Here is a 115,343-nt window from a genome sequence, read left to right as displayed (position 1 = left end):
CGAGATACGGGCGAAGAACCTGCCGAAGTTGTCGTCATACCATCAACCCCTACGCGTTAGCGAGAAGAGTGTTCTGAATGACGGAGGTGAAGAACTTCAGCCCGTCGAGTCCCGAACGCATGGCCACGGCAGTGTTGGGGCCAAAGCCCGGTTCCACCGCGTGCTCCGGATGCGGCATCAAGCCGACAACGTTGCCGCGTTCGTTGGAGACGCCAGCGATGTCGTTCATGGATTCGTTGGGGTTGAGCCCTACGTAACGGAACGTGACCTGTCCGTTGCCTTCGATGCGTTTGATGGTTTCGGCATCCGCTATATAACGGCCATCGGCATTCTTGAGGGGAATGATGATCTCTGCACCCTGCTCGAAGTTGCTGGTCCAGACGGTGGTGTTGTTCTCGACGCGTAGCCTCTGGTCGCGGCGAATGAAGTGCTGGTGCGCGTTGCGGGTGTGGGCGCCGGGGAGCAGACGGGCCTCGGCCAGCATCTGGAATCCGTTGCAGATACCGAGCACGGGAACACCCTTGTTGGCGGCGTCAATGACCTCGGCCATAATTGGCGCGTGGCTGGCGATCGACCCCGCACGCAGGTAGTCGCCGTAGCTGAAACCACCGGGCAGCACGATGGCATCCACATTCTGGATGTCGTGGTCACCATGCCACAAAGCCACCGGCTCGGCGCCGGCAAGACGTATGGCGCGCTGGGCATCGCGCTCGTCGAGCGAGCCCGGGAAGGTGATGACGCCGATGCGCATTACGCGCCTAGCTCGGTGACGCTGACGACGTCTTCGATGACGGCGTTGGAGAGGATCTCGTCGGCGATAACTTTGGCGGCGGCCAGAGTCTCGGCAGTGACCGGACCCTCGACCGTGAGTTCGAACCGCTTGCCCATACGAACGGCCGAAAACTGCGTGTAACCAAGACGGGTCAGAGCCCCAGCGACAGCCTTGCCCTGCGGGTCAAGAATTTCGGCTTTGGGCATGACCTCTACGACGATGATGGGCATGAGCTACTCCAGCGAGTTCGCGAGCGACAGGGGGATACCTCCAGTGTACCGGCCTTGCAGTGACCAAGATTTCGAGTTTTCACTGACTTTTCGCCGAGCCTCGCGTGAAACGCCGCCGGTAGAATTAGGCCGTGGGACGAAAAGGGATTCCAGACTTCTCTCAAGCAGAGAGAGCCCTTCGCGATGCACTCGCCCGCGTCGGTGTGTCTGGAGCAACCGGATACCGCAACCTGAGCGACACCCGCGGCCGGTTGAGGCGTCTGCTTGACGGCACCTTCTTCTTGATTGGCACGCTGTCCGCCATGTGGCTGATTGTTCTGCTCATCACCCAGTCGGTCACGCTCGGGTTCACCCAGATCTGGTTCATCATTCCGATCTACGTGCTGCTCGCCTATCTCGTCCTGCCCCGTGTTCACACCGCTCTTTCGCGCATTTACCTGCCCGACTATTTCATTGGCCGTGCCCGCACCCGCGAAGGAATGCTCGGCGACCCCGTGAACCTCGGGTTCCTGGGAACCGAAATGCAACTGCACACTGCCATGACCAGAGCGGGATGGACCGCTGCCGATCCCATCGATTCGAAGTCGACGCGACGCATTATTTCCTCCACACTCAGGCGCAAAAGTTATCCGGAGGCGCCGGTCTCGAACCTCTACGTTTTCGGTCGCGTTCACGACTTTGCCTATCAGCGGGAGGTCGCAGGCAATCCGTCTCAACGTCACCATGTTCGCTTCTGGAAAACCCCTGACGGTTGGCTCCTTCCTGGCGGTCACCGGGTCGACTGGGTTGCCGGCGCAACCTACGACCGTACCGTTGGCTTCAGCCTCTTCACCCTGCAGGTCACGCACAAGATCGAGCAAGATACTGACATTGAACGCGATTACATTGTGCAGACCCTGGAACATGTGCAGGAAGATCAAGTCACACGCGACATTACGGTCAATGTCATCGAGAATTTCTCGACCGGCTACCATTCCCGCAATGGCGGCGGTGACAGCATCATCACCGATGGCGCCCTCCCGATTGTCGATCTGCGGGGCATCGCCCTGACGTTTGATCTGGCGCCAGCGGCAGCATCCGTAACACCGTCAATATCTGCAACCTCACATGACACGGATGCTCAACCCACGACCCTCATCCGAGCCGTACGCCCCATCGGGACCGCCGTCGGAGCCATCCTGCTCCTGCTGCGCTCGGGTGCATGGTTATCCGTGGGGTTCATCCTGCTGGCTGACCTTATCGGTGGTCTGTTTCCCCACCTTGTGGCAGACAACGACACGGGCCGAGTGATGTTCGACGGGCGCGATGTCACCGAGACCTTCGCCATGTGGGCCGTGATCGCGCTCGCCGTCTTCTTCTTGGCGGTGACGATCATTCCGATCTGGCTGACCGTGAGCGTGTTCAAGGGGCACACGTGGTCGCGTCTGGTAGCCATGGCAATCAGCACGCTCACCATTGCCATCACCATCGTGCGGTTCAGCGGTGACGCCAGCCTCACCCTTCAGAGTGGTCTCGTGGCGTTCAGCCTCGACATTGGGGTACTGCTTGCACTCTCGGGCGAGGATGCGCAGCGCTACGCCCGCGATCGTGGTGCCGAGCGCGCTGCCGCCCGCCCGCCACGCGTTTCTCGCCGTTAAGGCTGAAGGCCTGCTCGCTCCGCGAGCGATTCTCTTCTATTTAGGTCCTCTCGCTGATTGCACAGAACACTCATGAGCCTAAATATCAGCTACTTTTTTGGCCAAAACTATGGCACGATTGCACCATGCAGACAATGTCGGTAAGTGAAGCGAAAGACAAGCTCTCGATGCTGGTCGAGAGCGTCGAGTCGACGCATGATGCGGTCATCATTACCCGCCACGGGAAGCCGGCGGCGGTACTGATTTCAACGGAGGATTTGGACTCGCTCCAAGAGACCCTAGCGTGGCTTTCAGATCCGACGCATGCAGCGGAGATGGCCGAGGCGGAAGCCGAGGTTAGTTCCGGCCGGATGCTGACTCTGGATGAGGTTCGAGCGCAGCTGACCAAGCGATGACGGATGAACGTTTCCGGGTCGAGATTTCGTTCCCGGCTACCCGTGCTCTTGGCCGGCTGAGCCCGAAGATTGTCGACGCCGTTCTCCGATTCCTAGATGGTCCGCTGGCGGAGAATCCGATGCGTGTGACGAAGCCCCTGGGCGCTGAGTTACAGGGTCTGCGCTCCGGGTATGTGGGCATCTCCTACCGGGTCCTCGTTCGCATTGACGAGAGCGCCCTGGTAGTCCACGTGATGCGCATCGCCCATCGCGCCGACGCATATCGCAGCCTCTAGCCCAACCACTAAACCAGCCGAGCTAAACCAGCCGCGCTACGCGAGACGCAGCAGGGCATCACGCACGGCGAGCATACCGAGGTGCGTCTCGGTGAACGAAGTGGTCAGCGGAGACAACCCAATACGCAGGCCATGCGGGTCACGGTAGTCGGGGATCACATCGACCTCCCACAAAGCGGCGTTGACCTCACGCATGGCCGGGTGGTTCAGAGTCACGTGGCCACCGCGCTGAGATGCCTCGCGGGGAGTAGCTAGGGTGACGCCCAAGGGGGCGAGCAGGGCATCCGTCACCTCAATGGCAAACTCGGTGAGCGCAATCGACTTGGCGCGAATCGCGGCGATCCCGACCTCGGCAATCATCGCGATCGGGTCATGCAGGGCGAGCATGCCAATAACGGGGGGAGTGCCGGTGATGAAACGGCGGATGCCCGCAGCCGCCACATATTCGGGTCCCATTGCGAAGACATCCGCTACGCCCATCCACCCCTGAATCGGTTGCTCGAGGGTGTCTTGCAGGTCCGCGCGCACGTACCCGAACGCGGGTGACCCGGGGCCGCCGCACAGGTATTTGTAGCCACAGCCCACGGCGAGATCCGCGCCCCACGCGTCGAGCTCCACGACGACGGAGCCGACCGAGTGACTCAAATCCCAGAGAATGAGCGCGCCGGCATCGTGCACGAGCTTCGTAATGCCGGGCCCGTCGGCCATGAATCCCGAGCGGTACGCCACGTGGCTCAGCAGAACGAGAGCGGTCTTCTCGCTCAGGGCGGCGGCAACCTGCTCGGGAGTCACCCCGGCGGAGGTGTCGGCGTCGATCCACCGCAACGTCATTCCACGCTCGGCCGCGATGCCCTCCAGTAGGTAGCGGTCCGTGGGAAAGTTATCGCTGTCCACGACGATCTCGGTGCGTCCGCCGCGGCCGGCGGCAATGGGGTGAGCGGCTTTCTTCGCCCGCTCAACATCCTCGGACAGAGGTGCAACCGCGGCGCGCGCCAACTTGTACAGCAGCACACTGGTGGAGTCGCCGATAAAAGTTTGACCTGGGGCAGCGCCGAGGGCCGCAGCCCCGAGAGCATCGCCGAGCTCGAGCGGCAACTCCATCCACTGCTCGTCCCAGCTGCGAATCAGCCGCGTTCCCCAGTCGGCGCGCAAGAACTTCTCGATGCGGTCAAAACTTGCGAGAGCCGGCCGGCCGAGCGAGTTGCCGTCGAAGTACGCGATGGGCATGCCCTGAGTGTTCGCGGCGGTGGCAGGATCCGTGCCATAAAACAGTGAACGGTAAGACGCGAGCGGGTCGGCCGCGTCGAGTTTTTGCGCGCGGGCAAAGAGTGCTTGGGCAGTCGAAGTCGCATCCGGGGTCAAATCGTTCATAAGTTCTCCAGTTCTCGAGCGGCCACGACACGCGCATGGGAAAGCCAGTCGGCAAAATCTGCCGAGCCGGCAAAATTCTCGGGAACGCCTGGCCCCGGGACGAAAGTGACCCTCTCGTTCCCCCGGGAATCATCCGCAACGAGAGAGTCACCTAACGGCATGGTCCGCCACCACGCCGTCATCGCGACCATAACGTCATCCGCTGACATTCCCGCACCCTGCAGCGCCCGCACCTCGCGCGCATTCACGCCAACGGGGAGTTTCCCATTGCCGAGATCAGTGCCGTAGATCACTATTCCGCCAAGATCCACAAAGCGTCGAAGATTATCGAGGGCGATGTCACGAGAAACGGTTTGCCGAGCATCCGGTGTGCCATACCCATGAATATCGATGGTGCTGATCCACTGCTGGCCCTGAACCACGGCCTGCTTGAGCAGGGCATCCGGTATCGATTCCGTAAAGGGCGTATGCGCCAACACGTCAACCCGGGCCGCAATCGCCCGAGCACACTGACCGATTCCCTCGACGTGCGCGACGACCCGCAGTTGGGCGCTGCTGGCACTAAGAACGATCGCAGCTAACGTGGCGTCATCCAAGACCGGTCCAGCATCCGAATTGAGGGTAACTTTAATAACGGATGCCCCCACCGCCACCTGCTCTGCAACCGCCGCCAGCGCATCAATATTTCCTGCATCGGCCACACTCTGTACCGCGCGCACCGCCCCAGCCGGTGCCCACGCGCGGTCACTCGGATACCCGCCGGGAGCTGTCAAAAATGCTCCCGCAATCGAGATCTCTGGATACCCGCCAGTACCGGGATCTGTGCTCGCCGCGGCATCAGCGTCTGCCCGCCACTGTGCCGCGACTTCAGGGATCCACCCCAGCTCCTGCACGCGCCCAATGCCTCCCGCCAGTAACAGCGTCTGATCGATCAGCCCGAGGTGCACGTGGGCGTCGCCGAGGAGTGGCACGCGCGTGCCGAGCTCGCCGGTGGACATAATGCGGGCACGGGAGGAATGCTGCAGAAAGCTCATGAGACACACATCATGGGCCGAGGCTACTTACCGATTTCGGTGCGTACGGCAAACAACTCGGGAAAGAACGTCAGCTCGAGTGCTTTTTGCAAGAAAGGTGCTCCGGAGCTTCCGCCGGTGCCCATCTTCATACCGATGATGCGTTGCACCGTGCGCAGGTGCCTAAAGCGCCAGAACTGGAAATTTTCCTCGAGGTCCACCATTTCTTCACAGGCCTCGTACGCTGCCCAATTCGTTTCGTGTTCGTCGTAAATGTGGATGAACACGGGCATCAATTCTTCGCTGAAGACCCACGCCTTCGTCACATCCCGCTCGAGAACCGACGCCGGAATCGCGTGCCCCTGACGGGCCAAGAATCGGAGGAACTCGTCGTAGAGACTCGGCGCCTCGAGGGTGCGACGCAGGAGGGCCGCAGCATCCGCATCGCTCTCAAAGACGGCCAGCATCTTCTCGTTTTTGTTGCCCAACATGAACTCGATGGCCCGGTATTGAGACGACTGAAACCCGCTCGAGTTGCCGAGCATTCCCCGAAATTGGGCGTATTCGCTGGGCGTCAGCGTCGCCAACACCGACCACTGCTCGGTCAACGTCTTCTGAATGTGCTTGACCCGGGCGACGCACTTCAGCGCGTGGGGGAGGTCGTCGGCCTGCAAGTACGCGAGTGCGGCCTCGAGCTCGTGGATGACGAGCTTCATCCACAACTCGGTGGTCTGATGCTGGATGATGAACAACAGTTCGTCGTGATGCTCCGGAACGCTGAGCGGTTTTTGCGCCGCCAGCAAGGTCGGCAAATCAAGGTATCCGCTGTAGCTCATGCGGTCGGTGAAGTCTGTGACGACGGTGTCTTCAATCGCGCGCGTGTTGTTCTCAACGCCCATGGGGTGCCTTCCAGCTCGAAGACATCACACTATCTATTGGGCACCCGTCTTCGTCAGCCCTGAGCCGAAAATACTTTCATAACGGCCGGATGCTGCGGCGCAAGCCTAGGCCTTGGCGAGAACCTGATCAATGAAGCTGTACTCGGCCGTCGTGACGAAGTCGGCGTCAGTCGCCATCGCGTCCCACTCGGGAGTTGCGCCACCTGCCGCATGAATGGCCGAACGAATCGCTGAATTGGCCAGGGTGCTCGCGGCGTCCAGAGTCGTGTCGGTGGCTAAGACGTTTATCGTGAGGAGACCCTCGGTCAGCACTGCTTCGATGTCGCTGTCGCTGAGACGAGCATCCGCTGCCTCGAGCTCGAGCAAGTTCTCAATCACGTCATCGATGTGAGCGTCGAAGTCTGCGGCACCGGTCACGTTGAACGTCATGGACATGCGAATAGATGTCATGTCAGTTACCTCCGAGATTCGTGAAGCAGGTCGTGGAAACTAAGTATCGCAATTTTTCTTTGGCATAACGAGGATTGCTCGGGCTGAGATGAATGGTTGTGCGGTGGCGAAGTGGGCAGGGGCACAGTGCTTTGTAATAAGTGGGCGGATCGAGGATGTACCAACCGCTCTGATCAAGGGCTAGCAGGAGAGCCTGGAGGTCCTTCTTCGGATGGCGTTTCCAATACCCGTTTTGTCGTCCCATGTTTCGAAGGTACGGACACGAGGACGCGCAAATTCTTGAAGCAAGAAACGGTTGAGATCTAGACGCGGATCAAGCCTTGTGGAGGAAAAGCCGCCCGTGTCTTGCTCTTGCAGAAATAAACCGGGTATCTACTTTCGACCAGCAACCCCACCAACAACCGGTGGCTCCGCGCTCAGGCGAATCAGGTTGCCCCACGGGTCATCGACGAAGAGGGTCTCGCCGTCGTGCCGCACGTCGCGCCCAAAGTTCACGAGGCGTTCGCTTGTCTCCATGAGGGCATCCGCGGTGGGAACAATGACATCTACTTGCCCAAGCCCTAAGGTGCGCTGACGACGCCCAGCCCCGGCGCTGTTCCAGACGTTCAGCCCCATGTGGTGGTGGTAGCCGCCCGCGCTCACGAACAAGGCAGATGGCCCAAAGGCGGCCGTTTGCTCGAAGCCCAGCTGCGTCACATAGAACTCGTGCGCCTGAGCGATATTGCCAATGGAGAGGTGCACGTGCCCCACGGTGACGCCGCCCACCCGAGGGTCGTCAATCAGCTCGGGGCTCAGATGCTCCTCGAGAAACTTATTCGGATCCAGGTACAGGGTCGCCATCTCGATCGACCCGTGGGTCCAACTCCACGCGGTTTTGTCGCGATCCCAGTACAGCTCGATGCCGTTACCCTCAGGGTCATTGAAGTAGAACGCTTGGCTCACGAGGTGATCGCTACTGCCAGTAAACGTGGAGGGCGCCTTGGTCGCTACCGAGTACACGGCGGCGGCGAGGGCGGCTTGCGTCTCAAAGAGGATGGCAGTGTGAAACAGCCCAGCTTGCCCGGGAGCCGCGTGCTGCAGTTCGGGCGCGTACTCAAGATTCACGATGGGAACGCCGTGGCGTCCGAGCGTCACCGTCTCGTGCGTCTGGCTCAGGATGTCCAGTGTCACGACATCCTGATAATAGGACGTCATGGAATCAAGGTTCGCGACGCGCAGAGTGACGGTACCCATGCGGGTGGCCGGTTCGAGGAGGTTCGTGTACATGGTTACGTAAACGCACAAAAGCCGTTTTTATGCCCGTTTCCGCCCACAACTTCTCGCCGAATGAGAAAGAAAAATTCGGGCCTAGTGGCCCTCGGGGTTTTCCGCTTCAAGCCGCGCCAGGGCTTGCCCGCGATTTCCCCCGCTCCCCGGCTTCGCATCCAGAGCAAAGTACGGCATCAACACGTGTGCGACCGGCCCGATGCCTAGGGCATAGATGACGGTGCCGATACCGATGGTGCCGCCGAGCATCCAGCCACCCACCAGAACGGTTATCTCGATGGCCGTGCGCACGAGCCACACGGGTCTGCCGGTGCGCTTCACGAGGCCGGTCATCAAGCCATCGCGTGGACCAGCTCCCAACCCTGCCCCCACATAGAGCGCAATGGCGAGGCCGTTCAGGGCCACACCAATAACAAAGAGAACCAGGCCGACCTTGAGACCGGATGCCACTGGCAGCACCATCAAAAAGAAATCGATCGCCAGCCCAATGATGATCAGGTTGAGCACGGTGCCGATGCCGAGCTTTTGCCGAAGGGGAATCCAGAGCAAGAGAACTCCGGCCCCCACGATGATGACAACAATGCCAAACGGCACGGCTGTCATAACGGAGAGTCCCTGGTGCAGGGTGTCCCACGGGTCCAGGCCGATCATGGCACGAATCATGAGTGCGGCAGAGAAACCGTAGAGCACGAGCCCGATCAAAACTTGCACGAGCCGTCGCCACAGCGGAGCGCCGCCTACGGGTGGGCGTGCGAAGATCATTTACCGAGCATCCGTTCGATAAGTTCGCGATACCTGGCGGATGTTTGCGCCACGATATCGGCGGGAAGCACCGGCGGGGTCCCCTGCTTGTTCCAATTGGTCGAGAGCCAGTTGCGCACGATCTGTTTGTCGAAGCTCAGCATCTTTGTCGCCGGGGTGGTTCCTGCGGCGTAAGCCTCGGCATCCCAGTAGCGGCTGGAGTCGCTCGTGAGTACTTCATCGGCGAGGGTGATGACCCCGGTCTCGCGGTCGGCGCCAAACTCAAACTTGGTGTCGGCCAAAATGACTCCGCGCTGGGCGGCAATCGCGGCGGCATCAGTGAAAATGCTGAGCGACAGGTCCCGGAGCTTGGTGGCAACTTCGAGACCGACGAGTTCGACGGTGCGCTCGAACGTGATGTTCTCGTCGTGCTCACCGAACGGGGCCTTCCACGCGGGGGTGTAGATCGGTTCAGGAAGTTTGTCACCATCACGGAGCCCGACGGGGAGCGCAATGCCGCAGACGCTCTGGGACTCCTGATACTCGAGCCAGCCACTACCGGAGAGATACGCGCGCACGACACATTCCACCGGGAACATGTCGAGGTTGGCCACGAGCATCGCGCGGTCGGCAACCGCTTCAGGAATTGCTTCCGGGCGCAGGTCGTCTGGCACTAAATGATTCGGAACGTCGAGTTGGTCGAACCACCACAGGCTCAGGCGAGTGAGGAGGGCGCCCTTTCCCGGGATGCCCGGTTCTAGTACGTGGTCAAAAGCGCTGACGCGGTCGCTGGCGACGACCAGAATTCTGGGGGTCGTTGCCAGAGATTCACCGGCAGGAACATAGAGGTCCCGCACCTTGCCGGAATACGCGTGGTCCCACCCGCGCAAGCTCAGTTCTTCGCCGCTCGAAAATCCGGTTGTTGCTTCTGAGCCGGTACCGCTCACGTCGTTGTCGCTCACCGGGTGATGTCCGCAACTTTGGCCGCGATGTCGGTGCGGTACTGGCCACCCTCGAGATGAATGTGCCCGAGCGCCTCATACGCGCGAGCTCTAGCCTGCGCGAAGTCTTGCCCGAGAGCGACCACGCTGAGGACGCGACCCCCGGTGGCAATCAGGGTTTCAACGCCGAATTCGTTGTCCGTTTCAGAACCACTTTCCAGTGCACCGGTGCTGTTAAAACGCACGGCGGTCGCCGCATGGGCAATGTGGACGCCTTCGACGGCGGAAGCAGCATCCAGCCCCGTAATTTCACGTCCCGTAAGAGGGCTCCCAGGATAATTCTCGCTAGCCAACACGACCGTTACGGCAACGTCATCGCTGAACTTCGGTCGATCCATGCCACCAAGTTGACCGTTGGCGGTGGCGAGCAGCAGCCTCGACAGAGGAGTCTTGAGGCGGGGAAGAACGACCTGCGTTTCGGGGTCACCAAAACGAGCGTTGAACTCGATAACGCGAATCCCAGCCTTCGTGAGAATCAGACCGCAGTAGAGCAAGCCCACAAACGGGGTGCCCTCGCGCTCGAGCTGACGCACGGTGGGCAGCGCCACGTTCTCGATGCACTCGGTGACGAAGGCATGCTCGCTGCCAAACTCCGCATCCAGCCACGGAAGCGGCGAGTAGGCGCCCATTCCCCCGGTGTTGGGCCCCTCGTCATTGTTGCTTAGACGTTTGAAGTCCTGGGCGGGGGAGAGGGGAAGAACGTCGTGGCCATCAGCCAACAGAAAGAGCGACACTTCTTGGCCATCGAGAAACTCTTCGATGAGCACATCGCCGTGCGGAAGCCAGTGGGCGGCGTGGGTCACCGCGGCTTCGCGATCGTGGGTGACGAGAACGCCTTTGCCGGCAGCCAAACCATCGGCCTTCACCACGTACGGGGCGCCAAAATCATCCAGGGCCGTCTCGGCATTCAGCAGCGTCGACACCTTCAGCGCCCGACCCGTGGGAACGCCCGCGGCATCCATGATGCGCTTGGCAAATGTCTTCGAACCCTCGAGCGCCGCGGCATCTTGGTTGGGTCCGAATACCGGGATGCCCACCGCCCGCACCGCGTCAGCCACACCGGCCACCAGCGGAGCCTCGGGGCCGATGATGACGAGCTCCATCTCGAGACCTAGCGCGAGGGCCACGACGGCATCGGGATCTTCGGCGTTGATGTTGACCGCAGGCACGTCATGGGCGATGCCGGCGTTGCCAGGAGCCACCACAATGTCGTGGTCCGCCTGCTCGGCCAGGAGTGCGGTGATGATGGCGTGCTCACGGGCGCCGGAGCCCAGTACAAGGATTTTCACTCTTTAAGTTTATGGCCCCGAAGTGGCGCATGCTTTTGGGTACCGGCGCATGCAAGCTCAGGGGCATCCGACAGGCAGAATCGTGGGACGCAATTGCGGCAGAATTCTCCGGCAGACTTGACCCGTGGCTAAACCTCGAATCGATATGCACCGTGGGCGCGATGCCGTGCGCCTTGCCGTGTTGCCGGATGCCTCCCGGGACGACACCGCCACCGCTGTGCGATACCTACTGCAGTGCCTCGTGGAGAAGATCCCGGGGCACACCGTGGAGGTGCGCGTGCCGCCTTTTGGCGCGGTGCAGTGCATGGAGGGAGCCCAACATACGCGCGGAACCCCGCCGAATGTCATCGAGGTTGACTCACTCACCTGGGTGGCGCTGGCCACCGGCACTCTCAGTTGGGCGGATGCCCTTGCCGACGGCCGCATCCATGCCTCCGGCACGCGGGCCGACATCTCGCATGTGCTGCCGCTCCGCTTCTAGGGTGGGGTTTGCGGTTTCATTTCAGCTGTGGCCTGCGAGAATAAACCCATGAGTGATCAATCGTCCACCGAATCCGGCATCACGACTGCCAACGTCACTGTGCAGCGCTCGCCGCGGTACCTGCGGTTCTTCTTCGTTGGTATCTCGATCGGTGTGATTGTCGCGCTTATCCTCACATTCTCGTTCCCCGCCGACCCGCAGTTCACGCAGACCCAGGTCTTCGGATTTCTCGTGATCTTCACGGGCATTGGTGGCGGCGTCTTGGGGCTCGTCTTCGCTCTCGTAGTGGACCGCGTTTACTCGCGCCACGTGATCACCACCACTGCCGAGCGCACAACCGTCAACGAAGCTCCTGCGGCCGAAGCTCCTGCTGTCGAGGCTCCTGCTGCCGATACCCATTAACCTGATGTTCAGCTGGCAATTGTTTTGAAGTATTCAAAACACGGGTAGACTCAAATTCATGCTTCACACGATTGCTCAACCCGACACCGTAGATGTCGTTGCCGTCCTTCGTGAACACGGTCTCAAAGTGACCGCCCCGCGGAGGGCTGTTATTGCCGCTCTTGCGGCCAAACCACATGCTGCCGTCGATGAGGTGTTTGAGCTGGTTCGCCAGACCCAGCCCACGACATCCCTGCAAGCCATGTATTCCATCTTGGGTGCATATGTCGTCGCCGGAATTGTGCAACGCCTTGAGCCCGCGGGATCACCGGCACGATACGAACTGCGAACCAACGACAACCACCACCATGCCGTCTGCGAAAAGTGCGAAAGAATTTTTGACATCGACTGCGCTGTCGGCGCAGCCCCTTGCCTCATCCCCGAAAATGCCGGTGACTTTCAGATCACGCGGGCAGAGGTCATCTACTGGGGTCTTTGTGCAGCATGCGAGGCCACAAGCAGGCAAGCAACTGAAGCTTCTCAAGCATTTTCAGCATCCGAACACAAACTGTTGTCCTAGAAAAGAGAGAGAGCCATGACCCACAACTACACCACATCTCAATTTGGAAATCCTGTCGCTAGTGATGACCAATCACTAACTGTTGGCCCCGATGGCGCCACTGTTTTGCACGATCGCTACCTTGTTGAAAAGAATGCCCAGTTCAACCGTGAGCGCATCCCCGAGCGTGTCGTTCACGCTAAGGGCGGCGGCGCATTCGGCACACTGACGATCACCGAAGACCTCTCGAAGTACACGCGGGCCGCCGTATTCCAGCCGGGTACGACGACCGAGATGCTCGCACGTTTCTCCAGTGTTGCGGGAGAGCAGGGGAGCCCCGACACGTGGCGCGATGTGCGCGGATTCTCGCTGAAGTTCTACACGAGCGAGGGCAACCTCGACATCGTCGGAAACAACACCCCGGTGTTCTTTATTCGAGATGGCATTAAGTTCCCCGACTTTATTCGTTCGCAAAAGCGTTTGCCCGCATCCGGTCTTCGTGATGCGGACATGCAGTGGGATTTCTGGACGCTGTCCCCCGAATCCGCTCACCAGGTCACGTACCTGATGGGTGACCGTGGCCTGCCTACATCCTGGCGTCACATGCACGGCTTCAGCTCGCACACGTACCAGTGGATCAACGCTGCCGGCGAGACGTCGTGGGTCAAATACCACTTTCGCACGGTTCAGGGCGAGGCCAACATGACCGGTGCTGAGGGTGCAATGATTGCTGGTCAGGATGCCGACTACTACCGTCGCGACCTCTACGAAGCGATTGAGCGTGGCGATCACCCCAAGTGGGATGTCTTCGTGCAGATCATGAGCAATGATGAGGCCAAGACTTACCGGTTTAACCCGTTCGACCTCACAAAGATTCTCTCGCATGCCGACTTCCCACTCATCAAGTTGGGCGTTTACGAGCTGAATAAGAACCCCGAAAACTTCTTCGCCCAGATCGAGCAGGCCGCATTCTCACCTGCGAATACGGTTCCCGGAACAGGCATCAGCCCCGACAAGATGTTGATGGCGCGCGTGTTTGCCTACCCCGACGCTCAGCGTTACCGTGTCGGCGCCAACTACGCCGAGATTCCCGTCAACGCACCGCATGCGGCTCCGGTCAATAGCTACACCCAGGATGGCGCGGGTCGCCACGGCTTCAAGCCCGCGTCAGCCCCGGTGTACGCCCCCAACTCGCTTGGTGGCCCGGTTGCCGATGCCGCCGCTGCGGGTGAGGGCCACTGGGAATCCGATGGCGAACTTATGCACGTGGCGTACACGTTGCGCTCCGACGACGATGACTTCGGTCAGGCCGGAACCCTCTACCGCAAGGTGTTTACCGATGAGGGCCGTGCCCGCTTCGTCGAAACTCTCACCGGTCAGGCAAACTCCATTACGCGTCCCGAGGTGCTCGAACGTTTCTTCTGGTACTGGGGCAGTGTCGACACCGACCTCGGTGCGACTCTCCGTGCGGCCGTTGGCAAGTAAATAGCCTTATAACAAAATGGATGCTCGGCTCAGGTGAGCCGGGCATCCTTTGCGCTCAGCTGCCTTGCGCCCTAGTGCTTTGCGCCTAACTGCCTTGCGTCTTCTCGACCCAGTCGAGGTACTCGGGGGTGACGGTGCCGGTCACGTACTCGCCTGTGAAGCAGCTCATATCAAGATCGGTGACGTTAGAGCCCTCGAGGATGGCGGACTTCATGTCGGCCACTTCTTGATAAATCAGATAGTCCGCGCCCAGAACGTTTCCGATCTCAGGGATCTTGCGGCCGTGGGCGACAAGTTCCTGGCGGGAGGGCATGTTGATGCCGTATACGTGGGGGTAGCGAACGGGAGGCGCGGCCGATGTGAAGGTCACCTTGTTGGCACCCGCCGCGCGCGCCATCTCGATGATCTCGAGCGAGGTCGTGCCCCGCACAATCGAGTCGTCCACGATGAGCACATTCTTGCCCTTGAACTCCGACGACATTGCGTTCAACTTCTGACGCACAGACTTCTTGCGCTCGGCCTGACCGGGCATGATGAACGTGCGGCCCACGTAACGGTTCTTGTAGAAGCCTTCGCGGTACTCGATGCCAAGCTTGCGGGCCACCTGCATGGCGGCGGGGCGTGACGAATCGGGGATGGGCATGACAACATCCACGTCACCCATCGGCGTGTAGGCGGCAATGGTGTCGGCAAGGCGATCGCCCAGGCGCAGGCGGGCTTCGTAGACCGAGATACCGTTCATGATGGAGTCGGGGCGAGCGAGGTAAACGTATTCAAACGAGCACGGCACCAGGCGGGGATTCGCGGCGCACTGGCGGGAGTGCATCTCGCCATCCGCTGAAATAAAGATGGCCTCACCGGGAGCGACATCGCGCACAATGGTATATCCGCCGCTTTCGAGCACGAGCGATTCGCTAGCGACAATCCAGTCGGTGCGGCCGTTATCCATGACGCGCGAGCCCAAAATAAGGGGGCGAATGCCGAAGGGGTCACGGAACGCCAATAGGCCGTGGCCGGCGATCAGGGCGATGACGGCGTAGCTGCCCTCGACGCGCTCGTGCAGGGTGCTCACGGCGGCAAAAACCTCGTCGGGGCCGAGGTCAATGCCCGAGACGGAATGCTGAAGTTCGGTGGCCAAGACGTTGAGCAACATTTCGGTGTCGCTGGAGGTGTTCACGTGGCGGCGATCAATGTTGAGGAGTTCGCCGGCCAATTCGCGGGTGTTGGTCAGGTTTCCGTTGTGCACGAGCACGATGCCATAAGGCGCATTCACGTAGAAGGGCTGAGCCTCTTCTTCGTTGTTGGCGACCCCCTTGGTGGCGTAGCGCACGTGGCCGAGACCCATTGTGCCGAGCAGAGTGCGCATGTCTCGGGTGCGAAAACCTTCTCGGACCTGGCCTTTTGCCTTGTGCATGTGAAAGTGGCTGCCATCAACGGTAGCGATTCCCGTGGAATCCTGGCCGCGATGCTGGAGCAATAGCAGAGCGTCATAGACCTGCTGATTGGCTTGAGTTGTTGAAACAATGCCGACGATGCCACACATAAACCGCGGGTGCTCCTGAGATTGGAAGTGCAGAAGATGGCCAAAATGGACCTGTCTCAGTTTGCCACATCTGAGCACTTCTTCACCGGCCCTTAGAATTAGGGGGTGAGCCACAATTCTTCCTATGCGCGCGCGGGCGTAGACACCGCGGCCGGCGATTTGGCCGTTGAACTAATGAAGGCCTCCGTCAAAGCGACGCATGGCACCGAGGTTTTTGGCGGTGTCGGCGGATTCGCTGGGCTGTTCGACGTCTCGTTCATTAAAAACTTTGATCGCCCTCTCCTAGCTACCAGCACGGATGGCGTGGGCACCAAGGTGGCCATCGCTCAGGCGCTCGACAAGCACGACACCATCGGCCAAGATCTGGTGGGCATGGTCGTCGATGACATTGTTGTGACCGGCGCACGTCCGCTCTTCATGACGGATTACATTGCCTGCGGCAAGGTTGTTCCCGAACGTATTGCGGCCATCGTCAAGGGCATCGCTGACGCGTGCTTGGCGACCGGCACCGCACTTGTGGGTGGTGAGACCGCTGAACATCCCGGGCTCCTAGGTCCGGATGATTATGACGTAGCCGGCGCTGCCGTGGGCGTTGTCGAAGCATCCGACGCTTTGGGTTCCGAGAAAGTTGTGCACGGAGACGTTGTCATCGCCATGGCATCCTCCGGCTTGCACTCCAACGGTTATTCGCTCGTGCGCCACATTTTGGCCGAGCACAAAATGGGCTACGGCGACTACTCGGCTGATTTCGGCGGGGTTATCGGCGAGATCCTCCTCGAACCGACGCGTCTCTACACCGGGCCGCTGGTCGATGTCCTGGCCGATGAAAACTTGCGCGGGGTCGTTCACGCTCTGAGTCACGTGACCGGGGGCGGCATCGCCGCCAACCTTGCGCGCGTACTTCCGCTGAATTCCTGGGTCGAGGTTGACCGTTCCACCTGGTCGCCGCAGCAGGTATTCCGCGTGCTGACCGGCATCTCGGGCGACTCGCTCGAAAGCACCGAGGGCACCTGGAATCTCGGGGTCGGAATGTTTGCGGTCGTGAACGCTGGGGCGGCATCCGCCATCACACTGCGACTGACCGAACTGGGCATTCCGTCATGGGTCGTCGGCATGGTCTCGACCACCGCGCGCGATCTCAGCGGTTTCGAACAGGGTGCCAAGGGTGTTAATGGTGGCGCCGTTCGGCTGGTAGGTAACTATGTCAACTAATACGGTCGCGCGAGCGCGCAAGACGCTGTCCACGCAAAAATCAAAGATGGCAGCGACAACCGCCGCACGCGCCAAGGCTCCTCAAAAGTTCAGCTTGCTCTGGTGGGTTATTTGGGTCACGCTCGGACTGGCCCTCGGGTTTATCTTTCCTTCAGTGGCGACGCTCTGGGCTGTGGCCGATGGCCGCGACGGGACTGGGCAGCTTATCTTCGCCGTGATCGGTGGGGCGATTCAAGGCGGCATTCTGGGATTCGCTCAAGCCTTCGCTCTGCGCAAGACGGCGGCGACACTGCCGCTCGGCCTGTGGATTGGCGTCACGGCCCTGGGCGGACTCGTGGCGTGGATCGTCGGGATGATTCCCGGCACGTATCTCAAGCTCGAGGCAACCACGCCGGCCGGCATCATTGTTCTCGTGGCCTTTGCCATCGTTGCGGTGGCTGCTATGCCCGTTGCTCAATGGTTTGTTTTGCGCGGTACGAAGCTGGGCAAAATCGGTCGCGTGTGGCGCTGGATCCCGGTGACCGCTCTCGCGTGGACGGCCGGAATCGGCTGGCTTCTGCTCGCGTCACCGTTGGTCCAAGACGGCACCGACCTCGTTCACCTCATCGGGCTGTACACCGTGGCCGGGTTCCTCATGGTGCTCACCATTGCCACCATAACGGGGCTTGGAATGCGCTGGATGCTCGGCGGCACTGTTCGTAGCCGCAAGATCCTCCCCGCAGGCTCCCGCGCATCCCGCGGGTCACGGCCTTCGCGCAAGAAGCCCGTTCCCTCCCGCACCCTGTAGTTCGCCTCGAGGCTGCGCTTGGTGGGTGCCTGTGCCGCGGCCAATTTCCGTGGATTGCGTGCCTCCGAGCATCCTTCTGATCGAGTCGTCATGTTTGGCGACCTCGGAGGGGCTCAGCCTCATCCACCCGTCACAAATGGTTGTCTTGCCGTTGCTATGCGTGAGCGAGTCGTCACGGGTGGTCGTCGCGGCGCGATTCACTCGACCATTTGCGCCGACTCAATGCGGCCGGCTCACGAATTGGGGCCGGACGAAGGGCCAAGGGCATAAATAAGGCCCGCCGCTAGGCGGACATTCTTCGCAGAGCGGCGAAACTGCCTCGGGGCCGCAAAGATCCGTAGCGAAAGTAATGGTCTTGCGGCGAAACCTTGAGGGTGCGCCGATGTGGCGCTTACCGCAGGAAAGGCTGGAGGGCAACGGCCCTAAGCGCGCGCGGCCTCATCTTCTTGTTCGTAGGTGTCGCCGTCGACGTCTGAATGATCAGAGGTGTCGTTTGCGAAGTCTGCCCACTTCGAGAGATTTTCATCAGAAGCCGGAACGTCATAACTCGGTTCTTCGCCGTGCCCTAATTCTCGCTCGAGAGCAGAGTAATTAGTGTCGGGACTGAAGTACTTTAGCTCGCGAGCCACCTTGGTGTGCTTCGCTTTTTGACGGCCACGACCCATGTCGGACCCCCTCACCAAAATCACCGGCTAAACACACCGGATTAACCAACTAGAGATGTAAAAGACTGAGGGTAAGTCTATCACGCACGCGCAGACGATAAATGGCGCAACATAAACCGTTTACGGCCGGTCGATTACCCGACAAATGCCCCGGTTGTCACGATAATCACGCCATAGGTGACGGTGAAGGCGAGAGCGGCGCCGCCTAGGCCAAGTATCACGTTGAGGACTACGTTAGCCGCCGCGGGGCGCCAGGAACCGGCCGAAGCCAACTCCACAGTTTCGACGGAGAACGTGCTGAACGTCGTGAGACCTCCGCAAAAACCTGTCATCACGATGAGGGCAAGCGATGACGAGACCGCAAAAGTCCCGCCGGAATCCCACTGCGCTAATGCCAGGAAGACGCCGCCGATGGCCGAACCCACGACGTTGACCAGAAGAACGGCCACAGGCACGCGAGCACCGCGCGCCGGCCAAAGAAGCTGCGCGCCATAACGTACGAGCGCTCCCATTGCACCGCCCGCGGCGATGGCCACAACTAAGCCGATCATCATTGGTCGACCCCCGCATCCGGAATCGGACCCGATTTCGCAGCGTCAAGCGGAGCATTGGGGATCGCGTCCAGCAGTTTTCGCGTGCGGGAAATTCTCGCGGACTCCGCCTGCCAGCCGCCGAGCGCGAGCCCGGCCCACGCGGCAAGGATGCCGCCCACCAGCGAGAGTCCAAGAGATGCGAAAGCGACCCCGATGTTGCCGAGGGAGAGCGCATCGACCACGTTGACGGCGAGGGCCGAAAACGTGGTGAACGATCCGAGGAGCCCGGTACCCAGACCGATTTTCAGCCAGCCAGGCGTGTTGGGCAAGCGCCACAGCCGCGCGACCAGGTAGCCGAGCACCAGTGAACCGATGAGGTTCACGAGGACGGTGCTCCACGCAATTGATGCGGCGCCCGAAGCATGTGGAAGCAGTACGTCGAGCCCCAACCGCAGAGCTGTCCCCACGAGACCGCCCACAAAGACGGCAATCACGGCGAGGAGCTGCGGGCGTTTCACGCGGTTAGCGGCCGAGCTTTTTGCTGGCGGGCCCCAATGGTTTGCGGGGCACGGGACGCTTGGGTTCGCCGCGCCTGGACTCACCGGGCATTGCACGCGAGCGACGACCGTACAGCAGGTCTGAAGAGTCCAGCAGCCATGGCACAAGCGAGATTGCTACACCATGCTCGAGCATAAGTTTCAGTTTGAGGCGCCGCGACTTGTGGTTGTGCAACGCGTGCTCCCACCAGTGGCCCACGATGTATTGCGGCAGGTAAACGGTCACAATCTCGGATCCGTTTTGCGCACGGTGCTCGCGAATGTGCTGAATGAGAGGCCAGCTTAGATCGCGGTACGGGGAGTTGATGATGCGCAGTGGAACGTGAATGTTTTGGTGAATCCAGTCGAGCTCGAGTTGCGCCGTGGAAACCTCGTTGATGGAGACGTGCACGGCCTCGATGCTGCGGTGGCGAGCGGCAATTGCATAATCCAAAGCCTTCAGAATAGGCTTCTGCATCTTGCCGACTAACACGATGGCATGGTCACCCTTAGCGCCAAAAGTGGTGATGTCATCCACTTCAATTTCACGTGCCACATCGCGATAGTAACGGTTCACGCCCAGCATCAAGAGGTACAAAATGGGCATAACCGCGAAGACAAGCCACGCTCCGTGGGTGAACTTTGTGATGGTCACGACGATTAAGACGATGCCGGTAAATATCGCGCCGGTGATGTTGATCGACATGCTCCGCCGGATGCTCTTCGCATTGTCGGGCTTAGTTTTTAGCAGCTTTATCCAATGAACGACCATGCCACTTTGCCCGAGGGTAAACGAGATGAAAACCCCGATGATGTACAGCTGGATGAGCTGGGTCAGGTCTGCCTGGTAGACGATCAGGATGATGCAGGCCATCAGTGCCAGAACGAGAACGCCGTTCGAGTAGATGAGGCGGTCGCCGCGGGTTTCGAGTGCCTTGGGAGCGTAGCCGTCCTTGGCCAGCACCGACCCGAGAAGCGGGAATCCGTTGAACGCGGTGTTGGCGGCCAACAGCAAGACCAGGGCGGTTCCGGCCTGGATGGCGAAGAACAGAATCGTGTTGTTGCCAAACGTCGCCGACGCAATTTGCGCCATCAGGCTGCGTTGCGGCACCGTTTCACAGTCGACGTAGCCCACGAGGTGACAGGCCGATTCGGCATAGTGCACGCCTGAGATGATGGCCATAGTGATGAGGCCGGCAAATAGCGTGATGGCGATGCCGCCCATGAGAACCAGTGTGGTTTGGGCATTCTTGATTTTGGGAACCCTGAACGCCGGAACGCCGTTGGCGATCGCTTCGACACCGGTCAAGGCCGCGCATCCGGAAGCAAAGGAACGGAGCAGCAACAGAATGAGTGCCGCCTGGGCCACGCTTTCGCCCTGCACAACGTAGTTGGCAGACTCCGCAATGGGGGCGTTACCGGTGAGGGTCTGGAAGATGCCCACGACAATCATGACGAAAACGCTGGCGACAAAGAAGTAGGTAGGGATCGCGAAGGCCTTGCCTGATTCGCGCACACCGCGCAGGTTGATAGCGGCCAAGATAACGACGAAGCCCACTGCTAGCCACACCCGTTCGGGGGCTAACCAGGGCAAGGCCGAGATGATGTTGTCGACCCCGGATGCCACCGAAACGGCCACGGTCATGATGTAGTCGACCAGGAGAGCGGAAGCGACGACAACGCCGGCCTTTTCGCCGAGGTTCTTGTGCGCCACCTCGTAGTCGCCACCACCCGAGGGGTATGCCTTCACGAGTTGGCGGTAGCTGGCCACCACGACGACCATGAGCAGGATCACGCAGGCCGCGATCCACGGGGCGAAACTGAGGAAAGCAAGACCGCCGATGAGCAGGATCATGAGCAATTCTTGCGGCGCATAGGCTACGGAGGAGAGCGGGTCGCTGGCAAAGATAGGAAGCGCAATGCGCTTGGGCAATAACTCACCTTCGAGCATCGCTGTGGGCAACGGATCACCAATGATCCACCGCTTGGGCGATTTGCTTTCGGGGATGGACCCCGTGTCCTCTTCACTCACGTTGCACGACATTACACGGCGAACACGATTGAAGGGGCACAGGCGCGCGCCCATATTCTTATAGGTGGAAAGAATGACGCGATCGTGTCCTGAACCAGTCTTTGCCGTGGTACCAACGCTGGCATAATCAGGAGGTGCATCTTCTCGCCGTAGCCAGTATGAAAAACCGCGCCCTTATTGCGTTGATCACCATTGTTGCTGCCATTTTTGGTGGTCTTGCGTTGACCAACCTGAAGCAGGAACTCGCTCCTTCTATTACGTTCCCGCAACTTGCGGTGCTTACGACCTACCCGGGAGCCGCGCCCGAGGTGGTCAACCAAGACATCTCCACGCCCGTGGAGACGGCCATCCAGGGTGTCCCCGGCATCGAAAGTACGACGGCGACCAGCAGCACCAACGTCAGCCTGATCTCTGTCTCCTTCACCTATGGCACGGACCTGATCCTCTCTGAGCAGAAGATCAACCAGGCCATCAACCGCATCAAGTCCACGCTCCCCACCGGAGTCGAGCCTCAGGTCATCACGGGTTCCTTCGCGGACTTCCCCGTTCTGCAGGTTGCCGTCACGAGCGATCTTCCTTCCTTGCAAATGGCCGATCTCTTGCGGGCCAGTACCTTGGGCCAGCTGAAGGATGTGGCCGGCGTGAGGGACGCCGCCCTCGTCGGTGCTCCCAAGCAACGCGTCACGATTACGCCCAATCAGGCCGAACTTCGCGCGCAGGGTCTCAGCACGAAGAGCATCAAAGATGCTCTGGATTCCAACGGTGTCCTCATTCCTGCCGGCTCAATCACCGAAAATGATCAGACGCTGTCGGTTCAGGCCGGCGATCGTCTGGTGTCTCTGGATTCCGTCAAGGCGCTTCCGCTGGTGGGCGGAACATCCGGTGTCGTTGTTACCATCGCGGATGTTGCCACGGTCGAGCTGGGCAACGACCCGACCAGCAGTCTCTCGCGTGTCGACGGCAAACCCGCCGTAACGATTGCCATTACTAAGCTGCCCGCGGCCAACACGGTGGACGTGTCCAAAGCCGTCAACGCCATTCTTCCGGGCATCGAGCAGTCACTGGGCAGTAATGCGAAACTCACCGTCGTCTTCGACCAGGCGCCCTACATTCAGAAGTCCATCGAGTCGCTGACAACCGAAGGCCTGCTGGGTCTCCTGTTTGCGGTCATTGTGATTCTGCTCTTCCTGATGTCAGTTCGCTCCACGCTCGTGACCGCGATCTCCATTCCCACCTCGGTGCTCATCACCTTCATCGGGTTGCAGGTCTCGGGTTACACCCTCAACATTTTGACGCTCGGCGCGCTCACCATCGCCATTGGGCGTGTGGTGGATGACTCCATTGTGGTCATCGAAAACATCAAGCGTCGCCTGGTTCCCGGGGTCGACCGAGCCTCGACAATCGTGGACGCCGTGCGCCAAGTAGCCGGGGCTGTTACCGCGTCTACCGCCACCACCGTTGCCGTGTTCCTGCCCATCTCCTTTGTCGGGGGAGTGACCGGCGAGCTGTTCCGCCCGTTCGCGCTCACCGTCACCATCGCGCTCGTCGCCTCACTGTTTGTGTCGCTCACCATCGTTCCCGTACTGGCCTATTGGTTCTTGCGCGCGCCGAGCGAGATCGGTCGTCGGGCCGAAAAGGCCAAGGCTGCCGAGGCCGCCGGTGAGGAAAGCGCGGGTTGGTTGCAGCGCGGCTATCTGCCGATCATCCGCTGGACGCTCAAGCACGCCGTCGTTACGATTCTGCTGGCCGTCCTGGTTCTGGCCGGAACCATCGCCATGACACCGTTCATGAAGACCAACTTCTTGGGTTCTTCGGGGCAAAACACGTTCACCGTGACCCAGGCCATTGCTTCGGGAACGAGCCTGGCCGCGCAAGACACCTTTGCCACCACCGTGGAGCAGTCACTCATGGACACCCCCGGGGTCACCACGGTTCAGCTGTCGATTGGGTCCTCAGGTTCCGCGCTGCGTGACGCGTTTGTGGGAGGCGGTGACGGTTCCATAACGTATTCGGTCACCACCGATGACAAGGCCAACCAGACCGAGATTCAGGATGCTGTGCGCACGCGATTGGCATCCGTCACCGACATTAAGACGATCACGATCGGATCCCAGAGCGGGTTTGGCGCTGGTAGTGACATCAAGATCGAGATTCAAGCACCCGACCAGGAGTCGCTGGCTACCGCATCCGCTGCCGTCGTGACCTCCATGCAGGGGCTCTCTTCGGTAGACCAAGTCACGAGTGACTTGACCGCATCGCGCCCCTTCATCTCCGTGATTGTGAACCGCGATAAGGCTGCTCAGGCGGGGTACTCCGAGGTCGCCCTCGGTGGTCTCGTATCGCAGGTTATGCGCCCGACCGACTCGGGTTCCGTGGTGATTTCGGGTACCGCGGTTCGCATCTACATCTCAACGGAGAACCCGCCGGCCACTCAGGCCGCGCTCGCTGCGTTGCAGATCCCGACGCCAGCCGGCTTCGTCGCGTTGGACACCCTGGCCACGGTCGCGGTCACTGACGGCCCTGCGGCGATCACGACCATCAAGGGCGCCCGCAGCGCCACCGTGACGGTGAGCCCCAAGTCCTCCGACCTCGGAACCGCCAGCGCTCAGGTTCAAAAAGCGGTCGACGCCATCACGTTGCCTGCCGGTGCCACCGCCAAGCTCGGGGGCGCGACCTCCGACCAGCAGGCGGCGTTCAGCCAGCTGGGCATTGCGCTGCTGATTGCCATCCTCGTCGTGTACATCATCATGGTGGCGACCTTCGGATCCTTGTTGCAGCCACTGCTCTTGCTCGTGTCCGTGCCGTTCGCGGCTACCGGCGCCATCGCGCTGCAGGTTGCCACAGGTATCCCGCTCGGCGTTCCCTCGATCGTCGGTGTGCTCATGCTCATCGGTATCGTCGTGACAAATGCCATCGTCTTGATCGACCTTGTCAATCAGTATCGTGCCAAGGGAATGGATGTTGCGGGGGCCCTCATCGAGGGTGCCAAACGTCGTCTCCGCCCCATTCTGATGACGGCGCTAGCGACCATCTTCGCTCTCGTTCCCATGGCCATGGGACTCACCGGCTCGGGCGGGTTCATCTCCCAGCCGCTGGCCATTGTCGTTATTGGCGGACTCCTCTCGTCCACCGTGCTCACCCTGATTGTCCTTCCCGTGCTCTACTTCCTGGTCGAGGGCAAGCGCGAGAAGAATGCGATTAAGCGCGACGCCAAGCGTGCGGACAAGCGTCTTGCTAAAATTCAGGGCACGGTAATCGACCCATCTTAGGAGACACTATGGCACACGTAGGAACCTCAGCCCTCGACGTCTTCCCCCTTTCCCTTGGGGGTAACACGTTCGGTTGGACCTCCGATGCGCCCGAGTCGATGGCCGTGCTGGACGCCTTCGTCGCCGGTGGCGGTAACTTTGTGGACAGTGCCGATGTTTACTCGGTGTGGAAGCCCGGCAATGTCGGAGGGGAATCCGAACGCATTCTGGGGGACTGGATGCGCACCCGCGGCAACCGCGCCGACGTCGTGGTGGCTACCAAAGTCAGCAAGCTTTCTCCCTTTACGGGATTGTCGGCTGCGTCCATTTCTGGGGGCGCCGAGGCGTCCTTGAAGCGTCTGGGCACCGACTACATTGACCTGTACTACGCGCATGCTGATGACCCGGCAACACCCATTGCCGAAAGCGTTGCCGCTTTTAACGATCTTGTCGTCGCGGGCAAGGTGCGTCACCTAGGACTGTCGAACTATTCCGGCGCGCGCATTCGTGAGTGGATGGCCGAGGCTGACGCCCAGGGCGTTGCTCGTCCGGTTGCTCTCCAACCTCACTACAACCTCGTTTTCCGTCACGAGTACGAATCTGCTCTGATGGTGACCGTTCTCGAATTTGGCCTCGGAGTCGTTCCTTACTATGGGCTCGCCAGTGGATTCTTGACCGGCAAGTACCGTTCGGTAACTGATGCCGCTTCGGACGCTGCTCGTTCGGGTGGCGTTGCCGACTACCTCACCCCCGAGGGCTTCGGAGTCATTGCTGTTCTCGACGAAATCGCCGCAACGCACAACGTCACCGTCGCTTCTATTGCGCTGGCGTGGCTTCGCTCCCGCCCCGGCGTAGTGGCCCCCATCGCCAGTGCTCGCGTGATCGAGCAGCTCCCCGCCCTCTTGGCGAGCGCAACCCTAGAGCTCACCGTTGCCGAGATTGCGCTACTTGACGCGGCATCCGCTACGTTCTCAGAGTGAACCACAGGCGTCTCGCGGTCGTCTCCCTCACGGCCGTTGCGGCAATGTGGGGTGTGGCCTTTGTGGTCATGAAGCCGGCCATAGCGGAGCAGCCTTTCTTTGACTTTCTCGCAACGCGCTTCACGATCGCCACCGTCATCATGGTGTTGGTTCGCCCGAAAGTTCTCACGGCCTTCGACCGAAAGACGGTAATTCGCGGATCAATTTTGGGAGTTATTCTCGGATTGGCATATGTCACGCAGACCATTGCGCTCGAGATGACGACCGCCGCCATCACCGGCTTTCTCACCGGGCTTTACGTTGTCATAACGCCCATCTTAGGTTGGCTTATCTTTCGCCGCCGCGTCGGAGTCAAAGTTGCTGTCGCTGCCATCATGGCCATGGTTGGTCTTGGCTTCATCGCCATCACGGGCTTCTCCATCGAGGCAGGCCAAACCTGGGGCATCATCTGCGCCGTGCTGTACGCTGCCCACATTGTGGGGCTTGGCCGCTGGAGCGCGGGGCTTAACGCCTACGCCCTGACCGTCGTTCAGCTCGCTGCTGTCACCGTGGTGTGCTGGATAGGGGCGGTGCCCGACGGCTACCAGCCACCACCCAACGGTGATGTCTGGATGGCCGTTCTCTTCACGGCGGTCTTCGCCACCGCCATCGGTTTCTTCGTACAAACCTGGGCGCAGGCGCGCCTCGAACCCTCCCGTGTCGCGATCATCTTGACCCTCGAGGTCGTCTTCACGGCTGTCATCGCGGTGGCTGTCGGGCAAGAAGTATTGAGCCTCAAAACCATCATCGGCGGCGCTATTATGATCGCCGCCATGCTGCTTGTTGAGTGGCCTTCCCGCAACAAAAACCAGCTCGTTCCGATCGAGCCGCTGGTGCACTAACGTGAACGGCGTACTCGTAGCATTTGCCGTCATTGGTGTGCTGATTGGGGCCGGATACTTCTCGGCCCGATTCGGCTTGGTTGCCGTGGCGCAAGGCCCGACCCTCAATCGCATTGCGTTCTATATCTTTAGCCCGGCACTTCTTTTCTCAGTCCTCGCGAAAACATCTGTGGACAATCTTTTTTCCCCGGTCATTGTTGTGATCCTGATTTCTTCACTTGCGACGGCGTTGATATTCATTCTTCTGTCACGCATTTTCTTCCGACGCAACCTGTCCGATACGACCGTTGGAGTGGCCGCCAGCATCTACCTGAACTCGAACAACATCGGGTTGCCCATCTCACTATTCGTCATTGGCGACTTGTCCTACTACGCGCCGGTCCTCATGATGCAAATCATCCTTTTCTTGCCGATCCTTTTGGGCATCCTCGAGGCGTCCAAGGGCAAAGTGACATCCGTCAAGAAGATAATTCTCGGCACACTGCTCAATCCGCTCATCATCGCCTCGGTCTTAGGCTTTCTCGTATCGCTCAATCACGTTGTGCTTCCTGAAGTCGTGATTCAGCCGCTCACCACGATGGGTGCCGCCGCCGTGCCGCTCCTGCTTTTCGCGTACGGCATTTCGCTCCGCGGGCAGAAGGTGTTCCATGCGGAGGGGGATCGACCGGTGTCGATCACAGGCACCGTCCTCAAAGCCCTCGTCATGCCAGCGATCGCTTTGGTTGTTGGGGCAGCAGTGTTTCACCTTCCCCCGCACCAGCTTTTTGCCGCCGTCATCTTGACCAGCCTGCCCACCGCTCAAAATATGTACACCTATGCATCGGTCTACAAAGCGGAGATCTTTGCGGTGCGAGACGTGGTCTTCACGACCACAATCGTGAGTCTGCCGCTGATGTTCTTCATCGCCGCGATCATGGCTGCCTAGCCGACCTCGGTCAACTCCGGGGTTTTGCGTTCCTACGGGATCCAGTAGACGCCATGATCACTATCTGCTGGCCACGTACTTCTCAGCCTCTGATGGGCGGCGAGCGCCACGTCCGGTTGGGCCCATTTCCATTCCATCAATCTGGGTGCCGGCGTTTGGCGTCATGGAATGCAGCGTAGGTAACAAGGTCCGCTGCTTAAATTATCTGACTTTGTTTGCTGTCTTGCATTATGACGTCCTCGATAACCCGACGCGTAGCAATATCCAAATCGCGGTGGATCCGTCGATGGGGTTGCGCGTGCTTCTGCGCGGCGACCCATTTCTGCTGGCGGGTTTCAGCGTTATTCTCCCCGCCGACAAAGGTGTTGCCGTCAGGCCCGTCTAGTAAAACCATGACGTTGGTCTGGCGCGAAGCAGCCCATTGTTCGAGTTTCTCAATGAACAGGGTATAGACCATGGGAAGTCGTTTTTCTCGAGAGGCGACGGTGAACGTCACGAGACCATCAACACGGGCGAGTGAAGAGGCCATGATCTCGTACGCTCGACGCCTAGCATCGTGAATGAATAGTCGCTCCTGGGCCTCCGTTTCGCAGAAGCTGCCTCGTTGCGTACCAAGCTCCAGAGCATGCAGCTCGGCATGCTTGCGCACGCCCCAGGTTTTCGTGAGATAGGCCCGACCCTCCAACCACTTCTCCATCAGGCTGGACCAGTTCTTGTCTTCCACGAGCACCGCGGTGATGGAACGAGACGTATTGTCGCCGGAGTCGTCCGCGTAACAGAGGTACACGTGACGCCCACTTTCGCACGATGGTCAATGACGAATCCAAGCGGATGCGCGTGCTCGCCACTCTACGAAGCATGGGGAATGTGGTTATTGCGCCGTCCACAGCTCCCGGTTTCAAGGGTCGTGCAAACCATAAACAACACGTTGTAGGTTTTTGGGCGGGCATCCGTTATGCTTGAACGTCGGCTCTTGATACCGCGCGTTTGTGCGCGGATGGGTTTGTAAGTCAGGTGGGCCGGTTTCCCCGACAATCTTGTTGGTGAACATCACTGTGTGAATCGGTCCCGGCCAAAGACTGCTCGGGTTCTTGCGGCGCGTTTGTGCGCTGCCCATGCAACAACATTAACCCAGAATTCCTCCATGCCTAATTTCAAGAAGCCCGCCGGCGGCCGTCCGGCAAAGAACTTTGAACCTCGTTTCGGTGCCAAAAAGTCCGGCCCCACCTCGGGTAGCCGCATCGAAGGCCACCGCGGTTACCGCCCCCAGGAAGACGCTCCTCGCAAGGACCGTTGGAATGCTGGCGAGCGCGATGCCCGTAGTGAGCGTCCTTCCTACGGTGACCGTAATGACCGCGGAGCATCCGCCGGCCGCAGCGAGCGCCCCTCGTACGGGGATCGCCCCGCACGACCTTCTTATGGTGACCGTAACGACCGCGGTGCTTCGGCTGGCCGCGGCGAGCGTCCTTCGTATGGTGATCGCAATGATCGCGGAGCATCCGCTGGCCGCGGAGATCGCCCCTCGTACGGCGACCGTCCCGCACGTCCCTCTTATGGTGACCGCAACGAACGCCCCGCTTTCGGCGACCGCGCCCCTCGTGGCGACCGCCCCTCCTACGGGGACCGAAACGATCGCCCCGCACGCCCGCCATTTGGTGATCGTAACGATCGTGGTGCTTCGGCTGGCCGTGGCGACCGTCCTTCCTACGGTGACCGCCCGGCGCGACCTTCTTATGGTGACCGTCCCGCAACGAGCGATCGCGCTCCTCGCGGAGACCGACCTTCTTATGGTGACCGTAACGATCGCGGAGCATCCACGGACCGCGCACCTCGCGGCGAGCGTCCCTCCTACGGTGAGACTCCTTCGCGTCCCGCGTATGGTGACCGTCCCGCAGCCTATGGCGATCGCCCGAACCGCACCGAGCGTCCCTCCTTCGGAGATCGCCCCGCGCGCTCCTTTGGTAACGACCGCAACGACCGGCCTTCATTCGGTGGCGGCGACCGCCCCGAACGTCCCCGCTTCGACCGCAATGGCGGCAGCGATCGCCCACCTCGCACGTCGTCGGACTTCTACCCCAACCGTGACGAGAAGACACGCTTCACTCCAGAAGATGACGTCGTTCTCGAGCGTCTCGAAGCTCAAGCAACGATGGCATCCGATGTCGTAGGCGTCAGCTTCGGTGACCTCGGTATTGGTGACAACATCACCCGCCAGCTCGCAGCAATGGGTGCGGCCTCGCCGTTCCCCATCCAGGCAGCAACGATCCCCGATGTTCTTGCTGGCAAGGATGTTTTGGGTCGCGGCAAGACAGGTTCCGGCAAGACCATCGCCTTCGGTGCTCCCGTCGTCGAGCGTCTCATGGAGAACGATGGTGGCAAGGACCGCAAGCCAGCTCGTGCCCCGCGCGCCCTGATATTGGCTCCCACGCGTGAGCTCGCGATGCAGATTGACCGCACCATTCAGCCCATCGCCCGCTCGGTTGGCCTGAACACAATCACCATCTTCGGTGGCGTTCCCCAGCACAAGCAGGTCATGGGCCTGCGTCGTGGCGTTGACGTTGTCATTGCTACCCCTGGTCGCCTCGAGGACCTAATCCAGCAGCGCGCGATTGACCTTTCCAAGGTAACGATCACGGTTCTGGATGAGGCCGACCACATGTGCGACCTCGGATTCCTCGAGCCCGTTCAGCGCATCCTGCGTCAGACGGCCCCCAAGGGTCAGCGTCTTCTCTTCTCCGCCACGCTCGATAAGGGTGTTGCCGGATTGGTCAAGGAGTTCATGAACAACCCCGCCGTTCATGAGGTTGCCGGTGAAGACCAGGCTTCCTCCACAATCGAGCACAAGGTATTGGTCGTTGAGCACCGCGACAAGACCGCTGTCATCGAGCAACTCGTTCGCCGCCCCGGTAAGACACTCGTGTTCGCACGTACCCGCGCCTATGCCGAGCAGCTTGCGGATGCGTTGGAAGACGTCGGAATCCCCGCCACCAGCCTCCACGGAGACTTGAACCAGGCCCGCCGCACGCGCAACTTGCAGTTGCTCACCAGCGGTCGCGTTAACGTTTTGGTGGCCACGGATGTTGCGGCACGCGGCATCCACGTAGATGACATTGACCTCGTTATTCAGGCCGATGCCCCCGATGAGTACAAAACGTACATGCACCGCTCGGGCCGCACGGGTCGTGCGGGAAAGCGCGGAACGGTCGTCACGATCATTCCGAAGGCACGTCAGCGTCGCATGGATGAGCTCCTCGGTCGCGCCGAGATCAGCGCAGACATGTTGCCGACGCAGCCTGGCCGCGATGTCGACCAGATCCTCGCGTCGGTCTAGTTAGTCCAGCTTTTCGCATCACAGCACTTTGTAACTCAGCAACCTGCAACACATCAAACTGCAACACATCAAACTGCAACACAGCGTTCAACGCAATCGCCGCGGCTTCCAGAAATGGGGGTCGCGGCGATTGTCGTTAAACGGGCGCAAACGTTAGTGGCTCGAGTGGGGATACCGCGAGGTGCCAGACGTGGAGTTACGGGCAATGGCTGGGCAATGTCTGGGCAACGCGGCGGGGATTGGGGACCGAGTGTTGACAGAACAGGGGATACCGTGATTACATAACTGTTATCGATTACTGTAATCGATTACAGTTAGGGATTCAATGGCGAATATACAAGACGTAGCCGACGCGGCCGGGGTGTCTACGGCGAGCGTTTCCCGCTTCCTTGCTGGACAGAAGGTGCGAACAGCAGACGCAATCCGGGCGGCGATTAAAGCCCTTGACTACACCCCCAGCACCATCGCTCGGTCGCTGAAAACCGGTCGTCACAATGCCATCGGAGTGGTTGTTCCTGACATCACGAACCCCTTCTTCGCCGGACTTGTTCGCGGCATCGAAGACCAGGCTCGCGTCAAGGGTTATGACGTCATTCTCGGAAACAGTGACGAGAGTCCGACCCAAGAAGAGGCGCTCGTTCAGGCCCTCATCAAGCGGGTTGACGGCCTCATCGTCGCTCCCATCATCGAAGAAGATCAATCAATTCTTTCGTTGTCGAAGACCAGCGTGCCCGTGGTTCTTGTTGACCGTTCAGTGACGAGCACCAACTACGACAGTGTTCTGGTCGACAACATCGGCGGGATTACTCTGGCCGTTGACCATCTTGTCGCCCTCGGCCACACGCAGATCGCGTTCATTAGCGGCCCTTTCACCTCGACTCCGGGCCGCGCCCGCCACACCGGTTACGTCATCGCCTCCGCTGCACGCAATCTCGATCACCACCCCGAGTTCGTGATCGAAGGGGATTTTCGGGAGGAGAGCGGCGATGCTGCGATGCGTCAACTCTGGAATCTTCCCAACCGTCCCACGGCCGTTGTGGTGGCCAATAACCTGATGACCATTGGCGCGCTCAAGGCCCTTCGCGAGCTGGATGTGGCAGTTCCAGCCCAGATGTCGATCGTCGGGTTCGACGACCTCAGCTTCGCAGAACTGCTTCAACCGCCCCTCACCGTCATCGCTCGCGGGGACAACGATCAAGGCTCCCGCGCCGCCACACTCCTTTTCGGCCGCATCCAAGGCACCCGTACGCGCTCCGGAGAAGTGATGACTCTTCCTGTGCAACTCATTGTACGTAAGTCAACCGCGGCTCCCCTTGCCACAACTTCTGGCACCCCAATCTCGAGTGCCACAACCCCAAAAGAAACGACAGCCTTATGACTTCGAGCATCAACGAACAGGCAGCGGCACTGGCGTCAGCCAAGCGAACGGGTGTCATTGTCGTCGGCAGCATCACCGCCGACGTCACCACCTTTTCTCCTCGTCTTCCCCGCCGCGGGGAGACCATTTTCGGTGACGATGTCACTCTGGTGTTGGGAGGTAAAGGCGCCAACCAAGCGGTTGCGGCGTCCCGTGCCGGGGCCGGCGTGGAGCTTGTCGGGTGTGTTGGAACGGATGCTTTTCAAGCTTTGGTCCTCGACGGCCTGAGCGCCGATGGAGTTGTGACCGAGCACCTGCGCATCGTCGAGGGGGCAACGGGGGTCGCCCACATCCGCGTTGATGACACCGGTGAAAATGACATTGTGATTGTGCCCAAGGCAAACTCCTCGCTGAGTATCGAGCAGGTAACAGCGGCACTGGGCGACATCGGCCCCACCGCGGCTGTGCTTTTGACTCAGCTGGAGGTTCCGGCTCCCGTGGTCCTTCACGCTATTAGGCTTGCCCGCTCCGCTGGTCTGATCACCGTTCTCGACCCTGCTCCAGCGCCCGTTATTCCGCTTTCCGACGAGGTGTGGGCGAGCGTTGACATCGTCACGCCAAACGAAACCGAGGCCGCGACGATCACGGGTACTGCGGTGACGGATGCTGCCAGCGCCACCCGGGCCGGCCAATGGTTCCTCGACCGTGGCACGCGTGCCGCACTGATCACCCTCGCCTCTGCTGGCGCAGTTCTGGTCACCGCCGACGGCAGCTCAGTCTTCGCCGCGCTGACCGTGACGGCCATCGACACCACCGCGGCCGGAGACGCCTTCGCCGGTTATCTCGGTGCCGGTCTTGCCCGTGGCGACTCCCTCGATGTTGCCCTGCGCAGCGCGATGGCGGCCGGAGCACTGGCCGTTACCCGGCGCGGAGCCTCCCCGAGTTTGCCCTTTCGCGCCGAGGTCGACGATCTTCTTCAGACAACGACCCAAACGAACACGACCCCATCCATCAAGACCGAGGCCATCGCATGAGAAATAACGGCGCCACACTGAATGCCCAGCTGTCCCGCGTGATCTCCGAGATGGGGCATACCGAGAAGATTGTCGTGACGGATGCTGGCCTGCCGATCCCCGCTGGCGTCGAACGCGTCGACCTCGCGTTGCGTGCCGGCACCCCAGGTTTTCTCGACGTGCTCGACACCGTGCTGGCCGAACTTGCTGTTGAAGGCGCCATTGCCTCGGAAGAAATTGCACAGGCCAGCCCCGACCTGCTCGCGGCCTTGGAAGACCGCTTGATTTCCCGCGGCGTCATGCTGCAGTTGATTCCGCACGAGGAATTCAAGAAGCGCACCGTGGGGTCACGGGCCGCTGTTCGCAGCGGTGAGTTCACCTCCTATGCGAACGTCATCCTCATCGCCGGCGTGGCGTACTAAAGGCCTGCGATGAAAATCACCTTGAACGATATTCATAAAAGTTTCGGTGAAACGGCCGTGCTGATGGGCGTGACTCTCGAAGTGCACGGTGGTGAGGTCTTAGCTCTCGTGGGCGAGAACGGTGCCGGCAAGTCCACTCTGACGCGCGTGATTTCGGGAGCCTATCGCCCCGATTCGGGCCAGATCTTGATCGATGGCGTGCCCGTGACGCTGAAGCAGCCGCAGGATGCGATGGCGCACGGCATCCGGGTTATCTATCAGGAGTTCCTGCAGAATATTTTTCCGCACCTCAGTGTGAGCGAGAATATGTTTACTCTTGACGAGCACGGAACCTTTGGTCGTCTGTTTGTGGGCAAGAAGCGCATGGCAAAGAAGGCCACCGAGCTCATGGCCCGCATCGGTTTGCACGTCGACCCGCACGCTCTGGCGGAGACCCTGTCCATTGGCGAACTTCAGATGCTGGAGATCGCGAAATCCATGGCACACGACACAAAGCTTTTGATTCTGGATGAACCTACGGCAGCCCTCGATGAGCAGGAATCTGAACGTCTTTTCGCTCAGATTGAGGCCATGCGGGCATCCGGTATCGCGATCATCTACATCTCTCACCGCCTCGAAGAGGTCTTTCGAATCTCCGACCGCATCATCGTTCTGCGCAACGGGACGGTCGCCCTCGAAGGGCCGGCCGCAACGCTCACGGAGCGCGAAGTTGTCACGGCCATGGTTGGAAAAGAGCTCGATGACTTCTATCCCAAGGAATCGCACGGCACCGAAGAGGTCGTTCTCGAAATGACGTCGCTGTCCTCCGGCACGCATTTTCACGGGGTCACTCTCTCGGTCAAGGCGGGCGAAGTCTTGGGCATCGGCGGCGTCATGGGATGCGGCAAAGGCAGTGTCTTGCGTTCCCTGTTCGGGCTCTTACCTGTCACCGCCGGCAGCATCAGTGTCAAGGGAAAAGCCGTATCCATTGGTTCGCCCCAAGCAGCGATGAACGTCGGTATCGCCTACATCACACCCGATCGTCAGGCGGAAGGGCTGCTGTTGCAGCAATCCGTCGCCCACAACATTTCGCTCGCCTCACTCGATGAGATGAGCCCCACGGGCGTCATCAAGTTGCACCAAGAACGCACCAAGACGCGGTCGATCATGGATGCCCTCAACGTGAAGGCCGCCTCGCCCGAGGTTGCCGTGGGAACCCTCTCCGGCGGAAACCAACAGAAGGTGCTCTTTGGCCGCTGGGTGATGACGGCCCCCCGCATCCTTTTGATGGAGGAACCCACCCGTGGTGTCGACATCGGGGCGAAGGCCGAGATTTATCGCATCATCAACCAACAGGCAGCGCTTGGGGTGGCCATCATTCTCGTCTCGAGTGACCTGCCAGAGCTGGTGGCCATGAGCGATCGTGTCGCCGTCATGCGTCATGGCCACGTTGTTGCCGAGCTGACCGGTGATGACCTGACCCAAAACCGAGTACTGGAATACGCATTGGAGAGTGCAGCGTGAAATCGACGCTTCTAAAAACTGCCCGTGAGCTGCGAGCCGTGTGGATGCTGCTCATTGTGTCGCTCATCTTGTTCATTGCGACACCGCTATTTCTCACCGGGCCAAACCTGCTGAACGTGCTGCTGGCGACATCCGTCACGGCGCTGCTCGCCGCGGGGCAGACCTTCGTCATCATCATTGGCGAGATCGACCTCTCGGTCGGTGCCGTTCTTGGCATCTCGGGCGCCGTCACTGCCATCACCCTGCAGACGCAGCCGCTGCTGATCGGCCTCGCGGTTGGCCTTGGGGTCGGAGCACTTGCTGGCCTGATCAACGGTGTGCTCGTTACTTTCTTGCGCATGCCCTCGTTCATCGCGACGCTGGGTTCGACATCCGTTTTGGCTGGGCTCACGCTTTTCATCACGCAAGGTAACCCCATCCGCGTGGCAAATGAAGGATTTTTGGCGATTGGGCAATCACGACCACTGGATGTTCCGATGCCGGTATGGATTGTGCTTGCCGTCGTTGTCATCTTCGGCGTGCTGCTCGCCCGCACCCGTTTCGGCCGCTACGTGTATGCCACCGGCGACAACGCCGAGGCCTCGCGCCTGTCGGGAATCAAGGTGTATCGGGTCAAGATTCTGGCGTTCATGATCAGCGGAATCCTGGCCTCCATCGCCGGATTCATTCTCACGGCCCGCCTCGGTACGGCCCAGCCCACGGCCGGAACTGGCCTCGAGCTGGCTGCCATTGCCGCTGTCATCATCGGTGGAACCAGTCTTGCCGGTGGCCGTGGTGCCTTGATCGGAACCTTTATCGGCGCCATTCTGCTGGGCGTCATCGACAACGGGCTGAACCTGCTGAACGTCTCACCGTTCCTACAGGGAGTCGTCAAGGGATTCGTCATCTTGTTTGCAGTGTTCCTCGACCGCAACTCCGACCTCATGCGCGGACTCTGGAAAATGCTGGGCTCGCTGCGGCCCAAGCGACCTGCTACTCCGAGTACCCCCGCCACCCCCCAAGAACCCGAACTGGCATCACGCCACTAATCGCATCACAACAAAGCAATGGAGATCCACATGAAAATGAATTGGGCAACGAAGTCCGTTCTGGTCGTCACCGCGGCGGCCATGACAGTATCCCTCGCTGGCTGCAATCGTGCATCCAGTGATGCGGCAACCGGCGAAGGCGCCGCGCCCGTGAGCGCCACCCTCGTGATCAGCACGCTGAACAACCCGTTCTTCGTGTCGGTCGCGGCTGGTGCCGAAGCCCAGGCTGCTGAGCTGGGCATTACCCTGGATGTGCAAAACGCTAACAACTCCGACCAGACCTCGTTGGACCTTTCGGCAACGGCTCTGACGAAGACGCCCAGCGTGCTCATCATCGATCCCGTGGGCAGCGACTCGGGCGCCACCATCACGGCGCAGGCCAACACGGCGGGTATCCCGGTTGTGGCCTTCGACCGCGCGCCCTCCTCGGGAACGCTCGCCAGCTTCATCGGCTATGACGCCATCACCGCCGGAGAAAACGGAGCAAAGTCACTCGCCGAAGCAATTGGTGGCAAGGGCAAGGTCGTCGAAATCCAGGGCATCTTGGGAACCAGTGTTGCGCAAGACCGCAGCAAAGGATTCAACCAGGGCATCGCCGCTTTTCCCGACATTGAGGTTGTGGCCGTTCAGTCCGCTGACTTCGATCGCGGCACCGCCCTTGACGTGATGACCAACATCCTGCAGGGCAACCCCGACATTCAGGGTGTCTACGCCGCAAACGACGAGATGGCTCTGGGCGTTGTAGCAGCCCTCGAAGCTCGTGGTCTGGCTGGCACCGTGAAGGTCGTCGGCAATGATGGCATTGGGGATGCGCTCGCCGCCGTCAAGGCCGGCACCATGTACTCCACCAACGCCGAATCGCCCTTTGTTTTGGGCAAGCAGGTTGTCTCCATCTCGTTCAAGGTTGCGCAGAAGCAGGCTGTTGAGGCCAACACCGTGCTTCAGGGTCGCCTGGTCACGACCGCTAGCATCACGGAGTTCTGCGCTTATCTGGTTGGCGAGGGCGACACCGATACCTGTGCCGCGCTGAACTAACGCTCTAACCAAGCACTACTCAACGGGCCTAATGGAATAAAAAGGAGCGCCGCGATCCCTCTCGAGGGGCCGCGGCGCTTCAGAGTTAGCCTGGGCCGGGGATCGCCGCTGCGGCAGGCGTTCTTTCGCTCAGAGCTTGGATGCTGCCAGTGCGACGGGCTGCCACCGCACGTGAGCGGTGAGGTCCACAGCGGTTACGTCTTTGCGCACAAGTTCGAGGCGAGGGCGAACCGCCTCGGTACGCGAGGTGGGCGGCTTGCGGCGACCTGCCCGGAATTGGAGAGGCCACGTGGCACCGGTACCGACATACTCCTGCTCAGCAGCGGCATGCAGAGTCCAACGAGGATCGTAAAGGTGCGAGCGGCCGAGAGCGCACATGTCGGCACGACCTGCCAGCAAAATTGAGTTGACGTCATCCCACGAGGAAATGGCTCCGACGGCGATGACACTCACACCATGCTTGGCGGCGACCTCGTTGCGGATGCGATCGGCAAACGGCGTCTGGTAGCTTCGACCGTATTCTGGGCGTTCCGCCTTGGTTACTTGTCCCGTGGAGACATCGATGGCGGCAGCACCGTGCTGGGCGAAAGCCTCGGCGATAACGAGCGCGTCGTCTTCGGTGTTTCCACCCTCGGCCCAATCAGTCGCGGAAATTCGAACCGTCAGGGGCTTCTCTGCTGGCCAGACCTCACGGATGGCATCGAAGACCTCGAGAGGGAAGCGCAGCCGGTTTTCGATGCTGCCACCGAATTCATCCGTGCGAATGTTCGCCAAGGGAGAAAGGAATGACGACAAGAGGTAACCGTGGGCGCAGTGCAACTCGAGGAGGTCGAAACCAGCCTCGTTTGCGCGACGAGCGGCAGCAACGAAGTCGTCCCGAACGGCATCCATTTCACCGCGCGTGATTTCGCGAGGAACCACGTTGTTCGGGCCATATGCCAGTGCCGAGGGGGCAACAGTTTGCCAGGCGCCTGTGGTGAGAGGCTCGTCAATGCCATCCCACATCAGTTTGGTCGAACCCTTACGGCCCGAGTGGCCGATCTGAATCCCGATCTTTGCCGTGGACTGGGTGTGGACGAAGTCAACTACTTCGCGCCAGCTACCACTTTGTTCGTCGGTGTAGATCCCCGAGCATCCGGGAGTGATGCGGCCTTTGGCTGAGACGCAGACCATTTCGGTCATAACCAAACCGGCACCGCCCATAGCGAGGGCGCCGAGGTGAACAAGGTGGAAGTTGCCGGGCATTCCTTCGGGAGCCGAGTACATATCCATAGACGAAACGATGACGCGGTTCTTCAGTTCGAGCTGGCCCAGAGTATGGGGTTGGAACATCGCGGGCGTCGCGGCAAAGGCGCCTTGACGTTGGGCGAAGTCGGCATCGACCTTGGCGGCGAAGTCGGGGTCGCGCACCTTGAGGTTCTCAAAAGTAATGCGGCGGCTGCGCGTCAAAAGGTTGAAACAGAACTGAACGGCACCCTGATCTTTGTACTGACCGATGTTCTCGAACCATTCCAGGCTTGCCTGAGCCGCGCGCTGGATCGACTGCACAACGGGGCGACGCTCGATTTCGTACGCTTCAATGGCCGAGTCGAGATCGGCATTCTCGTGCAGGCAGGCTGCGAGCGAGAGCGCGTCTTCCATGGCGAGCTTGGTGCCCGACCCGATGGAGAAGTGTGCCGTGTGGGCAGCATCGCCGAGAAGAACGATGTTGTCATGGCGCCAGCACTCGTTCTTCACCGTCGTGAAGTTAAGCCACTTCGAGTTGTTAGTGAGAACTTCGTGTCCCTGCAGTTCGTCGGCAAAAATTTCGCGGATCTTCGCGATGGAATCCTCGTCACTCACGCCGGGAGGGAAGACCTTACCAACGCTGTCGTCGAATCCGGCACGCTCCCAGACATCGGGGTGCATTTCGACGATGAACGTGCTGCCCTGATCGGAGTAGGGGTAGCCGTGAATCTGCATGGTGCCGAACTCGGTCTCCTTGACGAAGAACTTAAAGGCTTCGAAGACGAGGTCAGTGCCGAGCCACATGAACTTGGAGGGACGCATATCGAGCGAGGGCTTGAAGGAGTCCGCAAACTGTGCACGAATTCCTGAGTTCAATCCGTCGGCAGCCAAGACGAGGTCGTAGTCGCGGCTGAGTTCTTCGATGGGTGGGGGCATCGTTGAGAATCGAACATCCACACCCAACTCGACCGCACGCTTCTGGAGCAACTGGAGAAGATCTTTGCGGCTCATCGCGGCAAAGCCTTGGCCGCCGACGGTGTGCATCTCGCCATTGAAATGAATGTCGATATCGGTCCAGCGAGCAAATTGACTCGCCATCGCCGCCGCGATTTCGGCATCAGCGTTCGCGATACCGCCCAAGGTTTCGTCACTGAAAACGACGCCGAAGCCGAATGTGTCATTGGCAGCGTTTCGCTCCCACACGACGATCTCGTGCTCGGAGCCCAGCTGCTTCATGAGGGCAGAGAAATACAGGCCACCGGGGCCGCCTCCAACAATTGCAATGCGCATGGCGCGACCTTTCTTAAGCTTCGTTGACATTCGATTGGTTTCTGAGGTGAAAGTGTTGAATTTTGCCACTGTGGTTGCGGGGGAGTTGCGTGACAAAATTCACGTCACGCGGATATTTGTAGGGGGCAATAGTCTGCTTGACAAAGTCCTGGAGTTCCTTGCGTTTGGCAGCATCCCCGACGACCCCTTCGCGCAAGACAACAAATGCGCTGACGATGTTCCCTCTTTCGTCATCGGGCTTGCCGATGACGGCACTTTCGACGACGTCGGCATGTTGACCTAACGCGGCTTCGACTTCGGGGGCGCCGATGTTGTATCCCGAGGAGACAATCATGCTGTCGGACCGGGCTTCGTACCAGAAGTAGCCGTCTTCGTCTTGACGAAAGGTGTCGCCGGTGACGTTCCATCCATTCGTCACGTAGTTCAGCTGCCGATCGTCCTTGAGATACTTGCACCCGGTTGGCCCGATGACCGCAAGCCGGCCGAGTTGGTTGGGGGCGGCAACGTTGCCCTCATCATCGAGCACGGTGGCGCGGAAACCGGGAATGGCGCGGCCCGTTGCGCCGGGGCGGATGTCGTCATCCGCTGCAGAAATGAAGACATGTAGCATCTCCGTCGAGCCAATACCGTTGATGAGCTTCAGGCCCGTCTGTTCAAAGACTTCTTGCCAGACGGATGCCGGCAGGTGCTCTCCCGCAGAGACTGCACGGCGAATCCCTTTGAGGTGGTTACCTTTGCCCTCACGCAAGATTGCCCGGTACGCGGTTGGGGCAGTGAAGAGCACGGTGACTTTGAAGGCACTGCACAGCTCGGCCAGTTCGACCGGTGTCGTGCGTTCGGTCAGCAAAACTGATGCGCCGAAGCGCAGGGGGAAGACAACCAAACCACCCAGACCGAAGGTGAACGCCAACGGAGGTGAACCGGCGAAAACGTCTTCCGGAACGGGCTTCAGGATGGAGAGCGCGAACGTGTCGGCATTGGCCAGAATGTCGCGATGAAAATGCATCGTAATCTTTGGCTTGCCGGTCGTGCCAGAGGTTGGTCCGAGGAGTGCTACATCGTCGGCCGCGGTTAAGACGTTTTCAAAGACACCAGATTTTGCCTCGCTGCGGGTGACGAGATCCCCAGCATCGTCTGAACCGTAGCTCACAATCGTGATGTTCTCGACGCTGGCCTGAAGAAGTTCGTCCACGAAGCGGTGGTCGCTGATGGCAATCGATGGCTGGGTGAGAGCGATGACGTCGGAGATCTCGGCGGCACGAAGAGCGTGCATTGTGGTGACGACGACGCCACCGGCTTTGAGAACGCCAAGCCAGCACGCGACGAGCCACGGATTATTGGGCCCACGGAGGAGAACTCGGTTTCCTGCAACCAGCCCGAGGTCCTCGGTCAGAACTTGAGCGACTTGGTTGGACTTTGTCAGCAGGGTTCCGTAGGTCCAGCTCACACCGCCCGGGGTGAGGAGGCAGGGAGCATCCGCCCCAAATTTTTCAACGGCGTCATCCATGAGAACTGTCGCGGCGTTGAGGAACTCGGGATACTGCAGCTCGGGAATGGCAAATTCGATCGTGGGCCACAGGTTTTCTGCCGGGAGGTTGTCCCGAGCGAATGTGTCAACGTGTGCCGAAGGAGTGAGAGTCATCGTGAGCCTTTCTATGTTGCACCGAGTATATGACTTAAATATGACGAACGTAAGAAAAGCGTCATAAACTTAATTTGACTGACTTATGATCGGCGAATCATGCCCTCTTGTGCCACGCTGGCGAGGAGTTCGCCGGAACGACTGTAAAAGCGCCCGGTTGCAAGGCCCCGGCTACGCTGAGAAGAAATTGCTTCCTGCACGTAGAGCACCCACTCATCGACGCGACCATCACGGTGCAACCACAGTGAGTGATCCAAGCTGGCGGTGACGAGCCCCGGGTCTCCCCACGCCATCCCTTGTTGGCGCAAAAGTGGTTCAAGAATCGTGTAGTCACAGACGTAAGCGAGTGCTGCCCGTTGCACATTTGCGTCATCGGGCAAGATGTCGAAAGCCTTGATCCAGATTGCCTGATGGGGGCTGAGCTTCCCTTCAACATTGACATAAATAGGCGAGGGGACGTGCCGCATATCGAAACTTCGACCGTTTGACCAATACTCAGCCGCGGCGCCAGGAACTCCGGCGAGAGTCTCCCGCGATGACGGAAGACTCTCGGGCTCGGGCAGGTCTTCTTGCCAGGATGCGGGCAAAGGAGCCGAATACTCGGCACCACCCTCCGGCACGTGAAACGAGGCAAGGGCGACATAAATCGCCTTGCCGTTTTGGTAAGCACGAACCTGGCGCGTCGAAAATGATCGGCCATCACGAAGGTGCTCCACCTCATAACGGACAGGCTCGAGGATGTCGCCCGGTCTCATGAAGTAGCTATGCATGGAGTGCAATACTCGATCGGAATCAACACTGCGCATGGCAGCAACGGCGGCCTGGGCAACCATGTCACCGCCGTAGGCTTTGGGCCAGGGCACGCTTTGGGTTACGGCGGTGAAAGCCTGATCGAAATACTCTGCCGTCGTCGGCTCGAGCTCAATTGCCCTGAGAAACTTCTCCGAGGTGGGCTGCGAAGACTCTTCGACGATCACTGTCGACGGAATCCGACGAGCACCGAGTCGTCGACCTCTTCGAGGTTGATCACGATGTTGTCGGGGGTCCGCGTTGTTAACCACACGAGATCTTCGGTGACGCTCATGTTCACTTCGACGTGGGGCATGAATGGCGGAACGAAAACGAAGTCCCCTTCAACCATGTCTTCAAACTCGGAATAGTTTTCCCCGAAGTAAATACGGCCGTGCCCCTTGAGGACGTAGCCGCCGGTCTCCGCTTCACCGTGGTGGTGAGGGAGCGAGCGGTACCCGGGAAGGTTGCTCACTTTACCGAACCATATCTTGGTGGCAGGGGTGTGCTGGATGCTCACTCCAGACACGCGGTGAGCCCCACCAGACTGACCGGTGTCCTCGAACTCATGGCCCCGTCGTGTGATGACGGGAACTACCTTGGTGGTGCCTTTTGTATCTGACATAGTCAGCCTCTCTTAGTTGGGGATTGATATATGGTTACGAAGTTCGCCGATACCCCCAATAGTGGTCACGAGGACATCACCATCTGCCAGGAATCGCGGGGGAGTGCGGGCCATACCGACACCTCCAGGGGTTCCGGTAAGGATCACATCGCCAGGGCGAAGCACGGTGAAGCGTGAAATATAGGAGATAAGGGCTGCAGCATCGAAAACGAGCGTCGACGTGTTTCCGCTCTGGACAGTTTCTCCGTTCACCTGGCACGAAATTGCGAGGCCAGCTTTGGGATCACATTCATCGGGGGTGACGAGTACTGGTCCGAGAGGCGTGCTGGCATCGAAGGCCTTGCCCTGGAACCATTGCAGCGTGCGCCGTTGCCAGTCGCGCATCGAAATGTCATTTGAAATTGTGTAGCCGGCGATGGCGGAGAGCGCTTGCTCGGGCGTGCAGTTCTTCACTTCAGCACCTACGATGACAGCCAGCTCAGCCTCCCAATCGATTTCTTTCGATTCGCTGTTGAAGGAAAGCTCTGCATACGGCCCAGCGAGACTGTCGGCGTATTTTGTGAAAAGTGTGGGAAAGCTGGGAAGCTCTCGGCCCATCTCGATGATGTGATCGCGGTAGTTGTGGCCGCAGCAGATAACTTTGTGGGGGGCCAGCACGACAGGAAGATACGTTGCTGAATCTACTGGCACGAGGACATCATCGAGGAGATGGCGTTCCACGATCGTGCGCCATGAGGGGGCTTCAAGGAGATCCCTCACACTGGAGAACGGGAGATCGACGAAGCCGCGACTCGTCTCGACCACGGCGTGGGGCAGGCCATCTATATTCACTGTTGCGAGTCTCATAGCGATTGCACTCCAGACGGTTTCATTTCACGTGGATAGCGACAGTGTTGCCCTTTTATGACGAACGTAATCAATTCGGTATATGCTTCTGAAATTACCACACGCATTGCTTCCAGGGAATACCCTCGTCACAGTAATAAGTTGTGCCTCAACGTACGTGACGAGCTGGGGCTAATCGGTACACGCTGATACATAACGCGCCAATAAGGAGATCTCACCGTGACTCACCAACTCGTTAACCCCACAAGCTTGGCCACGCCATCCGGATTTTCGCATGGCGTACTGGCGGGTAACGCACTGTACCTTGGCGGCCAGACAGCGATGGGACCCGATGGAAAAATTGTCGCTGGAGGCATCGTTGAACAGTTTCGTCAGGCGTTTGGTAACGTCCTAGCGACTCTCGCCCAGGTTGGCGGACAGCCAAGTGATCTCGTCACGGTCACGATCTACCTCACCAATATTCCGGACTATCAGGCGCACGGCCGTGAGATTGGTCGGGCGTGGCGCGATATGGCCGGGACACGTTACCCCGCCATGGCAGGCATTGGTGTTACAGCATTGTGGCAGCCAGAGGCTCTCATTGAAATTCAGGGAATCGCCGTTATTTCTGGCTCATAACACCCATCACGTAGTCATGGGCTGGGATTCGCAAGTGGTGGTGCAGGTCGCTGAAAAGTCCCTCAGCCAGCATGCCTTTCCAGTCTGCTGGCAGAAGTTCAGCCGATAGTCCGGGGTCTTTATACGGAAGCCGTCGCCATTCCGTAATCATTGGGACGTAGCCAACGAACGCGTCGCGCAAAGTTTCTCCCGACAGGTTGCCTGGGCGTGAATCCCATTTGACCTTGAGACTCTCATACTTGGCAATGAAGTCCGCATACATCGTATCGAGAGCAACGAGGTCCCACCACGTCCCCACCTTGCGAGAAAGCTCTAATGGTGACAAGTGCTCAGCACGGAAGTAGTCGATGTACGGTTCGAGTCCGAGGCGATCAAGCTGTTGTTTGGCCCGCACCCACGTTCGTTCGGGGGCTATCCAGACACCACTGGTTACGGAACCAAATCCCATCCGCGTGAGTTCAGACCTGAGAATGTGCCTCTTGGCTCGGATAGTTTCGGGAATTGAGAAAACCGCGAGCAACCATTTATCTTCTGCGGAGGAGTGGCGCGGCGAGAAAATTCTGGTATCGCCTTCGGTAAACATATCGACGCGACCCGGAACAATTCCATAGCTCGCCACCCCGTCTACTTTCTTGCTCTCAAGAACCCCGCGACGCTTGAGCCTCGAAACGGATGATCGAACGCCCGCAGCTTCCACGCCAAGTTCTCTCAGAAGCCGAACGAGGGAAGAGACGGGCAGTGAGGCACCGGTCTCGCGAGCATACAAGCCAAATATTGTCACGATAAGTTGTTGGTGGCGAGGAGTCTGGGAGGTCTCTGACGCGCTCAGCTCCTCGACCGTCGCGGTCTGCAGTGGGGATTCCATGGTCCTCAGAATATACAGCCGTGAGGGCAACAGGCCTTGTGGCACGGAGATTGCGTCCAATGTTTACATCAAATACGGTGATTGCGTGACGACCGTAACAATTTCTTGACATGTTGAGGGCTCGCTGACACTCTTTAATTCACAGACACCAAATTTCACGGAGGTACTTGAAATGACCGTTACTCCCCAACCTTCTCCCTTGTCGGGTTTTCTCGATTCGATTCAGAACGGCTCCGTGGAGGTCGTTGACCTAACCACACCGTTGAGTAGCTCGACCCCGGCCCTTCGGCTTCCCGCTCCTTTTTCAAACCTCATCGACTTTAGTCTCGAAGAAGTCAGCGCCTACAACGAACCTGGCCCCTACTGGCGCCACAACAACATTCATACGGGTGAGCACGTCGGGACGCACGTCGATGCCCCCATCCATTGGATTTCGGGACGAGAGAGTCATGATGTTTCTGCTATTCCCCTAACGAAACTGGTGGGCCCAGCCTCAGTGATTGACCTCAGTCACGAAGCCGCCGCGGACCCGGATTTTTTGCTCGAAGTCAAGCACGTTAAGGCGTGGGAAGAGCATCACGGAACGTTAGCACTCAACACGTGGTTGCTTTTCCGCACGGGCTGGGATCAGTACGGTCACGACGAGGGTAAGTTTTTGAACATCGATGCTGAAGGATCGCACACTCCGGGCGTCTCTTCGGAATGCGCCAAATGGCTCGCTGAAGAAACAAACATCGCGGGCTTCGGTGTGGAGACAGTCGGAATTGACGCCGGTGGCGCAGCAGGTCTCGATCCCGCATTCCCGATGCACTATTTCTTGCTTGGAAAGAACAAGTACGGACTCACATCACTGCGCAACCTCGAACGCCTTCCCGCAACGGGCGCCATGATCGTGGTCAGCCCACTTCCCATTGTCGGTGGTACCGGTAGCCCGACGCGCGTTTTTGCCTTCGTCGAAGGTGGCACTGCCTAACCAATGAGAAAGACCTCGGCGGCCGATTAGGCGTGTTACGACGCGCTTAGCCGGCCGCCGTTTTGAAATTTGCACGTCATTTTTCTTGCCGGAAAAAATGAATTGTTGCAAAAGCATTAACTTTGCCTCAAAAACTTGACTACCGTAAAGTTTTTGCAATACATTTTCCCCAAGGTCAACAGCGATCGATACAACAGTCCATTTAATTCCGGAGGTCACAATGAAGTTTCTTTCTAAAACGGGAATGGTAGCGGTCTCGGCCGCCTCCCTCCTCATGCTCACTGGTTGCGTGTCATCCAACGCAACGGCCACAGATCCATCGGCAGCGGCAGGCGATCCAATCATCTTCGGTGTTGTTATGGCCGAGACCGGATTCATGTCTCCCTTCGACACCCCCGCTCTGAACACCATGAAAATGACCGTCGCCGACATCAATGCTGCTGGTGGAATCGACGGTAGCCCCATTGAGCTCAAGATCATCGACACGGGGTCTGACTTGAAGCGCTACGCTCCTGCGGCTGAAGAAGTTGTTGCTGCCGGCGCCAAGGTTGTCATCGTTACGTGTGATTACGACGTGGCCAGCCCCGCAGCTCTCGTCGCCGAGTCAAACAGCCTCCTCAACATCGCTCCCTGCATTGGCGACCCCATCTATGGCCCCCAAGGCGGCCTGAAGTTGGGCTTCTCGATGGGGAACGGTACTCCCGGAGAGTCGTCCATCATGGCTGAGTTTGCTTTTGACAAGGGTTGGAAGAACGCGGTCTTCTTGACGGACACCTCCATCAAATACACGCAAAACCAGTGTGCAATCGCGCAGAAGCGTTTTACCCAACTTGGTGGCACCGTAGTAGGAACGTATAACTATGTTCAGGGCGACAAGATTGCAGAGACCGTATCTCAGATCTCAGCCGGTACTGCTCCTGACGTCATTTTCAACTGTGGCTATGCCGCGGGTGGAGCTCAGGTTGCGAAAGACATTCGTGATGGTGGCATTAGGACTCCTATCGTCTCTGGCTTCGGCATGGATGGAACGTACTGGCTCGCCGCGGTCCCGACTTTGGCTGACTACTACGTCGTGACGTACTCATCGGTCGCCGGCGATGACCCCGATCCTCGCGTCAATGCGTTGTCTGCTGCTTATGCCACGGCTTATGGAGCGGCACCCAGTGTCGGAAGCTTCATTACCGGCACATCCACCATCGACGCCATTATTGCTGCCCACAAGGCAGCCGGTAGCTGGGATGGCCCAGCGTTGGCAAAGGCGTTCCTCGCATTCTCCAACACCGACCTCGTTGTTGGCCCAACGACCTTCACGAATGACCTGCACATCAACGTCGAGCGCCCCCAGCGTGTTCTCCAGGTCATTGATGGCAAGCTCGTGTTCCAAGAAGAACGGGCACCTCAAAAAGTGGTCTTCGTTGACTAGTAGTCAAGCCAGTAGTACCAGCGTCGAAGAACTAGAGCTCCCTCTGTCCGCAGGTTTCCTGCGGGCAGAGGGCATCTCACGATCCTTTCGCGGTGTGAAGGCTCTGGCTGAAGTTACCCTCGAAATTCCCCGGGGACGGATCACCGGCCTTATCGGTCCCAATGGCGCCGGTAAGTCCACTCTGGTCAACATTCTGAGTGGTTATGAACGGCCGGATATCGGCAGCGTCGCCATGAACAACGTCGACATTACTCGCCAGACAGCCCACCAAAAATCTCGGTCGGGTGTGGCTCGCACTTTTCAGCACGGTCATCTTTTTCGATCTCTCAGCGTTCTGGAGAACGTCCAGGTGAGTGCCCTAGCGAACGGAAGCGGTCGTCGACAAGCACAACGCACGGCCGTTGGAATTCTCGATCGTCTCGACTTGCTGCCGTGGGGCGGTCTCTCTGCAGGCCACCTTCCCCACGGTGTCGAGCGCCGTCTCGGAGTTGCGCGGGCACTGGCCACGGCACCCGAATATCTTCTTCTTGATGAGCCAGCAGCTGGTCTGAACGACGGTGAGATGGAGAACTTTCGGAACACCATCCATTCGATCAGCGCTGATCTCAACATCGGCGTTCTCTTGATTGACCACAACATGCGGCTGATTTTTGCGGCATCCGATTACATCTACGTGCTTGCTGGGGGCCAGAACGTTCTCCAGGGGGATCCTGATGTCGTTCGCTCTGACGAAAAGCTCGCGACTTCCTACCTTGGAACAATTGCCTCAACTTTGGCAAAACCAACCTCATGACTGAACGGAACCCTGAATCCATGGGTGAATCGAACCGAGTCCTCACCGTCGAGAATTTGACGGTTCAGTATGGTGGTGTCCCCGCAGTCGACGGCATCTCCTTCCATGTTGACGCAGGCGAGCTCGTGGGAGTTATTGGTCCCAACGGCGCGGGAAAGTCATCGACACTCCTTGCTCTTGTCAACGCCGTTCGCAGTTCCTCACAGAGGCTAGAACTGAGTGGCGCATCCATTGCGGGTAAGGCACCAGAGTACGTCGCGCGTCACGGCCTCGCCCTTGTTACTGAAGGGCACCATATTTTTGGTGAACTCTCGGTAGTCGATAACTTGAAGCTCGGTCGTGTGGCGCGATCGAGTGCCGCGGGTTTGGAAGAGGACATGGAATGGATTCTCGGCCTATTTCCCATTTTGCGTGAGTTTCACTCGCGCTCGGCCGGGCTCCTTTCGGGCGGGCAACAACAGCAACTTGCCATCGCGCGTGCTCTCATTTCCTCTCCGCAGCTGCTTGTTTTGGATGAGCCGTCACTGGGGCTCTCGCCGACGGCGGTCGATACAGTTTTTGCGGCAATCGAAGCAGTGCGCCAGCGCGGTGTCGCTGTACTCCTCGTGGAACAGCGCGCGCAGCAGGCTGTCGCTGCTGCTGACCGCACCCATGTCTTGAGCGAAGGCCGGGTAACGATGACACTCACTCCCTCGGATGCTTCCAACTCCGAACTACTCACGAAGGCGTACCTCGGATCATGATTCCTCTCCTTCAATCTCTCGTCGATGCTGTCTCAGCTGGTGCCATCTACGCTCTTGCGGCGCTGGGTATCGGTCTCGTCTTTGGGATCATGCGCCTCGCGAACCTAGCCCACGGTGAAATCATTACGGGTTCTGCTTACACACTCATCTTCCTCTGGGAATTCTCGTGGCCTCTGGCCCTCATCGCCTCGGCGGTTGTCGGGGTGGTCATAGCTCTCGCTATGAACTTTGCGGTCTTTCATTGGCTCCGCGCCCAGTCGCCCGCGACGCTTCTTATTGCAAGCTTCGGCTTGAGCATTCTCTTTCAACGCTTGTATGACGCAGCCTTCGGCACAAATGTGCGCACAGCGCCGGTGGGAAGCGGTCTGTCACAGTCCATCGCTATGGGGGGCATCCGCATCAATATACTGTCCGTCATCACCATCGTCCTTGGTGTCGTCCTGTTGATTGCTGTGCATCTTTTTCTCACCAGGACCAGCATTGGCCTTCAGGTCAAAGCGGCGTCGTCCGACTTCAGGATGGCTCGCATTTTGGGCGTTCGGTCTGGTTTCGTGATTGCCATCACGTTTGCCATCAGTGGGCTCCTTGCCGCGGCGGTGGCCTTTGCCCTCACGACTCAATCGGGTGCGGTTGGGCCTACCTTTGGCGTGCAGGCCACACTCTTCGGTCTCGTGGGCGCGGTACTGGGCGGCCTGAGCAAACTGAGCGGAGCGGTTGTCGGTGGTTTCGCTGTCGGTGTCGTGCTCTCGCTCTTTACCTCCTGGCTCCCACCTTGGGCTAACGATTTTAGGACGGCACTCGTGTACGTCTTCGTCATCATCGCCCTCGTTGTTGCCCCCAACGGCCTGCTAGCCGGCCGTTCGAAGAAGGACCGCACATGACCCACGGAAAAGCACCATCACCCACTGCGGTTCGTCGCCTTCTGGCACCCGCGTGGGTTGTCGATCTCTGGACCCTTGCTGTTCCCCTGGCGGCCGTATACCTCTTCACCTCAGCGGGAAGTGCCCTCTCGGGCTCGGCTCGGGTTGACCTCGGTTACGCCCTAGTGAACCTCATTATTGTCGTCGCGCTCTGGGTGTTCGTGGGGAACAGCGGCGTTCTGTCCTTTGGGCACATTGGTTTCGTTGCCATTGGTGCCTGGACGATGTCGTTGCTCACGATTGAGCCTCTCGTGAAGTCCAATCTACTGCCGACACTTTTTCCTTTTGTTCAGGATGCCTCGGCCTCACCGGTGGTTGCCCTGATCATGGGCGCCATCATGGGAGGCATTGTGGCCTTCCTGAGTGCGCTCGTTCTCATGAAACTCAATGGGCTTGAAGCGGGTATCGCGACTTTTGCGCTACTTCAGGTCATTGTGCAGGTGCTCACCTACTGGGACAAGATCGGCCCCAAGTCGGGTCAATCTATGGTCGGAATCCCCGCGAGCTTCGACCTGCCCGTCGTGATGTCCATCGCCATGTTGGTCATCGTCGTTGCGTGGCTCTACCAGCAGTCCACGAGTGCGCGGCTTCTTCGGGCATCACGGGATGACATTGCCGCCGCTCCCGCATCCGGTATCAACGTCTTCAAGCATCGCGTCATTGCTTTCGCCGTGTCCGGTGCGCTCGCCGGCATCGGTGGCGCTCTCTGGGCTCAGACCAACAGAGTCGTCCAAGCATCGCAGTTTAATCTCGATTTTACCTTCTTGACTATCGCGATGCTCGTCATCGGTGGCATGCTCTCGCTGTGGGGCGCCGTTGTTGGAACAATCGTGATCTCGACGCTCAACCATTTCCTTGGCCTCCTTGAGGGCGGGCTGGAAATCGGCTCGGTCACCGTCTCGATTCCCTCGGGGAGCCGCCTGATCGTGCTCGGTCTCAGCCTGATTCTGATTCTTATATTGAGGCCCGGCGGCATTACGAACGGGCGCGAAGCGGTCTGGCCGTTCGAGAAGAAACTCGATTTCCTCACTCAGGCTCAGCGCACGTTCGACTAGCCTGCCCACAATTGGGAGTAGGGGTGCGAGCACAGCTCTATGACCGTGCCCCACGGGTCCTCGCAGTAGACAAGGCTGTAATCTTTTTCCTCATTGATGACGAGAATCTCTGAGCGTTGGCGGCCCCCAGCGGCCACGATAAGGTCCACCATGCCCGAAACGTCTGGCGCTGTGAGGGAGAAATGGTAGATGCCTCCCATCCAGAATTCAAAGTTGTCGTTCCGGCGCACCGACTTGGGGCTGTCGAATTCAAAGAGCTCTATGCCGATGCCATCTATGCCGGCAAGGTGAGCGAACTGGAAGCGCGTGAAGCCAACGCCGTAGATACCGGTGGCAGCCTTTCCGAGCGGCCCGTCATCTTCAAGGACTTCGAGTGGCCCCACGAGTAAGTACATGCCAAGAGTGGTGGTGTACCAGTCGATTGCGAGAGCAACATCGGGCACGGTAACGCCGACGTGGGAAAAGGCAAAACGAGGGCTCTGGGGCATCATGACTCCTTATATATAGGGACGTTCACTCACACGATCAAAATGGGCCGCATATATCAATAACATGACGTTCGATAAGATACTGCCATAGTCTAATTCTGCCACGAAAACGACAAAATGCCGAGTAGCCGCGACAACACGGCTACTCGGCATTTCAACGCATGGGTGTCAGCCCACCAGGGTCGCAAACTTGCGCTTGTGGTAAAGAAGCGGGAGGCTCGCGTGGATTCCGTCGCCCGTATCGGCACCGATATGGCCACCGACAATGGCGCCAAAGACGACGAGGTGTGTGCCGCGCTCGACGATGTCATCCACCTCGCAATCAAACGACGCCAGTGTTCCGGTCAGGAGGGGACTTCCCGTTGTACCCGTAAACCAATCGCCTACCGTGAATTTCTCGCTCCCAAAGAGGCCCCCAAATCCGGCAAAGGTCTCGGCGACGTTCTGTTGTGCCGAAGCGAGGATGTTGACGGCGAAGCATCTGGATTCCCGCAGGGTCGTCCCCAAGGAGTTGGACATGTTGATACTCGCGAGCAATGATGGTGGTTCAGCCGAAAGGCTACAGACGGCGGTGGCTGTGATGCCCACAAAATGCCCGTCCTGGTCTCGGGTGGTCAATACCGTGACGGCCCCGGCTAGGGACTGCATCCCTAAGCGAAATGTTTCGTCGTCGATGCGCCCGCTGGCCGAGAACGTCATGCTGCAGCCCGAGCGCTAGCGTCGGCCAAGAACTTCTCTGCCCCTACGGGATCGAGGAACCATTCGGCGAAGTCGGTGGGATCATTGAAGCCTTCGGTGAACCGCTTGGCGATCTCGGGAATGCCGCCGGCGGCTCCCAAAAGGTTCAAAATGAAGGGAGGGGGCGGTGACAGCATGGCGTTCGTCCACGCCGTGACAAATTGCGACTCGGCCCAGTAGGAGTCGAATGCCTCCTGCATAAACTCGGCGTCGAATTGCCCCGTGTGTGAGCGGATGCTCTCCAGGTAGCTCTTGGCGCACTTGCTGGCGTTATTGCTTCCCTGGCCCGTAATGGGGTCGTTGAGGACAACGACATCGGCGAGGCCGAGGACTTTTGCGCCCGAGGGAAGTGTTGCGATGGGAAAGCGAACGGTTGGGGCAAAAGAGCCCGCGAGAACACCGTTTGCATCTGTCAACTTCACGTTTGCCGTGCGTTCAAACTCCCACGGCAGAAAGGTTTTCAAGATGTCGAGGGAGATCGCAAGGTGTTCGGCAGGGTCGGTGACGCCAGCCCAACGGTCCATGGGGCCACCAGGAACCCCCTCAAACACCATGATTTCGCATGGCCCTGACGTCGTCAACGCAGGGAAGACGAAGTACTCGCCGACGCCGGGAATCAGGTTGAAAGCGACAGCGGAGAAGTCTTCGCGTGGGGCGAGGCCTGTTACGTAGGTCAAGGCCAGCGCTCGTTGGGGAGCCGCGTACGGAGACTTTTCGGGATCGCGATCAAACATTCGCGCGATTTCTCCCTTGCCGGCAGCGACAAGGACGAGGTCGGCGTCCAAGACATAGCGCTCGAGGTCATCGATGCCCGCATCCTCAAAGACCAGGGTTCCACCACGCTTTTCGAATTCGTTGATCCACCGCGGCATTTTTACGCGCTGGTCGACGGAACGTGCAACGTTATCGAGGCGAGAGGCCCACGTGAGTGCTTTAGCGCCCGCAACCTCGGGGTGAGGAATCGTGAATGAGATTCCCTCCACCGGGGGCGTCAGGTCGTCCCAGAAATTGATTCCTAACTCACGCTCGAATGACTGGGATTTGTCAAACATGCACTGACTGGAGGACACGCGCCCGTTGGCAATCTCCTCAGGAGTGCGGTTGGAAATGACAGTGACGTCGTGCCCGTCTCCGAGAAGGCCGATGGCCAGCTGCAACCCAGATTGACCGGCACCGACAATTGTGAAACGTGACATGGTGGTCCTTTCTTTGGAGGGATAGATCGAAAAACTAACTCGCGAGAAGGGGAATGGCGGGCGTTGCCTGCTCGGGGCCCATGGCGGAGTAACCGCCGTCGACGGCCCAATCCGCGCCCGTGACCAAGCTGGCATCGGGGGAGAGGAGGAACGCGATGACGTTGGCAACTTCGGCGGGGTCGCCGACGCGTGAGGTGAGATGGAAGGGCGCTGCCACGGCGTCAGTTTTGGCCCGGTTGCCGCCACTGAGGTTGTCCATGATGGCCGACCATGTCCAGCCAGGGGAAACGCTATTGACGCGAACACCTTCGGGGGCATAATCCATGGCCTGAGAGCGGGTCAGCTGCACGAGGGCGGCTTTGCTCGCGGGATACAGCCAACGGCCGGTCTGGGCGACTTTGGAACTGATGCTGGTGACGTTGACGATGCTGCCGTGGTTTTTGGCAAGATAAGGCATCGCGAGTTCAGAAAGAATGGCGGAGCTCACGAGATTAACATTCATGGCCTCGAGCCACTGCGTTCGGCTGCTGGCGCGGCCGTCATCCACATAGCTGCAGGCCAAGTTCACGATTCCATCGAGTCGGCCTTCGCGTTCGATCGCATGTTCGACCAGCCACGCCAACTGAGAATCGTCACGGATGTCCGTCATCAAGAAGCTCGCACCTTGCCCCGCCGAATGCGCTGCGGCTTCACCACCGGCTTTATCGATGTCGGCGACGATGACATGGCCACCGGCCTCCGCGAGACGGCGGACAACGGCCGCACCGATGATGGTGGCACCGCCCGTGACGATGAAGCTTTTTGCGCTGTTTTCGTTCACAATGACCACGCTCTCTAAATGCGGTGTCGCCTCTAGGGGGCAACGTGTTACGTCATTATGTGGGTGCGCGTTACGAGGCGTCTATCCGGCGGGAGGCTGCCCTATCCACATTACGCAGCCAATGTTTGCGAGGGCGACTCAAAGAACCGAAGGCGGTACATGCTCGCGAAACGCCCCAAGTGCGTGAAGCCCCACTTGAACGCGATGGTGGCTACCGTCTGGCTTCCGGGCGCGGAAGCAAATAGCTCAGAACGCGCCCGATCGAGCCTGATGGAGCGTAAGAATTCGAGCGGACTCTGCCCGAGGTCCCGTTGAAAACCGTCCTGCAGGCTGCGAACACTGAGACCAGCCGCTTCGGCAAGGTCGAGGAGCCTCCAGGGATGCTCGGGTTGGTCCGTCATGAGATCGACGACGCGTCGAATGGCACGGTTGCCCACCCAGCGCTCGTGGCCGGCCACGACATTGCTTTCCTGAGAAGCCAGCAAACCGCTGATTACCGTGTCCTCAATGTGAGCCGACATGAGGGGGGAATCGAGGAGCACCCCATTTTCTTCAATCTCATCGGAGAGGAATCGAATGAGGCGAAGCCAGCTTCGAATGGCCGGAGAATCTAGTTGCATTTCAGGGTTGAACCGCACCGGTGTGCGCTCGACGTCACGGTCAAGAGCGGCCGCTGAGGTTTCGACGGCCTGGCGGTCGAGGTACACGATGAGCTTCTCGCAGCCGTCACTCCACACCATGTCGACGTAATCATCGGGGGACGCAATGGATGCCACGTGGCGATCAGCAAAGACGGTGTGGTTGCCGGCCTTCACAACGGCTTTGCCTGCAAGAGGAATCTGCACGAGGTAGAAATCGGAGAGTTGCCCCGGTGTGATGGTGATTTCATCGCCGTAGCGAATGTAGTTGAGCCCGACGTTGCCAAAGCGGTGTCCATTGTGAACAACATCAATCTTCGATTTTTGGTGCGTCGGCAGCAAAATATGTGGACAGAAGACCCGGGCAACCTCGTCGCGGGCAGAGTCGAGGTCCGTCGTGGCGACGAGATTGTGTTGCTTGAAAAGTTGGCTCATTCTTTTCACCGTTTCTGGTTTTCAACGACTATATGACTTCGTTGTCATAAATGTGTTACGACCGTTAGAGAAAATTTATATCATATTTCGCGGCGCAACCGAATTCTTTTCAGAGTCTCCGTCCGCAACGCTCATGCCTGTGAACCGACCTTTTCTTTAGGAAGTTATGATGTAGCATACCCCCGTCATTACGACCGACAAGTTTTTGCAATGTAGTTGTAACAAATCACTCCGTGTTCACGACACAAAGGAGAAAAGAATGGGTACGTCACCATCTTCGTGCAGTATCGAGCGCACCGTCGAGTGGGTCGACACGGATGCCGCAGGTCACCAACACAATTCCGTCATTTTGCGATGGGCTGAAGCCTGCGAGGCTCAGCTCTTTCGGGATCTCGATTTACCGGAGTACTTTCCGACCGCGCCCCGCGTTCAACAGACCGTGAACTTCACCGCGAAGCTATATTTCGGGCAACGCGTGCTAACGAGCATTCGCGTTGAACGGTTGGGGGAAAAGTCGCTGACCCTGGCGTTTACCACGGAGGGTTTGGATTGCGATGGGGCTGTCGCTTCTGAGGCAGCCAACGGCAACGTCACCACGGCTCATGTTGCGCCAGGGGCACTTCATTCGAGCCCGTGGCCGGCTCTCCTGCGGGAGCGGATTGTTCCATCGAAAGACTAAGGCCGTTCGCGAAACTTTGAGCGGGAATTTAGCTACCAAAGATATCAACTTCAGACAAAAGAGGGCTCACGAGAGAAGAGCTCAACTCTCGGGCCTAACCCCGAGTTGGTCGGGCAGGTTATGCGCCCATGTGCACCCCCGCAATGTGGTCATCAGTTCGATCGCGTAGTGGCACGTCAGACCGGGCGCCTGACTAAAAAAAAATGAAAGCCGGGGAACCGCCGCAATGGCAGCACCCCGACTCCGGAGTTTGGTGGACTTAGTCCGTGTACTCAATTTTTAGGTCAGCCACGTCCTGATCGGTCAGGTTCACAACGATGTTGTCTGGGTTGCGGGTCGTAAGCCAGATGAGCTCTTTGGTCGTGCTCGCATTGCCTTCGATGTGTGGAACGAAAGGTGGCACGTAGACGAAGTCGCCCTCTTCGAAGTAGGTGATTTTGCTGTAGCGATCGCCGTAGCGGATGTAGCCGCGACCCTGCAACACGAATCCGCCAGTCTCAGCTTTGCCGTGGTGGTGTGGGTCGGAGTGTTCGCCGACACCGGTGTGTACGCGACCGAACCAGAGGTCAACAACATCGGTATTTTCAACCGAAACGCCGGAGTACCGGAGTGCCTTTGAGGTCTGGCCAGGTGCAAGCGGCAGCTCGTTCTTGCGCTGCACGCTGATGCGCTTAAATGGACGACCGAGTGGATCGAGTTCGTCAGTCATGGTGAGTCCTTCCTAGTGAGGTTTTGCCTAACCCAAAAATACCGCAATGCGCAAGAAATCAGAGACGTTTCCGTATAAAAGGAATCAGAATGCGAGGAGTGACTCTATTTCCGCGGCAGCCTCTTTCAAGGCAGTGACAAGCTCATGTTCGTAGGGAGTGAGGGAGTTACTCAGCTTTCCAGATCCGGTGCCCTCCACGCGAGAGAGCGGGGCGGCAATCGTCAGGCTACTGATGACCTCACCTTCGGGCCTGCGTATGGGGACCGCGATGGCGAACATCCCCGCTTCGGACTCACTGATGTTTCGGGCGTACCCGAGAGTTTTTGCCTGATCGAGTTCGGTGAGTAACTCTGACCGTAAGGCAATCGAGTGATCGGTGGGTGTGGGCAACTGCTCATTCGGCAACAACTCGAGAAGTCGTTCATGGCTAAGTGCGGCGAGCAAAATCTTGCCCCCCGCTGCTGTATGCGCGTATGGGCCTTGGCCCACCCGACTCGAAACCCGAACCATCTGCTCCGACTCTACGGAGGCGGCAAAAAGGCAGCGATCGCCACGAAGCACCGAAAGGTGAACGGTCTCATTGCTCCGGCCCCGCAGGCGTTCCATCACCCGAGCGCTCACCGAGACACAGTGCTGAAGTGCCGAAACCTCGGTAGAGAAAAGCATGGCCGAACCCAATTCGTAGCGTTTCCCGTCTGGTTCCTGTCGCACAAATCGCTGCTCCCGCAGTGTCGCCACCAGTCTGTGCGCGGTTGAGAGGCCGATTCTCATCTGGGCAGCGATTTCAGTTATTCGCATGGGGCCTCGAGCCCGAAGGAGGTGCAGAATCTCAAGCGCGTTCGACACCGAGCGCAGGGTGGGGTTCGATTGTTCGTTCATTGCTTCTTCAGCCTATTGCTCTAGTAGCGGGAAATCACGTGCGCCATATCGACAACCAAGTATGACTTTTTTCTGACGGAAGAAACCAATCAGCGATACAGTGAGGAAAAATGAGTGCTGTTCGGAGGCCTCATGACCACGGTCATCGCATACCGGGATCCAGCTCGCACTCGATGCGCTCTCCAGCGGTCGCGGATACTTGCGCCGAAACTTCTCTGGCTGTGAGGTTGATGCCTTATGGACCCCCTGGCTTCTTTGCTCTGGGTTGGTACCCGACCAGGCTACTGGTGGACTCATGGTGCCCGTTTTTGCCGGGGCAATGCATCAGTTTGGCCTACCCGTCGTGACGGGTGGCGCGTCCGTATTTCTGACCGCATTCGAAAGGCTCCTGCGCGACAGTGGGGTAGAGATTCGACTCAATCAGGAAGTCGAAGAACTCATTGTTTCTGAAAAGCGAGTCACGGGGTGCGAACGTCATCAGGACAAACCCCTGCTGACACAGTGCTTGCAGGAGTATCGCCAGGGGCCCTTTACGGATCGCTACTCCGCTCTTCCCCTCTGGTCACGGCAGAGCGTAAGGGTGCAGAAAAATACCGCCCTGGGCGTGCGGCGATTCAGCTGCACCTCGCTTTTGACCGACCTGTTGAGTGGAGCGATTCTGCGCTTTCGAATGTTCCACTCGTGCATCTGAGCAACGGATCTAGCAGCACGGGTATTGCTTGTGCTCAGGCAGAAGCGGGATTGTTGCCCACTGAACCGACTTTTGTCTTCGGTCAACAAAGTAGGGTTGACCCATCGCGTGCCCCTGAAGGCAAGGCGACCTTATGGCTACAGTTACAAGAGGTTCCATTCAGGCCCGTGGGTGACGCTGCAGGAATAATCGATGTGGCTGGTCGATGGACGAATGACTCGGTGTGTCAACGCTACGTTGACCGCGTATTGGCTCGGCCGAAATCGACCAGAACTTGCGTTGGCGTCCGTACCCGGGCGCGGTCAACCCCCAGACACCCGTAAAGGGACTCTGGCATATTGGTGCAGCCACACATCCTGGACCTGGACTGGGTGCAGGGTCTGGCCACTTAGTGGCTCAACGCGTCATCACCGGCAAGGTGAGGTATCTCACTCCACGCCCTCAGGCACACAGAGAGTGACCGCCCGGATCTGATGAAGAATCCGGGCGGTCGTTTCTTGCTAAAAGCAAATTAACTCTTGTCGACCAGAGCAAGCACTCGGGTCGGGCTGCCCGTGCCGCCCACGATGGGCAGTGGCGCAACAACAATGACTGCACCCGTGGCGGGCAGTTTGTCGAGGTTCTGAAGCGAGGTGATGCCGTATTTGTCGTTTCCGAGCAGGTAGTAGTGCGCTGCAAAAGGAGGGTCAAGCTCGTGACCGCGACCAGCATCAATGCCGACTGTCTCCACACCAATGCCAGAAATCTTCGTCTCTTCGGCCAGCCACTTAGCGGCGTCGGCTGTAATGCCGGGAGTGTGAGAACCCGTCTCATCCGCGTTCAGGAAAGCATCCTGGGTGTCAGAGTACTTATCCCAACCGGTTCGGAACAGGACCCATCCATTCTCGGGGAGTGCACCATGCTCTGCCTCCCACGCCTTGATGTCGTCAATCGTAACGAGGTAGTCATTGTTCTTTGAAACCTGAGCGGTGACATCGATTACCGCTGCTGGACCAATGAGTCGAGCTGGGGGGATGCTCGACACATCGTGCCCGGCTTTCCCACTAATCCAGTGCACCGGAGCATCAATGTGAGTGCCGATGTGCTCACCGGTGTGGATGTTGTGGTGCTTCCAGAACGGCCCCGGCTCGTTGTAGGAGCTGACCTCTTCGAGACTAAAATCGATGAGGTTGGCAAACGGGTCAGGCAAACGCAGGGCCGGAGTGCTCGCCGAGAGTTTGTTGGTTAGGTCCACGACGCCAATTCGGCCAGAACCGAGTGCAGCGAGGATGTCAGCTGTGCTAGTCATTTTAGTTCTCTTTTCTTTGAATAAACGAGGTAAGGGAATCGCAGCAGGACACAGTTACTTGTGAGTGCCGGGAATGGGAACGGTTTTGCCACCAATCCAGCGGGTGTGCTCGGCGGCTTCTTCCACGTCAGGAGTCGTGAGCAACTCTAGTCGGGGACGGACAGCATCGGTCCGAGCCGTTGGTGGCTTGCGTGATCCCGCGCGGAACGGTGCAATCCACGAAGCCGCCTCACCACGGAAGCCTTGATCTGCTGCTGCGTGCAATGTCCATTGAGGATCCCACAGGTGCGTGCGACCAAGAGCGACGAAGTCAGCCCGTCCAGCGAGCAAAACCGAGTTGACATCGTCAAAAGAGGAAATGGCGCCCACGGTGACGATAGCAACACCAGCCTTTGCGCCGATGGTGTTGCGAATCTTGTCGGCGAATGGCGCCTGGTAGCTTCGGCCGTAGAGGGGCTTCTCTTCTTTAGTAACCTGTCCCGACGAGACATCCATCGCATCAGCACCGTGTTCAATGAAGGCTGCGGCAATCTGCACAGCGTCGTCATCGGTGTTGCCCCCTGGCACCCAGTCGTGCGCCGAGATTCGAACCATCATCGGGCGGTCCGCGGGCCACGCCTGACGCACTGCATCGAATACCTCCAACGGGAACCGAAGTCGGTTCTCTAGTGAGCCACCAAACTCGTCAGTTCGGCGATTCGCGAGTGGCGAGAGGAACGACGACAGCAGGTAGCCGTGAGCGGCGTGTAACTCAAGCAGGTCGAACTCAGCCTCGGCGGCCCGCTTGGTAGCTGAGACGTAGTCAGCGAGGATTCGATCCATGTCCGCGCGCGTTGCTTCGCGAGGGAGGTTGCTTCCCGGCCCATAGGGTACGGCTGAAGGTGAGATAACGTCCCAGCCGTCAACCTCCAAGGGCTCATCAATGCCCTCCCACATGACTTTCGTCGAGCCCTTGCGACCCGAGTGGCCGAGCTGAGCGCCAATTTTGGCAGTACTCGTGTTGTGAACGAAGTCAACAACGCGCTTCCATGCGTCGCGTTGCCCGTCTGTATAGAGCCCAGCGTCTGCAGGAGAGATTCGGCCGTCGCTCGACGGGGCAATCATTTCAGTCATCACGAGACCGGCGCCACCGATTGCTTTGCCTCCCAAGTGAACGAGGTGAAAATCACCGACCACGCCGTCCTCAGCCATGTACATGTCCATGGCTGACACGAGGATGCGATTTTTCAGCTTGAGGTTGCCGATTGTTGCGGGTTGAAACATTGCCGGAACGTCAACAGGGTTGTTGCTACGGCGTGCAAAGTCTGCCTGAATATCTTCGGCAAACCCAGGATCGCGCACAGCGAGGTTATCGAAGGTGATGCGACGCGAACGCGTGAGGAGGTTGAACGCAAACTGCAAGGGTTCTTGATCGGCATACAGGCCGATGTTCTCGAACCATTCGAGTGATGCTTGTGCCGCCCGCTGAATCGAGAGCACGACGGGGCGGCGTTCCGCCTCATAGGCTTCGAGTGCAGCGGGAATATCGGAATGCTCGTGCAGGTTTGCCGCAAGAGCGAGGGCATCTTCGAGAGCCAGCTTGGTTCCTGACCCGATGGAGAAGTGCGCTGTGTGGGCAGCATCGCCAAGGAGGACAACGTTGTTGTGATTCCACTTCTCGTTTCGGACTGTGTTGAAAGTGACCCACTTGGAGTTGTTGGTCATAACCCCTGCGCCAGCGATTTCGTCCGCGAAGATCTCAGCAATCTTTGCAACTGAGGCGTCATCGCTCACCCCGGGAGGGAACACTTCCTTTTCGCTTGCGTCAAACCCTGCGGCGCGCCAGACGTCCTCATGCATTTCAACGAGGAACGTGCTCTCTGTCGCAGAGTAAGGGTAGGCGTGAACTTGAATCAGGCCCCAGGGAGTGTGCTTGACATAGAAGGTGAATGCCTCGAGTGCGCGGTCAATGCCGAGCCACATGAACTTGCACTTGCGGGGGTCAAGCGTGGGCTTGAACGAATCTGCATATTGGGAACGAATCCTCGAATTGATTCCATCTGACGCGATGACGAGGTCATAGTCGCGAGATAACTCATCAACATCTGGTGCTTCGGTAAGGAAGTTCAGCTGAACTCCGAGTTCGCGGGCGCGATCCTGTAATAAGAGCAGTAGGTTTTTGCGACTCGACGCGGCAAATCCTTGACCACCCATGGTGATGGTTTCGCCACCGAAGAGCACGTCAATATCGCTCCATCTGGCAAAATTAGCTTCAGCTGCTTGGTAGAACTCTGCGTCTGCGTTTTCGATTCCGCCCATCGTTTCGTCACTGAATACGACGCCGAATCCAAATGTGTCATCTGGGGCGTTTCGCTCCCAGAGGGTAATCTCGTGGCTTGGGTCGAGCTTCTTCGTGAGTATCGAGAAGTACAGCCCGGCCGGACCGCCTCCGACGATGGCTATTTTCTTTCCCATTCTGACTCCTTAGTTTTTTCGTTTTAAATGACTAGAAGGTGCGTTCCTGCGGAAGGGGTTGCCGGAGAAGCCCCTCCTGTATGACAGTCGCGACGAGAGTGCCGCTGGGGGTGAAGAATCGTCCGATGTTGAGCCCGCGCCCACTCTGTGTTCCGGCTGCTTCTTGCGTGTAGAGCATCCACTCATCAATGCGTGCGGGGGAGTGGAACCACATTGCGTGATCGAGGCTTGCCGTGGCGAGGCCGTGTGACGACCAGTTCAGTCCCATGGCACGCAGTGAAGGTTCAAGGATGGTGTAATCACAGACGTAGCTCAAACCAACTTGCTGAATGCGTGCATCGTCGGGGAGTGTTTCGAAGGCACGAATCCAAATCGCCTGATGGGCGGTCCGCTCCCCTTCTACCGTCGTATAAATCGGCCCGGGGACATGGCGCATATCGAAGCTTCGACCTCGCGCCCAGTAGTCGCCCGCCTCGCTTGCGTCTTCACCAATGGAGGAAAGATATTCGGCCGAGCTGGGGAGTTGCTCGGGCGCAGGTACGTTCGGCATTTCGGGGGTGATGACAGGTCCCGACTCAGGCACCTGAAAAGAGGCGGTTGCAGCGAAGACAACTTTCTCGTTTTGGTAACCGCGGACATAACGCGTTGAGTAGCCGCGACCATCGCGCAATAATTCAACTTCGTATCTCACAATCTGCCCGACATCAACTGGTCGCAAGAATGTACTGTGCAGCGAATGAAGTTCGCGATCATCGCCGATGGTTGCTATCGCGGCGGCGGCAGCTTGAGCGACTGAGTCGCCACCATAAGCCTTGGGCCACGGAACATACTGAGGAATGACGTTGAACGCGCGATCAAAAAACTTAGCCGATGTCTCGGTTAGTTGAATGGCTGCAAGAAAGCGGCTGCTATCGCCGAGGTTTCTCTCATCGATACCCACGTCTTAGTACCCCTCTGTGGTGGAAATTCGAAACTGGTTACGCAAGCTACCGATTCCCTCGATAGTTGTCGTGAGTACTTCGCCATCACGCAGCCATCTTTGAGGGCTTCGGCCGAGGCCAACGCCTCCTGGCGTTCCGGTTAAAATGAGGTCGCCGGGCGAGAGTTGGGTGAACTGGGATACGTAAGCCACGAGATCGGCGGCATCAAAGACGAGTTCGCGGGTGTTGCTCGACTGCACAACTTCACCGTCGATGCTGGTGGTTACGGCCAGCCCTTGCTTGGGCGAGATTTCATCAGCCGTCACTATGACTGGACCAACGGGCGTTGTGGCGTCCCACGCTTTGCCTTGGAACCACTGCAAGGTTCGCGCTTGCCAGTCGCGGTAAGAGACGTCATTCGCGACGGTGTAGCCGAGAATCCCAGCCTCAGCCTCAGCCTTGGTTGCCCGGCGCAAGGAGGAGCCAATGACAACGGCGAGTTCCGCCTCCCAATCAACCTTTTGGGAATCAGCCCCTACATTGATTTCGGCGTAAGGGTCGGTGAGAGTGTCGCCAAACTTGGCAAACAACGTCGGGTATTCAGGAACATCTCGACCGGTCTCCGCGATGTGGTCGTGATAGTTCAACCCGCAACACACGATTTTTCTCGGGCTGGGCAAAGGAGTGGCGAGGGTGGCATCGGATAGGCGCAATCTCGGTGCTGTGCTGTCGTTGATTGCCGCGGAGGCTAGTGCCCTCCAGGTGGGGAGCGTGACGAGATCGCTGACGCTTGCGACGTCGAGCTGAAACCACTGTTCGTTGTACTCCACCGCCGCGCGCGTGGTTCCATCAGGCTGACGGATTGTCGCTAGCCTCATCGCTTGCTCCTTATGTGATCGGTGGAGGGTGGTGAACGCCTGATTGCAAACACATTAATTCTTCTCGCGATTTTCATCAGTATGTCATAATATTCACGACCGTTACAAGAGAGAGATATAAATCCGAATCTGGGTCAGTACTGTAAGGCCTGATATCAGCCAAATTTAAGGAGTCAATAATGACGCGAAAGATTGTTCTAGGAGGAATTCTTGAACAGTTCGAGAGGGCCTTTGCAAACGTCCACGCGACACTGGAACACGCCGGAGGCAAGCCGACCGACCTCGTGGACGTCACGAGCTATCTCACGGACATTGACGACTATCAACGCAACGGGAAAGCCATCGGACAAAAATGGCGTGAAATGGCAGGCACCGAGTACCCAGCTATGGCTGGCATTGGAGTTACTCAACTGTGGCAGCCAGAGGCTCTCATTGAGATTCAAGGTGTGGCCTATCTCGGAGACGAGTAAAAAAACCTTTCTCATCCACGCTTTTGAATGGTGGCGCCAATCGTTGCCTCAAGCTTTCTGAGAAGATAGTGAGATGGCTGGGATTACCTCACGGACCTTGTTGGTCACGTTGCTCGGGGCTTTTGCCCGTCGAACAGAAGACTGGATGCAAATCAGTGCAATTGTTAGTTTGCTTGATGCCTTAGGCGCTGAAGAGTCGAGCGTGCGCACAGGCGTCTCTAGGCTGAAGAAGCGCAAGTGGCTCATTGCTGAACGTCGAAGTGGGAGAAGTGGCTATCGACTCACCGACACTGCGAAGCGCTCGCTTCTTTCGGGTGACAAGATTATTTGGCACGCTCGGGAACCCGCCACTTTGGAGGAAGGCTGGTGCATTGCCAGCTTTTCGATTCCAGAAACTCAGCGTGCTCATCGACACCTCCTCCGCTCGCGTCTCGCGTCACTGGGGTTTGGCAACGTTGGTGCTGGGGTTTGGATTGCGCCCGCTCGAATGCACCCCGAAGCAAGCAATCTCATTGACGCCCTTGACTTGGCTAACTATACAAATCTCTTCGTCGGGCAGCACCGTAGCGGTCAAGATCTCCAAGCAATGGTTCACTCAAGCTGGGATCTCGTCGACATTGATGCGCGTTATCAAACCTTCGTCACGGGTCACGCTGACGATATCGCGGTTCTTGATTCAATGAATGGGGCGCAGGTTCCCGAGCGTGAGGCTTTCGTCCGCTATATGCGCACGCTTGACGACTGGCGGATGCTCCCCATGCGTGATCCGGGACTTCCCCGAGAGCTTCTCCCCGCAAACTGGGCTGGCGACGAAGCGGCAAGAGTCCTCGAGCGTGTAGTTGCCGAGCTCGACGCTCCGGCCCTCGCTTTTGTGCGTTCGACGCTCGAGGGCAGCATTAGTTCGTTACCCGAGAAGACCGTCGCCATCGCGGGCTAGCTCGCTACCCAGTCGGTGATGGGATTACTGGTCTCCCGCTACGGAGTCGCCCAGTCAGCCGCAAAGGAGCGAGTATGAAATCGGCATAGAACACTCGACTCCAGCTGCCCCGCATCATCGTTCCCGAATCGGTGGTTTCCCTTTGGACGCTGGCCGTTCCCCTCGGCGTCGTGTGGATCTTTTCGGCCTCTTTCCCCTTCTGCAAGAGGCAAATGCCAATCCGTTCGTTGCGCTATTGCTCGGTGGCCTCGTCGGGGGAGTTGTCGCCTTGCTGAGTGGATTTGCATCGATGCGCCTCCACGGCCTCGAAGCGGGTATCGCCACGTTTGCCTTGCTCATGTTGGTCGTTCAGATTTTGACCTACTGGGACAGCATTGCTCCGACTACTGGCCAATAGATGGTCGGCATTCCCCATAGCTTGGACTTGCAAGCCACGATGTTGATCGCCCTGGGTGTGATTGTTCTTGCGTGGTTGTATGGCCAGAGCAAGAGTGCCCGAATGCTTCGAGCCTCCCGAGCCTCCCGAGCCTCCCGAGGCAATAGGCTCGCGGCGCCAGCATCTGGAATCAATGTGACGCGTCATTGCGTTCACAATTTCTGGTGCTGATACTCATTTTTCAACCCTCGAGAATTACGGGTGGCCGAGAAGCCACTTGGCCATTCGCTCCGCGAAGACTTCGTCCAAAAGCCTGAGCCGGCAGGAGGAGTGCCGTTCGGCCTTAACCGAATCCCGAAGAGCCGTATATTCCTATTTAATGACGGTCGCCAAGTAATGTACATACCCGATACTGTTAATCCATTACCAAGACGATGAAGTCTCTAGGAAGGTTGAAAGATGGCTGAGCGATCATTCGCCAAAGAAGTTAAGCTACTGCGTCAGGGCGCTGGATCTGAGCTCCACGTTGAAGGTATCTTGGCCGTGACCAAGGCCCTGCTTCAATCTGGTGTTTCCTATGTTGGCGGGTACCAGGGCGCACCAATCTCGCATCTCATGGATGTGCTGAGCGATGCCAAAGAGATTCTAGACGAACTCGACGTTTACTTTGAAAACTCTGCAAGCGAAGCCACGGCCGCCGCCATGCTCGCCGCATCGGTTCACTACCCCATGCGCGGAGCAGTTGCCTTCAAATCTACGGTTGGCTTGAACGTTGCTTCCGATGCCCTCGCGAACCTCGCTTCGGGCGGGGTAAAGGGTGGAGCACTCGTTATTCTGGGTGAAGATTACGGCGAGGGTTCCAGCATCATGCAGGAGCGATCGCACGCCTTCGCCATGAAGTCCCAAATGTGGTTGCTCGATCCCCGACCGAATATCACTGCCATTGTCGACGCAGTTCAGAAGGGCTTTGAACTGTCTGAGGCGAGCAACACTCCGGTCATGTTAGATATTCGGCTGCGCTCGAACCACCTCCATGGCAGTTTCATCGCTGAAGATAATAAGCGTCCCCAAATGACGGTGACAGAAGCGGTTGAAAACCCGAAGCGTGATCTCAGCCGCATCGTCCTTCCACCGGCAAGCTTCTTGCACGAGCACGAGAAGATTAGCCAGCGTTGGCCAGCTGCCGTTGAATACATCCGTAAGAACAAGATGAATGAGTTTTTCGACGGTGAGGCTGAAGACATTGGCATCATCGTTCAGGGTGGTCTCTACAACACACTTAACCGCGGACTCGAACTTCTTGGCTGTTCCGACGCCTTCGGCAACACGAAGGTGCCCATGTACGTGATGAACGTCACATATCCGGTAATCGACCAAGAGGTCATCGATTTCTGTTCCGGCAAGAAGGCCGTGCTTCTGCTTGAAGAAGGTCAGCCTGACTACATCGAACAGAACATCAACTCGATTCTGCGCAAAGCTGCAAGCGACACTGCCCTCCATGGCAAAGATTTCTTGCCAATGGCCGGCGAATATCAAACGCACGTCATCGTCAAGGGGCTGGCGACCTTCCTCGGGCAATATCGCCCCGAGCTGATTAGCTCAACCCCATCACTGCTGCTTCCAGCAGATAACCCCAGCAGCCCCTTCGCGCCACGAGTCGATGCAAAGCAGGTGCAGGCCCGACCACCAGGGCTGTGTACTGGATGCCCTGAGCGACCAATTTTCAGTGCCATGAAGCTCGCGGAACGCGAAATTGGACAAGAACACCACGTGAGCGCTGATATCGGATGCCACCTTTTCGCTATCAATGAACCCTTCAACTTAGGTGCAACCACCATGGGGTATGGACTCGGTTCAGCTGGTGCTTCTGCCCTGAATGCTCAGGGTGCCGACCGCTCTACAGTCGCAGTGATGGGTGACGGAGGTTTCTGGCACAACGGTCTCACGAGCGGTGTTGGCAACGCAGTCTTCAACAAAAACGATCAAGTGCTCGTCATCGTCGACAACGCTTATGCGGCCGCTACGGGCGGGCAGGATGTGCTGTCCACGAGCACAAAGAGCTCAACCCGTTCAACCCAACACCCGATTGAAAAGGCGGTGCGAGGCGTTGGCGTCAAGTGGGTTAAGACCGTCACGAACACCTATGAAATCGGTAAGCTCCGCGATGTCTTCATCAACGCATTCACCACGGATGCTCCCGGACCCAAGGTCATCATTGCTCAGAGCGAGTGCATGCTTAACAAGGAGCGTCGAGATAAGCCTGCGAGAGCACAAGCCATAAAATCTGGCAAACGGGTGGTGCGCCAACGCTTTGGCGTTGACGCTGAGACATGCACGGGTGATCATGCCTGCATCCGAGTATCTGGGTGTCCTTCGCTGACAATCAAGGACAATCCAGACCCCATGCGCACAGATCCCGTTGCGACCGTGATCGATAGCTGCGTGGGTTGTGGCGTGTGTGGTGCAAATGCTCATGCGGCATCCCTGTGCCCGTCGTTCTACCGAACTGACGTGGTCATCAACCCCAATCTGGCCGATCGCATCTTGGGAAGCGTTCGCTCGGCATGGATCACCATGCTCAGTTCGACCGTCGAGCGTCGAGCGATGAAGTACGAGGTTGCAGCATGAGTTCGTGGGAATCTGGACGCCGACCCATCACAATCGCAATTCTTGCGATGGGTGGAGAAGGTGGTGGTGTGCTGTCTAACTGGATGGTGGCTCTCGGAGAGTCCTCGGGCTATACCGCTCAAAGTACCTCCGTGGCGGGCGTCGCACAGCGTACGGGAGCGACAGTTTATTACGTTGAGCTTTACCCGGATTCGTATCCAGCTGGGAAAGGCAGTGCCCGTCAAGAGCCAATCTTGAGCGTCTTCCCGACTCCAGGCCAGGTTGACGTGGTAATTGCCTCAGAGCTAATGGAGGCTGGCCGGGCCCTGCAACGCGGGTTCAGCACTCCCGACCGCACAACCCTCATAGCCTCAACGAACCGCGTCTATTCCGTGACGGAAAAGATGGAGCTCGGTGATGGGCGAGTGGATGTCGAGAGCCTTCTGGCTTCGGCCAAGGCGGGCTCAAAGTTGCTCATCGCAGCAGATTTTGGACGGCTCGCTCAGACAGCGGGGAGTGTCATTTCAGCTTCGCTCTTCGGTGCCTTCGCAGGATCAGGTGTGCTGCCTGTTCCGCGCGAGAATTTCGAGGAGACCATCCGAGAATCGGGTAAAGGCATCGAACGCTCCCTGGCCGCTTTCTCGCTGGGCTTCACTGCAGCTCAAGAGGCCGCGGCATTGGCCGAGGCTGAGAAAGCCCATCCTAAGCGACCATCGGGACCGGGGCCTGTGCGCTTGACAATCGGCATGCGTCCGCCTCAGGATCCTGAAGCCGAGGCCGCTGAGGCAGAAGCGAAGCGGCATCATGAGCTCGCAATCTCGAACCCTCGTAGCCTCGTTGGCCCACACCTCGAGAGACGTATGGATCGGGTCTCCCAGTTCCCCGAGGCGGCACGTTCAATGGTTGTTCATGGTTGTGTGCGAACTGCCGTTTTCCAGAGCCCGGAATATACAGATCTCTACCTTGAGAGAGCTGAGCGATTTATTGGGTTTGATCGCGCTCGTGATGATGACCAAGCAGAGCTTACTCTCGAGGCTGCACGGCACATTGCGCTATGGATGGCGTACCAAGACACAATCCAAGTAGCCCTGCAAAAGGTTCGCGCTCACCGTCTCGAAGGTGTCCGCAAAGAAGCCAAAGCTGGCGAGGGGCAGCTCACTCAAGTGCGGGAGTACCTGCACCCTCAAATTGATGAAATTGCAGATACTTTGCCCACATCCCTCGGGCGCTGGCTGTCGAATTCAGCTTTCATGGAGAAGATTGTCGGCAAAGTTACCCGAAGCGGAATGATTGTCAACACCACGTCGGTATTCGGATTTAGTACCTTGCGAATTCTCGCCTCGATGCGCCCGATGCGCCCTCGCTCATTGAGATATGGGCGTGAACAGTTAGCTATTGAGGCGTGGCTAGATACCGCTATCGATGTCGCACAAGTCGACTATGAGCTCGCCTGTGGGGTGGTCAAAGCCGCTCGGGTACTGAAGGGCTATGGTCAAACGCTTTCACACGGCAATGAAAGCTTCGGCAAGTTGATGGCGGTCGTGCCTTCGCTCTTAGGCCGTGAGGAAGCGGCGAAGACCTTCAACTCTCTTATTCAGGAAGCGCTGAAAGACGAGGATGGAGTTGCCCTAGATCAGGCGCTGGAACGATTGGCCCTGAGCCAGGTTAGCTGATTACTTTCGGCATGGTTCCCTCGGTGAATGCTGAGGGAACCATGCCGAAGTGGTCACTAAAGTACTCAGCGAAACGACCATGATGGGGGATGCCCACTTCGAGGCTAACCTCAGCAACAGTCTTGCGCTTGGGCCCACCACGTAGGCTCAACAGCTCACGCGCATGTCATCGATCAGTCCCATCGTATTATCCCACTGCGGGTTAGCCGCAAAGTCGAGCCACGCACGCCGCAGAGAGACTGATGAACCGATCTGGATGGGTCGTGGCTGAGACAAGTTGATAGCGAATTCCCGGTCATCTCCGAAAATTTGACGGAGATCAGCGGTCAGCCTTTCGAGCATCGACGAAGCCGCCAACAAAACGGCGGCATGAAAACCGGGACGGTTCAGAGCCCGACGTTGCCAAAGCGGTGTCCATTGTGAACAACATCAATCTTCGATTTCTGGCTCATTCTTTTTACCGTTTCTGTTTTGCCCCACTCTATGACTGCGTTGTCACAAATATGTTACGGGCGTAAAAGAAAATCGACATCATGTTTCGCGACGTAAGCGTACCCTCTTGAGCGTCTCTGATGGTTGTTCTTGATATTTCTCAGCGTAGTGGGCCGAAAACCGGCCAAGGTGGGAGAATCCGGATGCCATGGCGATGCTTGAGACGGTCGTGATCCCGGGAAGGTGGCTGGCTTCGATTCTGCCCCGCACCTTTTCGAGACGAATCTCGCGCAAGAGTTGAACGGGAGACTTGCCGATGTGCTCTTGAAACGCCGCCGTGAGTTGGCGGGCGCTGATGCCAACGGCACTCGCAACGGCCTCGATACTGATGTCCTCGGCAAAATGCTCTTCGAGGTAGACCTTTGCTGCAGCGACATAGCGGGGCCCGAGAAACTTTGTTTTTGGCTCCAGGACATCCGAAATATAGGGCGACAGTCCCGTCAAGATAGAGGACATGAGAATGCCCGATAGCCCTTGCTCCAGCATGGCGTCTGGCTGTCCCGCAGGTGAGGCGTCGACTTGCCCGATGACGCTCGACCAGATGGAGGTCATCAGTTCGGGGGCTGCCATCTTGAGTGGCTCGGCCATGGAAAGCAGCATGGGGTTCGCCAGACTTCGCCCAAAAGTAGACGCGAGAAGCGACTCGAGGACGCCAACGTCGACGGCCGCGATGAGGCAACCCAGGCCTCCGTGGGGGGCCATTTTCGTGGTTTGGGTTCCGTGGAGGGCGAACGGCCCCTCGGCGACCCATTCATTATTGCCGCACTCGACCCCCATTGGCCCCAACGGCAGCGCGACTAAGATTCGGCGGCGGTTGGGTGGGCTCACCACGGTGACGTCGCTGCCGTACGATACGAAAACCATGCTCACATCGCCGATTTTCAGGCCCGCGACGGTACCTTGGAGGCGCCCGTCGAGCCCCGGGGTGAGGATGTGCTCGTCTTCTGTGAGGTTGTTGACGCCATCGCGGATGTCGTCAACAAAGTCGCTCTTGATGAGGAGACGCGAATGAAGCGGAACGTCGATTTCACGTTGCGTCATTCGCGCCTCCATCATGTGTTGTTAGACCGCGACTCGGGAGGAAACGGGCAGACGAACACCCATTGCTTCGAGACGCGGAAGAACCTCTGCTGCGAAGTATTCTAGTTCGGAGACGTAGTCAACGAATGCGAGAGTCATTCCGGCAAAACCGGCATCCGCATAGCGCTTGATCTCATTAGCAACTTCGTCGGGGGTGCCAATGAGGGGCACGCCGCCGTGGCCCGCGGCAAACCGAGGTCGGAATACTGCCAGCATCTCCTTGGTAAATGACTGCGCATGTAAGCCCTGAAGTTCCATCAGGTAGTCGACGGCTCCCCAGTCTGCGTTCTCCTCGGCGTAGTAGTGGCGGTACTCCTCAGCCTCTTTGGTCGTTGCGCGGCAGACAACGTGGCTGAAGGTCAAGACACCCATGTCGCGTTTGTATTCCTCGGTCGCGAGCTTCTTGAGCCCGGTGACCACTTCTGCACCGTCTTCAGGGCCCATGACGGCGGTGAAGACAAAGTCGGAGTTCTTGGCGGCAAAGCCGCGGCCCTGAGGCGATGTTCCTGCATTCAGAATCGGCATGTGAGAGTCAAATGGTTTGGGCATGCTCTCGGCGTTCTTCAGATGAAAGAACTGGCCATCGTGGTCAAAAATTCCCGGGTTGGCCCAGGCCTCTTGGATAACATCCCACCATTCCTGGGCGAGCGCGTAGCGGTCGTCGTGCGCTTCGAGCAGGTTCAAGCCGAAGGCTTCGTATTCGGGCTGGTTCCAACCCGCAACGATGTTGAGGCCGGCGCGGCCGTGACCAATTTGGTCGAGCGTCGCCATTTGTTTTGCTACGGCAAGGGGGTGATTGAAAGCGGTGTGAATCGTGGCAAAAATGGTGATGTTTTCGGTGGCGGCCAAAAGACCGGCCGCCCACGTCACGGGGTCAAGGACCGAGCCGTGGAAGTTTGTTTCACCCTTGTAGCCAATCCAACGCGCGATAGGCAGCAGGAAGTCGATACCGGCTTCATCGGCAACTTTTGCCATGCGCAGGTTGTCGTCCCAGCTAGCGGACCAGCGCTCGGGAATCTTGGTAACGGCCATTCCGCCCGAACAGTTCGGAGAGAATAACCCGAGCTTGAAGTGGGTATTTGTCAAGAATTCACGGGACATGAGCGTTCCTTTGGTTGAGGTGGGCGAAGGGATGTTCGAAATGTTTATGAATAAAGTGCGTGGTTCGTGAGTGGAATAAAAACTTCTGGCTGGGTCGAAGCGATAACACGACCAATCAGGATCAGGTGGTCTCCCGCGGTCAGGCGGGACCAGACTTCACATTCCAGCGAGAAGGTTGCGTCGTCGAGGATGGGCGACTGGTGGACCCCAGAGTGCCACGTGATTCCCTCAAATTTTTCGCCGCCCCGTTGCGCGAAACTCGCAACCAGATTTTTTTGCTCATGGTCCAGAACATGAACGGCAAAATTATCAGTTTTACTCCACGCGTCGTAGCTTGTCGAGCGAAGATCGACGCACCACGAGACCAAGGGCGGCTCCAAGCTAACGGACGTAAAACTATTGCTCACCATGCCCACGGGATTTCCTTCATGGGAGGTTGTGATGACCGTCACGCCGGTCACCCAATGTCGCATGGCATTTCTCAGTTCCGTCGGCGAGATTCCTTGAGTGACGTCTGCGCCCTCCTGGATGACTGATTCGGGATGGCTGGCTATCACAATGTCGTCACTTTCCACGATTTTTTTGTCTGCTCGACCTTGAGCATTCTCCGATTCTGCCGCGAGCCGCAGGCTTTATCTATCCGAATTCGGCGGTGCTTTAGCCGATTTCCGAAGCCATTTTGGACCGTGTAAAACCTTGATTTCCCTTATGTTTCCTGGGTATTTCTACGAACGCGAAGAACGGCCGCGAAGCAAGAGTTGGGCGGTGAGATGGCCGGAGCCACCTCCCAAGCCGGGCCCCGGATGTGTCGCTGCGCCGATGTGCCAGAGCCCTGGAATTGCCGTCTTGTGTTTCGAGGTGGAGGGAGTCGGCCGCCAGAGCAAATTCTGATGAAGCTCGGCCGATCCGCCGTAGGGGTCGCCATTGATGGCGTTCGCATTTGCCGACTGCAGATCGGCAGGAGAAATGATGTCAGTGGCTAAGACAGAGCTCGCGAGGTCGGGCGCGTGACGTTCCAAGCTGCTGAGAACACGATCGAGATAGTGCTTCTTTAGCGTCTCCGTCCAGCCTCCGCTCACGTCGAGTTCTCCCTTGGCATCGCCGCACGGGGCAAACGGTAGTTCTTGAAGTTGCAGCCACAGGGACCCAGCGCCGTTGGGGACACGGTTCGGGTCGAGCAGGTATTGCTGACCAACGACGATCGTGGGATCGGCGGGCAGGAGCCCGGCTTCGGCCTGAGCGCAGGCAACGCCGGTGCTACCTGATCCATCGGTCACATGAATCAGAGGCACGTCATTGAGGCGGCCATCACTCCACTGAACTGGTCGCTTGAGGGCAACGTGAATTTGCATGGCCGCGCGCCCGGGGCGGTAGCGTGACACCTCGCGTGTGATAGGTGCAGAAACACTCTCGGGGGGAAGGAGTGTCTCGTAGAGTGCTCCGGGGCTGACGCTGGCAATGATGGCACGCTTGGCCGTGACGGTTTGGCCCGCAACGCGCACTCCCACGGCGCGACCCTTCTCGACAATGATGCTGTCGACCGGGTTGCCGAGTCTGACGTCGACGCCATTCTCCTCGAGAACTTTCGCAAATGCTGACACGAAGTTGGCCGCGCCTCCCGACACAACGGGCAGTCCGAAACCGTGCATACTCATGGCCATGATGGGGAACATGACGCCACCGGTCGTCTGGTCGGGGCCGAGCCCCGCGTGAAGGAGCCACGGAATCCAGAGCTGGTCAACATCCCAGCCATCAAACTTATTGCGCACAAAGGCGCGGCCGCTCATCAGGGCTTCCCGCACGAAGGCCTCGGTGCCGGCAATTTTATTGCGCCCCAGCATTTTGAGCGCCAGTTTCATGACGCGGGGGGAGCGCAGTTCTGCGCCCAACGCGCCGAAGGCGATGTCCGCATTTCGACCGAGATCACTGAGCATCGTCACGTAGGCGTCTTGGTCGTGGGCAAGCTCCAGGCCGTTCGCGGTCTTTTGCACGTCGCGATAGGCAATGGCGACTCTGTTATCACCCGAGACGCTTGCGGTAACGGCGTCATCGGAGTTGAGGTATTCCAGACCGTGTTTGTGGAGGGACGGCCCCAGCGCTGCATAGGCGCCACCCGAAACGAAGAGGGGATGCCACGATGAGTAGGTGTCATGGATATAGCCCGGCAACGTTCGCTCGCCGGAATCGATGAAGCCGCCAAGGCGGTTGGTGGACTCAATGAGGGCCACGGAGTGCCCCGCCATTGCTAACTCGCTAGCCGCCGTAAGGCCGTTTATCCCGGCGCCGATAACGACATAGTCAACAGTTGATTTCATCTAGTCCTCGCTTGTGAAGTGATGTAGCGGGCAGTATCCCTTGCTGGGAGTGCTTTCTAGTGCGCTTCGAAGGCTTCGGCTAAGAACCACGAGCCACCGTCGTTGGCAATCTTCACGTCAATGACGAGGGGAGCGTCCTGTGGGCCATCGAGCCACGTACGAACGCCGTCGAGGTCTGCGACGGTGCGCACAGTTATTCCGGATGCGCCGAAACCGCGGCCGATGGCGGCGACATCCACATCAGGGAAGGTCACGGTTTCCAGGTCGTGAGCCGAGGTGAAGTGGTGGACCTCGGCGCCGTAGGCCGCGTCGTTGTAAACGATGATGACGAGCGGGATGTGGAGGCGAACGGCGGTTTCCAGCTCGGAGATTCCCATGAGAAAACCTCCATCGCCCGTGCCTAAGACGGGAAGGCGACTCGGCTGTGCTAGGGCCGCACCGATGGCGGTGTGCAGCCCCAATCCGATGGATTGGAATGCCTGCGTAAAACAAAAACCAAATTCGTCAGGCACGCTGAGATGTGTACTCGGGTAGCCCATGAAGTTTCCAGAATCCACGGAAACGATGCGGTCCTTGGGCAACATGGCATCAAGCGTTGTTGTCACGAGTCGAGGGTCGATTCGCTCGGGGGTCGAGATGTCCTCGATGGGAACATCCTGCCAACGGGACTGCGTCGCAATGAGCTGCTTATTGGCTTGCGTGCGGTACTTGGTTTCCGACTGCCGATTCATCTTCGTCAGTTCCGCGAGAACATCGCTCGCGGTCAGCGCGCTATCCCCGAGAATTCCAAGGTCGATCGGGCGGTTGGCGCCAAGGGCGCTGTCTTCGACGTCAATTTGCACGACTTTCGTGCCCGCCGCGATGAGAGATCCGTGACGCATGGTCCACATGTTCAACGCACAGCCCCAGCCAACAATGAGATCAGCGCCGGTGATGAGTTCGGCGGTCACCGGGGAAGAGAAACCTCCAGAAATTCCCAACGAGAACTCGTCTTCATTGAAGAGGCCGCTCGCAACAGCCGAGGTGGCTACGAGGGCGCCAGATGCTTGAGCAAGTTCGAGAATTTCATCGCGAGCGAGACGCCCGCCCCGGCCGGCAACAAATACGGGCCGTTTGGCGGCGGCGAGGAGGCTGACGAGTTGGTCAACCGCATCAACAGAAGGGCGTAGGGCGCTGGTAGACGCGAGTTCGGCGATGTGGTCGGGGGTTCCTAGAGGGGCGGGTGCCGCTTGAACATCGAGGGGAAAACTCAACACAACGGTGCGATGCTCGTTGACGGCGGTCCGATAAGCCCGCACAGTGTCGGCCACGGCGCTCTCGGGGGAATGAATACGTTCGGCGACGGCCCCAATGCTGCGAGCAAGCGCGTCCTGATCGATTTTAAAGTTTGACCTCACAGCAAATCCCGGCGTATCAGCAGCGAGGACGATCATTGGGGTCCGGCTCTTGGCCGCCTCGCTCACGCCCGTAATGGCGTTGGTCAGGCCGCATCCCTGATGGGTAGTGACAACGGCAACGGTGCCTGACATTCGTGAGAACGCGTCTGCCATCGTTGCGGCACCGCCCTCGTGCCGGGCGGCGACAAAGGGGACGCCATTTTGGCGGAGGGCATTGGTAAATTCAAAGTTGCCACTGCCGACTACGCCAAATGCGTGGCCAACGCCGAGCTGTGCAAGTGTACGACCGACGAGTTCCGCAACGTTCATGCCTGTGAACCGACCTTTTCTCTTGAGAGTTATGATTACCATACCTGTTTCATTGCGACCGTCAAGCTTTTGCAATGTACTTGTAACAAAGCACTCCGTGTTCATCATTCAAAGGAGAGAAAGTATGGGTAAGCCACCATCTTCGTGCAGCATCGAGCGCACCGTCGAGTGGGTCGATACGGATGCCACTGGACATCAGCACAATTCCGTCATTTTGCGGTGGGCTGAGGCCTGCGAAGCGCAACTCTTTAGAGATCTCGATTTGCCTGAATACTTTCCCACAGCACCCCGCGTTCAACAGACCGTGAACTTCACCGCGAAATTGTACTTTGGGCAGCGCGTTCGCACAACCATCCGCGTAGAAAGAATCGGAGAAAAATCGCTGACCCTCGTCTTCACGACGGAGGGACTCGATGCCGACGGTGCTGTGCAAAATAAGGCCGCGCACGGCACGGTGACCAGCGCGTATGTTGCCCCGGGGGCGAGTCATGCGAGTTCGTGGCCGGCGATATTTCGTGAACGGATAGTTCCCCTCACAATTTAGAGCGCAGCGCGAAGCAGTTTGCCACTTTGTCCTCGTATTCAGTCTGATGAATCAGATAATGCTTTGCCATGTGCGGTGTAAATGGCGGAGGCGACGGCGAGATCCTCCCACGACATGCCTAAGCTTTTGAAGAAAACGGGACGATCGCGCAGAATCGACTCGGGGCGCAACACAAGCTGTTTGAGGGGGATGAGCTGCGCTTTTGTGATGGCACCCTCGGCGATGGAATGAATGATGTCACCGGCTTCTCGCAAGGCAGCGGCCCTATCTTCAACGATGACGTGGGCCCGTCTACAGAGTGCCGCGTCAACTTCACGCGCGTCGGGGTCGTGCGATCCGACGGCCACAATAATGACATTGTTTTTCAGCAGCGAAGAGTCGAAGAGTGGCTTTTTCGAGGTTGTTGCACAGATCACGATATCTGCCTTTGGTAGGAGGTTAGCGATGTCGTCGACGCTGGTCACTCGCGTCACGAACGTGATGTTTGCCACGAGCTCGTGCGTTGCCAGTTCCGCTCGGAGTGCGAGGGCATGCCCTTGGCCCTGGGGTCCCGCACCAAATATTATGACCGTGACAGTGGCTGGTAGCGATGCCAGAAATGGTCGTATAGCCAGCATCGAGACGGCTGGCGTGCGGAGCGTCGTGAGTTCGGTGCCATCGAGAAGCGCAATCTGCGTCAAAGTCCAAGCGTCGTAGAGGTTATAGCTCGCCTGAATCCGGGGGGCCATGCGCTGAGGGTCGTCGGGGGAAACGGTGACGATTTTGATTCCAGCAAAGTCTCCGGCAGCAGAGGGCATGATGAGGAAACTGCCAAATGGCAATGCAAAAGATGCCCGATGCAGGTCATCGGAAGGATCAAAATCGCTACACAGTAATTCGGTCAGCGCGTCCACGGCGTCTTGTGGAGAAACCAGTCGCTGGATGTCCGCTCCGGTGATCTCGAGTATTGATGACATAGGACCAACGCTAGCGAACGTGGAGGCCCGGGGAGAATCCGCGATGGCTCTGCACGAGGCAGAACTCCTCAACCGAGCTTTAGCCTGAGAAGCCGAGGGATTTCGAAAGCTGATCGGCGTGCTCCCGAACGATTCGCCCGGTTTCGAGAAACTGTTCCGTCTGAAGGTCCAATTTCATAAAGGTGACGCTGATGGCGCCAGCAACGATGCCATTGTGGTTGAAGAACGGAGCTCCAACGCACACCACTCCGAGAGCATCTTCCTCATTCTCGATCGCGAATCCGCGCTCACGCGCGAGTGCCAGATCTTCGAGGAGTTTTTCGGGCGTCGTAATGGTGTGGGAAGTCTTGGCAATCATGCCGGTTCGGGCGCAAATAGCGATGACCTGTTCGTCAGGCAAGCAGGAAAGAATGGCTTTTCCTGCGGACGTGGCGTACGGATGTTCCTTTTTACCGAGGGGCGTATGAAAACGAACTGTACCGGGGCCATCGACGCGGTCGATAAACACGGGTTGTCCATCCTCCGCAATGGCGACACGGCTTGTCATCGCCAGCTCATCGGAAAGGTGAACGAGTACTTGGCGTGCGAGATCAGCAAGCGGCATTTGATCGAGGGCAATTTCTCCCATTCGAACCAGGCTCATTCCAAGCTTGTAGCGAGGGCCGTCGGTGACCTCTTGCAAGTATCCGCGGTCAACAAGGGTTCGAATGAGCGAGTAAGAGGCACTTTTGGAGAGCCCGGATCCTTTTGTGATCTCTGTGAGGGAGAGGCCAGACCGAACGTTTGCAATCATGTCCAAGATATCCAGAGCACGAGAAACGCTCTGCACCGTGTATTTGCCCAACGTCGCTTCTGGGGGCGTTTCGGGTGTCGCCGCGGAAGAGCCCATGGCTACATCTCCATCTTTTCTATAACTCTCGGCACAGTCTGTCTCACATTTGTCTCCACGATCATGGTAGCGGCCAGGCTTGTGGCGTCACCCCAACAATGTTGCACCATCTTCTGACGAGATATCCAGAATTACCTTGCCTCGTTGCCCCGTCGAATGCCGAAGGGCGCTGATGGCCTCAGCGAATTTCGCCAGGGGATAGCGATGTGTCACGAGAAAGGTGAAGTCGAGACGCCCAGCGTTGAGCAGGGCCACAACATGCGCCCATGCTGATGAGGTGTAGCCGAAGCTTCCCGCCATCGTGAGGTCGCCGTTCACAATGTCATCGATCGGTAAGGGGACAGTCACGCCGTGACCAGGGAACCCCAGCAACACAATGCGTCCACCGCGGTTGGCTGATGCCACAGCAGTCGTGACGGCATCGGCAGCTCCGGCAGCTTCGACGACGACATCAAAATCTTGCGAGATGCGTTCGGGATCCGTCTCAAAAGAATCAACCCCTGCCGTGGCTGCCAACGCCGCTTGTTCAGATCGGCGCCCCAGCATCGTGACGTGTCCGGGGGACCACAGCTGAATGATCGTGGCCGCGAGAAGGGCCACAGTGCCATCACCAATAATGAGGATTCGCTCTCCGGGTTGGGGTGATGCTCTCAATAAGCCTCGAATAACCACGGCGGCAGGCTCAACGAGCGCGCCAGATTCCATCGAGACTCCGCGATCCAGTCGGTGAACGAGATGCCGTGGGGCTGCGAGTAATTCCGCCATCGCCCCGTGGCGGGTGAAACCAAACTCGTCGTAGTTTTCACAACGGTTGGTGTCGCCGGCTTTGCACGGGGCGCAGTGACCACAGGGCACGATGCCCTCGACGACAACCCTGTCTCCTGCTGAAAGGTGGCTAGTTCCCGCACCAGGGGCCGGCGCCTCGACGACAACCCCGCTCCATTCGTGACCGAGGGTGACGGGGTAGCGAACAAACTCGGGATCGATACTGCCGTCGATGATGTCGAGGTCAGTTCCGCAAATGCCCACGACGACCGGGCGAATGAGCACGTCATTGGTGCCGCAGTCAGGAGCAATGCGCGTGCCCAGTGCCACTTCTTCCGGTGACGTTACGACGACAGCACGAATGTTCCTTGGACGGACCGCTGGGGCTGTGTTGAGCAAGGCCGGGTTCGGCATAGTGTGCCTTCCATTCATCTGGGCGAGGGTCCCGAGGTGCCCGACCCGATCGAAGCAGTTCCTCACACATTAGTGGGGTTGACCTAAGAACTCGGGGGTCAACGTAACGGTTGTGTTTCTTCAGTGCGTGTCGGGTCGATCATCCTTGACACTCCCGTGGGAGCATGCAACACTCTGTCTACCACAGAACAGAACAATGTTCGGTAATGCAGAACACGGAGAATCATGGGCGATCACCTCAGGGCGGAGCGAATCTCGCACGCGCTCGTTGCTGTTCGGCGACTTCAGGAGAAAAAGGGCATCGAAAATGTTGTGCTCACAACGCCAGGAGCCGTGGCGTGGGTCACCGGGGGCATGAATCCACCGATCGACCGCACCGCCGCCACAGACCTTGTGTGGGTGTGCATCAGCGCGAGTCGTTGTGTCATTGTCACGACGCAGATTGAAGCTCCGCGCCTCATCGCAGAGATGCAACCCGAGCTTTTCGGCATCGACGTGGTGGGGGTTCCGTGGTGGGATGCCGTAGCGATGGTCAATGCGAGTGCCCTTGCTCTTGGCGTTGCCGGAGACGTGGATCTCCACAAAATTGGCTCGGATGGACATCCTGGATTTGGGCTTGATATTTCGGACGACATCATCTCGGCGCGAATGAGTCTGTGTTCCGCTGAGACCGACGAGCTTCGCAGTTTGGGGCGCGACGCAACCGCCGCCGTCCAAGAGGTGCTGAAGGCCTGGACACCGGGCGAGACGGATTTTCAGATTCAGGCCAGAATCTCGGCAGCTATGGAGTTGGTGGGTGCGGACTGCCCGGTCCTCCTCGTCGGAGCTGACGACCGGATAGCGAAGTTTCGACACCCGATCGCGCGGGGGGCTAGCGCAAACCGACTAGTTATGGCCGTACTCGTTGCGCGGCGCTCAGGACTCCATGTCGCATTGACCCGATACGCCTCGGCTGGAAAGCCAGCGGAGTCATTGCTCGAGGGGCTCGCGGCTGCGAAAAGAATTCATGTCAAGACCTTGTCGGCGCATCTCTCCGGCAGCACCTATGGATCGGTCCTGGAGGCTATCGATGAGGCGTATGCCGCCGAGGGGCACTCCGGTGCGTGGCGGGAACATTACCAGGGTGGGCCCATTGGCTACGCTCAGCGAGAGTTTGAAATTTCGCCGGTGCAAACTGACAGTCGCTGGTGGCAGGAACCGATTTCCCCGGGAAATGCGGTCGCATGGAATCCAAGTGTGGCCGGTGGCGGCAAAGACGAAGATACCTACATCGTCGGTAAGAACGGCGCCCACGAATGGATCACTTCTGCTCCCGGCTGGCCGACGACATTGGTGCCGGAAACTCAATTTTTACGACCGGATATTTTGATGCTCTAACAGGGGCATAAATTTCGTCGCAACCCGCGACGTTCACACCAAGCCGCAGCCACGAGGCAGCGCATTCAACACAGGAGGAAGAAATGAGAAAGCTACCATTATTCGCGGCTCTCGCGGTCACTGTTCTCGCGCTGGCGGGCTGTGCCGGTGGGGCCTCTAGTTCCGGAACGTCGGATACTGATCCGGTCAAGCTCACTCTCTGGCATAACTTCGGTACTCAGCAAAACGCGATTGCAACGCAGAATCTAACGGATGCGTATACGAAGCTTCACCCCAACGTCACCTTCGATGTTGTGAGCCAGCCAGGAGACAACTACTTCTCGTTGATCCAGGCGAGTGCAATTTCCAAGACGGGGCCGGACCTTGCCGTCATGTGGACCGGGCTCTTCACCCTGAAGTACAAAGATCTTCTTGTGAATCTTGATGGCCTTGTTCCCGCAGCGGACCTCGCCAAAGTCGACGGCTTGGATTACGTGGCCGACGGCTTCGACTCGGCAAATGGCCCCTATGTCATGCCCTTCGAGAAGCAGTTCTACATGGGCTTCTACAGCAAAAAAGCTTTTGCGGCAGCAGGCATTTCGAGCGTGCCGACCAACTGGAGCGAACTCTATGCGGCCTGTGACAAGCTGAATGCGGCCGGAATCACCCCCGTGGTTTACGGCAACGGCGGACAAACTCTGGGAGCTACGTTCTACACGTGGTATGACGCCAGCTATGCCATGATCGGTGCCTACACGGTCGATGAATGGGCGAACCTCTTGAACGGCACAGTCGCGTGGGACTCTCAAAAGAACATCGATCAGCTCACCAAGTGGGCTGCAATGAAGACAAACGGGTGCACCAACTCCGACGTTCTCACGAAGACCGACAACCTCGAGGACTTCACGTCAGGTAAAGCTGCCATGATCATCGATGGCACGTGGGATACGGCACTGTTTACCGATGCCATGGGTACCGATGTAGCCGCCTTCGTTCCGCCCTTCTCCGACACCTCCATCAAGGGCGTTGTTGAATTCCCTGGTAACGGTTTTGGAATCATGAAGAGCTCGACGCATCAGCAAGCAGCGGCAGACTTCCTCGCGTTCCTCACCACGGATGCCGCTGTCAAAATCATGGACGAGTCTGGCCTGATTTCCTCCGTCAATGGTGCAAAGACGTCCAACCCTGTCAACCAGGAGATGCTCGACTTCGCTGGACAGTTCGGCTTCACGAGGTACCCCATGATTGATAACGTCATCCAGGGTGATGTTGTCGATGTCGGCGGCAAGGTCCTCCCATCGGTCTTGGGTGGAAACATGACACCCAAGGATGCGCTCGCGCAAATGGCGCAAGCGTGGAACCAACTGCCCGCCGAGCAAAAGAAGTAAGCACGGCTCGAAAGCTGCAGTCCTCGTTGGGCCAGTAGGGTGGAAATTCTCGCTCCGCTGGCCCAACGATCCACTTGGACCAAGAAAGATTTCTTCAGATGACAAACATTTTTACCCTTCAGCGGAGCAGGACACCGCGACTGAGCGATAGCCGCCGCCGGATGGGCATCATTCTCAGCCTCCCGGCTTTTCTGCTCGTTGTTTTGCTGCTGGGCATCCCCATTATTCAGGCCGTCTATTACTCCATGACGAAGTGGGACGGACTCACCACGACCTGGGTGGGGCCTGAAACGTATATCAATCTTTTTCTCAATCCAACGTTCTGGCGAGTGCTCCTCAACAATGGCCTTCTTCTGCTGTCGGTACCGTTTGCGATTGTGATTCCCATGGGGATTGCTGCCGTGCTCCACGAACATGTCTTCGGTTGGAAGCTCTTTCGCGTCATCTACTTTCTCCCAACGGCAATTTCGTGGGTCGTCATCGGCATGGTCTCCGCACGCTTCTTTGCGCAGGAAGGCCTCCTCAACGGAATCTTTGCCAACATTGGATTGGCCGCTATTCAGACAGATTTTCTGGCGCATGAAGACACGGCACTCTTCGCTGTGGCCGTGACGTTCGTGTGGTCCATGGTGGGCACCAACACCATCATCTTCCTGACGGGAATGGCCACCCTCGATCCGAGTCTCCATGAGGCGGCACGAATGGATGGTGCTGGCCCGCTTCGGGTTTTCTTCTCGATCACGATGCCTCAGCTCAAGCCTTTCATCCAGTTTGCCTTCATCATGTCGATGATTACCGCCTTCACAGCGCTCTTCAGCCTTATTTTCGTTATGACGGGAGGCGGCCCGGGTTACGGAACGACGACGCTAGAATTCTTCGTCTACCAGACGGCATTCGCTCGCGGCGCCTTCGGCACCGGCGCACTTCTTGGCGTCGTGCTGTTCATCATCATGGGCGTCATTGGCATCCTTCAACTCAAGCTTCTTCGTTCGGAGGACTAACGTGCCCATTCCCACAATTACCGAAAGACTCGCCTCCATTCGGTCGACCCGTTCGGCCGGCAAAGTGGTGGCGAAAAAGAAAGTTTCTCCTCGGCGAGTGATTCTCTTTGTGGTGATGGCTGCGGGGGCTTTCATCATGTTCTACCCTTTTTGGTTCATGATTGATGCCTCGTTCAAGAGCAACGCTCAATTTCGCGGCATGGAGGGGTATTCCTTCGATAGCTGGGCCAAGCTCTTCGATATTTTGCCTGTCGGGCAACAACTGGCAAACTCCACCATTGTTTGTGTGCTTGCCCTCATCATCATTGTTTCCGTGAGTACTACCGCAGGTTTTGCCTTTGCCAAACTTCGGTATCGCCGAGCGACGCTCGTCTTTCTGCTCATCATTTCAGCGATGCTGATTCCCATGCAGTCGATCATCATTCCCGCCTACGTTAACCTGGCACAGTTCAACATGCTGAACTCCTACACCGGCGCCGTACTGATCTACGCGGCCTTGGGTACGCCCTTCGCGACTTTTCTGATGACGGCTTTTTATCGGGGCATTCCCGATGAACTCATTGAAGCTGCCGTCATCGATGGATTGGGTTACTGGCGCGTTTTCCTCCGTATCGCTTTGCCCCTGTCAATCCCAGCAGTCGTCACAGTTATCGTCCTGCAGTTCATCCAAATTTGGGGTGACCTCCTTATCGGTTTGCTGTTTTTGCAAAACACCGACCTTCGAACGGTCACGGTGGGCCTCGGAGTGTTGGCGACCGGGCGCGTCACAGATATTCCTGTTTTGATGGCGGGCTCTTTGCTGAGTGCGATCCCTGCGATCATCGTGTACCTCGTTTTCCAGCGGCAGTTGGTTTCTGGCCTGACGGCCGGAATGGGGAAGTGACCGACGCCGTTTCGCCCGTTGAGTGGCACGTGGAGGTCGCTGCCGGGTGTGAGCTGGGGGAACATCCGCTCTGGGACGAGACGACGGAGAGCATCACGTGGGTTGATGTCTTCGGTGGCACGGTACGGCGTCTTGACATGCACGGGCTGGAATCAGGGGAACGGCTGGGGGAGGCTCTGGGCGCGGTTGGCCTGCGCCGCGACGGCGGTCTCGTCGCTGCCGTAGACCGAAACTTTGTCTTTAGGGATGCCCGCGGCGTGAGTGATCGTGACCCAGTGGCGGCGCCTGTCGGTGACGGTATGCGCTTTAACGATGCGGCATGTGACCCCGCAGGCCGCTTCCTCGCGGGGATTGTTTCTCAGACGGGCGACAGCACGGGGGAGCTCATCCAGCTGCATGCCGATGGTCACATTGACGTGATCCTCCAGGGGCTCCTCGAATCCAACGGCCTTGCCTGGTCTTTGGACGGGGAAACGCTTTACTTCGTTGACTCCGGTGAGCAGTCAATTCGACAGTACGGCTACGACTGTGACACGGGAAAAATCGGACCACGGCGTGCCAACCTCATCGATTTCCCGCAATCACAGGGAACCCCTGACGGACTCACGATTGACGCCGAGGGTGCCGTGTGGTTGGCCATGTGGGGTGGCTCCGCTATCAAGCGAATCAGCCCGGGGGGTCAGGCGCTTCGTCAGATGACGCTACCGGTGAGTCAGCCCACATGCGCCAGTTTCGGGTCATCCTCGTTGGACCGTCTGTATGTGACGTCGGCGTGGGAAGGCATGACCCCGGAGGCGCGCGCAACGGAACCGAACGCCGGAGATCTTTTCTCCGCCAACGTTGGAGTGCGAGGGACCGCGGCCTACCGCTTCCGCGGTTAGCCGTTCAGATCTCCCCACGACGCCGACTCTCCGGCGGGACTGCGACGCTGAGGAACGAGCCACGGGTTGGCGTCTGTGAGCGCGGCCGGAAGCAGAGCCTGTGGCGCATTCTGGAATGCCACCGGGCGAAGGAAACGTCCGATTGCGGCCGTTCCGACGGAGGTGCTGGAGTCATTTGTCGTTGCGGGCCACGGTCCTCCATGTTGCATTGCGGGGGTGACGGCCACGCCGGTGGGCCAACCGTCGAAGAGCACGCGGCCAACGTTCTCTGTGAGCCACTCGATAAGCGAACGAAGGGCTGTCGTGTCTTCCCCCGCGGCTGAATGAATTGTCCCCGTAAGGTTTCCCTCGAAGAGGGCTTCCGCAACCTCGGGCAGGCTTTCATTTTCATACTCCACCACGATTGCGAGGGGCCCAAACGCTTCTTCACTTAGCTGCACTTTTGCAGCCAGAAGATCGGCGACGGAGACGCGAGCAATGGTTGGCGTCGCCCATCCTTGGCCATTTTCATCGATGCGAAGGGAGCCTTGTGTAATTGTTGTCACGCCGGGGGTTGCCAGAATTGTTTCGCGACGTTCGCGATACCCCGACGCAATTCCTGGGTTCAAGAGTCGGTGCTCCGAAAGTCCAGTGGTGGCCTGAGCAATGCGAGCCTGCAGGGCCTCGGAGGCGGAAGCGGGGACGAAGAGGAAGCCTGGTTTGGTGCACAACTGCCCCGCGGACCCAGAAACGCTGGTGACAAAACCGTCGGCGATGGCGTCGTTTCGTTCGGCCAGGGCTCCGGCCGTGACAAACACAGGATTGACGCTTCCCAGTTCCCCAAAGAAAGGGATGGGAACGGACCGTGCCGCGGCAACCTGGGCGAGATAAGTGCCAACCCGGATCGAGCCCGTAAAACTTCCCGCCCTGATGAGGGAGTGTTGGAGCATTGCTACGCCGTGGGCCTGACCGGAAATGACCTGAAGCGTTCCGTGAGGAGCCCCCGCCCCTTCGAGAGCCGCCGCCACAATTTCTCCCGTGCGCACGGAGAGTTTCGGATGCCCCGAGTGGGCCTTCACAATCACGGGACACCCGGCGGCGAGCGCTGCGGCGGTATCTCCGCCAGCCACGGAGAAGGCAAACGGAAAGTTGCTGGCGGCAAAGTTGACGACGGGACCGAGAGCGAGGAGATAGCGACGGACATCAGGTCGCGGCCCCAAGACAAACTCAGGATCGGCGGCATCCAAGCGCACATCAAGATACGTGCCATCCACGATGGTCTCAGCGAAGAGCTTCAGCTGAACGGCCGTTCGCGTCAGTTCGCCGTTGAGCCTTGCTTCAGAAAGCCCGGTTTCTGTCATGGCAATGGCAACGAGCTCGTCCCGAGACAGTTGCAGTGCATCTGCGGCCGCAACGAGAGCACCAGCTCTGCGGGCCGGTTCAAGGCCAGCCCAGGCAGAAGCGGCACCAGCCGCAATCCGAGCAATGACGTCAACTTCTAGCGCAACAACATCGGTCGTGGTGGAGACGTGTGCTTCTGGTGCAGACATAAGGAGTCGCTCTTTCTGAAGATGAAGGATTGGACAAGCATGTGACGCTCAAGAACGTGGTTGACATCGCAAGCATCCGGTCCGTAAAGTTTGGTATAGTAGAACATGATTCGGTAATACCGAACAGTCTACGGCATCCGATGCAATATCGATAGGAGGACTTCCATGAAAGCTGATCGCTTCTTGACAGACCTGGGACTGGCGCCCGTGAGCGCAGTAGCCCCCAGTGAAGAACGTTTTCCTGACGGCGCGCACTACCGGATTGAAATCCCGTCGGTGGAGAACCCCACAATTTTACGGCATGTCCTTGCCGAAGCCAAGGAGCGCGGTGTCGTCGTTAACCGCGTGTCTCAGGGCAGCGGTTCAATGCTCATCACCGAGAAGGAACTCGATGAGATGGCTCTCATGGCATCCGACAACGGGATTGAGATTTCCCTGTTCGTTGGCCCTCGTGAAGGCTGGGACATTGGTGTTCAGTCTCGGGCCGCCGACGGCCCTGCATTGGCGGGTCAATTGCGCGGAACCCGTCAACTTCGCTACGGCGTTGAAGATGTCTTGCGCGCCACTGAGCATGGAATTCGCGGATTCCTCATCGCCGATCTCGGTCTTCTGGAAGTCCTCGTAGGGATGCAGAAGGCTGGCGACCTTCCGGCCAGCACCGTATGGAAGATCTCGGCCATGCTCGCGCCATCAAATCCCATCGCCATGCGTCAGATGGAACGGATGGGGGCCTCCACGGTGAACGTCCCCTCGGACCTGACGCCCGAACTCATCGCTGAACTTCGAGCAGTCTCCTCCCTTCCCATCGATGTCTATGTGGAAGCTCCGGATGCCATGGGTGGCGTGGTTCGAGGTCATGAAAGCGCGGAGTTGATTGCGATTGCCGCTCCGATGTACACAAAGTTTGGGCTTCGAAACAGCACTCCGATTTACCCAGCTGGCATGCACAACCTCGACTATGCATCCCTACTGGGGCGTGAAAAAGTGCGCCGAGCCTCGCTTGCTCTCGAGTGGATCAAGCGCAGCGAAATCGAGCTCATCCAATCTCCGGCGGGGGCTCTTGGCCTTGGCGTGCCCGAACTAGGCTGACATTCCCAGACCTTTTGTCCACTATCTAGAGGGAGAACCCCGGCCATGTTGAGAAGCCAGAAATGGTTAGCCGGTGACGATGAAGTTTCTGTCGCCCACCGCGTTGCGCTTCGAAGCGTGGGGCTCACAATCGAGCCGGGTGACGAAAGGCCTGTCATCGGCATCGCTGACTCCTCGAGCGAGCTCAACCCGTGCAACTTACCCTTGCGAAAACTGGCGGATGCCGCGCACGCGGGAATTTTGTCCGCGGGCGGTTTGCCTGTCCGATTCCCCACCATGTCGCTCGGTGAAGACCTCATGAAGCCAAGTGCCTTTCTTTATCGAAATCTTCTCGCCATGGAGATCGAAGAAATGCTTCGGTCTAATCCTCTCGACGGGATTGTGCTTCTCGCCAACTGCGACAAGACGGTTCCCGCAACGCTCATGGGAGCGGCCAGTGCGAACCTGCCCGCGATCGCAGTCCTCGGCGGGGCCCGTCCCGTATCCGTGTTTCGCGGAAAGAAGATTGGGACGGGAACAGACCTGTGGCGGGCCTGGGAAGATCGACGAGCTGGTCGACTCACGGAATCCGGTTGGGCAGAATTTGAAGCATGTTTGTCCTGCGGCGTTGGCGCCTGCAACACCATGGGAACCGCCTCGACAATGGCTCTCATGACCGAGGCCTTGGGCATGGCCCTTCCCGGAGCATCCACGAGCCCATCGGGTTCGGAGGAGTCACTGCGTGAGGCTCACGCGGCGGGAGTCCGAGCCGTGGAACTCGTTCGTCAGGATATTCGCCCGCGCGACATCATGACGCTCAAGGCCTTTGAGAATGCCGTGACCGTTCTACACGCCATCGGTGGTTCCACCAACGCCGTCATTCACCTCCCTGCCATTGCCGGACGCCTCGGCCTGAAGCTAGGGTTGGTGCGCATGAGCCAACTGGGGGAGGGCGTTCCTGTCTTGGCTGATGTTGAACCATCAGGGACCATGCTCATTCATGATTTTCATGAGGCCGGCGGTTTGCCCGTCTTGGCTCGTGAACTCAACGAACATCTGAATTTGGATGAGGCATCCGTCTCAGGGTTGACGTTGCGCGACATCATCGCCAATGCCGGGGAGCGTGGAACGGCCATTCGCACCGTTACGAATCCACTTTTTGCCAACGGGTCCTTCTCTGTTGTCTCGGGCTCGCTGGCTCCGGATGGCGCCGTCATCAAAACATCCGCTGCAACAGCATCACTGTTTACGCACACAGGCCCCGCGCTCGTATTCGACAACTATGACGACATGCGCGCGCGCATTGACGACCCCGAGCTGAACGTCACCGCCGAAACCGTACTCGTGCTCAAGGGGTGCGGTCCGGTGGGTGTTCCCGGAATGCCGGAGTGGGGGATGATCCCTATCCCCGCGAAATTAGCGGCGGCCGGCGTTACCGACATGGTACGCGTTTCTGATTCGCGCATGAGCGGCACATCCTTTGGCACCGTATTCCTTCATGTCGCCCCGGAGGCTGCGGTGGGTGGGCCAATAGCGTTTGTTCGTGACGGTGACCTCATTGCGGTCAACATTGAATCCGGATCGCTGGATCTGCTGATTTCGCCAGAAGAGTTCACGACGCGACGCGCGGCCTGGGTCCGCCCGGTCTCAGCGCACCTTCGCGGCTGGCCAGCACTCTACGAGAAGCACGTGACGCAGGCCCCCGAAGGCTGCGACTTTGACTTCCTCCAGGCGCCCACCCCGGAGAAGCTGGTTTTCGTGGAGCCAGTGGTAGGCCGGTCGTAGAAGCTGGCAGGGCCATACTTCTTTCGCGGGCTACGTAGCCGTGATGGAACAACGAACTACACTGGCTTTATGATGCTGTGCAGCAGGAATCCATGACAATTTTGGATTCTGCGCGCTACCTATCGGAGCCGCTCCTGACCCCTCCTGGCCAGCCTTTGCGGGTAGCGGTTTACTCTCGCATCTCCCAAGGCATTAGGTCGGGCAACTTTGTGGCGGGCTCACTTCTGCCCCGCGAAACGGAGCTCGCCCTCGCCCTCGGGGTGAGCCGGACCGTTGTGCGAGAGGCATTGATGCTTCTCGAAGAAGATGGGCTTATCAGCACCAAACGAGGCGTTGGGCGGTTCGTTGCCGATTCTGCGTCTCACGCAATGCTCGACGAACTCCAGTCAATAGAACGGCTCCTCCAGAGCCCAACGAAGGCCTTGGCTGTTGTCCCAGTCGAGTTCACTCTGCAGACGGTCACCGACATCGTTGTCGAGCTTCTTGCCCTCGAACCGCAGGCTGACTTCTGGTTCCGAGAATCAATCGCCACGCGTGACGGCCAACCAATCGCTCTCGTTCAGGAGTACCTCCCGGACGAGATCTATTTGGCGAAGCTTGATGCGGAGGTATCGAAAAACTTGCGGGATGCGGCCGAAGAAGACGCGACACTGTTGCATGCCTTGACCAATCGCCTCGGGCCAATTTTCACCTCCGGTGAGTGCAGAATTGCGGCATCCGTTGCGGGGCCAACGCGTGCGGGCCAATTGGGGATTAAAGCAAGCGATCCTCTGCTTGTCCTCACGCAAACGGCACATCTGGCAGGCGTACCCGCCTACATTTCTAAATGCGCGTTCCCGCCGGCATTCGGATATCTCGCCGTCACGAGATGGTCACCCAGTCCCGCGCTGTGATCTAGCTCGCGCTGGTGCTTCTGCAACGCAGAGCGTAAAGGATTCCGAGCAGCATCAACAGTGTCGTTGAGAGAACGGCGACGGTGAATCCCGCCGAAGCGCCCCAGGCTTCGGCCACGAGGCCGCTGCCCGCTGTTGAGAGTGCCTGCCCTACAACAATGCTGCTCTGCAACGTTGTGAGGACGGTCGTGGATCGGCCGACGGGAGCTTCTTCTGACCCCAAACTGAAGAGGGAGACGAGCACGGCGCCTATGCCACAGCCGCTAATGAAGAGAGCGCTCGCCATGACCGGTACCGTCGACGAGGAGGCAAGCGCGATCGTTCCGGCCAGACCGAGGGTCGCAAATACGATCCAGCGCAATCGAAGGGTTAGTGCTCGGGGGAGCATCGCCAGCACTATGGCGGTAATGATGGCGCCGGCACTCATCGCTCCATAAGCTATCCCCGTCTGAGCTCCGAGGCCCCGTACCGTCATGAATTCGATGAGCGCGGTGAGGGTGGATCCAAAAACTGATCCAACGAGGAACATACCCAGGGCGAGAAGCAGAATCCGGCCCGAGAAGACCCTTCCCCTCGGGCTCGGGGTTGACACTTCTGTCACGGGCCGGAACACGGCCGAAGAATGGACAGCGAAGGCAATGACGATTGTCGCGGTGATGACGGCACCAAATACAAGGGGCGCCCAGGGGGCGATCAGTGCTGTCAAGACACCGACGAGTACGGGGCCAATCACGAAGGATGTTTCGTCCATGACCGATTCATAGCTCATGACCATCGAAATGGCACGATCTCGTTTGTGAGGGGTGCGGGCGCTCGAAGCAAAGTCGACGAGCCGAGCGCGCGAGAAGGGGGCAACCTGAGGGGTAGCTCCTCCCAAAACGAAGGCAACTATGAGCTGGAGTGCGAAAGGCGCATCGCCGGCAACGAGTGCCAGAAACGTGGTGACGGCGGTAACGCTCAGCAGGCTGGAAGCGAGCAAAACAGCACGTTGGCTGAAGCGGTCAGCGAGAGTGCCAGCATAGGGGCCACAAATTGCGGTACCGATTCCGGCACACGCGGCAGCGAATCCTGCTTCGGCAACCGAGTTTCGTTCTGTTGCCACAAACGTCAAAACGCCGACGATCATCATGGCGAAGGGCAGTCGTCCAATGAAGGCGATGGGAAAGTATGACCAACCGGTGAGCCGGAGGAAAGTCCTGATGTCGGGGCGAAGAGGAGCACGACCAGAAGATGGTCGGCTCCCCTTCTTGCCGGCTAGAGTTTCGGCGACGACGTTGACTCCACGACCCAGACACCAGAGATGATGTCTGCCTCGAGTTGCTTAACTTCACTCAACAAAGACGGGTCAAGCTTAGATTCCCAGTCATGAGTTGGCGCGATGCCGACTCCGCCGTTATCGAGAGTTCCAACGTACGGGGTGTTGTTGAACGTTCCCGCGCCTGCGGCAGACGTCACAACTTCGGCGGCGGTGGTGAGGTTCTTGAGTACAGACGTCAAGTAGTAGGCCTTGTACTCGGGAGTGCTCACGTAGGCATCAGAATTTACGCCGATGATTGCTGCCGAAGCGCCTTTGTCCTTGATGGCTTCGATCGAACCGGTGAAAAGCGTTCCAGCTACAGGCATGAGCACATCCACATTTTGGTCGAGGAGGCCGTCGGTCAGGGTTTTTGCTTTGACTTGGTCATCGAAGCTGCCCACAAAGAGACCGTTTTGCGTCGCTTTATCCCAGCCGACGAGCCTGACCGACGTGCCGTGCACCGAATTGTATTTGTCGATGCCGTCGGAGAAGCCATCCATGAAGATCGTGACGGAGGGGAATTGCATTCCTCCGTACGTGCCAACAACGCCCGTCTTGGAAGCTCCTGCGGCAAGGTATCCGGCTAACGCAGCAGCCTGAGCTGTGTCGAAAAGCACGGGCTTCACATTGTCGAGCGTGAGCGGGCTGAAGTCATCGTTAGAGACAGCACTGTCGATCAGAGCGAAATTCACATTGGTGTTTGCGATGGCGGAGTCGCGCGTTGCGGTTGCGAGGTTGAACCCAACGGCCACGATGAGATTACAGTTTTCCGCGACGAGGGCATCAATATTTGCGGCATAGTCGGACTCGGCCGCAGACTCAGAGCCTTTGGCCGTTACCCCAAGCTTCGTGGCCGCTTCCTTGACTCCGTCAAAAGAAAACTCGTTGAAGTCGTTATCGTTGAAGCCAGTGAGGTCGGAAACGGCACACGGGAGGAAGTTGGCACCGGCTTCGGCGGAAGGGTCAGCGGCGTTTGGTGCTGCGCTACAGCCGCTCAAAAAGAGCGCGGCTATTGCACCCGTCGCAAGGAGCGAGGTGACTGAGGTGCTTCGTTGCATTGTTGTCTCCATTCGGTTGTGCCGCCGTTGGCTTGTGGGCTGTGGGAAATTGCGTTCTTGCCCGCGAGGCGACGTCGGGGCGAGAAATTCTAGTGAGCTAGTCGTGCGGCCAGAGCAGACCTCTCGCCGTCGGTAAGGAAGGCAGCTTCAACGCTGACGCGATCGATCTCGTCGAGATCTGTTTTCGTGAAACCGAGAACGTTCTGCAGGACCTCACGTTCGTCGCGAAGGTTCGTGCCCGTCTGCATCGGGTTGTCGTCTCCGAGGACGAGCTTCACGCCTGCATCCCGGAACAGTGGCGCGGGATGCTGCGCGACTGACGCGATAGCACCCGTATACCAATTTGATGTGGGGCAGATTTCGATGACAATTCCTTCATCGGCACACCACCGAAGAAGGGCGGGATCATCAATGATGTGGGCTCCGTGACCGATCCTCGTGGCACCAAAAAGCTCTACGGCCTCTCTGGCCGCTGAAGCTGGGCCGGCTTCTGCCGCATGGCAGGTGATTCCCAGACCGGCGGAACGCGCGAGAGCGAACGCGTTCTTGTGCGGCACGTGGGCGGGGTAAAGGAGCTCGTCACCAGCCAGGTCGAAACCAACGACGCCTTTGCCCGCAAAACTGGCCGCAGCCCGAGCCACGGCTTCATTCGTCTCCGAGTCGTGATGGCGCAGCGCAGAAATTACAGCACCGCTCGGCATTCCGGTCGAGTGAGAAGCCTCCTGCATTCCTTCGGTAACAGCCGCTACGGCGTCGCGGAGGCCACGGGCATTTTGAACGTGAGTTGCAGGGCCAAATCGAAGTTCAAGATAGTCGAGACCGGATGCGGCGGCATCCTCTACAGCCTCGCGAGCGATGCGACGGGTAGCGTCGAGGGAGCGAAAGAACGGATACGTTGAGGCGACGCGCGTGAGGTATTCCGTGAGGGTCGCTGGACCGTCGAGCCTGATTGCGCGTTCCCACCCGCCTTCGGGGGAAGGTACCCCGAAGGCGTCCGCGAGCTGTGCCGCCGTGGCTGGACGAACACGTCCCTCCAGATGGCTGTGAAGATTGATGAGCATGGGTCAGAGTTCCAAGCGGACGGCGACCTCGAGGGCAGCCTCGATGCTGTTCATCCAACCATCTTTGAGCGCCGTTTTGATGTCGCCATAGAGGCTCGTGCCGTCGAAGAGATTGCTCGACGTTGAGCAGATCATTCCCGCTCGCACGCCGCGAAGGCGGGCGACTACGTACAGGGCCGAGCTCTCCATTTCGACGTTCAAAATGCCGAGCCGGTTCAGTTCGGAAATCCACTCGGGGGTCTCGGCATAGAAGGCATCGTCGCTCGCGTTGATTCCCGAGTAGACCGCAGTGTTGGTGCCTTTCGTGAGTTCTCGGGCAACTTTGTCTAGCTCCAGAGCAATGGCCAGGTCAGGCACGGCAGGAAATCCGTGATGGGCGTAGGCGGCTGATGTGCCATCGTTTCGCAGGGCACCCTCGCTCACAAGGAGGTCGCCTGGTTTCACTCCCACCTGAAGTCCGGCGGAAGAACCGACGCGAATAAAGGAGGTTACCCCCACGCGAATAAGCTCTTCAACAGCAATGGCAGTCGAGGGGCATCCCATGCCGGTAGAGGTCGCGGTAATTTTGCGACCCTTATAGACCCCCGTCATCGTGAGGTGTTCCCGGTTGTGCGCGATTGTTTTCACATCTGTGAGGAACTCAGCGATGAGGGGAACGCGGAAAGGGTCTCCGGGGAGAAGTGCAACTGTCGAGACTTCACCTGGCGCAACGGCGATGTGGTACTGACGTTCGCCAACGCCGGCGGAGTTCTTGTCGACAGGGGAAGGTGCGTTCATGAGGATGCTCCAAAGCCAGGTAGGGGGGGACTTGGTATGATGTTATACCTCTCTATAACGGGCGTCAAGAACTTCCTTTACCGTCCTCTCGTACGAGCATTGGGCGCACCGATATAGGGATACGTTTCGCAAACTTACGCGTCGATAAACCGCCGCAAGGTCTCCAAGCGCGCGGCCCAGATGCGCTTCGAGAGGTCCGCTTCGGGGGCGAAGTTCTCCGAGGAATGGAAGGCACCCGGGTTGACGTGGAACTCGCAGGGCACGCCGGCTTGGTTCAGCCGCATGGCGAAGTCGAAGTCCTCATCGCGGAACACATCCATCTGACCCACGTCGATGTAAGCGGGCGGTAGGCCCGAGAGGTCCTTGGTGCGCGTCGGTGCCGCATATTGGTCGGCTGGTTTGCCGCCGAGGTAACACTTCCACGCCTCGATGTTTCCGGCGCGGTCCCAGATGCCCACCTGGGTCACCTCATGCGAGGAATGCGTCACGTTGCGGTCGTCGATCATGGGGTAGATGGGCATCATGTATTTGAGTTTCGGGCCCGAGCGGTCGCGCGCTATGAGCGCCACGGCAATGGCGAGCCCACCCCCGGCGGAACCTCCATAGATACCGATGTTCCCACTCTCAATGCCGAGCGTCGCGGCGTTGGCGAAGACCCAGCATGCGCCTGCGTAGCAGTCATCCGGTGCTGCAGGGTATGGATTCTCGGGTGCCTTGCGATAGTCAACGGATGCGACCACTATGCTCAATTTCTCGCACAACGTGACACATCTGGCTTCCTCGCCCTCGATGGAGCCGAGGATCATTCCACCACCGTGAATATAGATGAGACCGGGTAGCTTGCCCGGCGCATTCGTTGGCGTGTAGACGCGCACGCGCACATCCGGGGCACCGTTATGGCCCGGCGCGAAGTGGTCTTCATGGGTGACGTTCGGGTTCACGGGCTGGTCGGCGCCCATGGTGGCGAGCAACCCGGCAACAGCCTCGCGCCGCGCGGCGATGTCGGCAATGGCGTTGAACCCTCCGGGCATAAACGACAGGAGTGCCTCGAGTGGTATCCGCGACTGTGGATCAATTCTGTCGCGCTCGTTCATCGTGCTCTCCTTTGAGTCATAGCTAACGCTAGTGGTGACGACGAGAGGCGGGTCATCAAGCATTCCATTCCGCAAAGAAGCCGATGGGCTTCGTGATCTCGAGAGCTATTTTGTGCGTTTGAGAACGAAGGCGTAGGCACCCTCAACAAAGTAGCTCCGTGAATAGCCAAGGAGGACGCCATCGTCCGCATACTGAAGTTGGTCGAGAAGGATGAACAAATTGTGTTCGCTACTTCCTGGCCCCCAGCCAATTTTACGAGATTCCACGGCGTGCACCTCGGCGAAACCGAGAATGGCTGGAAGCCCAAGAACTCGGTCGAAATAGCTAAAGATTGAACCCTCAAGCTGCTCTGGTACAAAATCTTCGGGGAAAATTGACATCGGCAGCAGGTCATACGAATACGCCACAATTTCGTCGTCTGCCGTTATTCGACGTCGCAGCTCAAGAACTTGTGTTTCAGCCGGCACGGTCATTCGCTCGGCTTCATCTAGTGTGACAGTCCGAACCGTGCGTCGAGCGTAGTCCATTCCGGGAATTTTTCCACTCGACCGGATGGAATCAGAAATCGACCCCATCTTCTCCAGCCCATCTTGAACATGTGGAATCGTGCGAACGAACGTACCGAGGCCATGGCGCGTGTGGACCAAGCCAATTACGTCAAGCTCTTTGATTGCAGTCCTGGCCGTTGCCCGTGATACTCCAAATTCGTCACATAGCTGAGCCTCGGTGGGGAGTCGAGAACCGGCAACGTAGGTGCCGTCGTCAATGCGAACTTTGATTGCCATCACAATTTCATCGGCTAGTCCGGGCCGAGATCTTTTCGTTACCATTTCCACCTTGACAATCTTGTCTGTTGTCTGACAACCTAGCGGAACGGCAACCACGCCGTCCAGATATTGCGTTACTTATTTGTAGCGTAGATGCTCAGAAAGTTTGTCAACGTGCGCGCAATTGATTGGTTTCAGTCGGACCAGGGTGGGCTGGGATATATCTCGCTCATCGACCAAACCCTGCTGCCTGATGCCCTCACAACTCTTCAGATTCGTACGGTGGATGAACTTATCGAATGCATCCAGAGGCTTGCGGTGCGCGGGGCACCTGCCCTCGGAGTAGCCGGAGCCATGGGTGTAGCCTTGGCGGCTCAGAATGGCAATACGGTTACAGCCCGCGCCGACGCGTTGCGTTTGCGAGTCTCGCGCCCAACCGCCGTCAACCTTGCGTGGGGTGTTGATCAAGCGTTAGAAGCCCTCGAGCGTGGAACGCAGGCTGTCCTCACCGTGGCGCTTTCAATTCGTGACCAGGACGTTATTGGCTCCCACGCTATGGCCAAACGGGGCTATGAACTTCTCGCCGATTTGTTGCCAGAGAAAATGGCCAGCGGACTCAACCTTCTTACCATCTGCAATACGGGAGCCCTGGCAGCCGTAGAGCGTGGGACTGCCTTGGGCGTTATCGAGGAAGTGTTTCTCCGTGGAAATTTAAAGAACGTCTTCGCCTGTGAGACGCGTCCGCTCTTTCAAGGCGCCCGTTTGACTGCCTGGGAGCTCTCCAACATGGGTGCCCCCCACCAAACGATTGTGGATTCGGCAGCGAATTTCCTCATGGCTCAGGGTCGTGTGGACGCTGTGCTGGTTGGCGCCGACCGCATCACTGCCAACGGTGACACTGCAAACAAAATTGGCACTTTTTCCCTTGCCTTGGGAGCGCAATTTGCTGGCATACCCTTCATCGTTGTGGCACCCGAAACCACAATTGATTGTGAAACTGCGACTGGCGACCTCATCGACATCGAGGATCGCGGTACTGAAGAAGTCGTTGTCATCAATGGGAAAGTAATGTCGCCCGCCGGCACGACGTCAGTGAACCCGGCTTTTGATGTAACTCCTGCCCGCCTCATCTCGGCAATTGTCACAGATCAGCGTGCCATTAGACCAGCTCTCAATGAGTTGCCCAGCGACGAAGTAGCGAACGAAATGACCGCCACTTTTCGCTTTTGAAAGATCCAACCTCACACAAAAAACCAAGAAGAGAGATAGAACAATGAAGTTCAAAGTCCTACCAATCGCGGCCATAGCGGCCTCTGTACTGTTCATCACCGGCTGTGCGCAAGCGACACCGGCAGCGAACGAAGCTCCTGTTGCTGCTGTTGTGACCACTGACTTCGTTCTCCCCGAAACCGCACCGGCCGGTTTCAAGGAAGGCCTCACCGTCGCGCTTGTGCGCCAATCAGGCGTAGGCGACTACTTCGAGCAGTGGGGTAGTGGCTTCAACGCCCAAATCGCTGCCGCTGGCGGGGTCGTTCAACTTTTTGACGCTCGTGGCGACAACGCTGAACAAGTCACCCAATTCAATGAGGCAATCAACTCTAAGCCTGACGTGATCGTTGTTGACCATGGTCTCGCCGATTCACTCAATCCAAAAATTGACGAGGCCATCGCTGCAGGGATTCCCGTGGTTGTCTATGACGTCGCTATTTCGAATCAAAAGGCTCTCTACATGTCTCAGGATGATGAGTCCTTGGCGGGAAAGATCCTTGATCAAATCAAGGTTGAAAACCCAAAGGGCGGAAACCTTGCTTATGTCAACGTTTCTGGCATCGCTCCCCTGGATACCCGAGATGGTGTTTACAACTCCTTCTTGACGGACAACCCCTCATTCGTTGAGGTGGCCCGTTTTGGAAAGTACAGTGAATCAGCCGCTGCTGATACTGCAACTGAGGGCGCCGCTGCACTGACTTCTGCCCCCGAGACGACAATTGTCTTCGCGGCGTACGATGAGCTTGCCAAGGGAGCTCTCATTGCTCTTCGCCAGAATGGCATGCTCGCGAATGTGTCCCTCTACGGAGTGGATATTTCCACCGCTGACATCGCCCTCATGACGGAAGCTGGAAGCCCATGGAAGGCGACTGCGGCCACAGACCCATCCAACGTTGGCGCTGTGGTTGCTCGTGCCGCTATTGCAGCAGCGTCGGGAGTTGATATGCCATCAAAGATGGTTATCCCCGCCGCTTTGATCACGCAAAAGCTGCTTCGCGACCAGAACGTCACAAACATGGATGAGCTTCGTGTGGCGCTTCCCCAGTTGAGCACGCCAGACTTCCTTGGTGCGTCTTGGATTGCGACTGTTCCCGCCAGCTAATCGAAAGAAGTGAGGCGGAGGCAGGCTCTCTGCTGCCGCCTCACTTCAGCTAGGCCCCCGACTCAGCGAGAGGACTGCCGCGAAATGGAACACGCACTTGAGCTCCGAGGCATCACAAAAGAATTCGGACCGAATCGAGTCCTCCAGGGGGTCGGTTTCACCGTACGGCGAGGAGAAATTTACTCGCTCATGGGTGCAAACGGGGCGGGCAAGTCAACTCTGATTCGAGTCCTCTCAGGAGCCCATTCTTCCGATGGCGGCATCGTCATGGTCAATGGTGAAGTCGTGACCATCCATGACCCTCACTCCGCCCAACAACTTGGCATCGGAACAGTCCAGCAGAACCCCAATGACGGCGTCGTACTCGATATGACCGTGGCGGAAAACTTGGCACTGGATTCCTTCGCCGGCCGGCGTGCTGGCATGATGACAAGCCGCAAGAACACTGAGGCCAGAGCGCGAGAAGTTGCTGCGCTCCTTGGGTTGGAAGTCACCCCCAATTTTCTTCGCACCACCGTGCGAGACCTAGGAGTGTCCGAGCGACAATTACTCGTCTTGGCCCGGACCCTCTCGTTACGCCCTAAAATTCTCGTCCTTGACGAACCCACCTCGGCGTTGTCGGGAGAGGAAGTGGCGAGGCTCTTCGCCATCATTAGAGACCTTGTGAGTGATGGCATGTCCGTTCTCTTCGTCACGCATAAGATTGGCGAAATTGCCGAGCTCGCTGACCGTGTTGGTGTTCTCCGCGACGGCAAAATGCGCGGTGAATTCTCGAAGAATGCTGCCGGTGTCTTTGAGTGGCCTGAGGTGCTGACAGAGCTATTTGACAAGACACCATCGGACCTTAAACATGAGGAGCAGGCCGGTGGAAATGAGGTTGTTCTCATTTCGCAGGCACGCGTGTTCCGCGACTCAGAGCCTTTCGATCTGTCGCTCCGAGATGGTGAAGTCACTGTCTTGCTCGGATTGTTGGGCAGTGGAAAATCTGAACTTCTTGAATGGATTTACGGTTCGCGAAAAATCGAGGGCGGATCTATCGTCGTTAACAGTGAGCCGCTCGAGATATCCCATCCCGCGCAGGCCGTTTCACGGGGCATTTATCTGGTTCCAGAATCTCGGCACGAGCAGTCGATCATTGCCGGTTGGTCGCTTGACACAATCATGACCCTGCCGTTTGTCAAAAAGTTTTCCCCGCTCGTCCTAATGAATCGACGGGCCGAACGCGCGGCTGCTCGAGAAATAATTAACCGGATCGGTGTTGTGGCCGCAGGGGAATCGGTGGAGATCGAGACGCTGTCTGGTGGCAACCAACAAAAAGTTGTCATCGGTCGTTGGCTTCTCGAAAAACCGGCCTTTTTACTCCTAGATGAACCATTCCGTGGCGTCGATATCAACGCTCGTTTCGACATTGCCGAAACAATCCGCGGCGTCTCTCAAAGTGCCCCCGTGCTCGTAGCGACCTCTGATATTGAAGAAGCTATGGAAGTGGCGGATCGCATTCTGGTTTTCAACACGGGACACGTCGTCGCCGACATGCGCCTTTCCGAAGCAACGCGAGAGCGCATCGTCTCAGCGATGAGCATGCATGCTCACGCAAATCGAATCCACACTGCAGATTCAAACTAGGGCTGAGAGCACATGCCCACGGTTTGTCCATGCGTTTTCAGAGAAAGCAGTTTATTGTGAAAGTTGAAGTAACTCGTTCCCGGGTGTTGGGGCACATGTTCACCGAATTCCTTGTTCGGTATGGGGTCCTCGCCATGGCGTTGCTGCTCATCATTGCGTTTTCTTTTCTGATTCCTGGCTTTGCATCTTTTTCCACGGCGACGGCAATTCTGCAGGCTCAAGCCGTTGCGGCACTTGCCGCTCTGGGGATGACGCTCGCGGCTGTCGTAGGTGATCTGGACCTTTCTGTTGGGGCTACCGCTGGCCTCGCTGTCACCGTTGCAGCCTTGGTCATGATTCGCTACAACCTGACGGGCATCACCGCCATCGTTGCGTGCCTCCTTGCGGGTGCGATTGTGGGTGCCATAAACGCGGTCCTCATTGTGGTGTTAAAAATCCCTGACCTCTTGGCGACCTTGGGCGTCATGTTCACGATTATGGGTCTGAAGAAATGGCTCGTGGATGGACAGACGTTGACCACCGGCATGACTTTACCGGGTGGTGAAAAAATGCCCGGCAAGTTTACCGATGACTTTAGTGCCATTGATGGTTCCAAGCTGCTCGGCATCCCTATTTCAGTTCTCATCCTCATCGTGGTGTCAATTTTGGTGTGGATATTTCTTGAGCGCACACGCTTCGGCCGACTTTTTTACGCCGTCGGGGGAAATGCCGTTGCGGCCCGACTGGCCGGCGTTCGGGTCAATCGTTATCGTGTGGCCGCCTATGTCATGTCGGGCATCTTGGCCTCGATTGCAGGCATCATTCTCGCGTCACGTCTTCGCCAGGGTGATGTCACTGCCGGTGACTCGGTTCTTCTCGATGCCGTTGCAATGACATTGATTGGTTTCGCAGTCCTTGGCGCCAGAAAGCCAAACGCCCTAGGAACTGTTGTCGGAGCGCTCTTTATCGGTGTCTTGCTCTATGGCTTGACTCGCCTCGGCTTGAGCTATTTCACTCAGGATCTCATCAAGGGACTCGTCCTTCTCCTGTCACTGATTCTTTCCTTCTCTTTGTCGCGAAAGCGGGTGAGCTAGTTGGCCGGCACGATGCTTACTCGAGAAACGGTCGCGCAGTACATTCTGAGCCGTCCGGCTTTGGCGGGGTCGATTGATCTCGAGGGCATGACTGCTGAAGAAGTCGGCGACGGCAATCTCAACTTGGTCTTCATTTGCCGCGACACGTCGGGCCGTGCCGTGATTTTGAAACAGTCACTTCCTTACGTCCGCTTAGTCGGCCCCGCATGGCCTATGACAGAGGATCGGGCGGGGCGGGAAGCTCATTCGCTGTCCGTCTACGGAGGATTAGCGCCCAATCTCGTGTGCGGGCTCCTGGAATATAACGAAGATTGCCACATTCTGGCACTGGAGGACCTTACAGATCACGAGGTCGTGCGCTCTCGTTTGAACCGCGGAGGCTCTCACGCCGGAATATTTCAGCCGATGGGCGTTCTGATTGCCCGTGTGCTCTTTGGGACCTCTTGGCTTTCTCTAAAAGAAGAAGGCTTCCGCTTGCAGGCTGGGGCAACAGTCAATACGGAATTGTGTCTGATTTCAGAAGAACTGATCTTCACAGAGCCCTACTTTGGAGGTCCTCGCAATAGCGTGCGCCCTTCTGTCGATTCAGTTATCTCTTCGATGCGAACCGACGAAACGTGGACCACTGCGGTCATGCGCATGAAACGGCGGTTCCTCAGCGTTCAAGAAGCTTTGATTCACGGTGACCTCCACACGGGCAGCATGTTTGCGCGCGGGGAAAGCGGACACGAAGAGTTTTCTGTCAAGGCGTTTGATTCGGAGTTCGCTTTCTACGGCCCCATTGGTTTTGACATGGGCTTGCTGTGGGGCAATATTCTCGCGGCTGCCTCGCGGGCGGCAGCGCTAGGAGAAACGGAACGGGCGAATTCTCTGGTCGCTGAGATTGAAAAATCATGGTTGGCATTTGAACAGCAATTGCGGAGTGACTGGCCGAATCGGCAAAAACCAGAAGAATATTCCGATGATTTCCTGGAGTCTTGGCTCGCCGATATCCTTGATGACTCGTGGGGTTTCGCCGGTTGCGAGGCTGCGCGCCGTGTCATAGGTTTGGCAAAAGTGAGTGACATTGAAACTCTGGGTGAGACCGAATACGTTCACGCGGTCAACGTCATGATGACTCTTGGGCGCTCATGGCTATTGTCGCGATCTGGCCGAAGTTTTGAAGATTACCATCAAGAATTCTCGCAACTCGTCGACAAGTTCTCAGCGTGAGTTCTCTCGAAATTGGTCCCGAGTGGGACGGTTTGATTTCTGAATTGAGCGCCGCGGGAGCCGCCAGTGTTCAGGCGGGGCTCGCCATCGCCAGCGGGGGAAACTTCTCTGCACGGCTCCATGAGTCGGGGAATGTCCTTGTGACAGCAACGGGCGCTTTCCTCAACCGTTTGACGCGCGAAAGCTTCGCTCTCCTCAGCCCCGACGGAGTGGCGCTGACAACGATCCGGCCGTCGAGTGAATGGCGGCTTCACCACGAGGTCTTCCGCGTCAGGCCCGATGCGAACGTCATTATGCACCTTCACCCGGAGGTGTGTGTTGCCTTGGACATGCTTGAAGTTCCCATTCGGCAGATGACGCTGGATCATGTGGCCTACATTCCGACCATCGCAAGAATTCCCTTTTTCCCAAATGGTTCCCAAGCGCTCGCTTCTGAGGCTGGAAATGCGATGCGTCACGCGGACTGCTTGGTACTGGGGAACCACGGGTGCTCAGTTTTGGGCACGACCGTCGATGATGCTTTTCGACGTGCAAACAATTTGGAACAGGCTGCTCGGATGACCTATAACTTCTTGGTCCTCGGCGACAAAGAGACAGAATTCCCTCCTGCGTTGCGAGCAACTGCAGTTCACTCTGGCTGAGGAGCCCCCAGTTTTCGGGCCGGCGTGTGAACTCACGCATGCCGATTCGATGAAATTCACCTTTACGAACGGATTCGAGGAACATCATGCAAAATCGCTGGATAAATTTACCTGACATGCCGGGCGGAAATCCCGTGGACGAGCTTGACGAGATTGTGCACGTATCTCGAATTCTCGGTGCCGACCCCGCCCTCGTCTTGCACGGCGGTGGTAACACCTCCATCAAAGGACGCGTTCAAGATGTCACCGGCGAGAGTGTGGAGGTGCTTTTTGTAAAGGGCAGCGGATGGGACCTTGCATCGATCGAACGTCAGGGCTTTGCACCCCTCCGGCGGTCACGCCTCGCTGAACTTCTCAAGGTAAGTGCTCTGACCGATACGCAGATGATGAATGAGCTTCGTCAGGCCAGCCTAGATTCTTCAGCACCGGACGCGTCGGTGGAATCGCTTTTGCATGCAATGCTCCCGGCGAGAGTCGTCCTTCATTCGCACGCCGACGCACTGGTTGCCGTCATGAACCAACCAAATGGGCGAAGCAGCGTTGACGAATTGTTCGGTGACCGCGTGATCGTCGTGCCGTATGTCATGCCTGGTTTTGACTTGGCCAGAATGGTAGCTGAACTCTGGCCCAAACTCTCTACCGCCCGTACGGAGGGGATGGTCCTCATGAACCACGGCCTCTTTACCTTCGGAGAGACGGCCGAAGAAGCGTATTCACGGCACATCGAATTCATCGAGATGGCAACACAACGAGCTAACTTTGAAACCTCCCCCGCGACGGAACAATCCGCCGAGGGAACCCAAGAAGCGGGAGACGAAGAAGACGGTTCGGTTGCTTTCGCCAAATTCAGGGCGCAGGCAAGTCACCTGGCTGGCCACCCGCTCATCGTTCGCCAAGATACTTCGCTTGTCGCCCGCGCCTTCGCGGCCCGAGAAGATGTTAGTGAACTCTCACAACAGGGCCCGGCAACCCCCGACCATGTCATTCGCACAAAGCGACTGCCGCTTATCGGTAGAGATTTGACCGCGTACGCCGCTCAATACGGAACCTACTTCACAGAAAATTCCTCTCGGCGCGAGCAGGAATTAAAACAACTTGATCAAGTCCCCCGTGTGGTCCTTGACCCGAAGTGGGGACTCGTCACTCTCGGTGGATCCTCCGGCGAAGTGAGTATCGCAGCCGATATTTATCGTCACACGATCGACATCATTGAAGCCGCTGAACGCCAGGCCGGGTACCAGGCACTGCCCGCGGGCGACATTTTTGACGTCGAATACTGGGAACTCGAGCAAGCAAAGCTTCGGCGGGGAGGTGCCTCCAAGGCTTTTCAGGGAGAAGTTGCGCTCGTCACAGGAGCGGCATCGGGGATTGGTCGTGCGTGCGCTGAAGCCCTCCTCAATAAGGGAGCAGCAGTGATAGGTCTCGACTTGAGCGACAGCGTAGAAGCGACTTTTGACAACCCGAATTGGCTTGGCATCCAAGCGGATGTCTCAGATGCAGCTCAGCTCACTGCGGCGATTGATCACGGAGTCCGTAGATTTGGTGGAATTGATATAGCTGTTCCTGCGGCGGGAATATTTGCCAAGAGTGCGCCCATTTCTGCGCGTGAAGACAACGCTTGGCTGAGGAGCTTTGAGGTCAACGCCACTGCGGTTGCACGACTCTTTGGGTTGCTTCACCCCTACCTGGCGATGGCCCCACGCGGGGGTCGAGTTGTCCTGATTGCGACAAAAAATGTTGCGGCGCCTGGTCCCGGAGCGTCCGCGTATTCGGCGAGTAAAGCCGCCGCGGCCCAGTTGGCTCGAGTGGCGGCGTTGGAATGGGCACCGGACGGAATTCGCGTCAATCTCGTTCACCCTGACGCTGTGTTTGACACTGCGCTCTGGACCCCGGAGCTTGTTGCTCAACGCGCTGCAAAATATGGCGTGACGGAACAGGAGTACAAACGTCGCAATCTTCTCGGCCTTGAGATAATGAGTGCCGATGTAGGCAAAGCTGTTGCCGAACTATGCTCCTCTACTTTTCGCGCGACGACCGGGGCCAACGTGCCTATTGACGGTGGGAACGAGAGGGTAATTTAGCCGCCCATCAGGTTGCGCGCCTTCTGATACTTCAGAAGTTTGTTGGCCGCGAGTTCCGCGAACTTTTTCGTCGCAGGCGAAATGATGCTGTCGGTTCGCTGGGCGAGCGCGATGGTGTCATAGAGAGGCGGGGCGAACTTAAAGGTGCGCACATTGAGGGGAAAGCTCGGGGTATCAATAATGGACCGGCTGACGAGCGAGTCGCCAGCACCCGAGGCAACCAAACTGATGGCCGTTTCCACGTGCTCAACCTCGATGGCAGGGTCGATGACAACGCCGGCTAGTTTGGCACGGTCGAGAATCTGTTTGCGCGTCGGGTCCTTCCAGCCAGTGTGGGCGTCATAGAGAATGAGGTTCGCCTGAGACATTTCTTCAATCGTGACGTCGCCCGCACTTCGCGGTCGCGTCGTCGAAACGTAGAAGACTTCGTCTTTGAAGAGGGGTTCGATCTCGAGACCCTCGACCGCCACGGGCAAGATAACAAGCCCACATTCGATCTCGCCCGCGGCTATGGATTCGGCCACAAAGCCAGAATTGAGCCCTACGAGTCTGATTTTAACTTTTGGGTAACGGGCGTGAAACGTTTGTGCCAAATCGGCAAGGTCGTAATATCCCGCATTTCGCATGACTCCAAACGTCGAAACGCCGCCGTGCAAAGAGCCCATGGCGCGCACAGATTCCATGCCATCCTCTAACGCGGCCAGGGCATCATGAGCATGGGGGCGGAGTTCAAGAGCTGCTCGTGTGGGCACAAGTTTCCTGCCACCGCGAGTAAATAACGGTGTTCCCAGGATGTCCTCAAGCCGGGCGATGAGCTCCGAAATGGACGCCTGGCTGGTCTCTAGTTTCTCGGCTGCGGCCGTGAATGTCCCCAATTCCATGGCGGCTAGAAAGGCGCGCAACTGTGCAATTGTCATAGGTAAATCCTATGTCTTTTATAGGTAAACATCGGCTTGTCCTATAACGAAGTTTCTAGGTAGGTTCACAACATGCAAATAAACGACGTCGATAAAAAGTTCATTTCTGGGTCATTCCACGTACTCAAGGCACCCGGCGTGGGCGGCGTTCCGGCTCAACGTCTGCCGCAGGTAATTGAGACAGTATCCGAGATGCTGTCGACGATTGAGGCCGGCGGCATCGACGCCGTCATCAACTATTCCCAGAAGCTCGATCACTGGGCAGGCAAAGAGATCGAGGTGTCTCAGAGTGACCTCGCCAAGACAGGCGACGACTTGCCACCTCTTCTGAGAGAAGCCCTCGAAGCGAGCGCCGAGCGCACCCGTGCATTCGCTCTCGAGCAGCGCAGCCATCTCGTCGATTTTGAAAAAGAATTCACCCCAGGCGTTGTGATGGGACAGAAGTACATTCCCGTTTCGCGCGTGGGCGCCTACCTTCCCGCCGGCAACTTTCCTATTCTGGCCAGTGCCTTCATGACGGTGGGTGTCGCAAAGGCTGCCGGCGTCGGAACCACAATCGCCTGCACGCCTCCCATGACACCCACGGCCGGTCACCCTGCCGTTCTCTACTCCGCGTATCTCTCGGGCGTTGACCACGCTTTTGCTGTCGGCGGCGTTCAGGCGCTCGCAGCCATGGCCTTCGGACTCCTGGGCGAGCAGCCCGTAGACATCCTGGTGGGTGCCGGAAACGCGTACGTTACCGAAGCGAAGCGCCAGCTCTTTGGTCGGGTGGGCATTGACTTGCTTGCGGGCCCCTCCGAAGTTGCCGTGATTGCCGACGAAACTGCTGATCCCGTGACGGTAGCCGCGGACCTCCTGGGCCAAGCCGAGCACGGACCCCTCTCGCCGGCCAGCCTTGTTACGACATCGGCGGAACTTGCGGCCAGCGTGCTCACAGAGATCGAGCGACAGCTTGAGGGCTTGTCCACGAAACACATCGCGGGACCGGCATGGCGTGATTTTGGTACGATTTACGTTGCTGGTTCGCGTGAAACGGCCGTGGAGCTCATGAACATGATGGCCCCCGAGCACCTTGAGATTTTGACGAAGGAAGACGATTACTACTTCGACAACCTCACCAACTACGGTTCCCTCTTCCTTGGAAAGTGGTCGACCGTGGCCTATGCCGACAAGGGATCGACGGGCACCAACCATGTCCTCCCCACCGGGCGCGGGGCCAAGTCTTCCGCAGGACTCTCGGTCGCACGATTCCTCAAACCACTGACGTACCAGCGACTCACTAAGGCAGCGACACCGCTGGTTGCGCCCTACGTCTCCTCGATCTCTGAATTTGAAGGGATGAGCGCTCACCAAGCCACCGCGGACATCCGCATCCAAGAGTTTCACAACTAACCCCCCCATAAGAATCACCAACAGCAAACCGAAAGGACCCACCATGAAGATCAACACAACGATGTGGAAAACGCTCCCCGTCATCATCGCGTCCGCTCTGGCACTCAGCGCTTGCGCAGCCCCTGCTCCCGAGACCGCGGCCGATGCCAAGCGCCTCATTACGATTGCAACATCCAATGACGCACCATTTTCCTTCACGGATGCCGATGGCAACCTGACCGGCATCGACGGTGAGATGTGGCTCGAAATCGCCAAATGCAACAACTGGGACACCAAAGTATTCATCACCGATTTCTCCACGTTGATCCCGTCGTTGACGGCCAAGAAGGCCGACATCATTGTCGACGCGATGTACATCACCGATAAGCGCAAGGAAGTAATCAACTTCACAGAGCCTTGGTACATCCAGGGTGAAGGTGTTCTGGTTCCCGCTGCATCCACAGTCAAGACCCGCGACGACGTCAAGGGCCTCGTGCTCGGCGCACAGACCGGTACCGTCTTCGCTGACTTCATCGCAACCCTGGGCGGATCCGAGACCAAGTTCTTTGACTCGCAGGCCGCTATCATCGCTGCCGTTGAAAACGGTCAGGTTGATGCAGCGTTCACGGATGCCGCAGTTCTGGCCTACAGTTTGGTACAGAAGCCAAACGACAAGGTCAAGCTCGTGTCGCCCTACACGCCTTTCTTCCCCGGCCTTATTGGTGCCGGTGTTCGCATGGAAGACACGGACATCCTGGATGGCGTGAACACCTGCTTGGCAGAGCTGAAGACCTCGGGTAAGTACCTCGAGATTTTGAAGAAGTACGGTCTGTCCGAGGACAACGTATCTAAGTAGTTTCCCCGCACCACCCAGATAGCTCCACCACCAATGCAGATCCGTCGGTGGTGGAGCTATTTGACATAAACATTGGAAGTACAAATGGACTTCATCAACGGAGTATTGAGCGTTTTCCCGGCGCTGCTCGGAGCGACACCCGTCGTGCTGCAGCTTGCCGTCGGTGCCATGATTCTGGCCCTGGTCGGTGGCCTGGTTCTGGCATTGGCGCGGTTGTCGGGTAATAGGATCGTGCGCGGCATCGCGATTGTTTACGTCGAAGTCTTTCGCGGAACCCCGCTGCTGGTGCAGCTCGTCTACATCTACTTCGTCTTGCCCTCCATTGGCATTTCGATTGATCCCATCCCCGCTGGAATTTTGGGCCTGGGCCTGAACTACGCGGCGTACCTGTCCGAAGTCTTCCGAACATCCATTCTTTCGGTGGAATCGGGACAGACAGAGGCGGCACTCTCCCTCGGCTACACGCCGGTGAAGGCCCTGTGGCGCATCGTTATTCCCCAGTCCTTCACAGTGTCGCTCGGCCCCCTGGGTAACTACTTCATCGCCATGGTGAAAGACACGGCGCTCACGTCGGTCATTGCGGTCATGGAAATTTTGAAAACAGCCAACAGCATCAACAGTCAGACATTTCAAACCACAGAGATCTACACGGCGGCGGCAATTCTCTATCTCTCGATTAGCCTCCCGCTTTCTCGCCTTGTGGTTATTCTCGAAAAGAAGGCGCGTTCACATGAGTAACTCGGTGGCAATTTCCATTCAGGATGTTCACAAGACCTTCCACCTATCGACGTCACCTAGTCTCTGGCAGCGTCTTCGGGGCACCAAGAAGGTTCACACCGCGGTCGAAGTTCTCAAAGGCGTAGACCTCGACATAGTCTCGGGCGAAACCATCGTGATCCTTGGTTCGAGCGGCTCGGGAAAGAGCACGCTGCTTCGATGCATCAACCGGCTCGAACGCATTGACGCTGGGCGCATCTGGGTCAATGGCGAGTTGGTTGGCTTTGTGGAGAAGAACGGTGACCTTGTCGACGAACGGCCCCGAGCCTTGGCCGCCAAGCGGGCCAGCATCGGCATGGTCTTCCAGCACTTCAACCTGTTTCTCAACAAGACAGCCCTCAACAACGTGGTCGCACCGCTTTGCGCGGTCAAGCACATGACGCATGATCAGGCGCGCGAGCGAGCCATCCCTGCCCTCGAGATGGTGGGCTTGGGCGACAAAGTTGACACGTACCCCTCAAAGCTCTCGGGCGGCCAAAAGCAACGCGTTGCCATTGCCCGAGCTCTCGCCATGGACCCCAGTGTCATGCTGTTCGACGAACCAACGTCGGCGCTCGACCCTGAGCTCGTGGGCGAGGTGCTTGCGGTCATTAAGAAGATCGCCCACAGTGGCACAACGATGGTTATCGTGACGCACGAGATGCAGTTCGCCCGCGAGATCGCCGACCGAATTGTGGTCATGGACGAGGGCGTCATCGTCGAGTCGGGTGACCCCGAGACACTCTTTACGAACCCCAGTCATCCCAAGACCAAGGCGCTGCTGAGCAGGTCGAGTAACGGCTAGTCTGCCGCGGACGGTCGCGCCCCACGTTTCGGTTGAGGGCGCTGCGCTCACTGCATTCACGACGGTCAATGTCAGTGGTCAGTGGGAGACTCGACAAAGTCGAGCGAAAGGCACGCATTGTGCGAAAAAAGTCTATTCCACTCTAGACAGAGTTGCCTAGGGTTCACTAGGCGGTTACCATGAAGAAGCGAGATTTAGAGAACCGAATGGCTGAGCTGGCAAAAGCCGGCAACGCTAGCTTTGAGTTTCTCGGCGGCGCGAAGCACGACAAGTTCGCTATAAATGGAGTCGTTGTCATGGTTCCTCGCCACGGTGAAATTGGTGAAAATCTCTGCAAGGTGATTCTCAAACAATGTCTCGCCGCCATTAATAAATAGAGAGGAACCCAAGATGAGTCGAAAAACATGGGACGTAAATGTTCAGCGCGACGGCAAGTTCTGGCTCATTCAGGTTCCTGGAATTGAGGGTGGAACGCAGGCACGCACGCTCAATGAAGTCGATGAAATGAGCCGTGACTTCATCGCTGGCATGAACGATGTTTTGGAGGCATCCTTTGACATTCACATTGAGATCCAACTTCCCGCAGAGGTCGTTGGGCACCTTGCGGAAGCCCAGCGGCTGCGTGAGCAGGCTGCCATCGCCCGGAGCCAGTCCGCAGAAGAATCCCGCATTGCAGCGCGCCTCTTGAAATCGTCGGGAATGACGGTTCGTGAAATCGGTCGCGCGCTAAAAGTTTCTCATCAACGAGCGCAACAGCTCGTGAGTAGCTAGGAGTTAAACCAAACCCTCGATGTGCTGGTACAGGTCGGTTCGGCGATCAGCCAGCACGTTGTTGTGGGCGTTGATGTCTTTGTCGCGGGCGAGGGTGAGGTCAACATCCGCGTAAAAAATGTTATCGGAGCCCGGCGCGAGCGTCGTAAGGGGGAAGCCGTCGGGATCGACGATGATGCTGGCCCCCGACCACTCTTGACCACGGTCTGCCAGGGCTCGATCGGCGATGGCGATGAAGATGCGGTTCATGGATGCCAGTGCCTGAACCTTGATCACTTCCGATGGTTTTTCACTCGCGGGGTGCAGTGCTCGCGGCCAGTTGACGGGGCAGCACAGGAGATCGGCCCCGCGCAGGCTGACTTCGCGCACCCACTCGGGGAATTCGATGTCGTAACAAATCATCAGACCGATGCGGCCAAACGCTGTGTCGACCACCGGCGGTAGGTCATTGCCCTGGGCGAAGATCAACTTCTCGGCATCCCATAAGTGTGCCTTGCGGTACACGGCGCGCACCCCGGTGGCATCCACGATGGCGGATGAATTATAAAAGTCCCCGTCAAGCCCGCGCTCGGCAAATCCACCGACCAGAACAATGTCCAGCTCACGCGCGAGCTGGTGCCAGGCGGTCAGCGTGGAGCTTTCGGCGAGCTCCGCAATTTCGGCGAATTCTTCCAGCTCCTCGCGGCTGGTGAACGAGTAGCCCGTGTTGGCAAGTTCGGGGATAACGATGACATTGGCTCCGCCCGAGCCTGCGGCCTCAATTCCGCCACTAGCCGCCTCGCGAATGACAGCTTCAAGACGCTCACCATTCTTGGCGCGCTCACCGACACGGGCAGAAACTTGGCAGACCGCGATTCTCATGAGAGCCATTCTACGTTTAGCTGAGAGCGAGCAATGCGGCGGCACTGATGGCCAGGGCAAGGCCAACGAGCTGCAGAGGCGTGATGCGTTCCTTGAGAATAACGCCGGCCAAGATGATCGTGCCAATCGGATACATGGCCGTCAGCACCGACATAACGCTCAGATCTCCGATGTGGATTCCGAAGAGAAGCAGGGCGTTGCCGATGGCATCCACGACACCACATGCGATCGCGAGCAGCAGGCCGATACGCAGGTTATTGAAGCGGAGGTTGGTGGCACCGGGTTTGCCGACAGCAGCTTCACCTACTGCAATGTCCGCGCGGGCCGGCCCGTCGCGCCCCATTCGTCCCTGACCCAAAAGGCCGCGACGGTGCGTCCAATGGAGCGCGGCCATCACGCCGATCGCCATCGTCATGATGGTGAAGCTCGTGGCCCGGTTAGCCAGGAGCGGGATGAGACCGGTATCGGGGTTGACCTGGTCAATGCAAATGATAAAGAAGCCAATGAAGATTCCAGCACCGGCGGCCATGGCGAGGCCGCGCAGGCTGGGGCGAACCGCCATTTTGTCCGGAACGAATCCGACCAACACGATGGCCACGAATCCGATGGCAATCGCCACGTAACCCAAGGGGCCGAGTACTTCACCGCGAATGCCCGCCCACGCCACGGGAACGACCGCGGAAACGAGGGCGCCCAGCGGCGACAGGATGCTCATCGGCCCGATGGCGAGGCTCGCATACAGCAGCATGATGGCGACCGATCCGCTGACGCCCGACAGCACGCCCCAAAAAATTGCCCCCGAATCCATGGTTCCGGGAATCCAAACGGAGGCGAGCAGTAAGGTCAAGAATCCGACGAACCCCGCCAGGGCCGTCACCTTCATCGAGCCGAGGCGCTTGGAGGCGAGACCGCCGAGGAAGTCTGCGGAGCCAAAGACGACGGCGCCGGAGAATCCTAGGATGACGGTCAACATCCCTCCAGCCTAGGCGCGTGCTGGGAACTGCTGTGCATTGCCCACAAAGGTGGGAGAGGGGCATCCGGAACCGTTGTAGGCAACCAACGAAGCGCTTTGTGTGTTTCGTTACATACGCTCAGATGACTAGTGGACATTTGGCTGCAAGGGAAGAGGACGACCATGACGATTACTGTCGAGAAGATCGAAATTGCAGGGATCGAGAAGAGCGGGTCGTTTGTCGATTCAAGCATCGATACCGCATGGCTCGGGCGTTACATCATGGGGCGTTGGGCGGATGTTCGCCTCGAGTCGCGCGCACTGTCTGGTCGCCCCGAAATGCAGGATGTGCCGGGTCTTTCGAAAGTGGATCACCGCGAGCGCGTGATGGGCCAATTGAAGCTTCTGGTCGAGCACGGTCAGGTTCATCGTGCCTTCCCGCCCGCTTTTGGCGGCCTGAGCGATCACGGCGGACACCTCGCCGCGTTCGAAGAGTTGGTCGTCGCTGACCCCTCCATGCAGATTAAGTCGGGCGTGCAGTGGGGGCTGTTCGCATCCGCCATTCAGCACTTGGGCACGGTCGAGCATCATGCCGCATGGCTTCCGGATGCCCTGTCTCTGGCCACCCCGGGCGTGTACGCCATGACCGAAACCGGTCACGGCTCCGACGTTGCCTCGATCGGCACAACGGCCACCTACGATGCCGTCACGCAGGAATTTGTCATCAACACCCCATTCCGTGGAGCGTGGAAGGACTACCTCGGCAATGCCGCGGTGCACGGCAAAGCTGCCGTCGTGTTTGCCCAGCTGATCACTGCCGGCATCAGCCATGGCGTGCATGCCTTCTATGTGCCGCTGCGCGATGAGGCGGGGGAGTTCTTTGCCGGAATCGGCGGTGAGGATGACGGGCTCAAGGGCGGCCTGAACGGTATCGACAACGGGCGTTTGCATTTCGATCACGTGCGCATCCCGCGTACCAACCTGCTTAATCGCTACGGAAACGTTGCCGAGGACGGGACGTACACCTCCGATATTAAGAGCCCTGGGCGTCGCTTCTTCACGATGCTCGGCACGCTCGTGCAGGGTCGCGTCTCGCTCGATGGGGCCAGTGTCAACGCGTCGAAGGTTGCTCTGCAGATTGCGGTGACCTACGGCAACCAGCGCCGGCAGTTCTCGGGGCCCAGCGGCGAAGAGAAGGTGTTGCTCGATTACCAGCGCCACCAGCGCCGTCTCATACCTCTTATTGCGACGACCTACGCGCAGACGTTTGCGCATGAGGTGTTGCTCGAGAAGTTTGATGCCGTGTTCAGTGGTGTCGATGACACGGATGCCAGCCGGCAAGACCTCGAAACCTTGGCCGCTGCGCTGAAGCCACTCTCCACGTGGCATGCGCTGCACACCCTGCAGGAGTCGCGGGAGGCAACGGGCGGTCAGGGCTTCTTGGCTGAAAACCGTCTCACGGGCCTGCGTGCCGATCTCGATGTGTATGTCACCTTTGAGGGCGACAACACTGTGCTCTTGCAACTGGTTGCCAAGCGTCTTCTCACTGACCTGAGTAAGAAGTTCTCCTCAGCCGACGCCAGCACTATGGCGCGCCTCGTCATCGACCAAGTAGCGGGCAATGCGGTCAGCGCCTCCGGGCTGCGCCGTCTAGGTCAACGCGTGCACGACCGTGGTTCCACGGCTCGCGCTGTCACGCAGGTGCGCGATGCGGACTCGCAGCGGGAGCTGCTCACCGATCGCGTCGAGTCGCTCGTGGCGAGCATTGGCGCGGAACTTCGTGCGGCCAAAAAGAACGGCACCACGGAAGAGACCTTCAACGCGCAGCAGTCCAACCTCATCGAGGCGGCCACCGCCCACGGACAGCTCCTCCAATGGGAAGCGTTCACCGATGGTCTTGCCGGCATAACGGATGCCCCGACCCTCCACGTCATGACGTGGCTGCGCGACCTCTTCGGCCTGCACCTCATCGAAGAAAACCTCGCCTG

At 58.3% G+C, this 115,343-nt stretch carries 109 protein-coding genes (1 of these 109 running past the window's edge); 57 read left to right on the top strand and 52 right to left on the bottom strand.

Annotation, left to right across the window (positions count from 1 at the left end; all coding sequences use genetic code 11):
- The 3 genes in view from FB555_RS08930 to purS are tightly spaced (at most 11 nt apart) and all read right to left on the bottom strand, a layout consistent with a single transcriptional unit that may run on beyond the window.
- Window positions 1–38: the beginning of a DUF3817 domain-containing protein gene (locus tag FB555_RS08930; protein WP_182485131.1), read on the bottom strand. Its footprint begins 499 nt before the window's first position; the window shows 38 of its 537 coding nt (coding positions 1–38); it begins with the start codon at window positions 36–38; its stop codon lies beyond the left edge, outside the window.
- Window positions 39–49: 11 nt separating this feature from the next.
- The gene (purQ, locus tag FB555_RS08925) at window positions 50–751 is read right to left on the bottom strand and encodes a phosphoribosylformylglycinamidine synthase subunit PurQ (RefSeq protein ID WP_182485130.1); all 702 of its coding nucleotides are present in this window, start codon (window positions 749–751) and stop codon (window positions 50–52) included.
- On the bottom strand, window positions 751–1,002 hold the full coding sequence (purS, locus tag FB555_RS08920; protein WP_182485129.1) for a phosphoribosylformylglycinamidine synthase subunit PurS: 252 nt from the start codon (window positions 1,000–1,002) through the stop codon (window positions 751–753). The genes purQ and purS overlap by 1 nt, the downstream gene beginning before the upstream one ends.
- Before the next feature lie 131 nt (window positions 1,003–1,133).
- On the opposite strand from purS, the gene FB555_RS08915 reads away from it, so the two are divergent.
- The 3 genes from FB555_RS08915 (at window position 1,134) to FB555_RS08905 (ending at window position 3,309) form a co-directional block, all read left to right on the top strand.
- Window positions 1,134–2,639 (top strand): LssY C-terminal domain-containing protein, encoded by a 1,506-nt coding sequence (locus tag FB555_RS08915; RefSeq protein ID WP_343046443.1) that lies wholly within the window; start codon window positions 1,134–1,136, stop codon window positions 2,637–2,639.
- Between the two features lie 125 nt (window positions 2,640–2,764).
- Window positions 2,765–3,034 (top strand): type II toxin-antitoxin system Phd/YefM family antitoxin, encoded by a 270-nt coding sequence (locus tag FB555_RS08910; protein ID WP_182485128.1) that lies wholly within the window; start codon window positions 2,765–2,767, stop codon window positions 3,032–3,034.
- Window positions 3,031–3,309, top strand: a complete 279-nt coding sequence (locus FB555_RS08905; protein ID WP_182485127.1) for a type II toxin-antitoxin system RelE family toxin — start codon at window positions 3,031–3,033, stop codon at window positions 3,307–3,309. Before FB555_RS08910 ends, FB555_RS08905 begins: the two co-directional genes overlap by 4 nt.
- Window positions 3,310–3,345: 36 nt before the next feature.
- Here the strand turns inward: FB555_RS08905 and FB555_RS08900 are convergent, their stop codons facing one another.
- From FB555_RS08900 to purD, 8 genes are all read right to left on the bottom strand, one after another.
- Window positions 3,346–4,680 (bottom strand): kynureninase, encoded by a 1,335-nt coding sequence (locus tag FB555_RS08900; protein ID WP_182485126.1) that lies wholly within the window; start codon window positions 4,678–4,680, stop codon window positions 3,346–3,348.
- Window positions 4,677–5,714, bottom strand: coding sequence for an amidohydrolase family protein (locus FB555_RS08895; RefSeq protein ID WP_182485125.1), 1,038 nt, complete (start codon window positions 5,712–5,714; stop codon window positions 4,677–4,679). The genes FB555_RS08900 and FB555_RS08895 overlap by 4 nt, the downstream gene beginning before the upstream one ends.
- Window positions 5,715–5,737: 23 nt before the next feature.
- Window positions 5,738–6,592, bottom strand: a complete 855-nt coding sequence (gene kynA / locus FB555_RS08890) for a tryptophan 2,3-dioxygenase (protein ID WP_182485124.1) — start codon at window positions 6,590–6,592, stop codon at window positions 5,738–5,740.
- Window positions 6,593–6,697: 105 nt separating this feature from the next.
- Window positions 6,698–7,042, bottom strand: coding sequence for a hypothetical protein (locus tag FB555_RS08885; protein ID WP_182485123.1), 345 nt, complete (start codon window positions 7,040–7,042; stop codon window positions 6,698–6,700).
- Between the two features lie 372 nt (window positions 7,043–7,414).
- A complete protein-coding gene (locus FB555_RS08880; protein ID WP_220475932.1) occupies window positions 7,415–8,308 on the bottom strand; it encodes a VOC family protein in 894 nt (297 codons plus the stop codon).
- Window positions 8,309–8,389: 81 nt separating this feature from the next.
- Window positions 8,390–9,070 carry a membrane protein YczE gene (yczE, locus tag FB555_RS08875; protein WP_182485122.1) on the bottom strand — a complete coding sequence of 227 codons (681 nt, stop codon included), beginning with the start codon at window positions 9,068–9,070 and terminating at the stop codon, window positions 8,390–8,392.
- Entirely contained in the window at window positions 9,067–9,945 is an 879-nt protein-coding gene (locus FB555_RS08870; protein ID WP_182485153.1) for a phosphoribosylaminoimidazolesuccinocarboxamide synthase, read from the bottom strand. The genes yczE and FB555_RS08870 overlap by 4 nt, the downstream gene beginning before the upstream one ends.
- A gap of 62 nt (window positions 9,946–10,007) precedes the next feature.
- Window positions 10,008–11,339: a phosphoribosylamine--glycine ligase gene (gene purD / locus FB555_RS08865; RefSeq protein ID WP_182485121.1), complete on the bottom strand. Its 1,332-nt coding sequence runs from the start codon at window positions 11,337–11,339 to the stop codon at window positions 10,008–10,010.
- Window positions 11,340–11,463: 124 nt separating this feature from the next.
- Between purD and FB555_RS08860 the strand changes: the two genes are divergently transcribed.
- The 4 genes from FB555_RS08860 to FB555_RS08845 are packed head-to-tail and all read left to right on the top strand — an operon-like array spanning window position 11,464 to window position 14,245.
- A complete protein-coding gene (locus FB555_RS08860; RefSeq protein ID WP_425485613.1) occupies window positions 11,464–11,820 on the top strand; it encodes a sterol carrier family protein in 357 nt (118 codons plus the stop codon).
- A gap of 48 nt (window positions 11,821–11,868) precedes the next feature.
- The gene (locus tag FB555_RS08855; protein WP_182485120.1) at window positions 11,869–12,222 is read left to right on the top strand and encodes a hypothetical protein; all 354 of its coding nucleotides are present in this window, start codon (window positions 11,869–11,871) and stop codon (window positions 12,220–12,222) included.
- 58 nt (window positions 12,223–12,280) lie between these two features.
- Window positions 12,281–12,781, top strand: a complete 501-nt coding sequence (locus tag FB555_RS08850; protein ID WP_182485119.1) for a Fur family transcriptional regulator — start codon at window positions 12,281–12,283, stop codon at window positions 12,779–12,781.
- Between the two features lie 15 nt (window positions 12,782–12,796).
- Window positions 12,797–14,245: a catalase gene (locus tag FB555_RS08845; RefSeq protein WP_182485118.1), complete on the top strand. Its 1,449-nt coding sequence runs from the start codon at window positions 12,797–12,799 to the stop codon at window positions 14,243–14,245.
- A gap of 85 nt (window positions 14,246–14,330) precedes the next feature.
- Here the strand turns inward: FB555_RS08845 and purF are convergent, their stop codons facing one another.
- Complete coding sequence (gene purF / locus FB555_RS08840; protein WP_182485117.1) at window positions 14,331–15,788, bottom strand: amidophosphoribosyltransferase; 1,458 nt, start codon at window positions 15,786–15,788, stop codon at window positions 14,331–14,333.
- Between the two features lie 105 nt (window positions 15,789–15,893).
- On the opposite strand from purF, the gene purM reads away from it, so the two are divergent.
- A complete protein-coding gene (purM, locus tag FB555_RS08835; protein ID WP_182485116.1) occupies window positions 15,894–17,000 on the top strand; it encodes a phosphoribosylformylglycinamidine cyclo-ligase in 1,107 nt (368 codons plus the stop codon).
- Complete coding sequence (locus FB555_RS08830; RefSeq protein ID WP_182485115.1) at window positions 16,990–17,787, top strand: hypothetical protein; 798 nt, start codon at window positions 16,990–16,992, stop codon at window positions 17,785–17,787. The genes purM and FB555_RS08830 overlap by 11 nt, the downstream gene beginning before the upstream one ends.
- Before the next feature lie 422 nt (window positions 17,788–18,209).
- Here FB555_RS08830 and FB555_RS08825 read toward each other — a convergent pair whose 3' ends face one another.
- From FB555_RS08825 to FB555_RS08810, 4 genes are all read right to left on the bottom strand, one after another.
- Window positions 18,210–18,452, bottom strand: a complete 243-nt coding sequence (locus tag FB555_RS08825) for a DUF3073 domain-containing protein (protein ID WP_182485114.1) — start codon at window positions 18,450–18,452, stop codon at window positions 18,210–18,212.
- Between the two features lie 134 nt (window positions 18,453–18,586).
- Entirely contained in the window at window positions 18,587–19,006 is a 420-nt protein-coding gene (locus tag FB555_RS08820) for a fluoride efflux transporter FluC (protein WP_182485113.1), read from the bottom strand.
- The gene (locus FB555_RS08815; protein ID WP_182485112.1) at window positions 19,003–19,503 is read right to left on the bottom strand and encodes a CrcB family protein; all 501 of its coding nucleotides are present in this window, start codon (window positions 19,501–19,503) and stop codon (window positions 19,003–19,005) included. The genes FB555_RS08820 and FB555_RS08815 overlap by 4 nt, the downstream gene beginning before the upstream one ends.
- Before the next feature lie 4 nt (window positions 19,504–19,507).
- Window positions 19,508–21,565 (bottom strand): APC family permease, encoded by a 2,058-nt coding sequence (locus FB555_RS08810; protein WP_182485151.1) that lies wholly within the window; start codon window positions 21,563–21,565, stop codon window positions 19,508–19,510.
- 122 nt (window positions 21,566–21,687) lie between these two features.
- Here FB555_RS08810 and FB555_RS08805 point away from each other — a divergent pair, with 122 nt between their 5' ends.
- The 4 genes from FB555_RS08805 to FB555_RS08790 are packed head-to-tail and all read left to right on the top strand — an operon-like array spanning window position 21,688 to window position 27,587.
- Window positions 21,688–24,822, top strand: a complete 3,135-nt coding sequence (locus tag FB555_RS08805) for an efflux RND transporter permease subunit (RefSeq protein WP_182485111.1) — start codon at window positions 21,688–21,690, stop codon at window positions 24,820–24,822.
- A gap of 8 nt (window positions 24,823–24,830) precedes the next feature.
- Window positions 24,831–25,781, top strand: a complete 951-nt coding sequence (locus tag FB555_RS08800; RefSeq protein WP_182485110.1) for an aldo/keto reductase — start codon at window positions 24,831–24,833, stop codon at window positions 25,779–25,781.
- Window positions 25,778–26,662 carry an EamA family transporter gene (locus FB555_RS11125; protein WP_182485109.1) on the top strand — a complete coding sequence of 295 codons (885 nt, stop codon included), beginning with the start codon at window positions 25,778–25,780 and terminating at the stop codon, window positions 26,660–26,662. Before FB555_RS08800 ends, FB555_RS11125 begins: the two co-directional genes overlap by 4 nt.
- 1 nt (window position 26,663) lies before the next feature.
- Window positions 26,664–27,587, top strand: a complete 924-nt coding sequence (locus FB555_RS08790; RefSeq protein ID WP_182485108.1) for an AEC family transporter — start codon at window positions 26,664–26,666, stop codon at window positions 27,585–27,587.
- A gap of 196 nt (window positions 27,588–27,783) precedes the next feature.
- Here FB555_RS08790 and FB555_RS08785 read toward each other — a convergent pair whose 3' ends face one another.
- Window positions 27,784–28,374, bottom strand: coding sequence for a DUF3800 domain-containing protein (locus FB555_RS08785; protein ID WP_182485107.1), 591 nt, complete (start codon window positions 28,372–28,374; stop codon window positions 27,784–27,786).
- Between the two features lie 357 nt (window positions 28,375–28,731).
- On the opposite strand from FB555_RS08785, the gene FB555_RS08780 reads away from it, so the two are divergent.
- From FB555_RS08780 to FB555_RS08750, 7 genes are all read left to right on the top strand, one after another.
- Window positions 28,732–30,918 (top strand): DEAD/DEAH box helicase, encoded by a 2,187-nt coding sequence (locus tag FB555_RS08780; protein WP_182485106.1) that lies wholly within the window; start codon window positions 28,732–28,734, stop codon window positions 30,916–30,918.
- Window positions 30,919–31,243: 325 nt separating this feature from the next.
- Window positions 31,244–32,296: a LacI family DNA-binding transcriptional regulator gene (locus FB555_RS08775; RefSeq protein ID WP_182485105.1), complete on the top strand. Its 1,053-nt coding sequence runs from the start codon at window positions 31,244–31,246 to the stop codon at window positions 32,294–32,296.
- Window positions 32,293–33,309: a ribokinase gene (locus FB555_RS08770; protein ID WP_182485104.1), complete on the top strand. Its 1,017-nt coding sequence runs from the start codon at window positions 32,293–32,295 to the stop codon at window positions 33,307–33,309. Before FB555_RS08775 ends, FB555_RS08770 begins: the two co-directional genes overlap by 4 nt.
- On the top strand, window positions 33,306–33,710 hold the full coding sequence (rbsD, locus tag FB555_RS08765) for a D-ribose pyranase (RefSeq protein ID WP_182485103.1): 405 nt from the start codon (window positions 33,306–33,308) through the stop codon (window positions 33,708–33,710). The genes FB555_RS08770 and rbsD overlap by 4 nt, the downstream gene beginning before the upstream one ends.
- 9 nt (window positions 33,711–33,719) lie before the next feature.
- Window positions 33,720–35,213, top strand: a complete 1,494-nt coding sequence (locus tag FB555_RS08760; protein WP_182485102.1) for a sugar ABC transporter ATP-binding protein — start codon at window positions 33,720–33,722, stop codon at window positions 35,211–35,213.
- On the top strand, window positions 35,210–36,241 hold the full coding sequence (locus tag FB555_RS08755; RefSeq protein WP_220475930.1) for an ABC transporter permease subunit: 1,032 nt from the start codon (window positions 35,210–35,212) through the stop codon (window positions 36,239–36,241). Before FB555_RS08760 ends, FB555_RS08755 begins: the two co-directional genes overlap by 4 nt.
- 30 nt (window positions 36,242–36,271) lie before the next feature.
- Window positions 36,272–37,276 carry a substrate-binding domain-containing protein gene (locus tag FB555_RS08750; protein ID WP_182485101.1) on the top strand — a complete coding sequence of 335 codons (1,005 nt, stop codon included), beginning with the start codon at window positions 36,272–36,274 and terminating at the stop codon, window positions 37,274–37,276.
- Between the two features lie 129 nt (window positions 37,277–37,405).
- On the opposite strand, the gene FB555_RS08745 is transcribed toward FB555_RS08750, so the two are convergent.
- From FB555_RS08745 to FB555_RS08725, 5 genes are all read right to left on the bottom strand, one after another.
- The gene (locus FB555_RS08745; protein ID WP_182485100.1) at window positions 37,406–39,793 is read right to left on the bottom strand and encodes a bifunctional salicylyl-CoA 5-hydroxylase/oxidoreductase; all 2,388 of its coding nucleotides are present in this window, start codon (window positions 39,791–39,793) and stop codon (window positions 37,406–37,408) included.
- A 13-nt stretch (window positions 39,794–39,806) separates the two neighbouring features.
- Window positions 39,807–41,435: an AMP-binding protein gene (locus FB555_RS08740; RefSeq protein ID WP_182485099.1), complete on the bottom strand. Its 1,629-nt coding sequence runs from the start codon at window positions 41,433–41,435 to the stop codon at window positions 39,807–39,809.
- Window positions 41,436–41,518: 83 nt separating this feature from the next.
- Window positions 41,519–42,412 carry an acyl-CoA thioesterase gene (locus tag FB555_RS08735; protein WP_343046442.1) on the bottom strand — a complete coding sequence of 298 codons (894 nt, stop codon included), beginning with the start codon at window positions 42,410–42,412 and terminating at the stop codon, window positions 41,519–41,521.
- Window positions 42,409–42,849, bottom strand: coding sequence for a cupin domain-containing protein (locus FB555_RS08730; RefSeq protein ID WP_182485098.1), 441 nt, complete (start codon window positions 42,847–42,849; stop codon window positions 42,409–42,411). The genes FB555_RS08735 and FB555_RS08730 overlap by 4 nt, the downstream gene beginning before the upstream one ends.
- Window positions 42,850–42,861: 12 nt before the next feature.
- Window positions 42,862–43,695, bottom strand: a complete 834-nt coding sequence (locus FB555_RS08725) for a fumarylacetoacetate hydrolase family protein (RefSeq protein WP_182485097.1) — start codon at window positions 43,693–43,695, stop codon at window positions 42,862–42,864.
- Window positions 43,696–43,914: 219 nt separating this feature from the next.
- Between FB555_RS08725 and FB555_RS08720 the strand changes: the two genes are divergently transcribed.
- Window positions 43,915–44,313, top strand: coding sequence for a Rid family hydrolase (locus tag FB555_RS08720; protein WP_182485096.1), 399 nt, complete (start codon window positions 43,915–43,917; stop codon window positions 44,311–44,313).
- Here the strand turns inward: FB555_RS08720 and FB555_RS08715 are convergent.
- Entirely contained in the window at window positions 44,297–45,178 is an 882-nt protein-coding gene (locus tag FB555_RS08715; RefSeq protein WP_182485095.1) for a PaaX family transcriptional regulator, read from the bottom strand. The genes FB555_RS08720 and FB555_RS08715 overlap by 17 nt on opposite strands.
- Window positions 45,179–45,350: 172 nt before the next feature.
- Between FB555_RS08715 and FB555_RS08710 the strand changes: the two genes are divergently transcribed.
- The 6 genes from FB555_RS08710 (at window position 45,351) to FB555_RS08685 (ending at window position 51,085) form a co-directional block, all read left to right on the top strand.
- Entirely contained in the window at window positions 45,351–46,151 is an 801-nt protein-coding gene (locus FB555_RS08710; RefSeq protein WP_182485094.1) for a cyclase family protein, read from the top strand.
- 220 nt (window positions 46,152–46,371) lie between these two features.
- Window positions 46,372–47,574, top strand: coding sequence for an ABC transporter substrate-binding protein (locus FB555_RS08705; RefSeq protein ID WP_182485093.1), 1,203 nt, complete (start codon window positions 46,372–46,374; stop codon window positions 47,572–47,574).
- Window positions 47,567–48,367 (top strand): ABC transporter ATP-binding protein, encoded by an 801-nt coding sequence (locus FB555_RS08700; RefSeq protein ID WP_182485092.1) that lies wholly within the window; start codon window positions 47,567–47,569, stop codon window positions 48,365–48,367. The genes FB555_RS08705 and FB555_RS08700 overlap by 8 nt, the downstream gene beginning before the upstream one ends.
- On the top strand, window positions 48,364–49,110 hold the full coding sequence (locus FB555_RS08695) for an ABC transporter ATP-binding protein (protein WP_182485091.1): 747 nt from the start codon (window positions 48,364–48,366) through the stop codon (window positions 49,108–49,110). The genes FB555_RS08700 and FB555_RS08695 overlap by 4 nt, the downstream gene beginning before the upstream one ends.
- A complete protein-coding gene (locus FB555_RS08690; RefSeq protein WP_182485090.1) occupies window positions 49,107–49,991 on the top strand; it encodes a branched-chain amino acid ABC transporter permease in 885 nt (294 codons plus the stop codon). Before FB555_RS08695 ends, FB555_RS08690 begins: the two co-directional genes overlap by 4 nt.
- Window positions 49,988–51,085, top strand: a complete 1,098-nt coding sequence (locus FB555_RS08685; protein WP_182485089.1) for a branched-chain amino acid ABC transporter permease — start codon at window positions 49,988–49,990, stop codon at window positions 51,083–51,085. Before FB555_RS08690 ends, FB555_RS08685 begins: the two co-directional genes overlap by 4 nt.
- Here the strand turns inward: FB555_RS08685 and FB555_RS08680 are convergent.
- The 5 genes from FB555_RS08680 to FB555_RS08660 form a co-directional block, all read right to left on the bottom strand.
- Window positions 51,082–51,573 carry a VOC family protein gene (locus FB555_RS08680; protein ID WP_220475929.1) on the bottom strand — a complete coding sequence of 164 codons (492 nt, stop codon included), beginning with the start codon at window positions 51,571–51,573 and terminating at the stop codon, window positions 51,082–51,084. The genes FB555_RS08685 and FB555_RS08680 overlap by 4 nt on opposite strands.
- 168 nt (window positions 51,574–51,741) lie before the next feature.
- On the bottom strand, window positions 51,742–52,272 hold the full coding sequence (locus FB555_RS08675; RefSeq protein ID WP_182485087.1) for a flavin reductase family protein: 531 nt from the start codon (window positions 52,270–52,272) through the stop codon (window positions 51,742–51,744).
- Complete coding sequence (locus FB555_RS08670) at window positions 52,269–53,507, bottom strand: styrene monooxygenase/indole monooxygenase family protein (protein ID WP_182485086.1); 1,239 nt, start codon at window positions 53,505–53,507, stop codon at window positions 52,269–52,271. The genes FB555_RS08675 and FB555_RS08670 overlap by 4 nt, the downstream gene beginning before the upstream one ends.
- 34 nt (window positions 53,508–53,541) lie before the next feature.
- Entirely contained in the window at window positions 53,542–54,327 is a 786-nt protein-coding gene (locus FB555_RS08665; protein ID WP_343046441.1) for an SDR family oxidoreductase, read from the bottom strand.
- A 110-nt stretch (window positions 54,328–54,437) separates the two neighbouring features.
- Window positions 54,438–55,400: an AraC family transcriptional regulator gene (locus tag FB555_RS08660; protein ID WP_182485085.1), complete on the bottom strand. Its 963-nt coding sequence runs from the start codon at window positions 55,398–55,400 to the stop codon at window positions 54,438–54,440.
- A 259-nt stretch (window positions 55,401–55,659) separates the two neighbouring features.
- Here FB555_RS08660 and FB555_RS08655 point away from each other — a divergent pair, with 259 nt between their 5' ends.
- Complete coding sequence (locus FB555_RS08655; RefSeq protein WP_182485084.1) at window positions 55,660–56,079, top strand: acyl-CoA thioesterase; 420 nt, start codon at window positions 55,660–55,662, stop codon at window positions 56,077–56,079.
- A 259-nt stretch (window positions 56,080–56,338) separates the two neighbouring features.
- Here FB555_RS08655 and FB555_RS08650 read toward each other — a convergent pair whose 3' ends face one another.
- Window positions 56,339–56,788, bottom strand: coding sequence for a cupin domain-containing protein (locus FB555_RS08650; RefSeq protein WP_182485083.1), 450 nt, complete (start codon window positions 56,786–56,788; stop codon window positions 56,339–56,341).
- An 84-nt stretch (window positions 56,789–56,872) separates the two neighbouring features.
- Complete coding sequence (locus FB555_RS08645; protein ID WP_182485082.1) at window positions 56,873–57,667, bottom strand: IclR family transcriptional regulator; 795 nt, start codon at window positions 57,665–57,667, stop codon at window positions 56,873–56,875.
- Between the two features lie 295 nt (window positions 57,668–57,962).
- Between FB555_RS08645 and FB555_RS08640 the strand changes: the two genes are divergently transcribed.
- Window positions 57,963–58,358: a hypothetical protein gene (locus FB555_RS08640; RefSeq protein WP_182485081.1), complete on the top strand. Its 396-nt coding sequence runs from the start codon at window positions 57,963–57,965 to the stop codon at window positions 58,356–58,358.
- Between the two features lie 511 nt (window positions 58,359–58,869).
- Here the strand turns inward: FB555_RS08640 and FB555_RS08635 are convergent.
- The 4 genes from FB555_RS08635 to FB555_RS08620 are packed head-to-tail and all read right to left on the bottom strand — an operon-like array spanning window position 58,870 to window position 63,898.
- Window positions 58,870–59,646, bottom strand: coding sequence for a cyclase family protein (locus FB555_RS08635; protein WP_182485080.1), 777 nt, complete (start codon window positions 59,644–59,646; stop codon window positions 58,870–58,872).
- Window positions 59,647–59,700: 54 nt separating this feature from the next.
- The gene (locus FB555_RS08630; RefSeq protein ID WP_182485079.1) at window positions 59,701–62,100 is read right to left on the bottom strand and encodes a bifunctional salicylyl-CoA 5-hydroxylase/oxidoreductase; all 2,400 of its coding nucleotides are present in this window, start codon (window positions 62,098–62,100) and stop codon (window positions 59,701–59,703) included.
- A gap of 31 nt (window positions 62,101–62,131) precedes the next feature.
- Window positions 62,132–63,040, bottom strand: coding sequence for an acyl-CoA thioesterase (locus FB555_RS08625; protein ID WP_343046440.1), 909 nt, complete (start codon window positions 63,038–63,040; stop codon window positions 62,132–62,134).
- Between the two features lie 3 nt (window positions 63,041–63,043).
- Window positions 63,044–63,898 carry a fumarylacetoacetate hydrolase family protein gene (locus tag FB555_RS08620; RefSeq protein ID WP_182485078.1) on the bottom strand — a complete coding sequence of 285 codons (855 nt, stop codon included), beginning with the start codon at window positions 63,896–63,898 and terminating at the stop codon, window positions 63,044–63,046.
- 179 nt (window positions 63,899–64,077) lie between these two features.
- On the opposite strand from FB555_RS08620, the gene FB555_RS08615 reads away from it, so the two are divergent.
- From FB555_RS08615 to FB555_RS08595, 5 genes are all read left to right on the top strand, one after another.
- Entirely contained in the window at window positions 64,078–64,368 is a 291-nt protein-coding gene (locus tag FB555_RS08615) for a RidA family protein (RefSeq protein ID WP_182485077.1), read from the top strand.
- A 73-nt stretch (window positions 64,369–64,441) separates the two neighbouring features.
- The gene (locus FB555_RS08610; protein WP_182485076.1) at window positions 64,442–65,305 is read left to right on the top strand and encodes a PaaX family transcriptional regulator; all 864 of its coding nucleotides are present in this window, start codon (window positions 64,442–64,444) and stop codon (window positions 65,303–65,305) included.
- A gap of 172 nt (window positions 65,306–65,477) precedes the next feature.
- Window positions 65,478–65,702, top strand: coding sequence for a hypothetical protein (locus tag FB555_RS08605; RefSeq protein WP_182485075.1), 225 nt, complete (start codon window positions 65,478–65,480; stop codon window positions 65,700–65,702).
- Between the two features lie 438 nt (window positions 65,703–66,140).
- Window positions 66,141–68,309 carry a thiamine pyrophosphate-dependent enzyme gene (locus FB555_RS08600; RefSeq protein WP_182485074.1) on the top strand — a complete coding sequence of 723 codons (2,169 nt, stop codon included), beginning with the start codon at window positions 66,141–66,143 and terminating at the stop codon, window positions 68,307–68,309.
- Entirely contained in the window at window positions 68,306–69,961 is a 1,656-nt protein-coding gene (locus FB555_RS08595) for an indolepyruvate oxidoreductase subunit beta family protein (RefSeq protein ID WP_182485073.1), read from the top strand. Before FB555_RS08600 ends, FB555_RS08595 begins: the two co-directional genes overlap by 4 nt.
- Window positions 69,962–70,492: 531 nt before the next feature.
- On the opposite strand, the gene FB555_RS08585 is transcribed toward FB555_RS08595, so the two are convergent.
- The 5 genes from FB555_RS08585 to FB555_RS08565 form a co-directional block, all read right to left on the bottom strand.
- Window positions 70,493–71,494, bottom strand: a complete 1,002-nt coding sequence (locus tag FB555_RS08585) for a helix-turn-helix domain-containing protein (protein ID WP_182485071.1) — start codon at window positions 71,492–71,494, stop codon at window positions 70,493–70,495.
- 21 nt (window positions 71,495–71,515) lie between these two features.
- Window positions 71,516–72,634, bottom strand: a complete 1,119-nt coding sequence (locus FB555_RS08580) for an LLM class flavin-dependent oxidoreductase (protein WP_182485070.1) — start codon at window positions 72,632–72,634, stop codon at window positions 71,516–71,518.
- A 44-nt stretch (window positions 72,635–72,678) separates the two neighbouring features.
- Window positions 72,679–73,209, bottom strand: coding sequence for a flavin reductase (locus FB555_RS08575; protein WP_182485069.1), 531 nt, complete (start codon window positions 73,207–73,209; stop codon window positions 72,679–72,681).
- Between the two features lie 150 nt (window positions 73,210–73,359).
- Entirely contained in the window at window positions 73,360–74,949 is a 1,590-nt protein-coding gene (locus FB555_RS08570; RefSeq protein WP_182485068.1) for a phytoene desaturase family protein, read from the bottom strand.
- A 56-nt stretch (window positions 74,950–75,005) separates the two neighbouring features.
- Window positions 75,006–76,655: a thiamine pyrophosphate-binding protein gene (locus FB555_RS08565; protein WP_182485067.1), complete on the bottom strand. Its 1,650-nt coding sequence runs from the start codon at window positions 76,653–76,655 to the stop codon at window positions 75,006–75,008.
- A gap of 124 nt (window positions 76,656–76,779) precedes the next feature.
- On the opposite strand from FB555_RS08565, the gene FB555_RS08560 reads away from it, so the two are divergent.
- Window positions 76,780–77,199 (top strand): acyl-CoA thioesterase, encoded by a 420-nt coding sequence (locus FB555_RS08560; protein ID WP_182485066.1) that lies wholly within the window; start codon window positions 76,780–76,782, stop codon window positions 77,197–77,199.
- Window positions 77,200–77,237: 38 nt separating this feature from the next.
- Here the strand turns inward: FB555_RS08560 and FB555_RS08555 are convergent, their stop codons facing one another.
- The 3 genes from FB555_RS08555 to FB555_RS08545 all read right to left on the bottom strand — a co-directional run bounded on the left by FB555_RS08555 (window position 77,238) and on the right by FB555_RS08545 (window position 80,223).
- Window positions 77,238–78,155 (bottom strand): ornithine cyclodeaminase family protein, encoded by a 918-nt coding sequence (locus FB555_RS08555; protein ID WP_182485065.1) that lies wholly within the window; start codon window positions 78,153–78,155, stop codon window positions 77,238–77,240.
- Between the two features lie 79 nt (window positions 78,156–78,234).
- Window positions 78,235–79,044, bottom strand: coding sequence for an IclR family transcriptional regulator (locus FB555_RS08550; RefSeq protein ID WP_182485064.1), 810 nt, complete (start codon window positions 79,042–79,044; stop codon window positions 78,235–78,237).
- Window positions 79,045–79,131: 87 nt separating this feature from the next.
- On the bottom strand, window positions 79,132–80,223 hold the full coding sequence (locus FB555_RS08545; RefSeq protein WP_182485063.1) for a zinc-dependent alcohol dehydrogenase: 1,092 nt from the start codon (window positions 80,221–80,223) through the stop codon (window positions 79,132–79,134).
- A 225-nt stretch (window positions 80,224–80,448) separates the two neighbouring features.
- Between FB555_RS08545 and FB555_RS08540 the strand changes: the two genes are divergently transcribed.
- The 5 genes from FB555_RS08540 (at window position 80,449) to FB555_RS08520 (ending at window position 85,732) form a co-directional block, all read left to right on the top strand.
- A complete protein-coding gene (locus FB555_RS08540) occupies window positions 80,449–81,600 on the top strand; it encodes a M24 family metallopeptidase (RefSeq protein WP_182485062.1) in 1,152 nt (383 codons plus the stop codon).
- An 83-nt stretch (window positions 81,601–81,683) separates the two neighbouring features.
- The gene (locus tag FB555_RS08535) at window positions 81,684–82,967 is read left to right on the top strand and encodes an ABC transporter substrate-binding protein (protein ID WP_182485061.1); all 1,284 of its coding nucleotides are present in this window, start codon (window positions 81,684–81,686) and stop codon (window positions 82,965–82,967) included.
- 98 nt (window positions 82,968–83,065) lie between these two features.
- The gene (locus FB555_RS08530) at window positions 83,066–83,968 is read left to right on the top strand and encodes a carbohydrate ABC transporter permease (protein ID WP_182485060.1); all 903 of its coding nucleotides are present in this window, start codon (window positions 83,066–83,068) and stop codon (window positions 83,966–83,968) included.
- A gap of 1 nt (window position 83,969) precedes the next feature.
- Entirely contained in the window at window positions 83,970–84,851 is an 882-nt protein-coding gene (locus tag FB555_RS08525; protein WP_182485059.1) for an ABC transporter permease subunit, read from the top strand.
- Complete coding sequence (locus FB555_RS08520) at window positions 84,848–85,732, top strand: SMP-30/gluconolactonase/LRE family protein (RefSeq protein ID WP_182485058.1); 885 nt, start codon at window positions 84,848–84,850, stop codon at window positions 85,730–85,732. The genes FB555_RS08525 and FB555_RS08520 overlap by 4 nt, the downstream gene beginning before the upstream one ends.
- On the opposite strand, the gene FB555_RS08515 is transcribed toward FB555_RS08520, so the two are convergent.
- Window positions 85,729–87,261 (bottom strand): aldehyde dehydrogenase (NADP(+)), encoded by a 1,533-nt coding sequence (locus FB555_RS08515; protein WP_182485057.1) that lies wholly within the window; start codon window positions 87,259–87,261, stop codon window positions 85,729–85,731. The genes FB555_RS08520 and FB555_RS08515 overlap by 4 nt on opposite strands.
- Before the next feature lie 165 nt (window positions 87,262–87,426).
- On the opposite strand from FB555_RS08515, the gene FB555_RS08510 reads away from it, so the two are divergent.
- From FB555_RS08510 to FB555_RS08500, 3 genes are all read left to right on the top strand, one after another.
- Window positions 87,427–88,350 carry a hypothetical protein gene (locus FB555_RS08510; RefSeq protein ID WP_182485056.1) on the top strand — a complete coding sequence of 308 codons (924 nt, stop codon included), beginning with the start codon at window positions 87,427–87,429 and terminating at the stop codon, window positions 88,348–88,350.
- A gap of 45 nt (window positions 88,351–88,395) precedes the next feature.
- On the top strand, window positions 88,396–90,114 hold the full coding sequence (locus FB555_RS08505) for a dihydroxy-acid dehydratase (protein ID WP_182485055.1): 1,719 nt from the start codon (window positions 88,396–88,398) through the stop codon (window positions 90,112–90,114).
- Between the two features lie 92 nt (window positions 90,115–90,206).
- Window positions 90,207–91,007 carry a GntR family transcriptional regulator gene (locus FB555_RS08500; protein WP_182485054.1) on the top strand — a complete coding sequence of 267 codons (801 nt, stop codon included), beginning with the start codon at window positions 90,207–90,209 and terminating at the stop codon, window positions 91,005–91,007.
- A 1-nt stretch (window position 91,008) separates the two neighbouring features.
- Here FB555_RS08500 and FB555_RS08495 read toward each other — a convergent pair whose 3' ends face one another.
- The 6 genes from FB555_RS08495 to FB555_RS08470 form a co-directional block, all read right to left on the bottom strand.
- Window positions 91,009–92,148 carry an MFS transporter gene (locus FB555_RS08495; RefSeq protein WP_281362590.1) on the bottom strand — a complete coding sequence of 380 codons (1,140 nt, stop codon included), beginning with the start codon at window positions 92,146–92,148 and terminating at the stop codon, window positions 91,009–91,011.
- Window positions 92,149–92,261: 113 nt separating this feature from the next.
- Window positions 92,262–93,362 carry a BMP family lipoprotein gene (locus FB555_RS08490; RefSeq protein WP_182485052.1) on the bottom strand — a complete coding sequence of 367 codons (1,101 nt, stop codon included), beginning with the start codon at window positions 93,360–93,362 and terminating at the stop codon, window positions 92,262–92,264.
- Between the two features lie 89 nt (window positions 93,363–93,451).
- Window positions 93,452–94,423: an adenosine deaminase gene (gene add, locus FB555_RS08485; protein WP_182485051.1), complete on the bottom strand. Its 972-nt coding sequence runs from the start codon at window positions 94,421–94,423 to the stop codon at window positions 93,452–93,454.
- A 3-nt stretch (window positions 94,424–94,426) separates the two neighbouring features.
- Window positions 94,427–95,200: a nucleoside phosphorylase gene (locus FB555_RS08480; protein WP_182485050.1), complete on the bottom strand. Its 774-nt coding sequence runs from the start codon at window positions 95,198–95,200 to the stop codon at window positions 94,427–94,429.
- A gap of 134 nt (window positions 95,201–95,334) precedes the next feature.
- On the bottom strand, window positions 95,335–96,294 hold the full coding sequence (locus FB555_RS08475; protein ID WP_182485049.1) for an alpha/beta hydrolase: 960 nt from the start codon (window positions 96,292–96,294) through the stop codon (window positions 95,335–95,337).
- A gap of 105 nt (window positions 96,295–96,399) precedes the next feature.
- On the bottom strand, window positions 96,400–97,125 hold the full coding sequence (locus tag FB555_RS08470) for a GntR family transcriptional regulator (RefSeq protein ID WP_246323692.1): 726 nt from the start codon (window positions 97,123–97,125) through the stop codon (window positions 96,400–96,402).
- Between the two features lie 111 nt (window positions 97,126–97,236).
- Between FB555_RS08470 and mtnA the strand changes: the two genes are divergently transcribed.
- The 7 genes from mtnA to FB555_RS08435 all read left to right on the top strand — a co-directional run bounded on the left by mtnA (window position 97,237) and on the right by FB555_RS08435 (window position 106,066).
- Window positions 97,237–98,292, top strand: a complete 1,056-nt coding sequence (mtnA, locus tag FB555_RS08465) for an S-methyl-5-thioribose-1-phosphate isomerase (RefSeq protein WP_343046439.1) — start codon at window positions 97,237–97,239, stop codon at window positions 98,290–98,292.
- Between the two features lie 43 nt (window positions 98,293–98,335).
- Complete coding sequence (locus FB555_RS08460; RefSeq protein ID WP_182485047.1) at window positions 98,336–99,433, top strand: substrate-binding domain-containing protein; 1,098 nt, start codon at window positions 98,336–98,338, stop codon at window positions 99,431–99,433.
- A gap of 84 nt (window positions 99,434–99,517) precedes the next feature.
- A complete protein-coding gene (locus FB555_RS08455; protein ID WP_182485046.1) occupies window positions 99,518–101,059 on the top strand; it encodes a sugar ABC transporter ATP-binding protein in 1,542 nt (513 codons plus the stop codon).
- A 56-nt stretch (window positions 101,060–101,115) separates the two neighbouring features.
- The gene (locus tag FB555_RS08450; RefSeq protein ID WP_220475927.1) at window positions 101,116–102,132 is read left to right on the top strand and encodes an ABC transporter permease subunit; all 1,017 of its coding nucleotides are present in this window, start codon (window positions 101,116–101,118) and stop codon (window positions 102,130–102,132) included.
- Window positions 102,133–102,144: 12 nt separating this feature from the next.
- On the top strand, window positions 102,145–103,344 hold the full coding sequence (gene mtnK / locus FB555_RS08445; RefSeq protein WP_182485045.1) for an S-methyl-5-thioribose kinase: 1,200 nt from the start codon (window positions 102,145–102,147) through the stop codon (window positions 103,342–103,344).
- On the top strand, window positions 103,341–103,985 hold the full coding sequence (locus tag FB555_RS08440) for a class II aldolase/adducin family protein (RefSeq protein ID WP_182485044.1): 645 nt from the start codon (window positions 103,341–103,343) through the stop codon (window positions 103,983–103,985). The genes mtnK and FB555_RS08440 overlap by 4 nt, the downstream gene beginning before the upstream one ends.
- 116 nt (window positions 103,986–104,101) lie before the next feature.
- Window positions 104,102–106,066 (top strand): bifunctional aldolase/short-chain dehydrogenase, encoded by a 1,965-nt coding sequence (locus FB555_RS08435; RefSeq protein WP_220475926.1) that lies wholly within the window; start codon window positions 104,102–104,104, stop codon window positions 106,064–106,066.
- Here FB555_RS08435 and FB555_RS08430 read toward each other — a convergent pair.
- Window positions 106,063–106,983, bottom strand: coding sequence for a LysR family transcriptional regulator (locus tag FB555_RS08430; protein WP_182485042.1), 921 nt, complete (start codon window positions 106,981–106,983; stop codon window positions 106,063–106,065). The two genes, FB555_RS08435 and FB555_RS08430, sit on opposite strands and share 4 nt — an antisense overlap.
- Window positions 106,984–107,055: 72 nt before the next feature.
- Here FB555_RS08430 and hisD point away from each other — a divergent pair, with 72 nt between their 5' ends.
- From hisD to FB555_RS08400, 6 genes are all read left to right on the top strand, one after another.
- A complete protein-coding gene (gene hisD, locus FB555_RS08425; protein ID WP_182485041.1) occupies window positions 107,056–108,375 on the top strand; it encodes a histidinol dehydrogenase in 1,320 nt (439 codons plus the stop codon).
- A gap of 43 nt (window positions 108,376–108,418) precedes the next feature.
- Window positions 108,419–109,210, top strand: a complete 792-nt coding sequence (locus tag FB555_RS08420; RefSeq protein ID WP_182485040.1) for a substrate-binding periplasmic protein — start codon at window positions 108,419–108,421, stop codon at window positions 109,208–109,210.
- Window positions 109,211–109,294: 84 nt separating this feature from the next.
- The gene (locus tag FB555_RS08415) at window positions 109,295–109,948 is read left to right on the top strand and encodes an amino acid ABC transporter permease (RefSeq protein ID WP_182485039.1); all 654 of its coding nucleotides are present in this window, start codon (window positions 109,295–109,297) and stop codon (window positions 109,946–109,948) included.
- The gene (locus FB555_RS08410; protein WP_182485038.1) at window positions 109,941–110,771 is read left to right on the top strand and encodes an amino acid ABC transporter ATP-binding protein; all 831 of its coding nucleotides are present in this window, start codon (window positions 109,941–109,943) and stop codon (window positions 110,769–110,771) included. The genes FB555_RS08415 and FB555_RS08410 overlap by 8 nt, the downstream gene beginning before the upstream one ends.
- 179 nt (window positions 110,772–110,950) lie before the next feature.
- Complete coding sequence (locus FB555_RS08405; protein WP_182485037.1) at window positions 110,951–111,148, top strand: hypothetical protein; 198 nt, start codon at window positions 110,951–110,953, stop codon at window positions 111,146–111,148.
- Between the two features lie 13 nt (window positions 111,149–111,161).
- Window positions 111,162–111,542 (top strand): hypothetical protein, encoded by a 381-nt coding sequence (locus FB555_RS08400; protein ID WP_182485036.1) that lies wholly within the window; start codon window positions 111,162–111,164, stop codon window positions 111,540–111,542.
- 3 nt (window positions 111,543–111,545) lie between these two features.
- Here FB555_RS08400 and FB555_RS08395 read toward each other — a convergent pair whose 3' ends face one another.
- Together FB555_RS08395 and FB555_RS08390 are read right to left on the bottom strand one after the other, a co-directional pair.
- The gene (locus tag FB555_RS08395) at window positions 111,546–112,403 is read right to left on the bottom strand and encodes a nitrilase-related carbon-nitrogen hydrolase (RefSeq protein ID WP_220475925.1); all 858 of its coding nucleotides are present in this window, start codon (window positions 112,401–112,403) and stop codon (window positions 111,546–111,548) included.
- A 16-nt stretch (window positions 112,404–112,419) separates the two neighbouring features.
- Window positions 112,420–113,376 (bottom strand): EamA family transporter, encoded by a 957-nt coding sequence (locus FB555_RS08390; protein ID WP_182485034.1) that lies wholly within the window; start codon window positions 113,374–113,376, stop codon window positions 112,420–112,422.
- 162 nt (window positions 113,377–113,538) lie between these two features.
- On the opposite strand from FB555_RS08390, the gene FB555_RS08385 reads away from it, so the two are divergent.
- Window positions 113,539–115,343, top strand: a 1,805-nt coding sequence (locus tag FB555_RS08385; protein ID WP_182485033.1) for an acyl-CoA dehydrogenase family protein, incomplete at its 3' end; no start/stop codon positions are given.

Source organism: Alpinimonas psychrophila (assembly GCF_014137865.1).
In the GTDB taxonomy this organism is placed as follows: Bacteria; Actinomycetota; Actinomycetes; order Actinomycetales; family Microbacteriaceae; genus Alpinimonas; species Alpinimonas psychrophila.
The sequence above is the reverse complement of the archived record's forward strand: the minus strand, read 5'-3'. Positions and strand labels throughout refer to the sequence as shown.

Bases quoted from the DNA above. Each gene is read 5' to 3' on its own strand.
- purQ (WP_182485130.1), bottom strand. From the start codon at position 751: ATGCGCATCGGCGTCATCACCTTCCCGGGCTCGCTCGACGAGCGCGAT.
- purS (WP_182485129.1), bottom strand. From the start codon at position 1,002: ATGCCCATCATCGTCGTAGAGGTCATGCCCAAAGCCGAAATTCTTGAC.
- FB555_RS08910 (WP_182485128.1), top strand. From the start codon at position 2,765: ATGCAGACAATGTCGGTAAGTGAAGCGAAAGACAAGCTCTCGATGCTG.
- FB555_RS08905 (WP_182485127.1), top strand. From the start codon at position 3,031: ATGACGGATGAACGTTTCCGGGTCGAGATTTCGTTCCCGGCTACCCGT.
- FB555_RS08900 (WP_182485126.1), bottom strand. From the start codon at position 4,680: ATGAACGATTTGACCCCGGATGCGACTTCGACTGCCCAAGCACTCTTT.
- FB555_RS08895 (WP_182485125.1), bottom strand. From the start codon at position 5,714: ATGAGCTTTCTGCAGCATTCCTCCCGTGCCCGCATTATGTCCACCGGC.
- kynA (WP_182485124.1), bottom strand. From the start codon at position 6,592: ATGGGCGTTGAGAACAACACGCGCGCGATTGAAGACACCGTCGTCACA.
- FB555_RS08885 (WP_182485123.1), bottom strand. From the start codon at position 7,042: ATGACATCTATTCGCATGTCCATGACGTTCAACGTGACCGGTGCCGCA.
- FB555_RS08880 (WP_220475932.1), bottom strand. From the start codon at position 8,308: ATGTACACGAACCTCCTCGAACCGGCCACCCGCATGGGTACCGTCACT.
- yczE (WP_182485122.1), bottom strand. From the start codon at position 9,070: ATGATCTTCGCACGCCCACCCGTAGGCGGCGCTCCGCTGTGGCGACGG.
- FB555_RS08855 (WP_182485120.1), top strand. From the start codon at position 11,869: ATGAGTGATCAATCGTCCACCGAATCCGGCATCACGACTGCCAACGTC.
- FB555_RS08850 (WP_182485119.1), top strand. From the start codon at position 12,281: ATGCTTCACACGATTGCTCAACCCGACACCGTAGATGTCGTTGCCGTC.
- FB555_RS08845 (WP_182485118.1), top strand. From the start codon at position 12,797: ATGACCCACAACTACACCACATCTCAATTTGGAAATCCTGTCGCTAGT.
- purF (WP_182485117.1), bottom strand. From the start codon at position 15,788: ATGTGTGGCATCGTCGGCATTGTTTCAACAACTCAAGCCAATCAGCAG.
- FB555_RS08830 (WP_182485115.1), top strand. From the start codon at position 16,990: ATGTCAACTAATACGGTCGCGCGAGCGCGCAAGACGCTGTCCACGCAA.
- FB555_RS08825 (WP_182485114.1), bottom strand. From the start codon at position 18,452: ATGGGTCGTGGCCGTCAAAAAGCGAAGCACACCAAGGTGGCTCGCGAG.
- FB555_RS08820 (WP_182485113.1), bottom strand. From the start codon at position 19,006: ATGATGATCGGCTTAGTTGTGGCCATCGCCGCGGGCGGTGCAATGGGA.
- FB555_RS08810 (WP_182485151.1), bottom strand. From the start codon at position 21,565: ATGTCGTGCAACGTGAGTGAAGAGGACACGGGGTCCATCCCCGAAAGC.
- FB555_RS08800 (WP_182485110.1), top strand. From the start codon at position 24,831: ATGGCACACGTAGGAACCTCAGCCCTCGACGTCTTCCCCCTTTCCCTT.
- FB555_RS08780 (WP_182485106.1), top strand. From the start codon at position 28,732: ATGCCTAATTTCAAGAAGCCCGCCGGCGGCCGTCCGGCAAAGAACTTT.
- FB555_RS08775 (WP_182485105.1), top strand. From the start codon at position 31,244: ATGGCGAATATACAAGACGTAGCCGACGCGGCCGGGGTGTCTACGGCG.
- FB555_RS08770 (WP_182485104.1), top strand. From the start codon at position 32,293: ATGACTTCGAGCATCAACGAACAGGCAGCGGCACTGGCGTCAGCCAAG.
- rbsD (WP_182485103.1), top strand. From the start codon at position 33,306: ATGAGAAATAACGGCGCCACACTGAATGCCCAGCTGTCCCGCGTGATC.
- FB555_RS08760 (WP_182485102.1), top strand. From the start codon at position 33,720: ATGAAAATCACCTTGAACGATATTCATAAAAGTTTCGGTGAAACGGCC.
- FB555_RS08750 (WP_182485101.1), top strand. From the start codon at position 36,272: ATGAAAATGAATTGGGCAACGAAGTCCGTTCTGGTCGTCACCGCGGCG.
- FB555_RS08745 (WP_182485100.1), bottom strand. From the start codon at position 39,793: ATGCGCATTGCAATTGTTGGAGGCGGCCCCGGTGGCCTGTATTTCTCT.
- FB555_RS08740 (WP_182485099.1), bottom strand. From the start codon at position 41,435: ATGACTCTCACTCCTTCGGCACACGTTGACACATTCGCTCGGGACAAC.
- FB555_RS08730 (WP_182485098.1), bottom strand. From the start codon at position 42,849: ATGTCAGATACAAAAGGCACCACCAAGGTAGTTCCCGTCATCACACGA.
- FB555_RS08725 (WP_182485097.1), bottom strand. From the start codon at position 43,695: ATGAGACTCGCAACAGTGAATATAGATGGCCTGCCCCACGCCGTGGTC.
- FB555_RS08715 (WP_182485095.1), bottom strand. From the start codon at position 45,178: ATGGAATCCCCACTGCAGACCGCGACGGTCGAGGAGCTGAGCGCGTCA.
- FB555_RS08710 (WP_182485094.1), top strand. From the start codon at position 45,351: ATGACCGTTACTCCCCAACCTTCTCCCTTGTCGGGTTTTCTCGATTCG.
- FB555_RS08705 (WP_182485093.1), top strand. From the start codon at position 46,372: ATGAAGTTTCTTTCTAAAACGGGAATGGTAGCGGTCTCGGCCGCCTCC.
- FB555_RS08695 (WP_182485091.1), top strand. From the start codon at position 48,364: ATGACTGAACGGAACCCTGAATCCATGGGTGAATCGAACCGAGTCCTC.
- FB555_RS08690 (WP_182485090.1), top strand. From the start codon at position 49,107: ATGATTCCTCTCCTTCAATCTCTCGTCGATGCTGTCTCAGCTGGTGCC.
- FB555_RS08685 (WP_182485089.1), top strand. From the start codon at position 49,988: ATGACCCACGGAAAAGCACCATCACCCACTGCGGTTCGTCGCCTTCTG.
- FB555_RS08680 (WP_220475929.1), bottom strand. From the start codon at position 51,573: ATGCCCCAGAGCCCTCGTTTTGCCTTTTCCCACGTCGGCGTTACCGTG.
- FB555_RS08675 (WP_182485087.1), bottom strand. From the start codon at position 52,272: ATGACGTTCTCGGCCAGCGGGCGCATCGACGACGAAACATTTCGCTTA.
- FB555_RS08670 (WP_182485086.1), bottom strand. From the start codon at position 53,507: ATGTCACGTTTCACAATTGTCGGTGCCGGTCAATCTGGGTTGCAGCTG.
- FB555_RS08660 (WP_182485085.1), bottom strand. From the start codon at position 55,400: ATGAGCCAACTTTTCAAGCAACACAATCTCGTCGCCACGACGGACCTC.
- FB555_RS08655 (WP_182485084.1), top strand. From the start codon at position 55,660: ATGGGTACGTCACCATCTTCGTGCAGTATCGAGCGCACCGTCGAGTGG.
- FB555_RS08650 (WP_182485083.1), bottom strand. From the start codon at position 56,788: ATGACTGACGAACTCGATCCACTCGGTCGTCCATTTAAGCGCATCAGC.
- FB555_RS08645 (WP_182485082.1), bottom strand. From the start codon at position 57,667: ATGAACGAACAATCGAACCCCACCCTGCGCTCGGTGTCGAACGCGCTT.
- FB555_RS08640 (WP_182485081.1), top strand. From the start codon at position 57,963: ATGGTGCCCGTTTTTGCCGGGGCAATGCATCAGTTTGGCCTACCCGTC.
- FB555_RS08635 (WP_182485080.1), bottom strand. From the start codon at position 59,646: ATGACTAGCACAGCTGACATCCTCGCTGCACTCGGTTCTGGCCGAATT.
- FB555_RS08630 (WP_182485079.1), bottom strand. From the start codon at position 62,100: ATGGGAAAGAAAATAGCCATCGTCGGAGGCGGTCCGGCCGGGCTGTAC.
- FB555_RS08620 (WP_182485078.1), bottom strand. From the start codon at position 63,898: ATGAGGCTAGCGACAATCCGTCAGCCTGATGGAACCACGCGCGCGGCG.
- FB555_RS08615 (WP_182485077.1), top strand. From the start codon at position 64,078: ATGACGCGAAAGATTGTTCTAGGAGGAATTCTTGAACAGTTCGAGAGG.
- FB555_RS08610 (WP_182485076.1), top strand. From the start codon at position 64,442: ATGGCTGGGATTACCTCACGGACCTTGTTGGTCACGTTGCTCGGGGCT.
- FB555_RS08600 (WP_182485074.1), top strand. From the start codon at position 66,141: ATGGCTGAGCGATCATTCGCCAAAGAAGTTAAGCTACTGCGTCAGGGC.
- FB555_RS08595 (WP_182485073.1), top strand. From the start codon at position 68,306: ATGAGTTCGTGGGAATCTGGACGCCGACCCATCACAATCGCAATTCTT.
- FB555_RS08585 (WP_182485071.1), bottom strand. From the start codon at position 71,494: ATGACGCAACGTGAAATCGACGTTCCGCTTCATTCGCGTCTCCTCATC.
- FB555_RS08580 (WP_182485070.1), bottom strand. From the start codon at position 72,634: ATGTCCCGTGAATTCTTGACAAATACCCACTTCAAGCTCGGGTTATTC.
- FB555_RS08570 (WP_182485068.1), bottom strand. From the start codon at position 74,949: ATGAAATCAACTGTTGACTATGTCGTTATCGGCGCCGGGATAAACGGC.
- FB555_RS08565 (WP_182485067.1), bottom strand. From the start codon at position 76,655: ATGAACGTTGCGGAACTCGTCGGTCGTACACTTGCACAGCTCGGCGTT.
- FB555_RS08560 (WP_182485066.1), top strand. From the start codon at position 76,780: ATGGGTAAGCCACCATCTTCGTGCAGCATCGAGCGCACCGTCGAGTGG.
- FB555_RS08555 (WP_182485065.1), bottom strand. From the start codon at position 78,155: ATGTCATCAATACTCGAGATCACCGGAGCGGACATCCAGCGACTGGTT.
- FB555_RS08550 (WP_182485064.1), bottom strand. From the start codon at position 79,044: ATGGGCTCTTCCGCGGCGACACCCGAAACGCCCCCAGAAGCGACGTTG.
- FB555_RS08545 (WP_182485063.1), bottom strand. From the start codon at position 80,223: ATGCCGAACCCGGCCTTGCTCAACACAGCCCCAGCGGTCCGTCCAAGG.
- FB555_RS08540 (WP_182485062.1), top strand. From the start codon at position 80,449: ATGGGCGATCACCTCAGGGCGGAGCGAATCTCGCACGCGCTCGTTGCT.
- FB555_RS08535 (WP_182485061.1), top strand. From the start codon at position 81,684: ATGAGAAAGCTACCATTATTCGCGGCTCTCGCGGTCACTGTTCTCGCG.
- FB555_RS08530 (WP_182485060.1), top strand. From the start codon at position 83,066: ATGACAAACATTTTTACCCTTCAGCGGAGCAGGACACCGCGACTGAGC.
- FB555_RS08515 (WP_182485057.1), bottom strand. From the start codon at position 87,261: ATGTCTGCACCAGAAGCACACGTCTCCACCACGACCGATGTTGTTGCG.
- FB555_RS08510 (WP_182485056.1), top strand. From the start codon at position 87,427: ATGAAAGCTGATCGCTTCTTGACAGACCTGGGACTGGCGCCCGTGAGC.
- FB555_RS08505 (WP_182485055.1), top strand. From the start codon at position 88,396: ATGTTGAGAAGCCAGAAATGGTTAGCCGGTGACGATGAAGTTTCTGTC.
- FB555_RS08500 (WP_182485054.1), top strand. From the start codon at position 90,207: ATGACAATTTTGGATTCTGCGCGCTACCTATCGGAGCCGCTCCTGACC.
- FB555_RS08490 (WP_182485052.1), bottom strand. From the start codon at position 93,362: ATGCAACGAAGCACCTCAGTCACCTCGCTCCTTGCGACGGGTGCAATA.
- add (WP_182485051.1), bottom strand. From the start codon at position 94,423: ATGCTCATCAATCTTCACAGCCATCTGGAGGGACGTGTTCGTCCAGCC.
- FB555_RS08480 (WP_182485050.1), bottom strand. From the start codon at position 95,200: ATGAACGCACCTTCCCCTGTCGACAAGAACTCCGCCGGCGTTGGCGAA.
- FB555_RS08475 (WP_182485049.1), bottom strand. From the start codon at position 96,294: ATGAACGAGCGCGACAGAATTGATCCACAGTCGCGGATACCACTCGAG.
- FB555_RS08470 (WP_246323692.1), bottom strand. From the start codon at position 97,125: ATGGTAACGAAAAGATCTCGGCCCGGACTAGCCGATGAAATTGTGATG.
- FB555_RS08460 (WP_182485047.1), top strand. From the start codon at position 98,336: ATGAAGTTCAAAGTCCTACCAATCGCGGCCATAGCGGCCTCTGTACTG.
- FB555_RS08455 (WP_182485046.1), top strand. From the start codon at position 99,518: ATGGAACACGCACTTGAGCTCCGAGGCATCACAAAAGAATTCGGACCG.
- mtnK (WP_182485045.1), top strand. From the start codon at position 102,145: ATGCTTACTCGAGAAACGGTCGCGCAGTACATTCTGAGCCGTCCGGCT.
- FB555_RS08435 (WP_220475926.1), top strand. From the start codon at position 104,102: ATGCCGGGCGGAAATCCCGTGGACGAGCTTGACGAGATTGTGCACGTA.
- FB555_RS08430 (WP_182485042.1), bottom strand. From the start codon at position 106,983: ATGACAATTGCACAGTTGCGCGCCTTTCTAGCCGCCATGGAATTGGGG.
- hisD (WP_182485041.1), top strand. From the start codon at position 107,056: ATGCAAATAAACGACGTCGATAAAAAGTTCATTTCTGGGTCATTCCAC.
- FB555_RS08420 (WP_182485040.1), top strand. From the start codon at position 108,419: ATGAAGATCAACACAACGATGTGGAAAACGCTCCCCGTCATCATCGCG.
- FB555_RS08415 (WP_182485039.1), top strand. From the start codon at position 109,295: ATGGACTTCATCAACGGAGTATTGAGCGTTTTCCCGGCGCTGCTCGGA.
- FB555_RS08410 (WP_182485038.1), top strand. From the start codon at position 109,941: ATGAGTAACTCGGTGGCAATTTCCATTCAGGATGTTCACAAGACCTTC.
- FB555_RS08405 (WP_182485037.1), top strand. From the start codon at position 110,951: ATGAAGAAGCGAGATTTAGAGAACCGAATGGCTGAGCTGGCAAAAGCC.
- FB555_RS08400 (WP_182485036.1), top strand. From the start codon at position 111,162: ATGAGTCGAAAAACATGGGACGTAAATGTTCAGCGCGACGGCAAGTTC.
- FB555_RS08395 (WP_220475925.1), bottom strand. From the start codon at position 112,403: ATGAGAATCGCGGTCTGCCAAGTTTCTGCCCGTGTCGGTGAGCGCGCC.
- FB555_RS08390 (WP_182485034.1), bottom strand. From the start codon at position 113,376: ATGTTGACCGTCATCCTAGGATTCTCCGGCGCCGTCGTCTTTGGCTCC.